At 59.5% G+C, this 115,343-nt stretch carries 93 protein-coding genes and 1 tRNA gene (1 of these 94 cut by a window edge); 34 read left to right on the top strand and 60 right to left on the bottom strand.

What is annotated here, in order from left to right:
• Window positions 1-21 precede the first annotated feature (21 nt).
• Window positions 22-2,439 (bottom strand): ribonuclease R, encoded by a 2,418-nt coding sequence (rnr, locus tag ACMG4N_RS05570; protein WP_414430296.1) that lies wholly within the window; start codon window positions 2,437-2,439, stop codon window positions 22-24.
• A 130-nt stretch (window positions 2,440-2,569) separates the two neighbouring features.
• On the opposite strand from rnr, the gene ACMG4N_RS05565 reads away from it, so the two are divergent.
• A tRNA-Leu gene (locus tag ACMG4N_RS05565) sits at window positions 2,570-2,656 on the top strand.
• 83 nt (window positions 2,657-2,739) lie between these two features.
• Window positions 2,740-2,967, top strand: a complete 228-nt coding sequence (locus tag ACMG4N_RS05560) for a hypothetical protein (protein WP_035245017.1) — start codon at window positions 2,740-2,742, stop codon at window positions 2,965-2,967.
• Window positions 2,968-3,039: 72 nt separating this feature from the next.
• Here the strand turns inward: ACMG4N_RS05560 and tatC (ACMG4N_RS05555) are convergent, their stop codons facing one another.
• From tatC (ACMG4N_RS05555) to ACMG4N_RS05450, 22 genes are all read right to left on the bottom strand, one after another.
• Window positions 3,040-3,774 carry a twin-arginine translocase subunit TatC gene (gene tatC / locus ACMG4N_RS05555; RefSeq protein ID WP_035245018.1) on the bottom strand — a complete coding sequence of 245 codons (735 nt, stop codon included), beginning with the start codon at window positions 3,772-3,774 and terminating at the stop codon, window positions 3,040-3,042.
• Window positions 3,771-4,058: a Sec-independent protein translocase protein TatB gene (gene tatB, locus ACMG4N_RS05550; RefSeq protein ID WP_272961569.1), complete on the bottom strand. Its 288-nt coding sequence runs from the start codon at window positions 4,056-4,058 to the stop codon at window positions 3,771-3,773. Before tatB (ACMG4N_RS05550) ends, tatC (ACMG4N_RS05555) begins: the two co-directional genes overlap by 4 nt.
• Window positions 4,059-4,063: 5 nt before the next feature.
• Window positions 4,064-4,291, bottom strand: coding sequence for a Sec-independent protein translocase subunit TatA (locus ACMG4N_RS05545; protein ID WP_272961570.1), 228 nt, complete (start codon window positions 4,289-4,291; stop codon window positions 4,064-4,066).
• A 171-nt stretch (window positions 4,292-4,462) separates the two neighbouring features.
• Entirely contained in the window at window positions 4,463-6,616 is a 2,154-nt protein-coding gene (locus tag ACMG4N_RS05540) for a PhoX family protein (protein WP_414430297.1), read from the bottom strand.
• 262 nt (window positions 6,617-6,878) lie between these two features.
• A complete protein-coding gene (locus ACMG4N_RS05535; RefSeq protein WP_035245022.1) occupies window positions 6,879-8,171 on the bottom strand; it encodes an adenylosuccinate synthase in 1,293 nt (430 codons plus the stop codon).
• Window positions 8,172-8,317: 146 nt separating this feature from the next.
• Window positions 8,318-9,493 (bottom strand): ATP phosphoribosyltransferase regulatory subunit, encoded by a 1,176-nt coding sequence (locus ACMG4N_RS05530; protein ID WP_300468644.1) that lies wholly within the window; start codon window positions 9,491-9,493, stop codon window positions 8,318-8,320.
• A gap of 3 nt (window positions 9,494-9,496) precedes the next feature.
• Window positions 9,497-9,688: a DUF2065 domain-containing protein gene (locus tag ACMG4N_RS05525; protein ID WP_035245026.1), complete on the bottom strand. Its 192-nt coding sequence runs from the start codon at window positions 9,686-9,688 to the stop codon at window positions 9,497-9,499.
• A gap of 140 nt (window positions 9,689-9,828) precedes the next feature.
• Window positions 9,829-13,788 carry a CshA/CshB family fibrillar adhesin-related protein gene (locus ACMG4N_RS05520; RefSeq protein WP_414433304.1) on the bottom strand — a complete coding sequence of 1,320 codons (3,960 nt, stop codon included), beginning with the start codon at window positions 13,786-13,788 and terminating at the stop codon, window positions 9,829-9,831.
• 772 nt (window positions 13,789-14,560) lie between these two features.
• A complete protein-coding gene (locus ACMG4N_RS05515) occupies window positions 14,561-17,428 on the bottom strand; it encodes a hypothetical protein (protein ID WP_414433063.1) in 2,868 nt (955 codons plus the stop codon).
• Window positions 17,429-17,432: 4 nt separating this feature from the next.
• Entirely contained in the window at window positions 17,433-18,017 is a 585-nt protein-coding gene (locus ACMG4N_RS05510) for an OmpA family protein (RefSeq protein ID WP_349380453.1), read from the bottom strand.
• Window positions 18,014-24,289 carry a hypothetical protein gene (locus ACMG4N_RS05505; RefSeq protein WP_414433062.1) on the bottom strand — a complete coding sequence of 2,092 codons (6,276 nt, stop codon included), beginning with the start codon at window positions 24,287-24,289 and terminating at the stop codon, window positions 18,014-18,016. The genes ACMG4N_RS05510 and ACMG4N_RS05505 overlap by 4 nt, the downstream gene beginning before the upstream one ends.
• Before the next feature lie 107 nt (window positions 24,290-24,396).
• A complete protein-coding gene (locus tag ACMG4N_RS05500; RefSeq protein ID WP_414433061.1) occupies window positions 24,397-27,342 on the bottom strand; it encodes a beta strand repeat-containing protein in 2,946 nt (981 codons plus the stop codon).
• A 164-nt stretch (window positions 27,343-27,506) separates the two neighbouring features.
• Window positions 27,507-27,977, bottom strand: a complete 471-nt coding sequence (locus ACMG4N_RS05495; RefSeq protein WP_414433060.1) for a hypothetical protein — start codon at window positions 27,975-27,977, stop codon at window positions 27,507-27,509.
• A gap of 324 nt (window positions 27,978-28,301) precedes the next feature.
• A complete protein-coding gene (hflC, locus tag ACMG4N_RS05490; RefSeq protein WP_277673099.1) occupies window positions 28,302-29,360 on the bottom strand; it encodes a protease modulator HflC in 1,059 nt (352 codons plus the stop codon).
• Entirely contained in the window at window positions 29,360-30,529 is a 1,170-nt protein-coding gene (gene hflK / locus ACMG4N_RS05485) for an FtsH protease activity modulator HflK (RefSeq protein WP_297769773.1), read from the bottom strand. The genes hflC and hflK overlap by 1 nt, the downstream gene beginning before the upstream one ends.
• Window positions 30,530-30,567: 38 nt before the next feature.
• Complete coding sequence (hflX, locus tag ACMG4N_RS05480; RefSeq protein WP_277673097.1) at window positions 30,568-31,941, bottom strand: ribosome rescue GTPase HflX; 1,374 nt, start codon at window positions 31,939-31,941, stop codon at window positions 30,568-30,570.
• Between the two features lie 153 nt (window positions 31,942-32,094).
• A complete protein-coding gene (gene hfq / locus ACMG4N_RS05475; protein ID WP_035245043.1) occupies window positions 32,095-32,385 on the bottom strand; it encodes an RNA chaperone Hfq in 291 nt (96 codons plus the stop codon).
• A gap of 252 nt (window positions 32,386-32,637) precedes the next feature.
• Complete coding sequence (gene miaA, locus ACMG4N_RS05470; RefSeq protein WP_414433303.1) at window positions 32,638-33,612, bottom strand: tRNA (adenosine(37)-N6)-dimethylallyltransferase MiaA; 975 nt, start codon at window positions 33,610-33,612, stop codon at window positions 32,638-32,640.
• Between the two features lie 42 nt (window positions 33,613-33,654).
• Window positions 33,655-35,481, bottom strand: a complete 1,827-nt coding sequence (mutL, locus tag ACMG4N_RS05465; RefSeq protein ID WP_297769766.1) for a DNA mismatch repair endonuclease MutL — start codon at window positions 35,479-35,481, stop codon at window positions 33,655-33,657.
• 187 nt (window positions 35,482-35,668) lie between these two features.
• Window positions 35,669-37,021, bottom strand: coding sequence for an N-acetylmuramoyl-L-alanine amidase (locus ACMG4N_RS05460; protein ID WP_297769764.1), 1,353 nt, complete (start codon window positions 37,019-37,021; stop codon window positions 35,669-35,671).
• Window positions 37,008-37,442 (bottom strand): tRNA (adenosine(37)-N6)-threonylcarbamoyltransferase complex ATPase subunit type 1 TsaE, encoded by a 435-nt coding sequence (tsaE, locus tag ACMG4N_RS05455; protein WP_297769761.1) that lies wholly within the window; start codon window positions 37,440-37,442, stop codon window positions 37,008-37,010. Before tsaE ends, ACMG4N_RS05460 begins: the two co-directional genes overlap by 14 nt.
• A gap of 11 nt (window positions 37,443-37,453) precedes the next feature.
• On the bottom strand, window positions 37,454-38,965 hold the full coding sequence (locus ACMG4N_RS05450; protein ID WP_414433059.1) for an NAD(P)H-hydrate dehydratase: 1,512 nt from the start codon (window positions 38,963-38,965) through the stop codon (window positions 37,454-37,456).
• A 45-nt stretch (window positions 38,966-39,010) separates the two neighbouring features.
• On the opposite strand from ACMG4N_RS05450, the gene queG reads away from it, so the two are divergent.
• A complete protein-coding gene (gene queG, locus ACMG4N_RS05445) occupies window positions 39,011-40,060 on the top strand; it encodes a tRNA epoxyqueuosine(34) reductase QueG (protein ID WP_414433058.1) in 1,050 nt (349 codons plus the stop codon).
• 194 nt (window positions 40,061-40,254) lie between these two features.
• Here the strand turns inward: queG and orn are convergent, their stop codons facing one another.
• Entirely contained in the window at window positions 40,255-40,800 is a 546-nt protein-coding gene (orn, locus tag ACMG4N_RS05440; RefSeq protein ID WP_414433057.1) for an oligoribonuclease, read from the bottom strand.
• A 67-nt stretch (window positions 40,801-40,867) separates the two neighbouring features.
• Here orn and rsgA point away from each other — a divergent pair, with 67 nt between their 5' ends.
• The 5 genes from rsgA to ACMG4N_RS05415 all read left to right on the top strand — a co-directional run bounded on the left by rsgA (window position 40,868) and on the right by ACMG4N_RS05415 (window position 46,505).
• Window positions 40,868-41,899 carry a small ribosomal subunit biogenesis GTPase RsgA gene (gene rsgA / locus ACMG4N_RS05435; protein WP_414433056.1) on the top strand — a complete coding sequence of 344 codons (1,032 nt, stop codon included), beginning with the start codon at window positions 40,868-40,870 and terminating at the stop codon, window positions 41,897-41,899.
• A 103-nt stretch (window positions 41,900-42,002) separates the two neighbouring features.
• Window positions 42,003-42,818: a sulfurtransferase gene (locus ACMG4N_RS05430; RefSeq protein WP_297769746.1), complete on the top strand. Its 816-nt coding sequence runs from the start codon at window positions 42,003-42,005 to the stop codon at window positions 42,816-42,818.
• Window positions 42,819-42,837: 19 nt separating this feature from the next.
• Entirely contained in the window at window positions 42,838-43,716 is an 879-nt protein-coding gene (gene asd / locus ACMG4N_RS05425; protein ID WP_414433055.1) for an archaetidylserine decarboxylase, read from the top strand.
• 210 nt (window positions 43,717-43,926) lie between these two features.
• Window positions 43,927-45,072 carry an alpha/beta fold hydrolase gene (locus ACMG4N_RS05420; protein WP_414433054.1) on the top strand — a complete coding sequence of 382 codons (1,146 nt, stop codon included), beginning with the start codon at window positions 43,927-43,929 and terminating at the stop codon, window positions 45,070-45,072.
• A 371-nt stretch (window positions 45,073-45,443) separates the two neighbouring features.
• Window positions 45,444-46,505 (top strand): glycosyltransferase family 9 protein, encoded by a 1,062-nt coding sequence (locus ACMG4N_RS05415; RefSeq protein ID WP_414433053.1) that lies wholly within the window; start codon window positions 45,444-45,446, stop codon window positions 46,503-46,505.
• Between the two features lie 187 nt (window positions 46,506-46,692).
• On the opposite strand, the gene ACMG4N_RS05410 is transcribed toward ACMG4N_RS05415, so the two are convergent.
• The 7 genes from ACMG4N_RS05410 to bioB all read right to left on the bottom strand — a co-directional run bounded on the left by ACMG4N_RS05410 (window position 46,693) and on the right by bioB (window position 55,534).
• Entirely contained in the window at window positions 46,693-48,804 is a 2,112-nt protein-coding gene (locus ACMG4N_RS05410) for a metallophosphoesterase (RefSeq protein ID WP_414433052.1), read from the bottom strand.
• Window positions 48,801-50,525, bottom strand: a complete 1,725-nt coding sequence (locus ACMG4N_RS05405) for an alkaline phosphatase D family protein (protein ID WP_414433051.1) — start codon at window positions 50,523-50,525, stop codon at window positions 48,801-48,803. Before ACMG4N_RS05405 ends, ACMG4N_RS05410 begins: the two co-directional genes overlap by 4 nt.
• Before the next feature lie 193 nt (window positions 50,526-50,718).
• Complete coding sequence (bioD, locus tag ACMG4N_RS05400; RefSeq protein WP_297769731.1) at window positions 50,719-51,363, bottom strand: dethiobiotin synthase; 645 nt, start codon at window positions 51,361-51,363, stop codon at window positions 50,719-50,721.
• A gap of 156 nt (window positions 51,364-51,519) precedes the next feature.
• Window positions 51,520-52,341: a malonyl-ACP O-methyltransferase BioC gene (bioC, locus tag ACMG4N_RS05395; RefSeq protein ID WP_414433050.1), complete on the bottom strand. Its 822-nt coding sequence runs from the start codon at window positions 52,339-52,341 to the stop codon at window positions 51,520-51,522.
• The gene (gene bioH / locus ACMG4N_RS05390; protein ID WP_414433049.1) at window positions 52,307-53,119 is read right to left on the bottom strand and encodes a pimeloyl-ACP methyl ester esterase BioH; all 813 of its coding nucleotides are present in this window, start codon (window positions 53,117-53,119) and stop codon (window positions 52,307-52,309) included. The genes bioC and bioH overlap by 35 nt, the downstream gene beginning before the upstream one ends.
• A 96-nt stretch (window positions 53,120-53,215) precedes the next feature.
• Window positions 53,216-54,367: an 8-amino-7-oxononanoate synthase gene (bioF, locus tag ACMG4N_RS05385; protein ID WP_414433048.1), complete on the bottom strand. Its 1,152-nt coding sequence runs from the start codon at window positions 54,365-54,367 to the stop codon at window positions 53,216-53,218.
• A gap of 3 nt (window positions 54,368-54,370) precedes the next feature.
• Window positions 54,371-55,534, bottom strand: a complete 1,164-nt coding sequence (bioB, locus tag ACMG4N_RS05380) for a biotin synthase BioB (RefSeq protein WP_286827110.1) — start codon at window positions 55,532-55,534, stop codon at window positions 54,371-54,373.
• A 42-nt stretch (window positions 55,535-55,576) separates the two neighbouring features.
• Here bioB and ACMG4N_RS05375 point away from each other — a divergent pair, with 42 nt between their 5' ends.
• From ACMG4N_RS05375 to ACMG4N_RS05335, 9 genes are all read left to right on the top strand, one after another.
• Complete coding sequence (locus tag ACMG4N_RS05375; protein ID WP_414433047.1) at window positions 55,577-56,305, top strand: ComF family protein; 729 nt, start codon at window positions 55,577-55,579, stop codon at window positions 56,303-56,305.
• Window positions 56,306-56,459: 154 nt separating this feature from the next.
• Window positions 56,460-57,002, top strand: coding sequence for a hypothetical protein (locus ACMG4N_RS05370; RefSeq protein ID WP_297769719.1), 543 nt, complete (start codon window positions 56,460-56,462; stop codon window positions 57,000-57,002).
• A gap of 25 nt (window positions 57,003-57,027) precedes the next feature.
• Complete coding sequence (locus tag ACMG4N_RS05365; RefSeq protein WP_414433046.1) at window positions 57,028-57,711, top strand: 2-phosphosulfolactate phosphatase; 684 nt, start codon at window positions 57,028-57,030, stop codon at window positions 57,709-57,711.
• Between the two features lie 105 nt (window positions 57,712-57,816).
• Entirely contained in the window at window positions 57,817-59,058 is a 1,242-nt protein-coding gene (locus ACMG4N_RS05360; protein WP_414433045.1) for an acyl-CoA dehydrogenase family protein, read from the top strand.
• A gap of 165 nt (window positions 59,059-59,223) precedes the next feature.
• The gene (locus ACMG4N_RS05355) at window positions 59,224-60,039 is read left to right on the top strand and encodes a fatty acid desaturase family protein (protein ID WP_297769713.1); all 816 of its coding nucleotides are present in this window, start codon (window positions 59,224-59,226) and stop codon (window positions 60,037-60,039) included.
• On the top strand, window positions 60,036-60,437 hold the full coding sequence (locus tag ACMG4N_RS05350) for a hypothetical protein (protein WP_297769711.1): 402 nt from the start codon (window positions 60,036-60,038) through the stop codon (window positions 60,435-60,437). Before ACMG4N_RS05355 ends, ACMG4N_RS05350 begins: the two co-directional genes overlap by 4 nt.
• Before the next feature lie 74 nt (window positions 60,438-60,511).
• Entirely contained in the window at window positions 60,512-61,222 is a 711-nt protein-coding gene (locus ACMG4N_RS05345) for a hypothetical protein (RefSeq protein WP_297769709.1), read from the top strand.
• Window positions 61,223-61,383: 161 nt separating this feature from the next.
• A complete protein-coding gene (locus ACMG4N_RS05340; protein ID WP_297769707.1) occupies window positions 61,384-61,731 on the top strand; it encodes a 4a-hydroxytetrahydrobiopterin dehydratase in 348 nt (115 codons plus the stop codon).
• Window positions 61,732-61,899: 168 nt separating this feature from the next.
• A complete protein-coding gene (locus tag ACMG4N_RS05335; RefSeq protein ID WP_414433044.1) occupies window positions 61,900-62,358 on the top strand; it encodes a PaaI family thioesterase in 459 nt (152 codons plus the stop codon).
• Between the two features lie 144 nt (window positions 62,359-62,502).
• On the opposite strand, the gene ACMG4N_RS05330 is transcribed toward ACMG4N_RS05335, so the two are convergent.
• The 12 genes from ACMG4N_RS05330 to ACMG4N_RS05275 form a co-directional block, all read right to left on the bottom strand.
• On the bottom strand, window positions 62,503-63,285 hold the full coding sequence (locus ACMG4N_RS05330; RefSeq protein WP_297769703.1) for a hypothetical protein: 783 nt from the start codon (window positions 63,283-63,285) through the stop codon (window positions 62,503-62,505).
• Window positions 63,286-63,436: 151 nt separating this feature from the next.
• Window positions 63,437-64,498 (bottom strand): uroporphyrinogen decarboxylase, encoded by a 1,062-nt coding sequence (gene hemE, locus ACMG4N_RS05325; protein ID WP_297769701.1) that lies wholly within the window; start codon window positions 64,496-64,498, stop codon window positions 63,437-63,439.
• Window positions 64,499-64,646: 148 nt separating this feature from the next.
• Window positions 64,647-66,068 (bottom strand): FAD-dependent oxidoreductase, encoded by a 1,422-nt coding sequence (locus ACMG4N_RS05320; RefSeq protein WP_297769699.1) that lies wholly within the window; start codon window positions 66,066-66,068, stop codon window positions 64,647-64,649.
• A gap of 11 nt (window positions 66,069-66,079) precedes the next feature.
• Window positions 66,080-70,543 carry a glutamate synthase large subunit gene (gene gltB, locus ACMG4N_RS05315; protein WP_297769697.1) on the bottom strand — a complete coding sequence of 1,488 codons (4,464 nt, stop codon included), beginning with the start codon at window positions 70,541-70,543 and terminating at the stop codon, window positions 66,080-66,082.
• Window positions 70,544-70,686: 143 nt separating this feature from the next.
• Window positions 70,687-72,258 carry an SPOR domain-containing protein gene (locus ACMG4N_RS05310; protein ID WP_297769695.1) on the bottom strand — a complete coding sequence of 524 codons (1,572 nt, stop codon included), beginning with the start codon at window positions 72,256-72,258 and terminating at the stop codon, window positions 70,687-70,689.
• Window positions 72,248-73,327, bottom strand: a complete 1,080-nt coding sequence (gene aroB / locus ACMG4N_RS05305) for a 3-dehydroquinate synthase (protein ID WP_297769693.1) — start codon at window positions 73,325-73,327, stop codon at window positions 72,248-72,250. The genes ACMG4N_RS05310 and aroB overlap by 11 nt, the downstream gene beginning before the upstream one ends.
• Window positions 73,328-73,464: 137 nt before the next feature.
• Entirely contained in the window at window positions 73,465-73,998 is a 534-nt protein-coding gene (gene aroK, locus ACMG4N_RS05300) for a shikimate kinase AroK (protein ID WP_297769691.1), read from the bottom strand.
• Window positions 73,995-76,157 carry a type IV pilus secretin PilQ family protein gene (gene pilQ, locus ACMG4N_RS05295; RefSeq protein WP_297769689.1) on the bottom strand — a complete coding sequence of 721 codons (2,163 nt, stop codon included), beginning with the start codon at window positions 76,155-76,157 and terminating at the stop codon, window positions 73,995-73,997. The genes aroK and pilQ overlap by 4 nt, the downstream gene beginning before the upstream one ends.
• A gap of 20 nt (window positions 76,158-76,177) precedes the next feature.
• Window positions 76,178-76,714, bottom strand: a complete 537-nt coding sequence (locus ACMG4N_RS05290) for a pilus assembly protein PilP (RefSeq protein ID WP_297769687.1) — start codon at window positions 76,712-76,714, stop codon at window positions 76,178-76,180.
• A gap of 9 nt (window positions 76,715-76,723) precedes the next feature.
• The gene (locus ACMG4N_RS05285) at window positions 76,724-77,401 is read right to left on the bottom strand and encodes a type 4a pilus biogenesis protein PilO (protein WP_297769685.1); all 678 of its coding nucleotides are present in this window, start codon (window positions 77,399-77,401) and stop codon (window positions 76,724-76,726) included.
• Window positions 77,398-77,967, bottom strand: a complete 570-nt coding sequence (locus ACMG4N_RS05280; RefSeq protein ID WP_297769682.1) for a PilN domain-containing protein — start codon at window positions 77,965-77,967, stop codon at window positions 77,398-77,400. Before ACMG4N_RS05280 ends, ACMG4N_RS05285 begins: the two co-directional genes overlap by 4 nt.
• Window positions 77,964-79,031: a pilus assembly protein PilM gene (locus tag ACMG4N_RS05275; RefSeq protein ID WP_297769679.1), complete on the bottom strand. Its 1,068-nt coding sequence runs from the start codon at window positions 79,029-79,031 to the stop codon at window positions 77,964-77,966. Before ACMG4N_RS05275 ends, ACMG4N_RS05280 begins: the two co-directional genes overlap by 4 nt.
• Before the next feature lie 198 nt (window positions 79,032-79,229).
• Between ACMG4N_RS05275 and ACMG4N_RS05270 the strand changes: the two genes are divergently transcribed.
• A complete protein-coding gene (locus tag ACMG4N_RS05270; protein WP_414433043.1) occupies window positions 79,230-81,806 on the top strand; it encodes a penicillin-binding protein 1A in 2,577 nt (858 codons plus the stop codon).
• 185 nt (window positions 81,807-81,991) lie between these two features.
• On the opposite strand, the gene ACMG4N_RS05265 is transcribed toward ACMG4N_RS05270, so the two are convergent.
• Together ACMG4N_RS05265 and rpmE are read right to left on the bottom strand one after the other, a co-directional pair.
• Window positions 81,992-83,266, bottom strand: a complete 1,275-nt coding sequence (locus tag ACMG4N_RS05265) for a malic enzyme-like NAD(P)-binding protein (protein ID WP_290536358.1) — start codon at window positions 83,264-83,266, stop codon at window positions 81,992-81,994.
• A 128-nt stretch (window positions 83,267-83,394) separates the two neighbouring features.
• Window positions 83,395-83,613 (bottom strand): 50S ribosomal protein L31, encoded by a 219-nt coding sequence (gene rpmE / locus ACMG4N_RS05260; protein WP_035245139.1) that lies wholly within the window; start codon window positions 83,611-83,613, stop codon window positions 83,395-83,397.
• A gap of 158 nt (window positions 83,614-83,771) precedes the next feature.
• On the opposite strand from rpmE, the gene ACMG4N_RS05255 reads away from it, so the two are divergent.
• The 13 genes from ACMG4N_RS05255 to tatC (ACMG4N_RS05195) all read left to right on the top strand — a co-directional run bounded on the left by ACMG4N_RS05255 (window position 83,772) and on the right by tatC (ACMG4N_RS05195) (window position 96,306).
• The gene (locus ACMG4N_RS05255; protein WP_297769670.1) at window positions 83,772-85,943 is read left to right on the top strand and encodes a primosomal protein N'; all 2,172 of its coding nucleotides are present in this window, start codon (window positions 83,772-83,774) and stop codon (window positions 85,941-85,943) included.
• Window positions 85,944-86,050: 107 nt separating this feature from the next.
• Window positions 86,051-87,805, top strand: coding sequence for an arginine--tRNA ligase (gene argS, locus ACMG4N_RS05250; RefSeq protein WP_297769667.1), 1,755 nt, complete (start codon window positions 86,051-86,053; stop codon window positions 87,803-87,805).
• A 21-nt stretch (window positions 87,806-87,826) separates the two neighbouring features.
• The gene (locus ACMG4N_RS05245) at window positions 87,827-88,456 is read left to right on the top strand and encodes an SPOR domain-containing protein (RefSeq protein ID WP_297769664.1); all 630 of its coding nucleotides are present in this window, start codon (window positions 87,827-87,829) and stop codon (window positions 88,454-88,456) included.
• Between the two features lie 290 nt (window positions 88,457-88,746).
• A complete protein-coding gene (gene hslV / locus ACMG4N_RS05240) occupies window positions 88,747-89,289 on the top strand; it encodes an ATP-dependent protease subunit HslV (protein WP_297769662.1) in 543 nt (180 codons plus the stop codon).
• Window position 89,290: 1 nt separating this feature from the next.
• Window positions 89,291-90,625 carry an ATP-dependent protease ATPase subunit HslU gene (gene hslU / locus ACMG4N_RS05235; protein WP_414433042.1) on the top strand — a complete coding sequence of 445 codons (1,335 nt, stop codon included), beginning with the start codon at window positions 89,291-89,293 and terminating at the stop codon, window positions 90,623-90,625.
• A 110-nt stretch (window positions 90,626-90,735) separates the two neighbouring features.
• A complete protein-coding gene (locus tag ACMG4N_RS05230) occupies window positions 90,736-91,431 on the top strand; it encodes an FFLEELY motif protein (protein ID WP_414433041.1) in 696 nt (231 codons plus the stop codon).
• A gap of 1 nt (window position 91,432) precedes the next feature.
• A complete protein-coding gene (gene ubiE / locus ACMG4N_RS05225) occupies window positions 91,433-92,185 on the top strand; it encodes a bifunctional demethylmenaquinone methyltransferase/2-methoxy-6-polyprenyl-1,4-benzoquinol methylase UbiE (protein ID WP_297769653.1) in 753 nt (250 codons plus the stop codon).
• Window positions 92,182-92,853, top strand: coding sequence for an SCP2 domain-containing protein (locus tag ACMG4N_RS05220; protein ID WP_297769651.1), 672 nt, complete (start codon window positions 92,182-92,184; stop codon window positions 92,851-92,853). The genes ubiE and ACMG4N_RS05220 overlap by 4 nt, the downstream gene beginning before the upstream one ends.
• Window positions 92,853-94,460 carry an AarF/UbiB family protein gene (locus ACMG4N_RS05215; RefSeq protein ID WP_414433040.1) on the top strand — a complete coding sequence of 536 codons (1,608 nt, stop codon included), beginning with the start codon at window positions 92,853-92,855 and terminating at the stop codon, window positions 94,458-94,460. Before ACMG4N_RS05220 ends, ACMG4N_RS05215 begins: the two co-directional genes overlap by 1 nt.
• A gap of 84 nt (window positions 94,461-94,544) precedes the next feature.
• Window positions 94,545-94,880 carry a phosphoribosyl-ATP diphosphatase gene (locus ACMG4N_RS05210; protein ID WP_414433039.1) on the top strand — a complete coding sequence of 112 codons (336 nt, stop codon included), beginning with the start codon at window positions 94,545-94,547 and terminating at the stop codon, window positions 94,878-94,880.
• Between the two features lie 43 nt (window positions 94,881-94,923).
• Window positions 94,924-95,157 carry a Sec-independent protein translocase subunit TatA gene (tatA, locus tag ACMG4N_RS05205; protein WP_297769642.1) on the top strand — a complete coding sequence of 78 codons (234 nt, stop codon included), beginning with the start codon at window positions 94,924-94,926 and terminating at the stop codon, window positions 95,155-95,157.
• 44 nt (window positions 95,158-95,201) lie between these two features.
• Window positions 95,202-95,555 (top strand): Sec-independent protein translocase protein TatB, encoded by a 354-nt coding sequence (tatB, locus tag ACMG4N_RS05200; protein WP_297769638.1) that lies wholly within the window; start codon window positions 95,202-95,204, stop codon window positions 95,553-95,555.
• On the top strand, window positions 95,548-96,306 hold the full coding sequence (tatC, locus tag ACMG4N_RS05195) for a twin-arginine translocase subunit TatC (protein ID WP_335627672.1): 759 nt from the start codon (window positions 95,548-95,550) through the stop codon (window positions 96,304-96,306). Before tatB (ACMG4N_RS05200) ends, tatC (ACMG4N_RS05195) begins: the two co-directional genes overlap by 8 nt.
• A gap of 131 nt (window positions 96,307-96,437) precedes the next feature.
• Here the strand turns inward: tatC (ACMG4N_RS05195) and ACMG4N_RS05190 are convergent, their stop codons facing one another.
• The 5 genes from ACMG4N_RS05190 to pip all read right to left on the bottom strand — a co-directional run bounded on the left by ACMG4N_RS05190 (window position 96,438) and on the right by pip (window position 101,320).
• Entirely contained in the window at window positions 96,438-97,379 is a 942-nt protein-coding gene (locus ACMG4N_RS05190; protein WP_414433038.1) for an alpha/beta hydrolase, read from the bottom strand.
• Window positions 97,358-99,187 (bottom strand): DUF4105 domain-containing protein, encoded by a 1,830-nt coding sequence (locus ACMG4N_RS05185; RefSeq protein ID WP_414433037.1) that lies wholly within the window; start codon window positions 99,185-99,187, stop codon window positions 97,358-97,360. The genes ACMG4N_RS05190 and ACMG4N_RS05185 overlap by 22 nt, the downstream gene beginning before the upstream one ends.
• A 114-nt stretch (window positions 99,188-99,301) precedes the next feature.
• A complete protein-coding gene (locus ACMG4N_RS05180; protein ID WP_414433036.1) occupies window positions 99,302-99,784 on the bottom strand; it encodes a DUF3015 domain-containing protein in 483 nt (160 codons plus the stop codon).
• Window positions 99,785-99,962: 178 nt separating this feature from the next.
• Window positions 99,963-100,400 carry a D-aminoacyl-tRNA deacylase gene (gene dtd / locus ACMG4N_RS05175; protein WP_297769623.1) on the bottom strand — a complete coding sequence of 146 codons (438 nt, stop codon included), beginning with the start codon at window positions 100,398-100,400 and terminating at the stop codon, window positions 99,963-99,965.
• Window positions 100,397-101,320, bottom strand: a complete 924-nt coding sequence (gene pip / locus ACMG4N_RS05170; protein WP_297769620.1) for a prolyl aminopeptidase — start codon at window positions 101,318-101,320, stop codon at window positions 100,397-100,399. Before pip ends, dtd begins: the two co-directional genes overlap by 4 nt.
• Here pip and ACMG4N_RS05165 point away from each other — a divergent pair.
• A complete protein-coding gene (locus tag ACMG4N_RS05165; RefSeq protein WP_414433035.1) occupies window positions 101,319-101,786 on the top strand; it encodes a nuclear transport factor 2 family protein in 468 nt (155 codons plus the stop codon). The genes pip and ACMG4N_RS05165 overlap by 2 nt on opposite strands.
• Before the next feature lie 174 nt (window positions 101,787-101,960).
• On the opposite strand, the gene glnG is transcribed toward ACMG4N_RS05165, so the two are convergent.
• The 6 genes from glnG to ACMG4N_RS05135 all read right to left on the bottom strand — a co-directional run bounded on the left by glnG (window position 101,961) and on the right by ACMG4N_RS05135 (window position 108,731).
• Entirely contained in the window at window positions 101,961-103,394 is a 1,434-nt protein-coding gene (gene glnG, locus ACMG4N_RS05160; protein ID WP_297769614.1) for a nitrogen regulation protein NR(I), read from the bottom strand.
• Between the two features lie 55 nt (window positions 103,395-103,449).
• Window positions 103,450-104,559 carry a nitrogen regulation protein NR(II) gene (glnL, locus tag ACMG4N_RS05155; RefSeq protein WP_297769611.1) on the bottom strand — a complete coding sequence of 370 codons (1,110 nt, stop codon included), beginning with the start codon at window positions 104,557-104,559 and terminating at the stop codon, window positions 103,450-103,452.
• Between the two features lie 136 nt (window positions 104,560-104,695).
• Window positions 104,696-105,436, bottom strand: coding sequence for a DUF4124 domain-containing protein (locus ACMG4N_RS05150; protein ID WP_297769608.1), 741 nt, complete (start codon window positions 105,434-105,436; stop codon window positions 104,696-104,698).
• 154 nt (window positions 105,437-105,590) lie between these two features.
• Window positions 105,591-106,997, bottom strand: coding sequence for a glutamate--ammonia ligase (glnA, locus tag ACMG4N_RS05145; RefSeq protein WP_297769605.1), 1,407 nt, complete (start codon window positions 106,995-106,997; stop codon window positions 105,591-105,593).
• A 229-nt stretch (window positions 106,998-107,226) separates the two neighbouring features.
• The gene (locus ACMG4N_RS05140; protein ID WP_414433034.1) at window positions 107,227-107,478 is read right to left on the bottom strand and encodes a sulfurtransferase TusA family protein; all 252 of its coding nucleotides are present in this window, start codon (window positions 107,476-107,478) and stop codon (window positions 107,227-107,229) included.
• Window positions 107,479-107,633: 155 nt separating this feature from the next.
• Window positions 107,634-108,731, bottom strand: coding sequence for a tRNA (5-methylaminomethyl-2-thiouridylate)-methyltransferase (locus tag ACMG4N_RS05135; RefSeq protein WP_297769598.1), 1,098 nt, complete (start codon window positions 108,729-108,731; stop codon window positions 107,634-107,636).
• Between the two features lie 156 nt (window positions 108,732-108,887).
• Here ACMG4N_RS05135 and ACMG4N_RS05130 point away from each other — a divergent pair, with 156 nt between their 5' ends.
• Complete coding sequence (locus ACMG4N_RS05130) at window positions 108,888-109,832, top strand: metallophosphoesterase (RefSeq protein ID WP_414433033.1); 945 nt, start codon at window positions 108,888-108,890, stop codon at window positions 109,830-109,832.
• Here ACMG4N_RS05130 and ACMG4N_RS05125 read toward each other — a convergent pair.
• Genes ACMG4N_RS05125 through ACMG4N_RS05115 form a run of 3 tightly spaced genes read right to left on the bottom strand, consistent with a single transcriptional unit; the run spans window position 109,822 to window position 112,949 of the window.
• Window positions 109,822-110,826, bottom strand: a complete 1,005-nt coding sequence (locus ACMG4N_RS05125) for an alpha-L-glutamate ligase-like protein (RefSeq protein ID WP_414433032.1) — start codon at window positions 110,824-110,826, stop codon at window positions 109,822-109,824. The two genes, ACMG4N_RS05130 and ACMG4N_RS05125, sit on opposite strands and share 11 nt — an antisense overlap.
• Before the next feature lies 1 nt (window position 110,827).
• Entirely contained in the window at window positions 110,828-112,354 is a 1,527-nt protein-coding gene (locus tag ACMG4N_RS05120; RefSeq protein ID WP_297769589.1) for an inactive transglutaminase family protein, read from the bottom strand.
• A gap of 1 nt (window position 112,355) precedes the next feature.
• Window positions 112,356-112,949, bottom strand: coding sequence for an ATP-dependent zinc protease (locus ACMG4N_RS05115; protein ID WP_297769586.1), 594 nt, complete (start codon window positions 112,947-112,949; stop codon window positions 112,356-112,358).
• A gap of 329 nt (window positions 112,950-113,278) precedes the next feature.
• Here ACMG4N_RS05115 and typA point away from each other — a divergent pair, with 329 nt between their 5' ends.
• Entirely contained in the window at window positions 113,279-115,087 is a 1,809-nt protein-coding gene (gene typA, locus ACMG4N_RS05110) for a translational GTPase TypA (RefSeq protein ID WP_414433031.1), read from the top strand.
• A gap of 110 nt (window positions 115,088-115,197) precedes the next feature.
• Here the strand turns inward: typA and ACMG4N_RS05105 are convergent, their stop codons facing one another.
• A protein-coding gene (locus ACMG4N_RS05105) for a DUF2007 domain-containing protein (protein WP_297769581.1) crosses the window boundary here: on the bottom strand, window positions 115,198-115,343 show its 3' end. 175 nt of this gene lie beyond the right edge of the window; only the last 146 of its 321 coding nucleotides appear in the window; its start codon lies beyond the right edge, outside the window — the gene reads right to left on this strand; it ends in the stop codon at window positions 115,198-115,200.

Raw genomic sequence — 115,343 nt, 5'->3', positions numbered from 1 at the left:
CTCGCTCCTGCAGAGAAGGGCCTAGCTTTTGCTGCTACGCCGGGCCGCTTTTTTACCGCGCGGCGGCCCCTTGCGTTTGGGCTTGGCTTTGGGGATATCGCCCTTGGCCAGCTTTTCCCGCTCGCTGTTGCCGCCTCTGCGATTACCGCCACCGCCTTTCTTGCTGCCGCCCTTGGGACGCCCCTTGCCGGACGGGGTGGAGGATTCCAGCTGCAGATCGATCTTGCGGTCTTCGGTATGGACTGCCGCCACTCGCACGGTGACGCCATCGCCGAGCCCGAATTTGCGGCCACTGCTTTCCCCGGTGAGGGTCAGATTGACCTCGTCGAAGTGGTAGTAGTCACTATCCAGGTTGGCCACGTGCACCAGGCCATCAATATGCAGCTCATTGAGCTGGATAAAGAGACCGAAGTTGGCAACACCGCTGATGACACCCTCGAAGACGTCACCGATATGCGATTCCATGAACTGGCATTTGAGCCAGGACACCACATCGCGGGTGGCGTCGTCAGCCCGGCGCTCGGTCATGGAGCACTGCTCACCGATGGCCACCATGTCTGCCTGACTGTAGGGAATCAGCTTCTCAGCGGGAATCTTCGGCAGTTTGCCGGGATTGTCCACGTGATTGGGCTCACCTTCGCTACGAATGAGGAAGCGGATGGCCCGGTGTACCAGCAAATCCGGATAACGGCGAATCGGCGAGGTGAAGTGGGTATAGGCCTTGTAGGCCAGCCCGAAGTGCCCTTTGTTCTCCGCCTCGTATTTGGCCTGGGTCATGGAGCGCAGCATCATGGTCTGAATCACGTTGCGATCCGGTCGATCCAGAATCTGCTCACGCAAATCCTGATAGACGTGCGGCTTGGGCGCGCCTTCCGACCAGCCCAGGCTCAGCCCCAGGCCACCCAGGAATTGCTGCAGCTTGCTGAGACGCTCTTCCTTGGGGGGCTCGTGGTTACGGAACAGGGCCGGCAGACCTGATTTTTCCAGCAGTTTGGCGGAACAGATGTTGGCGGCCAGCATGGCCTCCTCGATCATGATATGCGCCACATTGCGGGTCACCGGCACAATGGCCTGAATCTTCTGGTTTTCATCGTAGATGATGCGGGTGTCATCGCTGTCGAAATCGATGGCGCCCCGTTCCGCACGGCGCTTGCGCAGTGCCAGGAACATTTCATGGAACGACCAGATCATGTCCAGGGACTCGTCGTCCAGACTGGCCACGGTGTCCTGGGCCAACTGGGAATCCGGTTCTTCGATGATCGCGCCGACCTTGTTGTAGGTCAGGCGGTGCCGCGAGCGCATCACCCCTTCACGGAAGACAAACCCGGTCAGACGACCGTTGGCGGAAATTCTCATGTCGCAATACAGGCACAGCCGATCCACATGGGGATTGAGCGAGCACAGCCCGTTGGACAGGGCCTCCGGCAGCATCGGCACCACCCGGTTGGGGAAGTACACCGAATTGCCACGGGTAGCGGCCTCCCGATCCAGGGCAGAACCCGGCGCCACATAGTGGCTGACATCAGCAATGGCGACGATCAGGCGCCAGCCACCACGGGGGCGGCGCTCCACATAGACCGCGTCATCAAAATCCCGGGCGGTTTCGTCATCAATGGTGACCAGCGGCAGATCACGCAGGTCCACCCGATGGGCTTTCGCCTTGTGGGGCACACCAGTGCCAAAACGCTCGGCGTCGGCTTCCACACCGTCCGGCCAGACATGAGGAATCTCGAAACGGCGCAGGGCCACCTCGATTTCCATGCCAGCCTGATCCGGAGTGGCAATAATCTCTTCCAGACGCACCAGCACATGGTGGTCACGGCTGGGGTACTGGGTAATCGTGGCGCGTACGTGGTCACCCGGGTTGGGTTTGAGGCCATTCTTGTCCTCAACCAGCACTTCACGGGTAATACGCCGGTTTTCCGGCTGCAAGAAGCTGATGCCGGCCTCGCGGGAGTAGCGGCCGACCACTTCGGTGGCAACCCGTTCGGTGATCTCTACGATGCGGGCTTCTTTTTTGCCAAAGCGGTTATAGCCGGCATCGCTGACCAGCACCCGATCCCCATCCAGGACTTTTTCCATCTGGCGAGGCCCCAGAAACAGGTCACTCTGGGTTTTGTCATCGGGAATCAGGAAGCCAAAGCCGTCCTTGTGAGCCTGAACTCGGCCGGCGATCAGGTCCATACGGGACACCACGCCCAGCTTGCCATTGCGGTTCTGTACCAGTTGGGCATCACGCAGCATGGCTTTGAGACGACGTTCGAGGCCGACTTCACCATCCTCGTCCACCTCCAGCAGGGAGGCGATTTGCTCGAACTCCATGGGCTTGCCATGGTCGTTGAGCACCTCAAGGATCAGTTCCCGGCTGGGAACAGGGTTTTCGTAGTTTTCGGCCTCACGATCGGCATGGGGGTCACGGTAACGTTTTTTAGGGGGCATTAAATTTTTTTCGGAAAGAGGGTTTGACATCCGGCCATCATATACTAGAATGCACGCGCTTTCGCGATGAACCGGCCGGAAACGGTAAGCAACTTTACCTTATATTGAAGGGTTCGGTACAGCACGAAACGCCGAGGTGGTGAAATTGGTAGACACGCTAGCTTCAGGTGCTAGTGGGGGCAACCCCGTGGAGGTTCAAGTCCTCTCCTCGGCACCAATTCAAAGGGCTCCCAAACGGGGGCCCTTTTTTGTTTCAGGTCAAACACCGCCAGCCGTCCCAGAGCCAAGGTGCAGAAAGCCATGAATATCCTACGTTCCATGATCGCAGCCTTCGTATTGGCCACCAGTCTGTTCCTGGCGCCGGTTGCCACCTATGCCGACGATGGCAGCGCCAAACACCCCGCTATTCAGCAAGCTGATGCCCAGCGCGAGAAAGAAGCCAATCGCAAACGCTACCTGCTAGTGTTTCCGGCGGCAGTCATCGGCATCACCGTGGCACTGATCATCATTACCCGCCGCAGGAAGTAACCAGCTGGCCCTGGCAGCGCCCCTGCCGACAGGCTCCGCGTGATCTAGACCCCACACCCTGCGTGAGCCCCGTCAGGACAGCGCCTCACTGTCATCCGCCATCGGCTCCACCCAGCGCGAACACAGCAGCCCCACCTCAAAGAGCACCCACATGGGGATCGCCAGCAGGCTCTGGGAGATAATGTCCGGCGGCGTCAGCAACATGCCCGCCACGAAACACCCCACCACCACATAAGCCCGCCCACCGGCCAAAACTGTCGGCGTGACAATTCCCGACGCTACCAGCAGCACCACAGCCACGGGCAACTCAAAGGCCATGCCAAAAGCCATCACGAATGTCATGGTGAACCCCAGCCAGGCACCGATATCCGTCATCACCGCCACCCCTTGCGGGGCCACCGAGATAAAGAACGCAAACAACAGCGGCATGACCACAAACCAGGCGAACACGGCACCGAAATAGAACAACAGCACGCTGGCAAACAACAGCGGGCGCGCAAAACGCTTCTCACGCCGATAAAGCCCTGGTGATACAAAGCTCCAGCATTGGTGCAGTAAAAACGGCATGGCCAATAACATGCTCAGGTACAACGCCAACTTGAAGGGCACCAGAAAAGGCCCGGTTACATCAGTGGCGATCATGCTGCCGCCTTCGGGCAGCGCCTGCATCAACGGCTGCGCCAGCAGGGTATAAATGTCCCCGGCAAACATGAACAAGGGGATGAAAATCAACACAACAGCAACGACTGAGCGCAACAGTCGCTGGCGCAGTTCCAGCAAATGCCGGGTCAGCGGCATGGAATTCATGATGACTCCATTTTCTTCGCCGACCCATTTTCCTCCATGGGGGGCTTATCGACAGGCTCTTGTTGCAATAACGCCAACTCTCGCTGGATCTTGTCACGGCGTTCTTTCATATCCAGATTGCGCGCTTCGCTTTCCAGCTGTTGCTGCACCTGCTTCATCATCGCGCGGCCTTTACCCAGCCACTGCCCCAGAGTGCGCACCAGCCTGGGTAGCTTTTCCGGCCCCAGCACCACCAGCGCGATCACACAGACCAGCAGCACTTCCATGAACCCGAAATCGAGCATGACTCTCAGCTCCGCATGGTGTCTTTCTGAGAGTCCAGATCACTGGACACCAATGACGCCGAATCCTCCTGTTCCGCTTGCAGGCTTTTCTCGCCATCCTTGACCGCATCCCGGAAGCCCTTGAAAGCGCCTCCCAGATCAGAACCAAGACTACGGATTCGTTTGGTACCAAACAGCATGATGACGATGACCAGAACAATAAGAAGTTGCCAGAGGCTGATACCGGAAAGCATGTTTTTCACCTGCGTTTGTCTGATGGGATATGACGAACATTGTCCCGACTCCGCATGACTCCGCGATGACAGCAACGCGCTATCTCAGTGACGCTTTGACTTTAAAAAACACAACCCGGAACGAAAAAAGCCGCCCACAATGTGGGCGGCTTTTTTCGTTAGATTGCCGACTTACAGTGCGATTTCACCACCATCTTCACGGGTGATCACGATAGTGGCAGAACGGGGACGGCTGACACCATTGCCCAATGACAAGGCATCACCATTCGGGTTTGGCCATGTGCTTACATCCGTGTTGAAGTTGGCGGCAGAGCCACCCTCGCCGGGGTGCTGCACGTTGATGAACAGACTGCGGGCATCCGGCGTCATGGTGATACCGGTAATTTCACAGCCTTTCGGGCCGACCAGGAAACGGCGAAGGTCCACCGCCGATGCATCCTTGCCAACGAAGGTGGTATTTTCCTCAGCACCAAAATCATTAGTAAAGGTAAGCATGCCACCGTCACCGACCTCGCCCGGTATAGCCACCAGCATCTGGTTATTCACCGTATCGCGGTAGGCGCCATCATCGGTCTGAATCCACAACAGACCACGTTGGTCGAAGTACAAACCATCCGGGCTGGAGAAATCATTGTCGGCGGTCAGGCCGGACAGATTGATGCTCTGAGCATCCTTGTCGGCAGGGGCGCCGAACAGGAACACATCCCAATCGAAGCTGGTGGCGGCATGATCGCCACCCTCTTCGCGCCAGCGGATAATGTGACCATTGGGGTTACCGCCCGAGCCGCCATAGGTGCGCGGATTGACGCCATCAACGGTATCCGGGGTACGGTTTCTGCCGTTGTTGTTGGTCAGGGTCAGGTAGCACTCACCATTCATCGGGTTGACCGCCGCCCACTCCGGGCGATCCATCTTGGTCGCACCAACATGGTCTGCGGCAAGACGGGTCGCCAGAATTACATCACCCTGACTGGAGAAGGGGTAAAGGGGATTCGCTGCATCCAGCCCGTTCACTCCGAAGCTCAGCTCTTTCCACTCGCCGGTGCCGTCATTGTTGAAGATCGCCACATACAGCTTGCCGTCATCCAGATATTTGTTGCCCGCAGTGGTTCCCATACCCACGTCAGCGGGATCCCAGCTGGCAGCACTGACAAACTTGTAGAGATATTCGTTGCGGGAATCATCGCCCATGTAATACACCAGCGGCTTGCCGGCTTCGGCGGGAGCAAAGATGGCGCCTTCATGGGCAAAGCGGCCCATGGCGGTACGCTTGACCGGTTTGCTGGCGGTATCGAAAGGATCCACCTCCACAATATAGCCAAAGGTGTTCGGCTCATTGCGGAAATCATCCGTGGCCGTGGCACCGATGACACTGATATTGAACCGCTGGTACATGTCGCCGGCAACGGTGTCCCATTCCCGATATGAAAACCCTTTGCTCACCAGCCCCATGCCGTAGCGCGCGAACAGGTCATTCTCGACCGCACTGCGCGCATCAGACGCGTCGTTGCGATTGAAATACGAAAACCAGTTTTCTTCACAGGTCAGGTAGGTGCCCCAGGGAGTGCGGCCGCTGGCGCAGTTATTGAGGGTGCCAAAGCCCTTGTCGCCGGCAGGGCTCAGTTTGGTTTTCAAGGCGTCATGGCCTGCGCAGGGGCCTGAAATCACCGCTTCAGTGGCACCGGTAACACGACGGTTAAATGCGGAATCCTTGACGTAACGCCACTGGCCATCCTCTTTGATCACTTCCAGACACGCCACACCATGGGCGAGGATTTCCCGGTCAATCTCCACCTGCGGACGGGCACCGCCGTTATCGGCGGCATCGGTCACCCCATTCTCATGCAGGGTGTCATCTTCCAGATTCTCGTGATTCATGCACAACACGCCACGCTCAGAGGCATTCGGCTCCCAGACACCCGCAGCCCCCAGGCCGAAGAACTCCATGCCGTCGTGCTCATCGCCGGAACGCTTGTCGAAGTCCTCACCGCTACCATCGTTCTGGTAATCCGCGATATCGGAAAACAGCGCATCACCTTTGGCGATCAGCACACTGGCCTGGTAGCCATCAGGCAGCACCACCCGATCCTCCAGTGACCGCGGCACCGCCGCAAAACCCAACTCGGCAGGCGTCTCACTACCCGCATCACCGCCATTACGATTGTTGCTGTCGCCACCACAGGCCACCAGGCTGGCACCTGCCACCATGGTGGCAGCGGTAGCGCCGCCGCGCAGGATCTGGCGACGGGAAAGGTGCTGCTCCAGCACAGTGTTGATGGTGGTGTTATCGGAACGGTTGCTGTCTTCTACGGGATGGTGGCCCATCTCTGTTCTCCCTGTGTCTGTTTTCGTTGCCTGCCTGCAGCCGGACGTACCGGCCACTGAGTCGGTGAAAGTACGCAAACGAGGTTAGGCAGAACGAATGACAAAAAGGGGTACAGACCATGTCATTTTCAATGCATGGATGTGTCTATCAAAAGACAGTCAGCGCGGGGGATAATCAGGGCAGAACAGGAAGGCGCAAATAGCGCGAACCGTCACGTCACCAGATGCCCGGCGGGCATCGGTGACGTGACGGAAGGAGCCGTCAGGAGAACGGGTGCCGCTTGATGATGGTTTCCACACGGTCCGGGCCGGTGGAAATAATATCGATGGGCGCACCGGTCACTTCTTCGATTCGCTTGAGGTAGGCCACCGCATTGGCAGGCAGGTCATCCACGGATTTGGCACCCAGGGTGGACTCGGTCCAGCCGGGCAGGCTTTCGTAAACCGGTTTCACTTCTTCGTAGCTATCCGCATCCCAGGCGCAGGTGAGGGAGTTGCCTTCCGCATCCTGATAGCCGATACAGATATTCACTTCTTCCAGACCGTCGAGCACGTCCAGCTTGGTCAGACACAGGCCGGTAATGGAGTTGATCTGGATGGAGCGCTTCAGAGCCACCGCATCGAACCAGCCGCAACGGCGGGCACGCCCGGTGGTGGAACCGAACTCGTGGCCTTTCTCTGCCAGGTAACGGCCATTCTCATCGAACAACTCGGTGGGGAAAGGACCGCTGCCTACCCGGGTGGTGTAGGCCTTGGTGATGCCCAGCACATAGTCCAGATAAAGCGGGCCGAAACCGGTGCCGGTGGCGGCGCCACCAGCGGTGGTGTTGGAGCTGGTCACATAGGGATAGGTGCCGTGATCGATATCCAGCAGGGTGCCCTGGGCGCCTTCGAACATGATGTTCTCGTTGCGCTCACGGGCGCCGTGGAGCACGGTGGTCACGTCGGTGACCATGCTGCGTACGTCCTCACCCATGGCCAGGGTTTCATCCAGGGTTTTCTGGAAGTCCACCGGCTCGGCATTGTAGTAACTGCGCAGCACAAAATTATGGTAGTCCATCACTTCGCCGAGCTTGGCGGCAAAGCGCTCGCGGGAATAGACATCCCCCAGGCGCAGGCCACGACGGGCCACCTTGTCTTCATAGGCCGGGCCGATACCACGACCGGTGGTACCGATCTTCTTGTTGCCACGGGCCGCTTCCCGGGCCTGATCCAGTGCCACGTGCACCGGCAGGATCAGCGGGCAGGAGGCAGAAAGGCGCAGACGCTCACGCACCGGCACGCCATTGTCTTCCAGGCCGCCGATTTCCTTGAGCAGGGCATCCAGGGCCAGCACCACACCATTGCCGATCAGGCACTGAACGTCATCGCGCAAAATGCCGGAAGGAATCAGATGCAGGACGGTTTTCTTGCCATCGATCACCAGGGTATGGCCGGCATTGTGACCACCCTGAAAACGGGCCACCAGAGAGGCCTGATCGGTAAGCAGATCGACGATCTTGCCCTTGCCTTCATCACCCCACTGGGTGCCGAGAATGACTACGTTCTTACCCATGATTGCTAGCTGCCGTGTTGAGTTATAACAAACGCTTGCGCGCGACCCGCTTCACGGGGCACGCACGATCTTTATCGCAGGAGCCGTGCTCGCATGACAAACGCCATCGCAAGCAGGTTCGCCATGCAAGCATAGCTCCTACGGGTTCAGTCGATATCCTTGATGACCCAGTCGCTGCCTTCTGACACCAGCTTGCGCTGACAGCCCAGTTCCTGCGGGTCATTGTCTGCTCCGGTCAGAGCCAGGACCACCCGCTCACCGGTGCCTCGCAGCTCATTCACCCGGGCAACAAAAGCGGCATCCTGCAAGGAGCCCTCCGCCAGAATGCCACTCAGTGCAGCAGCGTCAGTGCGCGCCGCGAGCATTTTCAGGTCGGCGCTGAACCCGGTCGCCGGCCGGGCGCGCCCGAACACTTCACCGATATGGTCATAACGGCCGCCCTTGGCCACCGGCTCGCTCTCACCGGGTAGGTAGGCGGCGAACACACAGCCGGTGTGGTAGTGATAGCCACGCAATTCGCCCAGATCCAGGTGCAGTTTTACACCCCGGGCATCCAGCACTCCGGCCAGCACCGCCAGTTCATCCAGCGCCGCCACAGCACCGGGGAAATCACCCAGCAGGGCGCGAGCCTGATCAATCACTTCCACGCCTCCTGCCAACCAGGGCAGAGCCGCCAGGGCGTGGGCAGCAGGCGCCGGCAGATCGCGTTCTGCCAGGAAGGCATCCAGCTCCACTCGCGCCTTGCGCACGTAAATGTCTTCCAGTTGGTTCTGTTCTGCGTCGCTCAACTCGCAGGCGTCCAGCAATCCGCGGAACAAGCCCACATGGCCAAGATCCAGCACCACCTGGTCGGCCACACCGGCCAGCGCCAGGGTATCCAGCAGCAGGCTCATCACTTCCAGATCGCTGTCGCTGCCGGCATGACCAAACAGCTCGACACCAAGCTGGTAAGGCAGACGGGTGGCACCAGCCACCGCCGGGCGAGTGCGCAATGCGCTGGAGCAGTAGCAAAGGCGGGAGGGGGCCGAACGGCGCAGGCTGTGGGCGTCCATCCGCGCCACCTGGGGGGTGATATCCGCGCGCACGCCCATCAGACGGCCAGTCAGTTGATCGGTAATCTTGAAGGTTTCCCGTTCCAGATCACGACCGGCGCCGTTGAGCAGGGATTCAAGGAATTCGATCAGTGGCGGGAATACCAGCTCATAGCCCCAGCGCTGGTAAAGATCCAGCGTCTGCCGGCGTAATTGCTCAATGGCCCGGGCTCGCCCCGGGAGAACCTCTTCTACCCCGTCGGGCAGTAGCCACTGTTCTTCCTGGTTCATCATTTACGACCGCATCAGTAGTAGCAGGCCGGCACCCAGTATCATCAGCACCAGCCCCAGAATTCTCAGTGTTCGCCCAGGCATCCGGGCAACCTGCAGCGCTGCCTCACGCGCACGATTAGGCGCCAGAAACAGCGGAATGCCCTCTATGACCAGTACCAGGCACAGGGCCTTGATCAATAAGCCTAAATCCATTGTTCCTGCCAGACAGCCACAAAAAAACCGGGAGCCTCGGCCCCCGGTTGCAGCATTCTACCACGGTCGCCCGGCGGCAGATAGGTTCCGGACGACCCATCATCGACAGGCCGACAGGGCGCCAGAAACGGGCCTTCGGGCTAGTCCTGGCTAACCCTTACGTCATAGCTGACAGCCCCCTGCCCGCCGGGTTGCAGCTCGCCGGTAAACTGCCATTGCAGGCCACCCTGATAGCCACTGCCATTGCTGCCATCCGGGGCAGACAGGGCACAGGCGCTGAGCGCTGCCGGCAATGCAGCAGGGCAAGTCGCCGCCGCATTGAGGGCGCTGTAGGCCGGGGTGCTGTCTGTGACGATAACCTCGGTCAGAGGATTGCTTCCCTGATTACGGAATATCAGCCGGTAGCGCAACACATCCCCCGGCGCCGCCTGGTTGGCTGTGGTGTCGGTCGCGTCCACATCATCGCCGGTATTGGCGATGCCATCCGGACCAATATTGCGCACCTGCTTTTCCAGCTGTAGCTGGCCGGCAGCCAGCCGGGTCGTATCTGTCACCTGCGCAGTGGCCTGGAACGCGGTACCGGTATAGGTCTGGGTAGCGGAAAGCGGGCGGCTGTGGAGCGCCTCCACCGGTGCATCCGCAGGTGCAAACACTTTGGCCAGCAGGCACAGCCGGTCACCCGCCGTCACATTGACACCGACGAGAGGCAAGGAGGCATCCGCGCCGTCCAACTCGCCGTTACAATTGTCATCACGATACAGCGCATCGTTCCAGGCGGGTGCCGCCGGGCTGGTGGTAGGCACCTCCAGGGCAAAGTCCACGCTGCCTGCACTACGGGCGGTAAAGCGGTGACTATAGAAACGGCTGCCGCCCGGCGCTACCACGCCCTGCTGATCCGGCTCCAGTATGGGCAAGCCGGCATCACCAAATAAAATGCCATCCCAGACAGTGCCAGTGGGAGGCACCGTCAGGGTCATCACATCGTCATTGGCGGCACCGGTATTGATACCGGCACCGGCGCTGCCGCTGTTCTCTGAGACAGACAGAAAACCATTCGGAGTGGTCACCACCAGACAGGCGTTCTTGCCCACATCCGCCAGAGCCGCCACCAGCTGCCAAGCGCCATCTCCGTCCGTGGTGGCTACCGCCAGCACTGGGTCGCCGGCAGAACATTCACCATTATTGTCCACGTCGTGATAGAGGGTTACCGGCACATTCGCCAGCCCAGGCTCATCCAGCCCTTTCTGGCCATCATGGGCTGTTGCCCCAACGCCGTTGTCCTCAAATACCCAGCCGGACAACGGGCCGGCAGTGGCCGCCGGGGCCACTGTTACCTTGTAGTCTTCCACTTCGCCGCCCATGACCAGCAAGCCACCCGCCGGCACATCCGGGCTATTAGCGAAACGGAAGCGAGCGTAGGTATCGCCCACAAAGGCTCCCGGAGGGACAAACACATTCAGCCGGATCTCACCCGCCGCCGGGTTGGTATCTTCCGGGCCATTATCCCGCACATTGAGTGCCACCTGCTCACCAGCATCATTCAGATCGCTGTCCCGGTTCCAGTCGATCCAGCCTTGCAGATAACCCTGCCCCACTGAGGCCTCGGTAACGATAATGTCCAGAGTCGCATTGCTGCCCGGCACCAACGAGGAGAAGGCAACACCCTCTTCTTCCGGACCGTCCGCATCGGCGTTGGCTGAATTCTGGTCCGCCTCTTCCGGACTTGGCGGAATCACGCCCAGATACGGCTCAGGAGCGACCAGGTTGGCCAGAGGAATAGTATTGATATCGGTATCTGTGGTCGGCTTGCCACCACCCTGGGCCACCCTGGAGGCAAAATGGCCGCCGCTTTCCGGATAGCCGCCGGCAATATCGCCGTGATCTTTCTGGATAAAGACGCCGAACGCCAATGCCTGGCCGCCACCGGTATTGATGGTATGCCTGGTAGTCATCACGCCCTGGGTCATTGCCAGGAAGCTGCCCACGCCATTGCCAGGCAAACTGGACAACAGCATCCTCTCACCACCATTTTCAAAACGCATTTGCAGATCGTTGGTCCCCGGGGCAACGGCAAATAGCTCCCATGGACCGCCATTGGTTTCGGAGACAATGGATTCACCATTATCCGTATCTTCCGCATCGGCGATGATAATCTCCGCGGATATCGGGTCACCTTGAAGGAAAACCTCCCAATCGATCCGGAATGAAGGGTTGGTATTGTCAACATTCCCCAGCCCGATGGGATTCACCCCGACATAAAGATCATCAAGAAGATCACCCGTCCAGCTACCCGTCACATAAGGCTCAATCGGCGAAGTGATATCCGAAACGGTGGCGCGAATTTCAACGGGGCCGTACACCCAGCTTTTCAGGATCACATCCGAGGTCTGGAAAACGCTTTTCCCCAGACAGTTCCAGTCCAGCCAGTAGATTGCGTCCCGGAAAGGGCCATTGCCACCAGAAGCGATCCCTCCACCGGAAGCGGACGAGCCCGCCTCACAGAGGGACACAGAGCGAGAGGTAATCAGATAGTCCTCAACCTCGCCATCCGGCGCACCTTCCGTTGCATCCAGCCCCTCCACCGACGACCAACGAAAGCGGGCATAGGTGTCACCTTCCACGACAACGCCACTGGGCGCCGCTGTCACCAGGATAACGCCGTCATCATCGTCATCCTGCAGATCCGTGGCGATACGCTCTTGTGGGTCGTCGAAAACACCGTCGCCATTCCAGTCAACCCAGGCCTGCAGGTAACCATCATCACCGGAAACCGAGACTTCGATGGGAGTCAGATTGGGCAGCGCTCCAGGAAAGATCACACCATCATCGAAACTGTCAGCGGCAGCATCCTCATCGTCATAGCTCAGGGCATCCGGTGACACCTCATCACCCAGTTGCAGATTTGAGCCGAGGATATGTGATGGCTCACCAAAACTGATTGGGGCATCACCATAATCTACCAGCACCTGTGGCGGCGCGCTGGTGACACAGATTTTCTGCAAGTTTGAAGAACCACCGGTAGAGGCAGAAAAGCCGAAAAACACATTTGGATCACCGCCAAAAACCGTATTCACAAAATCCTGATTTACCGTACTGACAAGATTTCCATCGAAGAAATACTGAAGCTCATTACTAACCGGGTTCCAGTTCAGTTGCACTGTATGCCAATCACCATCCTCAATATTGCCAAGATCCTCTACAGGGCTATAAAGGCTCGCCGCGCCGCCACCAGACGTATTTCCATAATTTTCTGGGTTATAAATAGCGGTATGGTCGTTAGCGATATCTCCGTAACCACTGCCGTTATCAAAGGTGTCAAACTCGACTGCAACCGCCGGATTCAGCCCCCCCATCCCCAGAGCACCGCCAAAAATCCCTGTCGCAGCATTGCCAGCAGGGTCATTTTGGAAGGCAAACGCAATACCATCAGCCCCTGCCGCATTCTTGGTGCCCAGGTAAACGGAAAATTCAACAGAAAATGCAGAAAGTAGACTTATACGATTCTGGGACCACGCGGTGCCTGCCTGATTGCCAACATCAGTGGTCAGCGTGATTTCACGAGTCGACACATCCCGAGATGCGGAACCACTTAACTGGAGAGAATCAGAGACACCAACATCGCAACTCAGCGGTTGCATTGTCACATTAACCTGATGATCTTCTACCTCACCGCCTGTAGTGGCCCCCGTAGCACCCAACCCTGATTGCGTCGACCAACGAAACCTGGAAAACGTTTCGCCTGAAACAGCATTAGCCGGCACAGAAACATCTATCGTTAATGTAGCCGGATTCCCATCCTGATCTCCCGCTCCGTTATTTATCGCGTCACTGGCTATCCGCTCACTATTCTCAAAGACGCCATTCCTATTCCAGTCAACCCATGCATTCAAAAAACTGGAACCTGTTGTCGGCTCAACAACAGGCAGGGGCAAAGAAACTGTTTGCCCCTTTACAAAAGTCGCCGCGTTAATTACATCCTCGTCGTCAGCACCATTGATGTCATCATTATCGGCCAACACGGAGAATTCATTACCGTTGGGGTCATCATCCGGAGCAACGCTACCAAGATATCTATTAACGTTCTGTCCAATAGCATGCATGGCTCTTCCGTAACCTGATGGAGCATCGCCAAGGTCCTGATTGAGAGTAAAAAGCAGCTCCACAGCATCGCCGGCTCCGGCATTACCCTGCATGCGAACATCAAAAACCAGCGTCGTAAACGTCCCCAGAACTCTTACGCTTCCGCAAGCGGACCCACTTTGGAATGAGGTTCTACACTCGCCACCCCAGCCACTATTTGCAGTTTGATTGAACGATCCAACCAGACGCGTATTACCCGCATCAACCCGAAAGTGATCAACACCGGAAACAGACTGAAGAGCGGTGGCGCCATTGGAAGCTGTCGTATTTAGCGTCCAGGCAGAACTGTTTGTGATCCCGGAAGATTGACCACCAAGTCGATCCATATGAAGCACAGGATCTGTAACTGGATTCGAAAAAGTAAAAGTAATCTGGCGGCTATTGGTACCATTTGGCACAAAAAGCAGCTCCAAGCCGGCATCACCAATCACATTGGGGGAGTAAGACGAGGCATTAGGTGCATTCACATTGTTGTTACCACGAATTTCCCAGCCACTACTACTACCTTGCACGCCAGGAGCCGATACTGAAACAGTGGTAACACCTCCTCCGGTAGACGTCTGCGCAGCTGAACCTGAAACAGACCAGGTCCGGGTCTGGGAGGCCTGCAAGGACTCGCCCCAAAATATCGACATGACCACTACAAAAAACAGGTACTGCAACGGTGTTTGTACCACCCTTTTCCCTGTTAATTTTTCCTCACGACTGTAGCGACGCAATTGCTTATTCATATCACTCCACCCGTAAACCGAAAATCAGCATGGCGGCTTCGCCGGGACCCAGCAACCCAATCTCGGCAGACACATCGCCAGTGGCTGCATCCGCTGGTTCCACCACGCTGCAAACACCCGCCGGGGCTTCACAGCTGGTTGCTGCTGCCAACATGCTGGTGAATGGCTGGGTACGATCGTTGATGATGACCTGATACATAGGCTCCGCGCCGGTGTTGGTGGCGGTCAGACGATAAATGACGCACTGCTCGCCGGGAGTCACTTCGAAGCGAGTGAAGACAAAACAGTTGTCGCCGCTGCATGCGCCAGGGCCATCGGGAATACCATCGCAATCCGCATCCAGGGCTTGCTCCTTGGTGATGGCCACGTCGGTATTGTTGGTTGTGGTGGTATCCGTTGCGGAATCGCTAACACTCTGGCTGGCGCCCTCAGCGTTAGCGGTGAGCGTTTTCACATTGGTGATGCCGTAGGCCACGGAGGCCGGAGCAAACACCTTGGAAAAAATAGCCAGGCTTTCACCCACATCCAGAACGCCATCGGCGCCAGCCGTCTGCAGTGCCACGCCATCTCCGATTACCGTATCTGTCGGGCCCCAGACACCATCGCCGTTACTGTCTTCATAGAGCACCACGGACCAGCCATTGTCGGACGCCGCATCCGGGGTGCCCGAAAGCAGCACATTGCTGAGCGGTACATTGCCGGTGTTGGCCAGTTGATGGGTATAAACCACCGAGCTTCCCGGCTCTACCTGTCCCACCTGGTCCGGGGTCAGGGCCAAGGCGGGTCCGGCCACCACGGCGACAGCATCCAGCTTGATATCGCTGGCGCCGCTGGTCGGCGACAATGCGCGAAAATACAGATTGAGGGCATCGCCTCCCTGTGCGTTTGCCGGTGCGATTACCCGGGCACAGATCTGACGGTTGTCGCCGGCAGGGATCAGCCCGGTATTGTTAAGCACCGCGCCCAGTGAGCTGCAATCGTCGTTGCCACCGTCGCGATAAAAACTCACCTGCCAACCTGCTGGTAACTGCCCGGGGGCAAAATCCATGTCGCTGACCGCCAGGACATAAGAGTCCTGCCGCGCGCCGGTGTTATTAACCACCAGCTGCAGTATGGCCTGTTCCCCCGGGGCCACATTAACTGTCTGAACCGGCGCCGCCTCCGGGCCCGCTCCTTCACCGGGGGCACTGCCATTCACCGGCACATCATTGGTCAGATCCACGCTGTTGGCGAGAATGCTGAGGAGGATATCGCTGACCGCGTTAGTGACCTGAGGGTCGGTGACAGAACGCGCTATTTTGGTGACTTCAAAGGGACCGCCCAGGGCATCCGGAGGCAGGGTGGCCTGCATTACCACGCGCACCCCACAGGCCAAGTTAATGCTGTCGGTCACGAAGCGGGGCGGGCACTGGCCGCCGGCATCCGGCAGCGGGATCGGCCCGGTATCAGCGACACCATTGCCATCGGTATCCACCAATGGCGTACCACCGTCGCTTTTGTACAACTGGAACACGGTTCCCGTCGGGAAAGGGGCAGCCAGAGGCGCGCCAAGTCGATCCTCCGCCGGGTCCACCAGAACATCGAAAGTGTCTTCGCCATCGCCCCGGTTCCAGATCACGTTGCTGAACGATGCCACTCCACCCTGCCCCAGGCTGGCCAACTCCACCCGGTTACCGGTGTTGCTACTATCATCCTCGCCGGTCAGGCTATCGGATTCGCTGTTGTTGGCCACCACGGCGGGCAGCAGAGCTCGCTCGATAATCCGGTAATCCACGGTGTTGCTATCAAAGGGCCCAAAGGCATTGCTGCCGTCGCCATTCTGATAATTCAGCGTTGCCAGGTTGCGCACCCGGTCGCCGGCGGCCAGCCCTGCATCAATATTGACGTCAAAGGCCAGGGAACCCACCGCTCCCGGTGGCAGCTGGGCAATGACAGCACGAACCCGATCATGGCAGTCGCTGTTTGCCGCACCGGTATCGTAGGCACAGTAATCGATCAGGTCCGGGGCACTACCCTGGCTGCCATCGTCACCGTCATCGGTCAGCACGGTGGCGCCGCTAACAGTCCAGCGTGCCGAACCCGGCACATAGGTCATTCCCGCATTTACACCGTCCACGGAAATCTGCGGCAGCAGATCCTCGATTTCCACCTGGGTGGCAACCTGATCGGACGGATTGCGATAGGCCAGGGTCACCGTAACCGGCCCTGAGGGCGAGCGACCCTGGCGAACACTGAGGGATTTGACCACTTCCAGCACCGGCCCCTCGATCAGGTTGATGGTGTCGGTATTGGCTGCCGTCAGGGCGGCATTGCTGTTGCTGGTAGCGGTGACGTCCAGCGACAGGGACTGCCCGCTAATGGCCACGCCGCTCACCTCGGCTTCGATGACCAGCGCAAAGCTGTCACCGGCCAACAAGTCCGGGGTCGGGGAATCCCAGCAGCCATCGGGATCAGTATGGGTAAACAGGGGGGCGCCGCTGTCCGCTTGACCATCGCCATTGGCATCCGGGAATACAGACCAGGCAGCGACATCCGCATCAATGCTGCCCAGGCAGAGCTGGTAGCGATCCCGGCCATTACCGGTATTGGTCAGGGTGTGGGGGAAATACACCACACCCCCCGGCAGCGACGGCTTGCTTTGCGCGCTGACCAGTTCGATGCCGGGCACAGCCTGTATCAGAGTTTCCACCAGGTTGGAGGTGACACGCTGGGTCTCGGCCAGCACAGAACAGTCATCATCCAGACAGGCCCGGTAACTGGCCGATGCCTGATTCTTGATAACAGTTCCCGCCGTCGGTGCCGCCGCCTTAACTGCCACGGCAGTCAACAGCAGCAATACTATACCCAGAGACTTGCGCGTCACTTTCATCCCGTTACCTCACCGGCTCGGGTGCCACGAAGCTGTCGCCGCCGCTGCCCTGGAAATCAACCCGCAATACCAGCGGACGGCCTTGCGCATCCAGTGGCATCAACTCAACCCGCCGATTGACGATGCGATCCTGCTCGCTGTCGCTGGGCAGGATCGGCAGTTCCTTACCTAGCGGTGCCTTTTTGATTCGCGAGGAATCCAAGCCATTTTCCTGCAGGTAATCGCTGACCTGATCCATACGCTTTTCGGCCAGCTCACGGTTATAAACCCTGCCTCCCAACTGATCGGTAAAGGCCTGGATACTGATTTGCAACGCCGGATATTGCTTCAGAATGACAAGATTGCGGTCGAGACGCGTCACTTCATCCTCAATCAGACCGTACTCATCAAAACCGAAATACACCGCCGGTTCCCAGAGCTGACCTTTCGATTGGGACGCCAGCGCCGTGACCATCACCATGCCGGTATCAGTCACGGTGGCTTTTACCGGACACACTTCTTCGTACTCGGCATACAGTGCCTCGGTACTGACACAGCCAGACAAACCTGCCGCCAGCATCATGTATGCCGCCATGACCAAACGGTTCATCGCGCGTCTCCCATATAACTGCGCTGCCCGGCAGCCTTGCTGCCCAGCCAACCCAGATCATCTTCATCAAACTTGTATTCCAGGCCGATATACAGCCCTTCCACGTTGTAGCCTTCCGGATCAAGATCATCGTCGCGGAAACCGGAAAAGTTGTAACCCACGCCCATGCGCAGATTGCGACGAACCAGGGCATTCACCCCCACCCCGTAGCTGTAACGTCGCTCGCTGACACCTTCAGTGGTCAACGCGCCGCCATGCAGATCCAGATCAAAACGGCGGGAAATGTCCCAGATAATACGACCATCGGCCACATAGGCATCGGTATCCACATCCAGATTGCCCAGCTCGGTCTGCTGCCACTTTGCACCAATCCGGCCGGAGAAAATCCAGTCGTCATGGGGCTGGAAATTATGGTGGTTGGAGACAATGTGTACGCGCCGATCACTGGCGGCTTCGCCGCCCCACTGGGTTTTCCATTTGTACATGAACAGCATGTGGTGGCGATTATCCAGACGCGGGCGGCGAGCCATGCCCAGGGTGACAATATTGTCGCCCTGCTTGGGCTGGCCATCGAAGTATTGTAGCCGCAGGTCGTCACGCACTACGGCAGACCAGTCCAGATTGACGCGCCAGATGTTGGCAGCACTGAAGCCGTAGTAGGTACGCTCATCACCGAAGCGGGTTTCCACCCGCGCCAGAGTACGGCGATTAGGATTGCGTTTGTCTTCTGCCGCCAAGGAAAGAGCGGTGGAATCCTGACTGGTATTACCTTCCAGGGTTTCAATCCATTCCGCCGACGGGCTGAAAGTCAGACCCGGCTCGATTTCAAAATGCGAACGCACCCCATTGGCTGCCGCCACATCACGACCGTCCTGGGCACCGCGCAGGCGGTACTCGGAAAATACATCGGTGCTACGACTGAGCGCGGAGCGTACGCCGAAGGTAAACTGGCGGGTCTCCACGTCGTTGTTCAGCAGGTTGACTCCACTGAGACTGTTGATCAGCTCATAGCGGCTGTAGAGGCTGGTCTTGTCGGTAATCCCCAGATCCGCATCGGCGGCAATACGGCGACGATCACGGTCATTGAAGGCCTGCTCGTATTCCGAGCCCACGGTCAACGGCTTGCCGAACAGGCGCGTCCCCTGGCTGGCACCCAGAACCCAGGTTGCGAAGCGGTCTTCCCCTTGGTCATCTTTCTGCTCGATGCCCCGGGCCCCGGCACGTAACTGGGTGGCACCGATCTGTTTCTTGCCGATCAGACCCAGGCTACTTTGCGCGTCGTCGTTTTCCAGGGACTGGGAATGCACCGCTTCCACCTGGGCGGACAGACTGCGCGACAGCACCTGCTCGTGATCCAGACGCATTTCTTCGCGGGATTCAGCAATGCCAGCCGCCGGATTACGGAAACCCTCTTCCGCCCGGGCCCAGCGAAGATCGGTGCTGGAGCCATCCTGCCAGCGCCATTGGCTGCCCAGGCTGATCGCCCCACCTTCGCTATCGTCATCATTGTTTTCCATGGTGGCTGACGACGCATAAATACTGTTCTGGTCGGTGAGAGCGTACTCCGCGGCCACGCTACTCAGGTCGAAGCCTTCGCTTTCATGCTCGTCGCGGGTGCGGCTGGCGCTGACAGTCAGCTTATCATTGAGTTGGTAGCGGAAGCGGGCGCCCAGCACGTTGTATTCCTCGGCATCAGAGGCTTCCACGTTATAGCTGGCACGGATGAATACCGGATTCAGGTTTTCATCCACGGTGGGAATGACGTCATGAAAACGGATATCGCCAGTGAAGTAATTCACCGAGTAATCCACGTAACGGGTCAGTGGCTGAGTGGAAATCACCAGCCCCGGATTGCCGCGATCGCGGACAATCAGCTCCAGGGTTTCGCTGTCGCGAGCCGGACGATTGGCCAGGGTGAACAGCAAGGCGGTACCGTTACCGGGAATTTCCTCGCTGACTTGTTCGTATTCCGGCCGCGCGCCGAATACCTGGAAACGGGCCCGGTCATCTTCGTAAATGGCGTTAAGGCCGGTGAGGGTGCGCTGCACCCGACCAAGATCCTGAAAATCGTAATTGGGGTCGGTCAGGTAGTCGCCCCATAGCAGACTGCTGCGATCCTTTTCCAGCTTGGCGTAGAGTTTGCTGCGGCTGCGGGCATCATAACCACGCACCGAAGCATCACCGGCAATGGGATAGGAATCTGACGGGTTCAGATCACGACGGATTTCTTCATCGTCATCCAGGTCATTATCCGTATCGTAGGCCAGGGTCAGGTGAGCACCGCCCCGGACTGCCCCTTTCAGGAACACCGCACCATTGGCATCCAGCCCTTCCTCGGGCAGGGAGTCACCGATTTCGGTAGGCGCATTGCCGTTATCACGCACATTGCCGCCAAAACCCTGACGCAATTGCACATAACCGGTGGCCACCAGCGGACGCAATGGGGCGACCTGCTCCACCCGGGCGGTGGCGACAAAGTCTTCCACCAGGGCACGCAGGCGAATCGGACCGGTGTACTCGGTGCTACGCAGATGTGCAAGGCCTTCGCCATCATCCACGCGAATCTGGTGACCCGGGTTGTCCGGCTGCAAATCCTCTTCCAGCCAGGCACCCTTGTCGTTTTCCAGCGTCACGAAGTAGGTGCCCCGTGCCGGATTGCCACGGGCATCCTGCATCAGTACCCGAATCGCCAGGGTGGACCGGCCACCGTCTGCCGCCAGGGTGGTCTCTTGCGGTTCCAGCGTCAGGCTACGCGGCGCCTCCGGGCGCAGAATCTCGGCACTGGCCAGCACCCGCTCGTTGCCAAAAGGATCCAGCGCACGGACTTCCACTTGGTTATCGCCTTCCTCCAGAGGGACCCCGTACCAGCTCAGCACCTGGGCTTTTTCACGACGGTTAAGCACCTGCTCACCCAGCTGGCTGCTCGGCACCTTTTTATCGTTCACATAGAGGTCAGGCTCCACCCCCGCACGCACCACGGCCTGCAGACGACCGTCGCGACTGATGCCATCGCGTGGCCAAAGCCAGGTGCCGGCCACTGCCTGCTCCCGGGTGACGGTGGCCGCCACTTCCTTGGTGGCTCCCATCTGGGCTTGCTCGGCAACCGGCCGGGGCTTCTCTGCCCGTGGTGCCGGTTGGCTGCGGCTTACCTGCTCCCAGACCTCTGCCAGATTGGCATCACCGGTCTGGGTGTAGACGCCGCTACCCAGGTCACCGCTGCCATCCGCCTGGCGCAAGCGATTGTTCACATTGTTCTCTCGCAGCGGATCGAAACGGGCCGCTTCATCGAGCATCCAGTCACCGGACAGGGAGGCATTACGGGCCTTCAAATTCTCAACGATGGCATCACGCTGATCCGCCGAAGGGCACATGGCGGCAAAGTCCGCACGGTGATATTCGCCGGGCCGCAGATCCAGAAAACGGCTTTGCGGATCGGCAGCATGACGGTTATCGATGGGCTTGAGCTTGAGGCCCTCCGGCAACGTCAGCGGGTCCACCTTGATGGTGTGCAGCCCCGGGCGCAGGCCATAAAGGCTGTACTGGCCGTTTTCATCGGTGATCACCCAGGAGCCGTCGGACAGGTACAGCTTCACCCCGCCCACCGGGTATTCGCCGTCGTTCTGCAGGTTATTACAGTCGTTGTCCACGTAGACCTTGCCAAACACCATGGCCCGGTCCGAGAGTACGCCTTCGTTGCGCACCTGGACTTTCGCTTCACCCTGATTGGAAAAGTAAGTGAATCCGGACGCGGTGTTGGCCTGAGCCGTGGCACGGTTGATGCCGTCACTATCCACGGCGCCAGCTGACAGACGCAGGCCGTAATGCAGGGTCACCGTGCTGCCTGGCTGCAATGGCAAGGGTTGAGGTCCGCTGGCGGTCTGCTGCTGGATCAGGAAGGTTAGCTGGTTGCCACCATTGTTGGCGGGCTCGGGAATCTCGATGCGCTGATCGTTGATTTCCAGCCAGGCACTGTCCTCGATATAACGGAACCCATAGGGAAGCCGGTCCTCGATACGGGCGGCGAACAGCTCGGCGTCATGGTTGCTGGTAAGGTCAATCCGGTAGGCCAGCACATCGCCCACTCCCGCCTGGTCCGTTTCGACCTGCTTGTCCAACACCAACACCCCGGCCGTCGTCGCCGCGGAAGGATCAACCGGAATGTCCACAAAGACATCCGCCAGCCCCAGCAGAAAGGCGCCCTGGTTGTCCGCGCTGGCCATGCGTGCCGCTGCCCGCCCTACCGGGGCCACGTCCGGGTCATACCCGCCGAGACCGTAGGAGCTATCGGAGATGTTGGCGAAAAAGGTTTTCACCGCCGCCGGCGGCACTGTCGACGGGAAGCGATAGCCTGCCGGCGGCTTCACATCCAGGTAGTAACAATGGCCGGGGGTCGCCAGGGGGAACTGATACCGCCCCGGCTGCTGAGTATTATCCGCGGCCAGGGTATTGGTATTTTCCGTGGGCAACACGTCACCGGTGAAGGGGTGCAAGGCTCGCTCGTAGGCGCTTTCCTGCAAGGCCGCACAATTAGCGGCACCGGTATCGGCCAAACGCTGACGGGACTGGTACATGGTCACCGTGGCATCCGGTACCGGGCGGCCATTACTGGAGTCGAACACTGTTCCTGCCGGGTCCACCGCCGCCAGAGCCGTGACAGTCTGCACATTCACCACGCTGCCATCCGGACCGAAGGTCGGCACGGTGAAGGTGGCGGTGATGCGATCTTCCGGCCCCGTCTGCAGCACACAGCCAAGGCCCAACACTTCGTTCAGGGTTGTGCTGTCAGAGTATTGATCCAGATTATTTGCATTGGCCGTTGCCGGGCACAGACCACCACTCCCGGAGCGCGTCTCATTGAGCGAGAACGGGTACACGCTGCGGAATACCCCGGTGTTCACCCCGGTCTCCTTGACCGCCATGAGCAAGGTGTCACCGGTCAACCGGGACGTCAGCGAGACTTGCAGCAGCCGCGCCCCACCAGGGGTAGTTTGCACAAAATCCTGATCGGCCAATACCTGGTTAAGTTGGGAAGCCGTGAGCCGCAGGTAGACCCCGTCCAGCAGAATGCGTTGGCTTTGTTCCGGCAACAGGGGATAAATGGCGGCATCGACAAAATCGCTGTCTTCACTGTGGACAGGCGCACGGCTCTGCTGGAATACCGCATTCGAAGGGCGCTGGAAAGTAATGCCCGGCGACAGGGTGGCGGCAATGCGATGGCAGACCCGATTACTTTCCACATCAGCCAGACCGTCACCTTGCAGATCCACAAAGGCGCGGTTGAACAGCATGGTGCCCTGGGTCAGGCCGCTGTTGATTTGCACCTGAAACGCAAAACCGCCGGTCTGGTTGTTGCGAATCTGGTCCGCCGGGATCAGCAGCCCCAAACGGTCCACGGTGCCATTTCCGCTCCAGTCCGCATAACGCTGCCAGACATTCGCACCATCACCGGCGAAATGCACCACCGGCACAGCCTGCGCTGGGGCAATATCGGAAACGGCGGCGGCCAGCAGGGTCACGTTACCCGGCAGGGCATCTTCCACCAGCACCCCTTGCTCCGGCTGCCCGGAGACCTGCAGCATACGCTCAACAGGGGCGCTATTGCCGGCATTGGTCACTGACACCCGGTAGTCCAGAATCGCGCCTTCCGCCTGGGGCACATCACAGCTCTGGCTGGAGGACTTGCTCAATACCAGGGATGCACCATCCGCAATCACCACCCGGTCGAGCACGGAATCTGTGAGGGAGGCATCGCGCTGGGACTCGGCGTCCAGGGACAGGCGAATTTCATCACCGCTAACCAGTGACGCGGGGACCGTGCCACTGATCACCAGGTTAACGGTCTGTCCCGCCGGCAAGGAAGCAATCCCGGTGATCGCCGGTTCGCCCGGATCGGCAACCCCGTTGCCATTGATGTCGCGGTAAACCGACAGCTCCTGCAGATCACCCGCGTCGCCACCCAGATTAGCCAGGTTCAGGGTGTAGCTGTCGGTCACATTACCGGTATTGGTGAGCGTATGTTCGATACTGACGGACTGGCCCGCAGAGGCCTGGCGAGTCTTGTCCTCATCCAGCTCAAAGGCGGGACTTTCCCCGACCATGACCCGGGAAATATTGGAGCGCACCACCACTACCCGCCCTGTCAGCGGATCGAAATAGCGCATTTCTGCCTGATTCAACAAGGCTGTGCCTGGCGCCGTGGCAGCATGCAGCAGCACGCTGGTCAAGACCAGCATGCTGACAACAGCAATGCGAAGGACGGCAAGCAGTTTCATTAAGCGTTCAGTACCCGTTGTTATATGCCTCAGGGGCTTTTCCAGACCCGGCGCACCGGCCCTGGAAAAGCCCTCCCCCTAAGGGGAGGGCAATGCCTGGGGGAGCGTTAGTTCACTTCGACACAGAACTGGGTACGGGCACTATCACCCGACACCAGCTGGCCAATTTCCCACTCCACCACCGGCAGGGTGCCGGTATTGGCAGTGGTGGCACTGTCAGAGGCACGCACCGCATCGTCCGCCGCCTGGAAGGTGGTGAACTCGGTGGTCTCATCAGTGATCACCACATTTTCTGCAGTGGTTGCACCTTCGTTGGTGGCGGTCAGCTGCCACACGACACACTGGCCAGGTTCAACCTGGGTGGATTGCACGGGCTCAAAGCCACCAGCAGGCCAGGTTCCACCGGCACAATCACAGGCGGTATCGACGGCTGCCTGCTTGTCCAGACGCACCTGACCCACCACCACTTCCGTGGTGTCGGTGGCGGTATCGGACACATTGGCGTTACTGGCGGTCAGGGTGTAGCTGTCCACGGTACCGGCAGGCGCATTGGACGGCGCGAATACGGTGACGCGAACATCCAGACGCTGGCCCGGCTCCAGGGTGATCAACGGATTGGCACCGGCATTGTCGATATCCACAAGAATGGTGTTGCCGTTGGGGGTACGCACTGCCAAATCGTTGGCGGTGGGCAGGTTATCCAACTGCACCCAGGAATCCGGGGTACCGTTACCGGTGGTATCAATGAACAGCTGAGTGTTGTTGTTCCAGCCATCTGCGGCCAGGGAGTTCGCCCCGGAGATTTCCACCGCTTCGGTGGTGTTACCGCCGTTGGCAATCACATGGGTGTAATCCACGTTACCGCCTGGCTGCACCTGGTTGGCGCCATCCGGGGACACGGTGATGTTGCGGTTGGCAATCACATCCACCGCATCCAGTTTCTGGTCGCTGATAGTGCCGTCAGAGGCTGACACCACAGTGAAGCGAATCGGGTAATCGCCGTCACCATCGTTGGTATCCACAGCACCTGCGCCAGTGAAATCTGCCGCAGCCTGAGCCACGATGGATGACACCTGCACTTCGGCTTGGTACTGGTACACCGCCCCTGCAGGCAGGTTCGGAGTAGCGGTTACCACGTTACCGGCATTGCTGGTGTTGTCAGCGGTACCGTCAGCGTTGGTATCCACGCCCACCTCACGGAAGGTCACCGCCCAGCCAGCAGGCAGGTTCGCGCCCAAGGTGAAAGATTGGGCATTACCGGAGTTGTTGGCCACGAACAACGGGAAGGTAGCAATGCCACCAACAGCGACTTCCGTCGTAGTGGTCGGGGCTGCCGCATTAAAGGGATCCGCGTCGGTACCCGCATCAGTCAGATCTGCAGAATGGCTGTTAGCCAAATCCACTGCCGGGGCAACGATTTCATCCAGCACTTCCAGCTTGTCATCGTTGACGCTGTTGTCGCCGAAGGAGGTGGCAACCATGGTCGCGACAAAGGGCCCCGTGCCGCTGACACCAGCAGGCAGCTGCGCACGGACGGTGATGCGACGATCCGCACCCGCCGCAATGGTGCCAGTATCCGGCACACCATTACCGTTGGTGTCCGTCAGCTGGGTATTGTTGGTCGCGTTCCAGAAGGTGAACAGCGTGCCCGCCGGGAAAGCCTGGGCACCAGCCGGGACTGTGCCCGCGCCGCCGTAAGTCGCACCGGCATTGTTATTGATGGTCAGGTCAAACACGTCACTGCCGTTACCATTGTTGGCAACGATATTGGCAAACGCCACCACAGCGCCGGAGTTGGCTTCATCCTGCAGCGCAACGTCGTTCAGCGTCGCATCGGCATCGGCCGCATCGCCGGTATCGGTTGCGTCCACGGCATAGGTCTGCTGGATAGTGGTGGTGGTGGTGTTGGATGTGGACGGGTCATCCGCATTGCCGTCGCCATCCAGATCCCCTTCTGCCGCAAAGGTGTTGCGGATCTGGGTGCCAGAGGCCAGGGTGCCATCAAAATCGACCTTATAGACCACGGTCACGGTGGTGTTAACGCCCATGATGGCATCACGGAAGTTGATACCTTTCAGGGTTTCACCGGTGGTACCGTTACCGTCCAGGTCCACACCCGCCGGTTCGGTCACGTCAGCCAGATCGGCAATGCCCGCATAAGAATGGGGCAGGGACTGCAGTGCACCGGTGCTGTCCAGCCACTGGTCACTGCTGGAGGCGAGCAGACCGTTTACGGAAACGATTTCCGCGAAGGTGGCATTGGCAGGAATCGGGTCGAAGATGTCCACATCTTCCGCCGCCCGGCCACCGTTGTTCTTCACTTCCAACGTATAGGTAATGGTGTTGTCGGTGAAGTTCGGCACCGCGGTCTTACTGAGCTGCAGTACCGCATCGGTGGTTACCGTCACCACATTGTTGTTGGTGTCGTTACCGTCCGGGGTGCTATCACCGTCAGCGTCATAGGTACCGGCGTCGCCGTTGGCACCGATATCCTCAACGGTACCTGCACCACCACCGACAGATTCCACCAACAGGGTGGACTCGATGGTATCGCCGGCACCGGCACCTGCTGGCACTGGTACGGCAACGATCAGCTCAGCCTGCTGGCCAGCGTTCAGGTTGATGTTGGTAACCGCAGACTCACCGGCATCGGGCACGCCGTTGCCGTTGGCATCCAGGTAAACGGTGTAGGTAGAGGCGCCGGTGGCAGCATCCAGACCGGCCAGACCGTCAACGCTGAAGCTGTCATCCGCGTTACCGGTGTTGGTCAGGGTATGGGTGAAGTAGACAGTTTCACCGGGCGCACCGGATTTGCTGCCATCGTTCTCCAGGGTGGCCGCGTAAACCTCGGCCACGGTAACGGTGGATTCATTGGACTGGGCCGAATAGCTGTTGCCATTGGCGTCCTCGTAGGTCACCGTCGCCCGGTTGTTAATGTCGGTCCCGGCAGGTGTCAGAGCCAGTGTTTGCCCGGCGGCAAGCACCAACCCCAACCCCATGACCGAGGCGGACACACGCGCAGACAACAGGCCCTTTTGAAAGGCGAGTTTCATGGCTGTTTCCTTTAATTGGAGTTTGAGTTTCGGACTACTTCTGATCTGAAAGCCTTGCCAGAGCGACCCTCCACACGCGGTGTGAGCCACTCCCCCAGTGCGACATACAAGTCGCTCGCACAAGACTTCCCGGGCCTGGGTGGGCCCTGATCATGTTCCCCCGGTTATTGCACCTTTACCCGGTACCGGTATTCCAGTACCTGGCCCGGCTGGATTCCGTTTTCCGGAACCCAGCGCAGCTGGGTGTAATCGCTCGGAGGGACAATGACGTTCTGTGTCTGGCCGTCAGGGCCAGTGATTGTTCGGGTTACCGGTTCTGCCTCAAAGCTGCTGCCATCGTCGATGCTGACAGTAAATTCCGTACTCACGTCGGTAGACGCGGAGCCCTTGAGGTAGGCGGTATTGGCGGGGATCGGGCCGGTGATTTCCAGGCCGGAAAGCGGTTGCTCCACTTCGTTGGTATACACCAAACGATACTCGATAACATCGCCCGGTGACGCGTCTTGCGAGGCAACCATCTCTTCCTGGCCATTTTTTTCACTAACCAGGTAGGTTTCCATCTTGCTGGACAGTGGGCCATCCGCCCATAGAGTGGTTGCCCAGAACAATACAGCCCCAAGAATAATGCGGTTCATCTAACGATCCCCTATGGTCTTGGCAGGCTTTCCTCTTCTGGTCCAACGCTAGTCAGCGAGGCATCCTGCCGAATTCAGTGCGCAAACAATTGTTATTGGTTTGCTTCATCACAGCCAAAGTGTGATTCAGGTCGAATTTTGCACTTTTTCTGTGTTGTTTTCATGTGAACTTTGTAAAAAAGCAATGCAAATCGCCTTACATTTTGACCCAAATCAAGAAAAAAAAGTAAAAACAATGACATCCTGAGTAATACAAAAGCCGTACCCCCATAAAAAAACCCGCCGAAGCGGGTTTTTTATGGGGGTACGGAGGAATAAGGACGACTACTGCCCTTTTGACCCCTTCAGATAGCGGAAGAACTCGCCATCCGGCTCCAGAATCAGCACATCTTCCTTGTCCTTGAAGCTCTCCTTGTAAGCCTGGAGGCTGCGGTAGAAGCGGAAGAACTCCTTGTCCTGATTGTAGGCCTCGGCATAGGTGGCCGCCGCCAGGGCGTCACCCTCACCACGGGTGGCCTGGGCCTTGCGGTAGGCCTCAGCCAGGATTTCACTGCGCTTGCGGTCCGCACCGGCACGGATTTTCTCCGCTTCCTCGCGACCCTGGGAACGGTGAGCCGCTGCATCACGCTGACGCTCGGCACGCATACGGTCGAACACCCGGCCACGTACCTGGTCTGGCCAATCCACCTGTTTCACCCGGATATCGACCACTTCAATACCCAGATCCTCCATGGTGGATTTATTCACTTCTGCACGAACCTGATCCATCAGTGCTTCGCGCTGGTCGCTGGCCATTTTTCCGTCAGCAGCATCGCTGGTCAGCGGTTCGCCCTCTGCTTCCCGGATGATGGATTCGTCCAGCTGATCCTTCGGTACCTCGGTCACCTCACCGGTGACCGGGTCGCGCAGCAATGCCTTGTCGCCTTCCAGTTTTTCCACGTTGCTTTCACCAGCAACCACCTGGAACACCGTGCGTGAGGCAAACTCGTTACGCAGGGCTTCATTGACCCGTGGGTCCAGCAACTGCCGAGCGCGGCCTTCCATTACCTGAGCATTGGAAGAGCCACCGCCCACACTGACGATGTAACGCTGCACATTATTGATCCGCCAGACCACAAAGGCATCCACATTGAGCAGCTTCTTCTCTGCGGTCAGGAAAGACTGGGTAGCCACGTCGTACACCAGGGCACGACCGTCCACGCGGACCACTTCTTCGACCATAGGCCACTTGAAGTAGATACCCGGTTCGATATCGGACTTGTCAATTCGGCTGAACTGCTTGAGTACTGCCTTTTCGGTCTGGTTCACAATAAAGAAGGAATCCAGCGCCAGCAGCGCCAGAACCCCCAACGCCAGCAGCGCCAACCATCCACGATTATTCATTAGCGCAACTCCCGGTTTGGTGTGCTGTAGAGGCTGCGAGACGCCTCGCGACCACTGCCGCCGTCATCCGCACCGGCCGATGACGTGCTGCTCGGGCTGGCACCGTTTTGCTGCGGTGCCCTGGCCTTGCTGGCGCCACCCTTGACCAGCTGTTCCAGTGGCAGATAAATCAGGCTGTTGCCCTTATCCACATCCACCAGCACCTTGCTGGTAGCGCTGTACACATCGGTCATGGTTTCCAGGTAGAGACGCTCACGGGTCACTTCCGGCGCCTTGCGGTATTCTTTCAGCAGATCGGTAAATCGCTCTGCATCACCCTTGGCGCTATCGATCAGACGGTTCCGGTAGGCTTCCGCCTCTTCTTCCAGGCGCTTGCCCTCACCCCGGGCCTGGGGGATGACCGAGTTACGATAGGCTTCCGCTTCTTTCTTGAAGCGATCTTCATCTTCCTTGGCCCTGGACACATCGTCAAAGGCATCACGCACCGCATCCGGTGCCTGGGTCTGATCCAGTACCACCTGCTTCAATACCAGGCCGGTATCGTAACGGTTCAGGTACTCATCCAGACGCTCACGAACCTTCACCCGGATCGCTTCCCGGTTGTCCTTGAGCACATCATCCATGGTCGCGGAACCCACCACATGGCGCAGGGCCGAGCTGGTGGCATGCTCCAGAATGGTTTCCGGACGGGCCACCTTCAACAGGAAGGGAATCGGATCCAGCACCTGGTACTGCACCTGCAAGGTCACGCTGACAATATTGGTGTCGCGGGTGAGCATCGCCTCAGTAATGTCGTAGCGGCGATTTTGCTCCACGTCGACCTTCTGGAATTGCTCGATGATCGGCGCACGCCAGCGAAGACCGGGATCCACGGTGCGGTTGTATTCACCAAAACGCAGCACCACGGCGCGTTCGCGCTGATCCACCTGGAAAAAGCCGACCAGGGCGTAGACCACCACGCCGATTACGGCAGCGATAATCAATACCGGCCAGGGGGAACCGCCCCCACTGCCGGAGCTACCGCCGGACTTGCCGCCCTTGCCACCGAATACGCTGTTAATTTTTTCTTTCAGATTCTTCAGGGCTTCATCCAGATCCGGCGGCCCCTGGTCACCGCCTCCACCCCAAGGGTCCTTCGGCTTGTTGCCGCCGGGTTCATTCCACGCCATGTAGGTCTCCAATCGGTCAGGGCGCTGAGCCCACCGGATTATTGATGGCTCGCATCGTGCGAGCGTTGTGAATTGTAGGAAGGGCCGTCATCCCCTGCAACCGCAGGAGCCGGCACCACCAGTTCTTCCTCTGTCAGCCCCTGCTCACGCAAGAGCCGCTCAAAATGTACCCGGTTCACATTGATGCGCAGGAGCATACTGCCATCCAGCGCTGCCTGCTCTTCCAGCACCTCACCGGCCTCGTGCAGGCGGGCGCGCAGGCGGCCGGCGGACGCGGGCAAACGCACCCAGCAATCCACCCAACCTGCGGCCAGTCGTTCGGCAATGGCCTGGAACAGCAGATCAAAGCCATCACCGGTCTGCGCGGAAATCCACACCCGCCAGGGATGGCCATGCTCATCCCGGTCAATTTTCGGCGACTGGCCCAGGTTGTCGACCTTGTTGTAAACGTGCAGAACCGGCAGCTTGTCGCCACCGATTTCTTCCAGCACCTCATTCACTGCCGCCACATTACTGTCACGCTCTTCTGCGCTGCAGTCTGTCACGTGCAGCAGCAAGGTGGCGTTAACGGTCTCTTCCAGGGTGGCGCGAAACGCCTGCACCAGCCGGTGGGGCAAATGGCGAATAAAGCCCACCGTATCCGCCAGAATCGCCGGCCCCACGCCCGGCACCTTTACCTTGCGCAGGGTCGGATCCAGAGTGGCAAACAGCTGATCCGCCACATAGACATCACCGGTGGTGATGGCATTGAAGAGAGTCGATTTCCCCGCGTTGGTGTAGCCCACCAGGGAAATTAGCGGCGTTTCGGAACGCTGGCGAGCCCGACGCCCCTGAGCGCGCTGCTTGCGCACCTTCCCCAGACGCGACTCAATGCCACGAATACGATCACGCAGCAGGCGACGATCGGTTTCCAGCTGGGTTTCCCCGGGACCGCGCAGACCGATACCGCCCTTCTGCCGTTCCAGGTGAGTCCAGCCTCTGACCAGCCGGGAAGACAGATGCCGTAACTGAGCCAGCTCTACTTGCAGGCGACCTTCATGGGTGCGGGCACGCTGGGCGAAGATATCCAGAATCAGACCGGTACGATCCAGTACCCGGCATTTCACCACTCGCTCCAGGTTGCGTTCCTGGCCCGGGCTCAGAGCATGATTGAACAGCACCACATCCGCGTTGATTTCCGCCACCAGCGCTGCCAGCTCTTCTGTCTTGCCGGAGCCGATAAACAGGGCAGGATCGGGCCGATCACGCTTGCCGGTCAACTCCGCCGCCGGCTCCACGCCACTGGAGGTGACCAGATGATAAAACTCATCCAGATCTTCGCGTCCCATGGCGTCGGGCAAATCCAGGTGCACCAGAATAGCGCGCTCACCGGCGCCGGTTCTGGTCTGCTCTGTACGGTCAAATAGGTCCATAGAGGCCTGATATGGGGGATGAGACCGCCAGTTTAAACCAGTCAGAGGAAGAAGACAGGGAAACCGGCATGAAAAGTACCGATCGGGGACGTTAACGCGGCCACAACGCAAAGAGCCACCCGAAGGTGGCTCTTTGCAGGATCTGCGGCAGCGTTACTGGTTGCCGAAGCCCTCATCGGCAGCAGGAACGGCGGTGCCGCCTGTACCGGTGGTAGTCATGGCCGGGTTACCGCCGCCACGGGGGTTGCGGGCAGGCACGACGGTGGAAATCGCGTGTTTGTAAACCATCTGACTGACTGCATTTTTCAGCAGCACGACATATTGGTCAAAAGACTCAATCTGCCCCTGGAGCTTTATTCCGTTTACCAGAAAGATAGAAACCGGAATACGCTCTTTACGAAGCGCGTTGAGAAAAGGGTCTTGTAGCGAGTGCCCCTTTGACATGGCAAGTCTCCTTGAAATAACAGTAAAAAGTAGTGCCCAACACTTCGGGCAATCAGCGCTGTAACACAGTGAAACCGTCCCATACGGTCACTGCCTTCGCCCGATGCGCTATCGGGCAAATTTTTGTCAACAACCCGGCAAATTGGTTCCAGGTGCCGACACAGCACATTTGCGCCGTGCTTCTCAAATCGCCGCAAAATGGCTAAAAATCGATGATTGGCGAATTATAAACCAAAAAGTCCAACAACAGGGCTAACTAAACACAGATTTACAGATCTTCGCAAGCTGCTCGACTAGCGCCTGCCGCTGTGACGCATCGTTACTGTCGAAGCCGTCCAGATACGGCCATTTGCGCAGCCAGGTGAACTGTCGTTTGGCCAGTTGCCGGGTGGCGATAATGCCTCGCTCCACCATGCTGTCGTAGTCGTACTGACCGTCCTGATAGTCCCACACCTGCCGATAACCCACCGCTTTCATGGCCGGCAGATCCCGGTGGATTCCGGGCAGCTGTCGCAGCGCCTGCACCTCTTCTACCAACCCCTGCTCGAGCATCTGCCGGAAACGCTGCTCGATCATGCGATGTAACCAGGCACGATCCGGGGGCAACAGGGCCGCACTGTAAACCGGCCAGGGCAAGTCACTGAACTCACTCAGACCATCGCGGTTCTGTGTGACAGTTGTATGATGATCCGCATGAAAAGCGGACAGGGGCCGACCGGTTATCCGATATACCTCCAGCGCCCGCTGCAGGCGCTGGCGATCCGTGGGGTTGAGTCGCTCGGCGCTGACCGGGTCCACCTGGGCCAGTGCCGCATGCACCGCCGGCCAGCCTTCATGTTCGGCCAGGGCGGCAATATCGGCACGCACCGCCGGGTCCGCTTCCGGCAGAGGCGCCAGCCCCTCCACCAGTGCCTTGAAATAGAGGATGGTGCCACCGACCAGCAGGGGCAGTTTGCCATTGGCATGGATCTGTTCGATTTCGCGCAGGGCATCGGCGCGGAAATCCGCCGCCGAGTAAGGGGCATCCAGGTCGCGAAAACCCAACAGCCGGTGCGGTGCCGCTGCCAGCTCTTCGTCACTGGGCCGGGCCGCACCGATATCCAGCCCGCGATAGACCAGCGCTGAATCCACATTGATGATGTCGATGGGCAACGCCTGTGCCGCCTCAATGGCCAGCGCCGTCTTGCCGGAGCAGGTAGGCCCCATGAGGAGCAGCACCGGCAGCATACGCTCTGCCCCAGCGTCAGGTTTCAGGCGTCCGGCGTCCACCTACTGCCCCCGCATGAACAACCGGTCCAGATCCTTCAGGCTCATCTGGGTCCAGGTGGGGCGGCCATGGTTGCACTGACCGGAACGCTCGGTAGCCTCCATGTCGCGCAGCAGGGCATTCATTTCCGGGAGGGTCAGCCGGCGATTGGCCCGCACGCTGCCGTGGCAGGCCATGCTGGAGAGCAACTCATCCAGCTTCTGTTCGATCCGTTCGCTGCTGCCCTGGGCCAGCAGGTCAGACAATACATCGCGAACCATCGCCTCGCTGTCACTATCGCGCAGCATCGCCGGCACTTCGCGGACCACCAGGGTCTCCGGCCCGGCACGCTCCACCATAAAGCCCAGCCGGGAAAACACCTCCGGTTGCTGCTCGGCAAAATCCGCTTCCCGGGAGGATACCGCCAGCGACACCGGCACCAGCAACGGCTGGCTGCGTACCTTGTCCTCGGACCAGCTCTGTTTCAGCCGCTCGTAGGTAATCCGCTCGTGGGCGGCATGCATGTCCACTACCACCAGCCCCTGCTGGTTTTCAGCAAGAATAAAGATGCCGTGCAACTGCGCTACCGCATAACCCAGCGGCGGCACGGTTTCCTGATCGGACGCCGGCGGCATACCCGGGTTTTCAGCCACCTGGGAACGGACCAGCGCACCGTAGGCATCCGCCTGCCGCAGGCCTTGGCCATAACTGAATCCACTGCCGGCCGGCGGCGAATAGGACGGACGCCCCGCCGGGGCAGACAGGGACATGCTGGCCTGGCTGGGCTCCATGGCCGGCATCACCGACTCTCCCTCGTCCACCACGCTGGCGGCCAGTGACTGGCCCGGGCGCACTTCGGCGATAGCCCGGTGCAAGGAGCTATAAAGGAAGCCGTGCACCATGCGTTGTTCGCGGAAGCGCACCTCATGCTTGGTGGGATGCACATTCACGTCCACCTGGGCCGGGTCCAGCTCAAGGAACAGCACATAGGCAGGGTGGCGACCGTGATAGAGCACATCCGCATAGGCCTGACGGACTGCGTGGCTGACCACCTTGTCGCGAATCACCCGGCCATTCACATAAAAGTATTGAAGGTCCGCCTGGGAGCGGGAAAACGTGGGCAGCCCCATCCAGCCGTGCAGACGGATACCATCGCGCTCCACATCCACCGGGATCGCCTGCTCCATGAAGCCCTTGCCACACAGCTTGGCCACCCGCGCCGCGCGCAGGGTGTCATCCAGCCCGGCGGGCAACTGGTGGATCACCTTCTGGTTGTGGGTCAGACGGAAAGCAGTGTTGAACTCACTGAGCGCGATACGCCGGAACACTTCTTCCAGGTGGTTGAATTCGGTCTTTTCGGTACGCAGGAAACGGCGCCGGGCCGGGGTATTGAAGAACAGGTCGCGCATGGTCACGGTGGTGCCGCGCGGGTGTCCCGCCGGGGTGACCGAGGGAGCCATGTCGCGCCCTTCCACCTGCACCTGCCAGCCTTCCGCTTCGCCCTCCACGTTACTGGCCAGGGTCAGCCGCGATACCGAGCTGATCGCGGCCAGGGCCTCGCCCCGAAACCCCAGGGTGCCGATGGCTTCCAGATCATCGAGGCCCCGGATCTTGCTGGTGGCATGACGGGACAGGGCCAGGGGCAGGTCATCGCGACCAATCCCACTACCGTTATCGCGCACTCGCACCAGCTTCACCCCACCCTGCTCCACATCCACGCTGATGGATTCCGAGCCGGCATCCAGGGCGTTTTCCAGCAGCTCTTTCAATACCGAGGCGGGGCGCTCCACCACCTCACCGGCGGCGATCTGGTTGGCAAGGCGGGAATCAAGCAGCTGGATCTTTGTCACGGGCGTCTCTGTTGATGGAATTCAGGTAAAGATTACGGGTAATATCGAAGCGGTCAGACAGCCCGGTGGCGAGACGCGAGTAACGAGGAACGAACGCCAAAGCGGCGTTGCTTTTCGACACGCGCTACTCGTCACTCGCAACGCGTGTCCAATGATCGCTCTCACACATCGTTCGCACCGAAGGCCTTCACGAACCGGGGATTTTCAGCACCTGGCCGACCACGATTCGATCTCCATTCAACGCATTGGCGCTGCGGATCGCCTGTTCGGAGACGCTGTACTGACGGGCAATTTCCGAGAGTGTATCACCGGGCTGGATACGATACTGCTCGCCGTGCTCACGGCGCTGGGCTGCATACCAGCTATGCGGTGCCGGGTGATTGCGGAAATAGGCATCCACCCCGTTGACGATAGAGCGGGCCAGTTTGCTCTGGTGCGCAGAGGAGCGCAGATTGCGCTCTTCCGTCGGATTGGAAATAAAACCGGTCTCCACCAGGATCGAGACCATTTCCGGCTCCTTGAGAACCGCAAACCCGGCCTGTTCCACCCGGTCCCGGTTACCGTGCAGCTTGGTCACCTTACCCATTTCTCCCAGCACCTGCCGGCCCAGGTAAAGGCTGCCCGCCATGGAACCATTCATGCGCAGGTCCGCCAGCACGCTGAGCAAGGAGCTGTCGTCCTTTTCCTCTTCGTAGACCCCGGCCACCCGGTCGGATTCGTTGGCAATCTTGGCAAGATAGCGCGCCCGGGCGCTAGTGGCGCCACTACTGGACAGGGCAAACACGGAAGCACCGTTGGCGCGGGCATCGGTGAAGGCGTCCGCGTGGATGGAAATAAACACATCGGCCCCGTGATCCTCACGGGCGATGCGGCGACGCTCGGCGAGGGGCACATAGTAATCCCCGTCACGCACCATCACCGCCCGCATGCCGGCCTGATCATTAACCTGCTTTTCCACCTTCTTGGCGATCTGCAGCACCAGGGTCTTCTCGTAAACACCGCTAGGCCCGCGAGCCCCCGGATCTTCACCACCATGGCCGGCATCGATGGCCACCACCATCAATCGAGGCTCGCTGGGTGCCTCCTTTTCCTTCACCGGTTCCGGACTGGTTTTGGCAGCACTTTGCAATTCGCTGTCGAACAGATCCACCACCAGACGCCAGCCATGGGGCTCGATCGGTTTGAGCAGATTGGTACGGGTGCGCACACCGTTTTTCATGTCGAAGACCACACGGGTCTTGTCGCTATGCTTGCCGACACGAATATTGGCAATGGGGCTGCTGGCGTAATCCAGGGTGTTGACGTCGAAACCCAGGCTGGCATCCAGCAGATCCAGCACGATGCGATCCGGGTTGGCCAGTTTGTCGAGTTTGTGATCCACCGGTGAGGGCAGATCAAACACTATGCGAGTGTGATCCGGGGCCCGGTGCAGACGCACCGAATCAATGCTCGTCTGGGCAAACCCCAGGCTGGCCCAGACGCCACTGAGCAGAAGCACAAACACTGCGGTAAGGTTTTTCTTATTGTCACGATGCGTCATAGGCCCAATCCAGGGTCGCCTTTCGTCCACGGCCGTTGACGGCCAGTGTAATGGTCAAATCCGGTGAAGGCACCACCCCGGCGCCCCGCTCCGGCCACTCCAGCAAACACAAGCTGTCGGAGGAGAAATAATCCCGTACGCCTATCAACTCCAGTTCTTCCGGGTCGCCAAGACGATACAGGTCGAAGTGATAGATATGGACGCCGCCAAGCTCGTAGGGTTCCACAATTGTATAAGTCGGGCTCTTTACCGCCCCCTCGTGGCCCAGGCCTCGCAGCATACCGCGCACCAGTGTGGTCTTGCCGGCGCCCAGGTCCCCTTCCAGATAAACGCAGCCACCACCGTTCAGACGGCGGGCCAGACGGCCTCCCAACGCCAAGGTGGCGGCTTCATCGGGCAGGTCCACATGCTCAACAGTCATCTATGCTCTCGTTATTCAGCCAGACAGTTTTCATTCAGCTCGGCACGCAAATACGGCAACAGGTCAGTGGCCAGCATGCCCCGTGAACCACACCGGGCCGCACAGGCGTCGGCGGCGCGGGCGTGAATCATGGCCCCCAACCGGGCCGCATCATAGCCCGTCAGGCCCTGGGCGCGTAAGGCGGCAATCACGCCGGTGAGCACATCACCCATGCCCCCGGAGGCCATTCCCGGGTTGCCGTCACAGATCAGGGCGCGGCCTCTCTCACCCTGCACATCTTCGCCCTGAATCAAGGTTCCCAGGCCTTTCAGCAACACCGTGCCGCCGTAGCGGGTGGCCAGGCTTTCCAGGGCCGAAAAGCGATCCTGTTGAATATCCGCTGCAGATACGCCGAGCAGCCGACCCGCCTCTCCCGGATGGGGGGTCAGCACCCAGTCGCCCTGGCCAATGCCGTCATCGTCGGCCATCAGGGTCAGGGCATCTGCATCCACCACCAACGGCTTGCCGCTTTCCAGCGCCAGGGCCAACAAGGCACGCCCCCAGTCATCGCGCCCCAGGCCAGGGCCAATGGCGATAACACTGGCCGCCGCCAGCAAGGACGCCGCGTCGCTGGCATTGTCCACTCCGCGAACCATGATTTCCGGCTGCCGTGTGAGCGCCACTGCCACATGATCCGGGCGGGTAATCAGGCTGACCTTGCCCGCCCCGCAGCGGGCGGCGGCCTGGGCGCTCATCACTGGCGCACCGGCAAAACCATGGTCTCCGCCGATGACCACCACATGGCCGTAGTTGCCCTTGTGACCATCAATCCGTCTCGGCGGCAGCAAGGCATGCAGGTTGGCGGGCACCGGCACCCGGCAATCCGCTGGCACTTGGGAATACACGTCCCGGTCAACCTGCAGATCAAAAAAGCACAGTTCACCGCTATACACCGGCCCCTGCCCGGTCAGCAGGCCACGCTTGAGACCAATAAAGGTACAGGTCAGATCCGCCGCCAGCACCGCCCCCAGCGGCATGCCGGTATCGGCCCCCAGGCCGGAGGGAATATCCAGCGCCAGGCGCGGCACCGGCAAGGCATTCAGGGCGGTCAGCAAGGCCGCCATTTCATCGCGTAGCGCACCACTGAGGCCGGTACCCAGCAGGCCATCGACCAGCAGGTCCATCCCCTCGGGAAGACGATCCAGTGTCAGTGGCGTCATGGGGATGCCGGCATCCCGGCAGCGTTCGGCCATGGTCAGGGCGTCACCCTTGAGCGTTTCCGGTGGCGTGGTGAAATGGATCTGTGGTGCCAGCCCGGCAGCATGGGCCAGCCGCGCGACCACATAACCATCGCCACCGTTATTGCCACCGCCACACAGCACGGCGATCTGCCGGGCTTCCGGCCAACGCTCACACAACGTATCGAAAGCCGCCTGCCCGGCACGGGCCATCAGCTCGGCACCCGGGGTGCCGGCGGCAATCGCCAGTCGGTCCAGTTCGCGGGTCTGGGCGGCGGTATAGAGAGCCTTCGACAGTGTCGTCATGTTACCCTTCATCGTTCATTTCCCGGCATTATATCCCTTCAAACCATGGACCTGCAGGCACTGAAAGAAAAGATCCAGCTCTGGGGGCGCGAGCTCGGCTTCCAGCAGATCGGCATTGCCGATACGGACCTGCGCGCCGCCGAAGCGGACCTGAAGGCCTGGCTGGAAAAAGGCTACCAGGGCCAAATGAAATGGATGGCCGCCCACGGCAACAAACGCTACCGGCCAGAAGAACTGGAACCGGGCACCCTGCGGGTGATCTCCGCGCGGATGGATTATCTGCCGCCGGATACGCAACCGGTGAAGATACTGCAACAGAAAGACAAGGCCTATGTGTCCCGCTACGCCCTGGGCCGCGACTATCACAAACTGATCCGCAAGCGCCTGGCCATCCTGGCCGCGCGTATTCGCGAGGAAGTGGCCGACAGTGAGTTGGCCCGGGCCTTTGTGGACAGTGCACCGGTGATGGAAAAGCCCCTGGCCGCCAAGGCCGGGCTGGGCTGGCAGGGCAAACACACTCTGGTGCTGAACCGGGAAGCGGGAAGCTGGTTCTTTCTAGGCGAAATCTATACAGATATTGCGCTGCCGGTGGACCAGCCCGGTGAGGACCATTGCGGCAAGTGCCGGGCCTGCATCACCGTCTGCCCCACCGACGCCATCGTCGCCCCCTATGAGCTGGATGCCCGGCGCTGTATTTCCTACCTGACCATCGAGCATGAAGGCAGCATCCCCGAAGACCTGCGCGAAGGCATCGGCAACCGCATTTTCGGCTGCGACGACTGCCAGCTCATGTGCCCCTGGAACCGCTTTGCCCAGCACACCGGCGAAGGGGATTTTCATCCCCGCCACGGGCTGGGCGACAGCGATCTGGTGACGCTATTTTCCTGGAGCGAGGAAGAGTTTCTGGAACGCACCGCCGGCAGCCCCATTCGCCGGGCCGGGTATCGAAAGTGGCTGAGAAATATTGCCGTGGCGCTGGGTAATGCGCCGGGGTCAGAAGACATTGTGCAGGCGCTAAGGGACAGACAGAATTTCCCGGACGAGACCGTGCGCGAGCATGTGCAGTGGGCATTGGAACGGCACATCCAAACCTGACACCTCGGCTGTAGGCGCGTCACCGGCGGTGCGATAGACAGGCTGGGTAAAAAGCATTTTCACCACAGAGGGCGCAGAGCACACAGAGAAAAACCAACCTTTCCCTCAGTGATCTCTGTGCCCTCTGTGGTAAATCAGTCTTTTCAGAGGTTGGGCTATCGCGTCGCCAATGACGTGCCCACGGCGGTGCATTTTCAAACGTCAATAAAATGCTCGCGGTAATACTGCAGCTCGGCGATGGATTCGCGGATGTCGTCCAGGGCCAGATGCTTGTTGTCCTTCTTGAAGCCCGGCAAGATCTCCGGCTTCCAGCGACGCGCCAGTTCTTTCAAGGTCGACACATCCAGGTTGCGGTAATGAAAGAAGGCTTCCAGCTCGGGCATATAGTTGGCCAGAAAACGGCGATCCTGGCAGATGCTGTTGCCGCACATGGGTGACATGCCCGCCTCCACATGCTCCTTGAGGAAATCCAGGGTCTGAGCCTGGGCCTGCATCTCGCTGATGCGGCTTTCCTTCACCCGCGCCACCAGGCCGGAGTTGTTGTGGTGTTCGGTGTTCCACTCGTCCATGCCGTCCAGCAGGGCATCACTCTGATGCACCGCCAGCACCGGTCCTTCGGCAATCGGGTTCAACTGGGCATCGGTGACAATGGTGGCGATTTCGATGATGCGGTCGTTCTCCGGGCTCAGGCCGGTCATTTCCAGATCGATCCAGATCAGATTGTTGCGCTTGTCAGTCATGGGCATTCCGTATCATGGCTTTATGCCTACATGGTAGCATGCAGCCACCAATCAACCGGAATACCTCGTGGCCAAACGCAAGCTCAACCGACGCCAACAGTGGCGTATTGAAAAAATCCAGGCGGAAAAACGCGACCGGGCACAGCGCCGCAACGCGGAGTTGGAGACCCTGGTGGCCAACGACCTCGGCGACGAGCAGACCGGCACCATCACCGCCCACTTCGGCCAGCAGGTGGGCGTGGAAAGCGCCGATGGCGAATCCATGCGCTGTCACTTCCGCGCCACCCTGGAGCAACTGGTGGTAGGCGACCGGGTCATCTGGCAGCCACCCAAAAGCGAGGGCCTGGGCGTGGTGGTGGCCATCGAACCACGGCAGACGGTACTGAAACGTCCGGACATGTACGGCAACCTGAAGCCAGTGGCCGCCAATGTGGAGCAGATGCTGGTGGTGTTTGCGCCCTTGCCGACGCCTTCCAGCGCCCTGCTGGACCGTTATCTGGTGGCGGCAGAACTGTCTGACATTCCCGCCACCCTGGTGCTCAACAAGGCTGACCTGATCGATGAGGAATTGCGCCCCTTTATTGACGACATGAAGGCGCTTTACCAACGGCTCGGTTACCCGGTGCTGGAAGTCAGCGCCCATGACAGCCAGGGCCTGGCCCCACTGCAGGAGGCCCTGGTGGGCAAGACCAGCGTGTTCGTGGGGCAATCCGGGGTGGGCAAATCCTCCCTGGTCAATGCGGTACTGCCAGAAGCCGACCTGCAAGTGGGCGACCTGTCCGCCAGCTCCGGCCTGGGCCAGCACACCACGGTCACCGCCCGGCTCTTCCACCTGCCCACCGGTGGCGAGCTGATCGATTCCCCCGGTATCCGTGAATTCGGCCTCTGGCATATCAGCGAGGACGAACTGCTGCATGGCTATCGTGAGTTGTCCGACCTGGCCGGCCACTGCAAATTCCGCAACTGCTCCCACCGCAACGAACCCGGCTGCGCCCTGATCATGGCGGCAGACAGTGGCGAAATCAGCGAAGAACGGCTGGCCAACTTCTACCAGATTGCCGACACTCTGGATGAGGACGGGCGAGAGAGATACCAGTGAACAGTTAACAGTGAACAGCTAATAAGGGACAATGCCCCCAACGCTGACAGCGATATGTCTTTTTTCGCTGTTCACTATTCACTATTAACTGTTCACTGATCCCATGCTTCCTCTGCTGCTCGAACCTGCCGACCTCGCCAAGCACCTGGGCGATGACAAGCTGCTCATCATTGATCTGAGCAAGCCCACCATCTATGTCCAGGCCCATGTGCCCGGGGCCATTCATCTGGATTTCAAGCGGCTGCAGACTGGCGCCCAGCCGGCACCGGGCATGCTGCCGGATGACGACACCCTCGGCGACCTGTTTTCCGGGTTGGGGCTGACCCCGGACACCCATGTGATCGCCTATGACGACGAAGGCGGTGGCTGGGCCGGGCGGCTGTTGTGGACGCTGGATGCCATTGGCCACAAGCACTACAGCTATCTGAACGGCGGCATTCATGCCTGGCTGGCAGAGGGGCATCCCACCAGCAGCGAATCCACGGAACCCACACCCAGCGACTACGAAGTGGGCGAACATGATCCGCTCACCGAGGTGAACCTGGATTACCTGCTGGCCCATTATCAGGATCCGGCGGTGGCCATCTGGGATTCCCGCTCGGAAGAAGAGTATTCCGGCGTGCGCGCCTTTGCCCAGAAGCCCGGCCACATCCCCGGCGCCGTCCACTACGAGTGGACCGACCCCATGGACAAGCAGAACAACCTGCGCTTGCGTCCCCTGGACGACATTCGTGCGGAGCTGGAGGCTCGCGGTATCACGCCTGACAAGGAAGTGATCTGCCATTGCCAGACCCACCATCGTTCCAGTTTTTCCTGGCTGGTGGGCAAGATCCTGGGCTACCCCAGACTCCGTGGCTACGCCGGCTCCTGGGCAGAATGGGGCAACCACCCCGACACCCCGGCGGAAAAATCCGAATAACCCACGTTAAGGACATCCCTTGAACAACTGGCGCGACAAGCTCTTCGTTACCCTGCAATACCTGATTCCCCAGCACGCCTTATCCCGGCTGGTGGGCATGCTGGCGCGTAGCGAAGTACCATGGATCAAAACCACCTTCATCAACCTCTTCATGAAGCGCTTCGGCATTGACCTGTCCGAAGCCCAGATTGAAGACCCGGACCAGTTCGAAACCTTCAACGCCTTCTTTACCCGGGCGCTGAAGCCGGACGCTCGCCCGCTGGAAGCGTCTGACGCCGCCGACATCGCCTGCCCGGCGGACGGCGCGGTGAGCCAGCTCGGCGCCATTCGCGCCAATCAGGTGTTCCAGGCCAAGGGCCACGACTACTCCCTGTACGACCTGCTCGGCGGCGACAGCGCCCTGGCCAGCGAATTCACCAATGGCCAGTTCGCCACTATCTATCTGTCACCCCGGGACTATCACCGCGTGCATATGCCGTTGACCGGCACCCTGCGCGAAACCCGCTACGTGCCCGGCGACCTGTTTTCGGTGAACGAGGCCACCGCCAACGGCGTGCCCAACCTGTTTGCCCGCAACGAGCGACTGGTGTGCATCTTTGACACCGAGCGCGGCCCGGCAGCGGTGATTCTGGTAGGCGCCATGATTGTGGCGGGCATCGAAACCGTGTTCAGCGGTCAGGTGACCCCCCTGCCGAAACAGGTGGTGACCACCGACTACCTGCGCACCGCCCCCATTACTCTGGAAAAAGGCGACGAACTGGGCCGTTTCCTGCTCGGCTCCACCGTGGTGCTGTTGTTCCCGGAAGGCAAAGCGAATTTCGAAGCCGATCTGAAAGCCGGCAGCCTGGTGCGGGTGAAAGGCAAGCTGGGACAGTACAGCGAAGGCAGCCAAGCCTGATTACGGACAACGGGCCGGTTCCATCGGCCCGTTCCCCTCTCTGAAACCGAAACATTCTTTCCTTTCTCGTCTACCCCATATACTCCACTCATTCAATGACCCGGATTGAGCGGGTGTCCCGCCTGACATCAGGAGCGGTCCGCAAAGCAACTGCAGATTGGCGCATCTTCCCTACAATGGCCGCCCAATGAATTCATCGCCGGTGGAACCATGATCACTGACACCCTGCAACAGGCTCTCCACAACACCACCCGCCCCTGGCGACAACGCCTGGATAACGGCCGCGCCCGGCTGTTCCAGGCGGACGCCCTGAGCCAGGCAGAACAGACCCCCTACGAGACCCTGTTCGACGATGGCCTGGTGAAGCTGCGCTACTACCCACCGCTGCAGGAAAACGCCATCCCGCTTACCGATGGCACGGTGATGTCCGTGAGCAGGGACACCCAGCGCACACCACTGGTATTGGTGGCCCCGCTGGCAGTGAACATGCTGATCTATGACCTGTTCCCCCAGCGCAGCCTGGTGCGCTACCTGCGCGCCCGCGGCTTCGAACTGTACATGGTGGATTGGGGCCGGCCCGGCAAGTATCACAACCACCTGAACCTGAGCAGCTACTTTTCCGACTACCTGCCCAAGCTGCTGGTGCAGGTACGACGGCACAGCGGCAAACAGCAGCTCAGCCTGCACGGCTGGAGCTTCGGCGGCCTGTTCAGCCTTTGCTACAGCGCACTGGGCCAGGACCCGGATATCAAGAACCTGGTGTTGGTAGGCGCGCCCACGGACTATCACCGCAACGGCGCCCTGGGCGCCCAGTACCGCCGCTTCAGCCGCCGCGCCAAATGGATACGCAGCAGCACCGGCCTGCGCATCCATGATGTACCGGCAGGGCTACTGCGCTCCCCGGGCTGGATGAACAGCCTGGCGTTCAAGCTCACCAATCCGGTGGGCAGCCTGCAGGGCTACTGGAATCTGGTGAAGAACCTGCACGACCGGGATTTCGTCTCCGCCCACGCCACCAACGGTGCTTTCCTGGACGACATGGTGGCGTACCCGGGCGGTGTGATTCAGGACATCATCCGCTACCTGTGGACCGACAATGTGGTGGCCCACGGCCAGCTCCCCATGGAAGGCACCGAAGGCCACCTGAACCAGGTTACCGCCAATGTGCTCAACGTTACCGGCGCCAGCGACCCCATCGTCACACCGGAATGCAGCCAGGCCATGGAGCCGCTGATCCGCAGCAAGGACAAAACCTTCATCACCATTGAAGGGGGCCACATGGGCATCCTTGGCAGCGCCGCAGCACAGAAGCAGAGCTGGGGCAGGATCGCCGACTGGTTAATTGAGCGGGATTGAAAGCAGCTGCGAGCTCCTAGGCGGGCGTGGTCGTGCAACCGAATTGTGCCGTGCCCCCATTTTTTGTAGGAGCTATGCTTGCATGGCGAACCGAGCGTAGCGAGGCGGCAGAGTTCAATCTAGCCGCCATTCTTTTCTGAAACCTGTCGAGCTCCGAGATTCCTGATCGCCCTCCGGTCGATTTCCGCGCAAGCGCGGTTCGCCATGCAAACATAGCTCCTACAGCGGCTTCGTAGAAATGAAGAGACACCGGGAACTTTCCAACCTTTCCCTATCCCATCGAACGTAGCTCGTAGCTGCCTGTTGTCATGTAACCGACACCCTATCTCTCTAGGCTGTTATGCCATGTTATGGATAACGACCAGCCTGTTATGTCTCGCCTGTTGATTCTGTTTCCCTGCAGCCACATGGGCAATCTGCTGATAGCCCTGCCCCATCTGCGCGCCATGCTGGCCGCACAGCCAGACGCGTTGCTGGTGGTGAGTCAGCGCTATCAATCGCTGGTGGAGCAGAGCCTGCCCGGTGAGACTCGTCTGTTGTATTACCCGGAGCAGGCCCTGTCTCGGCAGGCACCGCTGTTTCAGCGAGTGCATCGTTACCTGCAGCTGGTCATGGCCATGCGTCGCTTCAACGCGGACGTGGCGGTGGATATCGAGGGGGAGCAGAAGTCTGCCACGCTGGCGCGATTAAGTGGTGCCGCCGAGCGCATCGGGCCGCGTCGCCGCCATGGCCAGTGGTTCTACACCCGACAACCGCAAGCGGACTGGTCTGGCCATCGCTGGCAAGGCTATGCCAGCCTGAGCCAACCTGCCGCCAACTCACCGGCACGTTATCTGCCCCTGAATGCCAGCGCCGATGGCATGAAAGAAGTGGACGCTATCCTGACAGACATCGACTCAACGGATGGTCTGGTGGCCATTCATGCCGGCGCCACCAAGACATACAAAATCTGGCACGCAGAGCAATTTGCTGCGCTTTGCCAACAGCTGCGCCGAGCCGGGCTTACCCCACTGCTGATTGGCGCTGGCCAGAAAGATCGCCAGCAGATTGCCCGTATCCAGAGCTTTCTCTGCGACCCGGTTATCGACCTGTGCGATCAGCTCAGCCTCGCCGGGCTGATCGCCTTGCTGAAACGCAGCCGCGGCTTTGTCGGCAACGACAGCGGCCCCATGCATCTGGCCGCAGCTTGCGGACTGCCTGCCGTGGCCCTGTTCGGGCCCACCGATGACACCCTCTGGCACCCACTCTCCCCCCATGCACAGGTATTGCGCTGGCAGCATTGCCATCGGGATTGCGAACGCAGCAGTTGCGCCCTGGACAGCTACCCCTGCCTGCAACGCATTACGGTGGACCGGGTGGTCAATACCCTGGAAGAACTGGGAGTGATACCTGTCGCCCACCCGGGCCCGATGAAGACGTTGCGCATTTCCTGATACGGCCCGTCCCGAATCACCGTTGGAGCCTTGCTCGCAAGGCGGATATTCCAGGGGACTTCCTGAGTATTTTCGACCCTTCGCTTTGCAAGCAAAGCTCCAACGGCCTTTTTCACCCTGAAAAAAACCGCGAGGTGTTTCCACCTCACGGTCTAGAGACATGGGAGATTGTCTTTTCTATTGGCAATCAGAAGCCATCAAACAATCCGGCCAGCAACCCGGTGATCGGCGACAACAGATCCAGCAGCGGTGCCAGGGGGCTGAGCAGTCGCTCATCCAGTTGTTCGGTCACTTCCCGCACCACGATCAGCAGCCCTGAAGACAGCGCATCACCCGGCAAGGTCGCATAATCCTCCGCGCCGGGAATCTGGTTGAGCCAGAGCACGTCGTTGACCAGATTCTCCAGGGTCTGCTGTACCGTGCCCACCAGTTGCTCACCGGTGGCACTGGTATCCAGCAGGACCAGTTGCTCCAGGGTATTCGCCAGACCCAGAGAAACGGTAGAGAGCACCGAGGTCAGCCCGGCAAACACTGGCACGTCGCTCGGCACCTGCTCTTCAATGCCATCAAGAATATTGTTCAGGTTGCGGGACAATGCCACCAGCGGGCCGGCGATAAAGGCAATGTCTTCCACCGTGCCGCCTTCACCCGCATCACCACCACCGCCACCAAAACCGGCGGCCAGGGCATCGAACGCACCGCCCAGTTGATCAAAGGGTGCCGGCAGACCGCTGGTATCGATGGCCTGCAATTGCTCCGACGCCGCCAGCACCGCCTGAACGGACTGGGTGATTCCACTACTGTCGCCTTGCAGGATCGCAGCGGTGGCCGCATCCATGGCATTGAACAGGATATCGGTCCCGGCAATCATCTGGTCGAACACCTGACGCTGATCGTCGGGCAAATTGGCACCGGCCTGGGTAAAACCGGACACCAGGGTTTCACGCAGCTCTTTCAGCGGACCAGTAAAATCCGCATCAAAGCTGTCCGGCAATGGCAGCGGCAAGGCGCCGTCACCCAGGGGCAGACCGGAAAAATCATTGCCCGGCACCAACCCCGTCATAGGCTGTTTGTCATAACAGTGGGTATAGGCCGGGGTCAGCTCGCCGTTGCTGATCACGCCCAGTCCTTCTGCCTCCGGCTCTACCACATAGGCATCCAGGCAGAGGGTGGCCGGCGCCAGGGTAACCGGGTCGGCTTCAGTGGCCTTCATCCAGAAGAAACCATAGACATCGCCTTGCTGGAAACGCGCCGCATTGCGTTGCGGATCATCAATGGACCGGGTCTTGCCGGCGGCGCCACTGACCACGAACTCGGTACGGCCGCACTCCGGCACCGCTTCGAGAACCTGCAGATCATGGTCGTGACCAGCAAAGAAAAAGTCGGTCTGATCACAGACTGCTTCTTCCATAAACGCCTTCCAGCGCTCCCCGGCCAACACCGGCAGAATCTCACTGGGCACACCATCATAGTTGCCGGCGTTGCCATGGGTACCATTGGACAAATAGGGATGGTGGGCCATGGCGATCTTGAACACGGCATTGGAGCCGGCCAGAGTGTTCACCGTCCAGTTGCGCTGGTCGATGCCATAGGTGTGGTAGGCATAGGCGATATCCGGATCACCGAAACCACCGGCAATGGGGTTGGAATCCAGTGCCACGAAATCCACCAGCGATCGGGGATTGGTGTGGGTGGTGCCAGCACTATGCAGGAAATAACGGTCCGGCATATTCCAACGGTTGGACAGTTTGCCGTCGAAGTAGGTGTAATCTACCTGAAACTCACCACGTGAATTTCCCGCGCCGTCGCCGCCCACATAGGCCGTATTGTCGTGGTTACCCAGGACCATATAGAAAGGCAGCTGCACCGGCTCGAAAGGCTTCTCAAATTTTTCTGCGAATTGGGGGTCGTCCACACTGGTGACACCGGACTCGTAGATGTTGTCACCCAAGCCGACAACCAGGTCACAGCCCGGAAACGCCATGTCGTCCACAAACTCATCTTTGCGCTGGCAGACTTCGGCGATGGCTTCACCCACCGCATACTGACCGGCAGAGCCACTACCGGAATCACCGATCACAATAAAACGCAGTGCCGCTGGCGGGTTGCTGGCCACCGGCCCTTCACCGCCCTCATCACCACCTTCTCCATCCCCCGGCTCGGATGGGTTGTTGGGAGTTTCGCTGTTACCGCCAGCGTCATCGCTGTTCGCCGGGCCGGAGCCGGAAGAGCCCCCGCCGCCACAGGCTGTCAGCGTCAATGCCGCCACCAGGGGCAACAGTTTCCAGGGAAAAGTCATGACATCACCTCATCGGAATTCGGTACAGGAGGATAGAAAGCCGCGGTGCGCAGGGAACGCGGCCGAGACGGGGGCAGGTCTTCGACAATGCGACTGTCACCGCTTTTCACCGCCACAACCTTGGTCTTGCTGGTATCGATCTGGCCACGCTGATCGAAGGATTCGATGCTCTGCGCGTAGTAGAACTCGCCCTGGGTACGCTGGCGATCCACGTCCACCAGAATGAAACCGCGGGATTTGGCTTCCACATAACGGATATGCGGGTTAACCACTGGAATCAGCGCGCCGGCCACTTCTGCCGCCCCGTCCGGGAATCCCGGGCTGGTCACCGCCGGGGTGACCAGCTCTGCTGCCAGCGGCTTGTCGAACAGATCACCGAGTAATGAGCCCGGGTTGCGATAGATTTCACTGGCCCAGGAGGTATGAATATCCCCGGTGAGAATCACCACATTATCGATGTTGTTGTCGTCGATATGGTTGAGAATTTTCAGTCGGTCTGCCGCATAGCCATCCCATTGATCCATGTTGATGGCGGACAGATTGCCGCGCAGTTGTGCGCTGCGCTCATCCAGGGTCGGCAGCTCGGCAATGTTGAGCTGGGCAAACATGACCTGCTGGCCGATGAAACGCCACTGACTGGTGGAGGCGCTGAGACTGTCGAGCAGAAAGTCCATCTGCTCGGCACTGATCAGGTGGCGGTCTTCATCGTTGCGGGCCGGGTCAGCGGGAATCGTCAGTTGCTCGTCACGGCCTTCCAGACGCGTGTCCAGCATGGTCAGATCCAGCAGATCACCGAACTGGAAACGGCGATAGATCACACTGTTATTACCCGGTTCGCGAGGGCGAATGGGCAGCCATTCGAAGTAGGCCTGCTGGGCAATCTGTTTGCGGGTTTCCCAGTCGCCTTCAGTGAGCGGCTGGTGATTCTCGGCACCGTCGCGGTAGCTGTCGTTGGTAGATTCGTGATCATCCCAGACAGCGATCATGGGGAATTGCTGATGAATCGCCTGCAGATCCTGATCGGTCTTGTACTGGGCATGGCGTTGGCGGTAATCGCTCAGCGACACCATTTCATGGGCCGGCAGCGGGTCACGGTCGGGAAAATCACCATATTCTCCCGCGCCATATTCGTAGATGTAATCCCCAAGGTGGAGGACAAAATCCAGGTCCGAGTGATTGGCCACCGCCCGGTACACCGAGAAAAATCCATTGGGATAATTGGAACAGGACACCACCGCGAAACGGGCGCGGTCGATAAAACGATCAGAGGCCGGAAAGGTCCGGGTACGACCCACCGCAGAGGTCTTGTTCGCCACCGCAAACTGATAGTAGTACCAGCGGTCTGCCTGCAGGCCCGAGGCATCCACCTTCACGCAGTAGTCTGCTGCTGCCGTGGCCGTAGCCGCATAAGTAGCCACGATCTGCTGCATGGCCGGATCACTGGCCACGGTAACCGCCACCGCCACATCCTCACCGTTGCCAAGGTCTGGCGTTACCCGCGTCCACAGAATAACCCGGTCGGACAGTGGGTCCCCGGATGCCACCCCATGCAGAAAAGACGCAGAGGGCAATGCATCAGGCTGATCCGGAATCTCGGGCTGATTCGGTGTCGGTGTATTAACCGATGTCGTTGGCGAACTGCTGCCACCCCCGCAACCCGCTAATGCGAGCGTACTGCCCGCACCCAGCGCCTGCACCAGGCGACGTCGTTTGTGATCCATGGAATTTCCCCCTGATTGAACGCCATCGCTTCACGCGCTGACGACTCAAGATTAGGCAGGAAATTGCATCGGGACAGTGGGCCTTGGGTAGTTGCACTGTAGTACTATGTAGCCCCCTGTAACCGCCCAGTTAAAGGTGACAGAGGCATGAATAACGGCTGAAAAATCTATGACGATGGCCGGGAAAAACGCGCTACACCAGCGCAAATGCGCCGGGCAGATGCTGTCGAAGGGTAAGCAGATTCTCCTCCTGCACGTCCATCTCACCGAAGCAGTTGGCCATGGTGCCCGCATACTGGAGCCCATCCTTTTCAATCGCTTCCGCGGTCAACAGTGCATGATTGATACAGCCCAGTTTCATCCCCACTACCTGAATAACCGGTAGCTCCAGGGCACTAGCCAGGCCGGATAGCATTTCCCGGTCATTGAGAGGCACCCGCCAGCCGCCCGCGCCTTCAATCAGAATCAGGTCTGCTTTATGAGCACTCAGGGCGCCGCGCACATAACCCACCAACCGTGACAGAGTGATGGCCTTTCCCTCCTGCCGGGCAGCAATATGCGGCGCAACCGGCGCTTTCAACGCCACCGGATTAACCAACTCATAGGGCAATGTCACCGAGCTGGCCGCCATCAACTGCAGGGCATCATCATTGCGCCAGCCCTCTGCGGTTTCCTCACACCCGGCGGCTACCGGCTTGAGACCGTAGCAACTCAAGCCGGCTTCGCGGGCACGCTCTAGCAGACGACAGCTCACCCAGGTCTTGCCGACTTCGGTGTCGGTGCCGGTGACGAAGAAGATGCCTTTGAGTGCGGGGAGCGGTGGTTTTTGGTTTTCCATAGCTATCCTTGGGTTGAGCTTATCGCTTTGATCGCCCTTCGGTCGATTCCGTGCTTCGCACGGTTCGTCCCTCAAGAGGAACTCCTACAAGCGGCTTCGTAGAAACTTCAGAACCCCCGCGAACGTCCAAGTTTTTCTTAATCCAATCAGCGTAGCTCAAAGCTTTTCCGCTTCCAGGAACAACACATTCCAGGTCAGCGGCAACCCCTGCCCGGTACGCCTGGTTTCGTATTCTGCCACCATCGCCTGCCAGGCATTCTTGCCGGTGAGGCCGCTGGCGCCATTCACGTGATCCGCGCCGGTAGCCTTGAGGCGGCGAGCAATCTGTTTGACCGAATCGTAGTATTCCACCATCACCTGTTGCTGGCATTGCGCATAGGCAAACCCAGCCTGCAAAGCCGCGCCCTGCCAGTCCTTCAACGACGGCAAGGGATTCACATGGGGACGATGATTGACTCCCTGCCAGCTCTGATTCAATTCCTGCAGAGAACCAGCCAGGGGGACCGCCAGCAACAACCGCCCTCCCGGGGCCAACACCCGGCACACCTCCGCCATGACCCTGACCGGGTGGCACCACTGCAAGGCAAAACAGGAAAACACCAGCCCCTGGGACGACGCCTGCAGCGGCAGGGATTCCGCATCCGCGCACAGGGGCTGGTAATGATCGTTGAGTCGGCCCCGTTCAGCGGCTTCGTTAAGCATATCGGATGACAAATCCACCGCCTGCCATAACACCTCCGGCAGAGCCTGTTGCTGGGCACGGGCAAAGGGTGCGGTGGCACAGCCAAGATCGAGAGCCGCCGGCTTCACCAGTTGGTCAGGCAGTCGCTGGACCAGCGAGCGCCCCACAGCCAGCTGCAGCTCCGCGTGCGCATCGTAACTCCGCGCGGCACGGCTGAAATGCTGACTGACAGCAGTCTTTAGTGGCGAGTCCACAGTCGGCTCAGCCAACCAGTCGATGGTCGCGATAGAAGTCATAGACGGCCCGGGTAAACGTATCGGGGGCGGACAGGAAAGGCACATGGGCCACCTGTTCGATCAGGGCGGTGCGGCCGGTTTGAATCAGGGGCTCCACCGCCGCCATGGCGGCCGCCGGCACGATATGATCGTTCTCGCCGAACACCATCAGCACCGGCATGGGCAGGGATTTCAGCGTACCGCGCAGGTCCGTATCACGGAGAATATCGAGACCGCCGCGCAGGGCCCTGCGCGCCGGCAGGCCGCAGAAATAAAGAATGTCTTTCAGGCGCGCGGTGTCTTCACGCATGGCCGCACTGCCCTTGCAGTTGAGGGCCAGGAAGCGCACCAGGGTACCCTCGTAATCCTCGTCGAACATCTCGGCAAACTTGGCCAGGATGTCCGCCTTCATGGCTGGCGGCCAATCTGCGGCCGCAGTGAAGCGGGGGGACGTGGCCACGGTGACGACAGACTGCACTCTCTGCGGCGCCTTCTCTGCCATGGCCAATGCCACCAGCCCACCCAGGGACCAGCCAAGCAAATGGGCCTGTTCCGGCATGATCGCCAACACCTGGTCGGCGAGAAAGCCCAGGGTGTAGTCATCATTGGGGAGCGGACTCTGCCCCATGCCCGGCAGATCCACCACAGTGACACGGAACCGTTCCAGCAACGCCGGCACAATGTCGTCAAAGACAATGGCATGCAGACCCCAGCCATGGATCAGCACCACATCCTGGGCATCCGCATCCGGGACGCCGGTGGCTTTGTAGGTGTTGTGGAAAGGGATCAGCTTGGGCATTCGATTTTCCTTGGTCTGTCGTCGGAGGTCTGAGCCCTGGCGACAAAAACAAACAACAGTATCGGGTTTTCGAGGTTAGCGACCGACATCCAACATTCAGCGTCCAACCTCTTCCAGCGCCACCAACAACGCCTCCACATCCGTTTCTTGATGGCTGGCCGACAACGTCACCCTCAAGCGAGCCTGACCCTCCGGCACCGTTGGCGGGCGAATGGCGGTGACCAGAAATCCTTTCTCGCGCAGCTGCTGGCTAAGTGTCAGGGCCTGCTGATCCGCACCGATCAGCAAAGGCTGGATCGGCGTGGCCGATTCCATCAGAGAGAAACCCAGTTGCTGGGCACCAACACGAAAATGCTGGATCAGTGCCGCCAGTTTTTCTCTTCGCCAATGTTCTTCGCGGGCCTTGGACAGGCTAACCAGGGTGGCCGTCGCCACCGCTGCCGGCATGGCGGTGGTGTAGATATAGGTACGCGCGAATTGTATCAGGGTCTCGATCAATGCATGGCTGCCAGCCACGAAGGCACCGGCGCTACCCAGCCCCTTGCCGAGCGTGCCCATCAGTACCGGCACCCTCTCATTCACGCCCTGCGCAAAGACACTGCCACGCCCCTGCGCATCCAGTACGCCCAGGCCATGGGCATCGTCCACCATCAGCCAGGCATCATTGTCTTCGCAGGCAGCGGCATAATCAGCCAAGGGCGCCACATCGCCATCCATGCTGAACACCCCGTCAGTGACCACCAGCTTGCGGCGCGCATCACTGCGCTGCAGCTGGCCACGCAGAGCAGATGAATCGTTGTGAGCAAAACGGCGAAACCGGGCACCACTGAGCAAGCCACCATCCAGCAGGGAGGCATGATTGAGGCGGTCGTGAAACACCGCATCGCCCTTGCCCAGCAAGGCGGTCATCACGCCCAGATTGGCCATGTAACCGTTGGAAAACAGCAGCGCTCTTTCGCGCCCGACATGATCAGCCAGCGCCTCTTCCAGTTGCTGGTGGGGACGCTGATGACCGCAGACCAGATGGGAGGCACCACTGCCGACGCCCCAGTCTGCCACTGCCCCCTGAAAGGCGGCGATCACCGCCGGATCATTGGCCAATCCAAGATAATCATTGCTGCAGAAATTCAGATACCAGCGCCCGTCCACCACCGCATAGCGGCCACAGGGACCATCCTGAATCAGGGGTTGCCGGTAACGATGTTGCTCACGGCGAGCCGCCAGGTCGGCGGCCAGATCGAAAGCCATGGCTCAATGTTCGGTGGCAGCGGGACGGCCGGTGTCCTTGTCCAGCACATGTTTGGCGGGGCGTTTGCCGCCGTCATTCTGCGCCATGGCGTTATAGAACAGCCCGGCCTCTTCTGCCTGCTGCTCCGCCACCTGGGCCTTGATCACATCCTCATGGGCTTCGTCGGACGCTTCATGACGCAAATCCAGAGGATGAATGCCCAGGCGCTTGAACAATTGCTGATCGTGGTTGGCTTCCGGGTTGTCCGTGGTCAACAGCCGCTCGCCGTAGAAGATGGAGTTGGCACCGGCCAGGAAGCACAGGGCCTGGGCCTCATCGTTCATTTCCTGGCGGCCGGCGGACAGGCGCACATAGGATTGCGGCATCAGAATACGCGCCACCGCCACAGTGCGGACAAACTCGAACGGGTCCAGGTCATCCACCTCCGCCAGCGGTGTCCCTTCGATCTTCACCAGCATGTTGATGGGCACGGATTCCGGATGGTGCGGCAGATTGGCAAGCTGCTGCAGCAGACCGACCCGGTCATCGCGCTGCTCGCCCATGCCGACGATACCGCCACAGCACACCTTCATGCCGGCATCGCGTACATTGGCGAGCGTGGAGAGTCGGTCATTATAGGTGCGGGTGGTAATGACCTGGCCGTAGTATTCCGGCGAGGTATCCAGGTTGTGGTTGTAGTAATCGAGACCCGCGTCCGCCAACGCGTCCGCCTGGCCTTGATCCAGCATGCCCAGGGTCATGCAGGTTTCCAGACCCAGGGATTTCACCTGCCGCACCATGTCCAGCACATAGGGCATGTCTTTGTCGCGAGGGCTCCGCCAGGCAGCCCCCATGCAAAAGCGGGAGGCCCCCTTGTCGCGGGCCGCTTGCGCTTCTTCCACCACCCGCGCCACTTCCAGCAGCTTTTCTTTTTCCAGCTCGGTGTTGTAGTGACCGGACTGGGAGCAGTATTTGCAATCCTCCGGGCAGGCGCCGGTCTTGATGGACAACAAGGTGCTCACCTGGACGGCATTGGGATCGAAATGGGCCCGGTGCACATTGGCTGCCTGAAACAGCAAATCGTTGAACGGCAAGGCAAACAGGGCGTCGATCTCACTGCGTTTCCAGTCATGGCGTACAGCAACGTCAGAGGCTGGCGATTGGGCGGGGCTGGCGGTTGCGGGCATGCTTCTTCTCCATTCGGGAATTCAAGCAGGCTAGGGAGCAATATGACACCTGTCAACCTGATAGAGGCAACAAAAGTTTACTGCAGGTTGTTTTTTGACCAATCCTGCCGCTGCCTGTTCTGCGGACAAACCCAGAGCCACCAGGTATGCCCTTCCTGCCTGGTATTGCTGGCGCGCCTGGATGGCCCTCTGTGTCGATGCGGCCTGCATCACCCCGCTGGTAGTCCCCATGGGGTCATTCCCGCTCCGCTCTGTGGACGCTGCCTGCGTCAGCCTCCCCCCTTTACTGCCAGCCAGGCCCCTCTGCACTACAGCTTCCCACTGGATAGGCTAATTGGTCGTTACAAGTACCGCGGTGATCTGGTGGCGGAAAGAGGGATCGAACAGTTACTGGCAGACACCCCCTGCCCCTGGCCAGACATGGATGCCCTCTGCGCGCTGCCCGCTCACTGGCGGCGCCGTTGGCAGCGGGGTTTCGACCAGAGTCAGCGGCTGACCGATCGTCTTGCCAGTCTGTGGGGCATGCCGTCATTAACGGCCCTGACGCGCCAACAAGCGACGCCCATGCAGCAGGGGCTCAGTCGTCGCCAGCGGCGCCGCAATCTACATGGCGCCTTTGCCTGCACCCGGCCGGTCACCGGGCTGAGGCTACTACTGGTGGATGATGTCATGACCACTGGCAGCAGCGCCCGCGCCGCCGCCGAATGCCTGCTACGCCATGGCGCAACCGAAGTACGGGTATGGACCCTGGCACGGACCCGGGAGCGTTAACGGCGACGCTGTTGTCATTACACGCAACCCTCTGCGTTTCGGCCTGCCACTCTGCCCTTGTTGCAGCTCATCCCCGGCATTGAAAGTCACTCGCCCGGACTGTATTTCAACCGCCTGTTAGGCATAATGAATCCCTGTTCACGGAGGGATACCCATGAAAACAACAATAACCCTGATAACTCTGCTTTTACTCACCGGCACCCTTGCCAGCCATGCCCATGCCGAAGACCGTTACAGCGGCGTCACCCTGATTCGCGGCACCGTTGTTTCAGTCGGCCGAGTCGACCCCACTGAAAACGTGGACACCGGTTTCTTTGTCGATGCCAACTACAGCAGCGTGGCCATCAACGCCGGCATTGGCAGCAAGAAATTCGGCGATTCGCCGCTGCGCTCAGACCAGCGCGAGGACGACCTTTCCGAAGCTGATGGCGAGCGGGTCAACAACGCCTATGCCGGCATCGGTTTCGGTCGTATCGTGCAGATCCAGTACGGCTACGGCAATCATGGTGACCTGCTGCGCTTCCGCTCCGATTTCAATTATCGCTCGGTGGTGGATTTCTTTACTGGCAAACGTACCCCCAAGGACCGCATGACCCTGGGTGACCGCATCACTTTTACCATAGCAGTGGAACAGTACCAGGACAGTGACGAAGAGATTTTCGACAATGCCACCTGGGGGGTGGGTCTGTTGTTCTGAGCCAGCGATCAAGAAAGGATCATTGATGGAAGTTCATATCGCCCAGGGACATAACCCGCCGCACAATATTCACGGCATTACCGTGATCATCGATGTGATTCGTGCGTTTACCACCAGCCACCATGCCTTCCGCAAAGGTCTGCGCTGCATCTGGCCGGTGGAGAACGCGGAACAAGCCTTTGCCCTGCGTGACGAGCACCTGCCCGACGCCTTGCTGGCCGGAGAAGTGGATGCCCTGCCGATCAAGGGGTTTGATTTCGGCAACTCTCCCTGGGAAATCGATCAGGCGGACTTGCAGGATCGGGAATTGATCCTGCGCACCACCAACGGCGTGGCGGCCACCCTGAAAGCCCGGGACAGCAAGGAAGTACTGGTTGCCGGGCTGGTGAATGCGCAAGCGACCGCCAACTATCTGCGCGAACAAAACCCACCCACAGTGGTACTGGTGGCCTCTCATCCCACGGGCGATGAAGACGTGGCCTGTGCGGAATATATTCGCCATTTGCTTGGCGGCGAAGGCGTCAGCTATGCCATCGCCCGCGAACGCACCCTGAACGCCAGGGCCGCCAAAAAATTCTACGACGGCACTCACCCCCGCCTACGCCCTCAGGACATTGACGCTGCGGCGGCAAGCGAAGGCGACAACGCCCTGATCATGCGGGTCAGCTTTGATCCTTTCCCCTGCATCACCGCACACCGGGCGACCTAGCAGGCTGTTGACCCGGAACGTCAAGGTTTCCGTTCTTTTTGATCAATGCGGTTCGCCTGCCGGGCTTGTTACTGTTGAAACCACTTCAACGAACAGGACAGCCCCATGATCCAGTGGTCCGAACAACAACAGATGATCCAGAAGATGGTGCGCGATTTCGTGGAAAAGGAAATCGTGCCGCAGCTGGATGACATCGAATACAACGGCGTGCCGCCCTACGACATCCTGCGCAAGCTGATCAAGACCTTCGGCATGGATGTGATGGCTCAGCAATCCTTCGAGAAACAGCTGGCCCGGGAGAAGGCCATTGCCGCCGGGGAAACCGTGGAAGAGAAGAAAAAGGCCGGCCCCTCTGCCATGGCCGGCGAAGAAGCCGCCATGCGCATGATCCCCATCATCGAGATCTGCAAGCATGCCCAGGGGCTTGTCACGGCCATGGGCGTGTCCATGGGCCTGGGCGGTGGCGCCATCATGAGCAAGGGCACCATCGAACAGAAAGAACGCTGGGCCCTGCCACTGCTGACCCTGGAAAAGGTGGGCGCCTGGGCAATCTCAGAGCCCAACGCTGGCTCCGATGCCTTCGGACAGATGAAGACACTGGCCAAACGTGACGGCAATGGTGGCTACATCATCAACGGCAGCAAGACCTGGATCACCAACGGCCCCTATGCCGATACCATCATCCTGATCTGCAAGCTGGATGAGGAAGGGGTCGCCGCCGACCAGCGCAAGATTGTCTCCTTCATTCTCGACAGCGGCATGGAAGGCCTGGAGCAGTCCAAACCCTTCAAGAAGATGGGGATCGGCTCCTCCCCCACCGGCGAGCTGTTCCTGTCTGGCGTCAAAGTCGGCGCCGACCGACTGCTGGGCGGCAGTGAAGACGGCTACGGCCGCAGCGGCGCCAAGGGTACCTTCATGCAGGAACGCGCCGGTGTCGCCGCCATGGCCCTGGGTATGGTGGAACGGGCGCTGCAACTGAGCACCCAGTACGCCCATGACCGGGTCCAGTTCGGCCGGGCAATCGGCCAGAACCAGCTGATTCAGCTCAAACTGGCGAAAATGGAAGTGGCCCGCACCAACCTGCAGAACATGGTGTTTCGCTATATCGAGATGACCGCCGCAGGCCAGCAGATGACACTGGCGGAAGCCTCTGCCATGAAACTGTATGCCGCCCAGGCGGCCATGGAAGTGGCCACCGAGGCGGTGCAGATCCATGGCGGTTACGGCTACATGCGCGAATCACGAGTGGAACAGCTGATGCGCGACGCCAAGATCCTGCAGATCTACGCCGGCACCGACGAAATGCAGATTATTGCCATTGCCCGGGACTTGCTGGGGCGCGTGTAAGCCGTTGACTATAAAGTCCGTAAGCTTTTTGCCAGGCGCAATGTCAGCATATTGACCATTGCGCCCGGCAGAATGGTTTTTGTGGTCTTCATCACACTCTGGGTTCCGTCATACACTCAACCATTATTCGTAGTAAAGGCTGATGACTCAGCCTAGGTGGTTGAGATGTTAGTACGCTATAGGGCTGATCGCGCCGCAGTTGCCCTGGTGTTAGCGGTGTTTGCCATTCAACTGGGCCTGTTTTTCCTCAGCGACGGCCTGACAACCTGGCTGGCCATGCTGGCCCTGCTGCCGGTGCAGGTCTCCTGTGGTGCCATCTGCCACAACCATCACCATGTGAATGTGTTCGTGAAAAAGCCGCTGAACCGGCTGTTCGAATGCATCCTCTACCTGCAGACCGGCACCAGCCCCCTGAGCTGGACCCTGCATCATAATATCGGCCACCATAAGCATTACCTGGACCCGGACAGTGACCCCTCACCCTGGCAGCAGGCGGATGGTTCGCTGATGCCACGCTGGCGCTATGTGCTGATCAATACGCTGAGGGTCTACCCGGAAATCCACCGTGTCGGCCAACGCCACCCGCAGCTATACCAGCGCTTCCTGCGCTTGTTAGTACTCGCAAACATGCCGCTATTGCTGGCACTGCTATACGATCCGCGCAACGCCGTCATTCTGTTCGTCCTGCCCATGGCGGCCATGCTGTTCATGCTGCTGGATAACACCTATGGCCAGCACGCAGGCACCGGTTTCCAGGACCACTATCACGCCTCGCGCAATGTGGAACTGAAACGCTACAACCTGCCCTCCTGGAATCTGGGTTACCACACGGCACACCATATGTTGCCCGGGCTGCACTGGAGCCAGTTGCCGGCACTGCATGACAAGATCCGCCACCGTATTCCCGAGCACCTGATCACCGACAACATCCTCTTGCAGTGGGAACCCGCCCGCCAGCAACGGGAGGGGCTGCCCTCATGATACGCGGCCTGATTATCTGCCTGATCATGTGCTGTGCCGCTGGCGCCCGGGCGCAGGACTGCTATTACTACTGGGTGCATCAGTGCATCGAAGTGGTCGACGCCAGTCAGAGACAGCTCAAGCAATTCGTGCTGATCTCTCCGGCGGTGAACTACCTGCAGGCTGAAGGCCAGCAATGCAGCGACGCCGTGGCCGAGCGCCAGCAGCCCATCACCGCCGAGCTGCTGGCCCGATTCAACCAGGCTGCCGAGAAGATCAGCGCCTGCCAGACCCCGGTCACGGAACTACCTGCCCGGGTCTACGACAAACCTCACCAGGCCACATGGCATTACAACCGCAGCCGCAAGGCCAGCGCGCAGAAAACCGTGATTCCACTGGAAGGTTTACCCGTCCTCTAAGAGATCAATGCCAATCGCTGCACATCCGGCTGGGTGTGCTATGATCGACGGGCTTTTTCTATCCGGGGCGAATAATGAAAACAATTAAAACTGCCGCGTTACTGATCTGCACCCTACTGCTCGCCAGCTGCCAGAATCTGCAGGGCGAACGGCAAGGTGACTACTACTTCTCTCCCGCTGGCGCCTATATTCTGGATATGAGTATCAACACCTTCCGGGGTGAAGTGGTGCTCGACGAACGCTGCGACCGCCATGGTGGCTCCACCACCTTCTGGGACGGCAGCGGGCGCCTGTTCCGCGTGGACTATCTGAGTGCGGAAAATCACCCGATGATCCAGGCACCACGGTTTGCCTCCGATCTGACCCTGCTTAACCTGACCCTGAACAGCTATCTGCGTGAAGTAGTGGCCAAGGCCCCCATGATCACCAGTGCGGAAGCCTCCTACCGGGAATTCCTGGAAGACGCCGATCCACGTGCCCTGTTCGCCATCATCGGCATTAATGTGGATGCCGCCCAGGTGAAAGACAGCGAGGCGGAAAGCGGCACCTACTACTATGGTTTCATGCTGTTCAAGCGTGGCGACCGCATCTATGTGTTGCAGCACCGTCAGCCGGTACTGATGCCCGAAAAGATGAAGGCCGTACTGCTGAATCTGGCCGACGGCATGGAAATTCCCGGCCGCGTTCGCGACGACACGGACATGGAAAAGCTGCGACGGCTATTGAAGAAAATGGCCCCCGGCGGCACCAATGGTGACCCGGTCCGACTGTGCGAACCCGCCTAGCAAGTTGCAAAGAGCAATAGGCTTGGTGTGTACTGGATAGGCAGAAACCCGCGCTTCAAGACAACAATGGCGCGGGTCCTATGCTCTTCGGGAAACAGCACCAAAAGCTGACTTTTGGGTTTTCGCTGTTAACTATTCACTATTAACGATTCACTGCTGTTATGACTTCCCTGACAACACAGAGCTGCGAAGCATGCCGGGCTGACGCACCCCGGGTAACCGACCAGGAGCGCCAGGAGCTGCATCCTCAAATCCCTGAGTGGATTCTGGTAGAGGAAGACGGCATCGAGAAGCTGCAACGGCATTTCTCTTTCAAGAATTTCGTCGACGCCCTGGCTTTTACCAATCAGGTTGGCGAGCTGGCGGAAAAAGAGGGCCATCACCCGGCCATACTCACCGAGTACGGCAAGGTGACGGTCACCTGGTGGACCCACAAAATTGGCGGCCTGCACCGCAACGACTTCATCAGCGCAGCCAAGACCGACGCGCTGATGGGCCCCGCTAGCTGAAAGCAAGCTTCAAGGCACGAGTGTTGCCTTTCGCTCCTCGTGCCTATCTTCCCGCTCCTCGTATTCACAGCCTTTCTTTGACCATTTCCTCCACCGCCATGATCAAAACGGCTTGCGGCAACTGTGCCGGCCTTTGCTAGCATTCTTCTCAACCGAAGGAGAAACAGCATGGCCCTTTCCGAAGAACAGAAAACCCTGATCAAAGCCGCCAGCGAAAAGACTTTTCCGTTTGTGGAACGCTGCGGGGTAAAGACCCTGGATGTGGAGCGAGGCTACTGCAAGATGGTGATGCCCTTTGAGCCCAACATTAACCATGTTGGCATCATGTATGCGGGCGCGCTCTACACCATCGCCGAACTGCCCGGCGGGGTGATCTACCTGACGTCCTTCGACACCAAGCGCTGCTACCCCATCGTCAAGGACATGTCGATCCGCTTCCGCCGCCCGGCTACCACCGATATCACAGTGGAGGTCACCCTCAGCGAGGAAGAGATCGCACGCATCGAAAAGACCACCGAAGAGATGGGTAAATGCGACTTCGAATGGGACGTGGAATTGAAAGACGCCAATGGCGAGGTGGTTGCCATCACCCATAACGTCTATCAGATGCGCAAGATCGGCGGGTGAGGTACGACAAGCCGCAAGCTACAACGCGATTCGAAGCCCTTCTCTTTTCAAAGGCCAGAGCCGCGCCCAGAATTCCGGCGCGGCTCCTGCGTTACAAAGCGAGCAACCCCCGGATTCGCGTTGTAGCTTGTAGCTTGCGGCTTGTTATTCCGCCTGCTCACAGAACCCGTTCGGACCCATATTAACGGTGGTTGAGCATTGCCATTCCAGGCCACGCACCCCTCCCTCCACCGGCCAGGTAGTCAGCTCATGGCCCTCCAGCCGGCCAGCCAGCTCCAGTTTCAGCATGCCCTCGCGGAGCATGTAGGCTCGCTTGATACGCTGATCCACCACCTGCTCAGGCGCAATCCCCATATCGTTCAGGCTGCCCGGCCACTTGCCGCTGGACAGATAGTACTCACTGATCTGCATGCGCAGCACCGACACGGTACTGAATGCCTGTGCCAGTGCAGAACGATCGCGGCTGTCACTGAACAGCTCCCAGGTTTTCGGGTCGATACCTGGCGGTGGCTCATCCTTGTGCTGCGGGCCAATTGCCTGGGAGGTCTCGGGAATCGGCACCCGCCGGGCCAGGGCATCGATATCCGCGACATAACGGGCCCGAAGCGTGCAGCGTGAACCGCTCCAGCGACGCCCCTGCAGAGTGGGTTTTTCTTCCTGCAACTGGCTTAAATAGGCATCCCGAAGCAGGGATTCAGAGCGATCCTGCTGCTTGTAGGCCAGCTTACGTTTCTGGTAATCATCGGTGGCTGCAATAACGCTGAGCAAGCTGACATGCAGCTCTTCAGTCATCATCTGCAAGGCCCGGTCGCAGACCTGCTGCTCACTCTCCCCCTCCCCGGCCCGCTCCACCTTGGCCAGAGCCAGTGACATGGCCATTGCCGGTGCTCCCCACACCAGCAACAGGACCGCTATAACAGTGCGCATTCCCCTTCCCCCCAATCTTCAAGCTACAACGCGATTGAATGTTTTATCTGTGTTGAACGCAAGGCGCCGCGCCCAATCTCCCTGCGCGGCGCCTGCGACGCAAGACCAGACAAGCCCCGGATTCGCGTTGCAGCTTGTAGCTCGCCGCTTCTTACTTTCTGCTGAATTCCTGCACCGCGTCGATAAAGACACCCGCATGGGCCGGGTCCACCTGCGGCGTGATGCCGTGCCCGAGGTTGAAAATATGGCCGGGGTGATCGCCGAAGTCCGTCAGGATGCGTTTCACTTCCGCACGGATGGCATCCGCAGACGCATACAACACCGCCGGGTCCATGTTGCCCTGCAGGGCAACCTTGTTGCCCACACGCCGGCGAGCCTCGCCAATATTGATGGTCCAGTCGAGCCCCAGGGCGTCACAACCGGAAGCGGCCATGGACTCCAGCCACAGGCCACCATTCTTGGTGAACAGGATCACCGGCACCTTGCGGCCTTCGTGGTCGCGAATCAGGCCATCGACGATTTTCTGCATGTATTTCAGGGAAAACTGCTGGTAGGCCTCGGCGGACAGAGCGCCACCCCAGGTATCAAAGATCTGCACCACCTGGGCACCATGGCGAATCTGGGCGTTCAGATACGAGGTGACCGATTGCGCCAATTTATCCAGCAGGGCATGAGCCAACTCTGGCTGGCTGTAGACCATGGCCTTGAGATGACGGAAGTCCTTGCTGGAGCCGCCCTCAACCATGTAGGTGGCCAGGGTCCACGGGCTGCCGGAAAAGCCGATCAGGGGAACCCGGCCATTGAGAGCCCCACGAATGGTGCTGACCGCCTTCATCACATAACCCAGATCGCTTTCCGCATCGGGAATCGGCAGCGCTGCCACGTCTGCTTCGGTGCGCACCACCTTGCTAAATTTCGGCCCTTCCCCGGTCTCGAAATACAGCCCCAGGCCCATGGCATCAGGAATGGTGAGGATATCGGAGAACAGGATGGCTGCATCCAGCGGGTAACGTTCCAGCGGCTGCAGGGTGACCTCGCAAGCCAGATCCGCATTCCGGCAAAGGTCCATGAACGAGCCAGCATGCTCACGGCTGGCACGGTATTCCGGCAAATAACGACCGGCCTGGCGCATCATCCACACCGGTGTCTGATCCACAGGCTCACGGTTGAGGGCACGAAGAAAACGGTCGTTTTGTAGAGGAGCGAAGGTCATGAGTGATCCTTTGGGTCTGACGCCGCAGATCTGTGAACGGCGCCCTGAAACAATCGGCAATAGCCGGCAACTTTACCCTATTCAGCCCGTTGTGCGCATAACAAAAGGGCCCGCATTGCGGGCCCTCCGTGTCACACTTTCGGCTTTCTTACACATCCAGATAATCAAGAATGCCCTTGGCCGCTTCACGCCCTTCCCAGATGGCGGTCACCACCAGGTCGGAGCCGCGCACCATATCGCCGCCAGCAAAGATCTTCTCGTTGCTGGTCTGGAATGGGAATTCCTGTTCTTCAACAGCCTGAACACGGCCGGAATCGTCAGTCGTCACATTCTTGGGCTCGAACCAGTCCGCCGGGCTGGGACGGAAACCGAAGGCCACGATGACCGCATCCGCCGGCAGAATTTCCTCGCTGCCCGGAATCGGCTCGGGACGACGACGACCGTTGTTGTCCGCCTCACCCAACTTGGTTTCCACCACTTTCACGCCGGTGACCTTGCCGTCTTCCCCCACCACTTCGATGGGCTGACGGTTGAACAGGAACTGCACGCCTTCTTCCTTGGCGTTGGCCACTTCCTTGCGGGAACCGGGCATGTTCTCTTCGTCACGACGGTAGGCGCAGACCACGCTGCCCGCCTGCTGGCGAATGGAGGTGCGGTTACAATCCATGGCGGTGTCACCACCACCCAGCACCACAACACGCTTGCCCTTCATGTCGATGAAGTCAGCCGGGTCTTTTTCGAAACCCAGGTTGCGATTGGCATTGGCCACCAGGAACGGCAACGCTTCGTGCACACCATCCAGGTCTTCACCGGGGAACCCACCCTTCATGTAGGTGTAAGTGCCCATGCCCATGAAGACGGCATCGTAGTCGGCCAGCAGTTCATCAATGGTGATGTCCTTGCCCACTTCCACGCCCAGACGGAATTCCACGCCCATGCCTTCAAACACTTCACGGCGCTTGGCCATGACCGGCTTTTCCAGCTTGAACTCGGGAATGCCGAAGGTGAGCAGACCGCCGATTTCCTCGTAACGGTCGAATACCACCGGCTTCACACCGCTGCGTACCAGCACGTCGGCACAGCCGATACCCGCAGGGCCGGCACCAATCACGGCAACCTTCTTGTCGGTCCACACCACCTTGGACATGTCCGGACGCCAGCCCATGGCCAGGGCGGTGTCGGTGATGTATTTCTCGGTGGCACCGATGGTGACCGCACCAAAGCCGTCATTCAGGGTACAGGCCCCTTCACAGAGGCGATCCTGCGGGCACACGCGGCCACAGACTTCCGGCAGGGAGTTGGTCTGGTGACTCAGCTCCACCGCTTCCATCAGGTTGCCTTCACTGATCAGCTTCAACCAGTTGGGGATGTAGTTGTGGACCGGGCACTTCCATTCACAGTACGGGTTGCCGCAGTGCAGGCAACGGTGCGCCTGATGCTCCACTTCCCGAGTGTCGTACGGGTGGTAGATTTCCTCGTACTTGTGCTTGCGGTCGTCAATGTCCTTTTTCTTCGGATCGTGCCGGGGCACGTCGAGAAACTGGAAGTTATTGCTCAAACGTTCAGCCATGGTCTCCCCCGTTATGCCGGATTGGCACGCGTGCTCTTGAGCAGGTTTTCCAGGCTTGCAGCCTTGGGCTTAACCAGCCAGAACTTGCGGCTCATGGCATCAAAGTTATCCAGAATGTACTGGCCCCATTCGCTGCCGGTCTCTTGCACGTAATCGGAGATCACGCCACGCAGGTGGCTGCGGTGAGACTCGGTAGCTTCGGAACTGATGCGATGCAATTCGATCAGTTCCGGGTTGATGCGGTCGAAGAAGTCGTTGTCTTCGTCCAGTACAAAGGCGAAACCACCAGTCATGCCGGCACCGAAGTTGTGCCCGGTGCGACCCAGCACGGTGATGGAACCGCCAGTCATGTATTCACAGCAGTGATCGCCAGCGCCTTCCACCACGGCGTGGGCGCCGGAGTTACGTACCCCGAAGCGCTCGCCAGCGGTACCCGCAGCCATCAACTTGCCGCCGGTAGCACCGTACAGGCAGGTGTTACCGATAATGGCCGTTTCCTGGCTCTTGAACGGGCTGCCATTGGGCGGACGAATCACCAGCTTGCCACCGGCCATGCCCTTGCCCACGTAATCGTTGGCATCACCTTCGATGTACATGTGCAGGCCACCGGCGTTGAACACACCGAAACTTTGCCCGGCGGTACCGGTGAAGCGCACCTTGATCGGCGCGGTTTCCATATCCAGGTTGCCGTGACGCTTGGCGATTTCGCCGGACACCCGGGCCCCCACGGAGCGATCACAGTTGGTGATCTCGTAGTGGAAGGAGCCGCCGGACTTGCTGTCGATGGCCGTCAGCATGTCCTCAACCATTTTCTGGTTCAGCACCGCCTTGTCGAACGGCTCATTGCGGCTGACCTGGCAGTGGGTAGGCTTGTCAGCCGGCACCAGATCATTGCGCAGGATCGGCGTCAGATCCAGCTTGCCCTGACGCACGGTTTCGCCTTCCAGCACTTTCAGCAAGTCGGTGCGGCCGATCAGCTCGGGAATGCTCTTCACGCCCAACAGCGCCAGCAACTCACGAACTTCCTTGGCCACAAAGGTGAAGTAGTTGATCAGCAGTTCCGGCGCACCGATAAAGTGTTCCTTGCGCAGGTCTTCACGCTGGGTCGCCACGCCGGTAGCGCAGTTGTTCAGGTGACAGATACGCAGGTACTTACAACCCAGCACGATCATCGGCACGGTACCGAAACCGAAGGACTCGGCACCCAGGATAGCGGCCTTGATCACGTCCAGGCCGGTCTTCAGACCGCCATCGGTCTGCAGACGGATCTTGTCGCGCAGATCGTTACCGCGCAGCGCCTGATGGGCTTCCGCCAGGCCCAGCTCCCAGGGGGAGCCGGCATAACGGATGGAGGTCAGCGGGCTGGCCGCAGTACCGCCGTCGTAACCGGAAATGGTGATCAGGTCCGCGTAGGCCTTGGCCACACCGGAAGCCACGGTACCCACACCGGGCTCGGACACCAGCTTCACGGACACCTGGGCGTCCGGGTTGACCTGCTTGAGGTCGAAGATCAGCTGGGCCAGATCCTCAATGGAATAGATATCGTGGTGCGGTGGCGGCGAAATCAGGGTCACGCCGGGCACGGAGTGACGCAGACGCGCGATCAGCGCATTCACCTTGCCACCGGGCAGCTGACCGCCCTCGCCGGGCTTGGCGCCCTGGGCCACCTTGATCTGCAGCACCTCGGCATTGACCAGATAATGCGGGGTCACGCCGAAACGACCGGAAGCGATCTGCTTGATCTTGGAGACACGCTCGGTGCCGTAACGGGCCGGATCTTCACCACCCTCACCGGAGTTGGAGCGACCGCCCAGACGGTTCATGGCCGTAGCGATGGCCTCGTGGGCCTCCGGGCTCAGGGCGCCGAGGGACATACCCGCAGAGTCAAAGCGCAGCAGGATATTTTCCAGCGGCTCCACCTGCTCAACATCAATGGCTTGCACATCATCGCGCAGGGCAAAGAGATCGCGCAGGGTAGCCACCGGGCGCTTGTTGACCAGCTCGGCATACTCTTTGTAGGCGTCGTAGTCACTGTCCTGGGTAGCCCGGTGCAGGGCGTAGATCACGTCCGGGTTGAAGGCGTGATATTCCTTGCCATGGATGTACTTGAGAATACCGCCGGCATCGATGGGCTTGCGCTGCTTCCAGGCATCCTTGGCCAGGCTCTTCTGGTCCGCTTCGAAATCTTCGAAGCTGGCACCCTGGATCCGGCTGGGCACACCGCGGAAACACAGATCCACCACGTCACTGGCAACGCCCACTGCTTCAAACAGCTGGGCACCGCGGTAAGACGTAATGGTGGAGATCCCCATCTTGGAAAGGATCTTCATCAGGCCCTTGTTGATACCCTTGCGGAAGTTCTTCTGCAGCTCTACCGCATCGCCCAGCAGTTCGCCGGAGCGCACCATATCGGAGATCACATCGTAGGCCAGGTAGGGATAAACGGCGGTGGCGCCGAAACCGAACAGCACTGCGAAGTGATGGGAATCCCGCGCGGTGGCGGTTTCCACAATGATGTTGGCATCGGAACGCAGACCTTTCTCGGTCAGGTAATGATGCACCGCGCCGGTGGCCATCAGGGCGTGGATGGTCAACTGATCCTGGGCAATACCGTGGTCGGTAAGCACCAGAATCACCTTGCCATCGCGCACAGCCTGAACGGCCTGCTCGCAAAGGTTTTCCACCGCCTGACGCAGGCCGATCTGCGGGTCGTAATGCAGGCTCAACTTGGCCACATCGTACCCGGGACGATCAATCTTCATCAGGTTGGTGAATTTGGAATGGGACAACACCGGGGTAGACAGAATCGCCCGGTCGGCATGATCCGCCGTTTCCTCGAACACATTCCGCTCGGCACCCACACAGGTTTCCAGGCTCATCACGATCGCTTCGCGCAGCGGATCGATGGGCGGGTTAGTCACCTGAGCAAACTGTTGGCGGAAATAGTCGTACAGGGAGCGCTCGCGACGGGACAGCACCGCCATGGGCGTGTCATCGCCCATGGATCCGGTGGCTTCCTGGCCGGATTCTGCCAGCGGACGCAGCACCTGATCGCGCTCTTCAAAGCTGATCTGGAAAAACTTCTGGTAGCTGAGCAGATCCTGCTGATCCACCTCGTCGGTACGCTCCACTTCGTGGTCGTAATCCGCCTCGATGCGCAGGGCGTTGCCTTTCAGCCAGTCCCGGTAGGGATGACGCACCTTGAGACGATTATCGATGTCCTTGGTGTGCAGCACTTCACCGGTTTCGGTATCAATGGCCAGGATCTGGCCCGGCCCGACACGACCCTTGGCGACCACGTCTTCCGGCTTGTAACCATACACGCCGATTTCCGAGGCCAGGGTAATAAAGCCGTTCTTGGTCACGACCCAGCGGGCCGGACGCAGACCGTTACGGTCAAGCATACAAACCGCGTAACGGCCGTCGGTCATTACCAGACCGGCAGGACCATCCCAGGGCTCCATGTGCATGGAGTTATATTCGTAGAAGGCCCGCAGATCGGAATCCATGGTTTCCACGTTCTGCCAGGCCGGCGGGATCATCATGCGCACGGCGCGGAACAGATCCATGCCGCCAGCCAGCAGCACTTCCAGCATGTTATCCATGCTGGAAGAGTCGGAGCCGGTGCGGTTAACCAGCGGGCTCAACTCTTCCAGACCGGGCAACAGTTCATTTTCGAACTTGTTTTCTCGAGCCAGCGCCCAGTTACGGTTGCCCTGTACAGTATTGATTTCCCCGTTGTGAGCCAGATACCGGAACGGCTGGGCCAGCGGCCACTGCGGCGAGGTATTGGTAGAGAAGCGCTGATGGAACACCACAATGGCGGTTTCCATGGCACTGTCACCCAGGTCCGGGAAGAACGCCGGCAGGTCCACCGGCATCATCAGACCCTTGTAGGAAATCACCGAAGCAGACAGGGAGCAGACGTAGAAATAGCCATCGCTCTCCAGCGCCTTCTCCGCATGACGACGGGCAAAGAACAGGCGGCGGTTAAGCTCCTGCTCGGTATTGCCGTCAGCTGCCACCAGCACCTGCCAGAAGCCGGGCAGAGAGGCACGGGCCAGATCACCGAGACAGGCGTCGTCGGTGGGCACTTCACGCCAGCCCAGCACCTGCACGTCCTGCGCTTCCAGGGCCGTATTGATGGCGGCTTTCTGCTGTTCGGCCTGGTCGGCATCCGGGTGGGTAAAGATCATCCCCACGCCGTAGTTGTCCGGCAGACTAATGGATTGAGCTTCCGCAACCTTGCGGAAGAAAGAATCGGGTTTCTTGAGCAACAGACCGCAGCCATCACCGGTTTTTCCATCGGCATTAATGCCGCCCCGGTGAGTCATACATGTCAGTGCTTCGATGGCCGTTTGCAAAAGCTCGTGGCTGGCGTTGCCCTCCATATGGGCAATCAGACCAAAACCACAGTTGTCCCGGAATTCTCCGGGCTCAGTGAGCCCTCGCACCAGCGTTGAGTTCTGCTGCATCAAAACCTTTCCTCTTGAAATTCAGAGACTTACAGAAGGCGAATGGCGTCAGGATAGTGGTGACGGCAAAAAAGGGATATGCATTCTACACATTGCGCCCTTGGGCGACAAATTGAACAGTCACCCAAGGGGTCTTTTCGTTTTTAAAGTTCGTCGCGAATGTCGGCCATATTGCGGGGAAAAGGGCCGGCAGAGCGCAACTTTGCAGGCAACGTCGACTTTGCGTCCAGTGCCGCCTGACGGCTGGAATAGTCCCCGGAGAGCACCAGATAGACCGCTTTTCCGTTACGCTCGGCGCGATAATAGGCTCCCCTGCGCTCCAGCTGATCCAGGACCCCGCGAGCACTGGCCTCCTGGCTGGTAACGGTAATTTGCAGGAACCAGCGATTATCATCCAGGGTTGCCAGCCAGTCTTCCTGCTGGTAGCCCAACTCAGCATCCAGGCCGCTCAGAGCGGGGTCGCTGGCAGGCACTGCATCAGACTCGGCCGGCGCTTCCTGTTTCGGTTCCGGTGCCGCCGCCTGCGCAGGCTCCTGCGCCACACGGACCTCCTGCTCCTGACGGGCAGGCGCGGACTGCATGACCGGATCCGTTACCGGCGTCAGAGTCACACTGTCAGCATCGCTATCGGTCTTCTGATCAGGCTCGGCGGCCCGGCGATCGGAAAGGTCTTCCAGTCTGGCCACCGGCTCCATGGATGACGCCAGCGGGCGAGTCTCAGGCTCCTGAGCTTCGCCAGCACCCTCTTCAGCACCGGATTGCTCCGGAACCGGAAGGGCAAGCTGCCGTGACTCTCCCTGCCCGGAGCCGCCATCGCTGCCGCCAGAGAAAACCGACCAGATAATGGCCACCACGACCAGCAGGCCAACCACCGCTGCCACGTGGCGCCATGGCGGGGTCACTGCGGCACGCCGCTCCTGGTCATCATCCTCATGGTACTCAGCCGCCTCACCAGGACTCTCAGCCTCCTCCTCATCAACCGCCGACGCGGAGAGATGAAATGCTTCCTGCGAATCCTCATCCACCGGGCGAGATGCGAATACGGCGGCAGGCTCGGCGTCATCTTCCTCTTCAGGAGCCGCGGACATCATCATCGGGGCGCCAATATCACCGCTGCGCAGCAGCTCGATAAGCCGGGCAATATTGCCGTCACTGTCATGACGCAGACGCTCCGCCTGAGCCTCATCCAACTCAAAACCCAACACAAACCAGGCAAAATCCTGAATATCATCGGCAACCAGCGATGGAAGATCGAGCACATCGTCCAGGGCCAGATCTGCCCCCTTCAGTTTCTCCACCGTGCCGGGCAAGCCACCGAACAGATACCCCAGGCGGGCACCCAGTTTCTGCTTCAGGGCGGCCATGGTCGCAATCGCCTCATCCAGCAGATCTTCGCTGTTATCCACTACCACCAGGATCCGACCGTCGGTCAGGGTTTCCCGAAGCTTGTCAGGCAATGCAGCGCGGTCAATATCGAAGTGTCGCAACAGGGACTCAACGACTACGTTGGCATTGTGCTCTGCTGCACCATCAATCCGGACGATCTCCATATCGCCAAGCAGCGCCATCACCGTGTGGCCAAGCAAGGTAGACACGCCGCTACCACTGTCCCCCTCCAGCGCCACCACGGAACCCAGACCAGCATGGGCAGTCAGCGCATCGAGATAATCGCCCCGGGATGCACCACTGAAAAAACGATCATCATCATGTTCCACAAAAAGCCTCCAGCGTCTGCCGTAATGCCACTGCATCATAGTCTGCTGTGACCACAGCCTCACCCAGCTGCCGCAGCAAGACAAGGCGAAGCTGACCATTCTGCACTTTCTTGTCCAGTGCCATCAGGTCCATAAACTGATCCGGGGTCATCCCCGGAGGAATAGTGACCGGCAGCTGCCACTGGGCCAACACACCTGCAAGGCCGGGCTCCAGCGCCGCATCGACCCAGCCGAGCCTGACCGACATATGCACCGCCATTAGCATGCCGGCCGCTACCGCTTCACCATGCAGCCACTGACTATAGCCCGTGGCCGTTTCTATCGCATGGCCGAAGGTGTGGCCCAGATTAAGCAGGGCACGGTTACCCTGTTCGGTTTCGTCATCGGCCACCACCTGCGCCTTGTTCTCACAACTGCGATAGATGGCCTCGGATAATGCCTCAGTGTCTCTGGACAACAGCTTGTCGTTGTTGGTTTCCAGCCAATGGTAAAAATCCGGATCGCGAATCAGGCCATACTTGATGACTTCCGCATAGCCTGCCGCCAGCTCACGTTGCGGCAGGGTAGTCAGCACATCTGTGTCTATCAGCACCAGCCGCGGCTGGTGGAACGCGCCGATCATGTTCTTTCCACGGGGGTGATTGACGGCGGTCTTGCCGCCCACGGAAGAATCCACCTGGGCCAGCAAAGTGGTAGGCACCTGGATGAAGTCCACCCCTCGCTGATAACAGGCCGCCGCGAAACCGACCATATCGCCGATCACACCACCACCCAGGGCAATCAAGGTGGTAGTTCGCGAATGGCGCTTGGCCATCAGGGCATCAAAAATACTTTCCAGTGTTTCCAGTGTCTTGAATTTTTCCCCGTCTGGCAGGACCAGAGTATCGCACTGCGATGCGGTGAAATGACGGGTCAGACGCTCCAGATACAGAGGGGCAATGGTCTCGTTGGTAATGATCATTACCTGATTGCCGCGCACCTGCTCGGCAAGGGGAAAGGTGTCGAGCAAGCCGGCACCGATATGAATCGGGTAACTACGCTCGGCCAAGGCCACCTGAAGTGTTCGCATTGGGTCTCCGACAGACATTTGGATCTATGCAAGGGCAAGAGGGGGATCGGGTAATTCTTGCAGACAAGGACGAGGCACCACCAAAACCATGCCACCACCATCCAGTTGCGATGCGAACACCGCCTCTCACAGCCACATTATCCTTGCCGGTGAGACACCAAACAAGCCAGCACGTCATCCGCCACCTTTTTCAGGTTTCCTGACGCCGTGGACACCACGTGATGAGACACTTGCCTGTAGAGGGGGTCCCGCTCGGCAAACAGCGCCTCCAGCTTGGCGCGCGGGTCAGGCGTTTGCAGCAGAGGGCGATTCTTGTCATTGCGGGTACGAGCAAGCTGAACATCGACAGGGGTCCACAGGTAGACCACGCAGCCGCGCTCATGAAGCATATCCCGATTCTCGGGCGTCACCACGACACCACCACCGGTGGCCAACACGATACCGTCCTGGCGGGTGAGCTCGTCAATCGCCTCCTGCTCACGACGGCGAAAACCGGCCTCGCCTTCCATATCGAAGATCCACGGGATATCTGCCCCCGTCTTTTCCTCAATAACCCGGTCAGAATCGAAGAAGGGATAATCCAGTATCTGGGAAAGGTGGCGGCCCAGGGTGCTTTTTCCAGCACCCATGGGTCCGACCAGTATCAGGGAGGGGTTAGTCGTCTTGGTCACCGATTCGCCAAAGCATCCTTCATCAACCGTGGCGTAATGAAGATCAGCAGCTCCTGCTTGTTATCACGCTTGACGGTCTTCTTGAACAGATTGCCAATCCACGGCAAATCCCCCAGGAAAGGGGTCTTTGTCACTGAATTGATCTTCTCCTGCTGGAAGATACCACCAAGCACTACCGTTTCGCCATCGTTCACCAACACAGAAGTCTCAACACGATTGGTATTGATTGCTGTGGTCCCGGCGGGGTCAAAGGAATCATTATTGACCTTCAGTTCCATAATAATATTGCCATCCGGGGTGATATGAGGCGTCACCTCCAGGCTCAATTCTGCATCAATAAACTGGATCGCCGTAGCACCGGAAGCAGTGGCAATTTCAAAAGGCACTTGCTGCCCGGAAGCAATGATTGCCGGCTGCTGATCGGCAGTTAACACCTTGGGAGTGGCAACCAGCTCGCCATGCCCCTCTGCCTCCAGGGCAGACAGCTCCAATTCAATCAGGCCTGAAGCCAGAGACGTAAAGCCGACGGCAAAACGTGAGGCATCTGCAGAATCCACGCCCAGATCAACGATCAGGTCATCGCCATTCTCAAGATCTTCAAACTCGAAATCGTCCGGCCCGAAATCCACATCATCAGGATCGATTGCAGGCGTCGCCTGAAAAACGGTTGAATCAATATTCGACTGGTGAAGATTCCGCAAAGACTGAAGGCGACCAGACACACCAAAGGTCCGCTTATCTCTCAGCATTCCCTCGCCGTCAAAGCCCAACCCGCCCCAGCGAACACCAAATTCATCTGCAACATTATTGCTGGCAACAACGACCCGCGCTTCAATCAAGACCTGTCTGACAGGCACATCAAGCGTATCAATCAGCCCGCGAATTTCTGCGAGTTTGGCCTGGGTATCCTGGATGATGAGGGTGTTTGTTCTCTGGTCAACGACTACAGACCCGCGATTGGAAACCAGTGCCTCACCCTTGCCGCCAGCATTACTGATCAGGCTCTTCATATCGGATGCGTTGGCATAATTAATGCTGATGTATTCGGTTCGAAGCGGCGCCAACGCTTCAATTTTTTTCTGACTTTCCAGCTCGAGCTGCTCTCGAGCGGCAATCTCATCAGCAGGAGCAACCAGTAACACGTTACCCACTTGGCGCTTATCCAGACCTTTGGTCTTGAGAATCAGCTCCAGTGCCTGATCCCAGGGCACATTCTGCAGACGCAGAGTAATGCGGCCATCTACTGTATCCGAGGCAACCAAGTTCAGACCGGTGAAATCTGCAATCAGCTGAAGCACCGAACGCACCTCAATATCCTGGAAATTCAGAGATAATTTTTCACCGGTGTATTCAAATGCATCTTTCTTCTGCCGCTCCGCTTCTGCTCGGGTCACCGGCTTCACATTAATGCTGAACTCGTTGTCCGCCTGATAGGCCAGATACTCCCAGGTTCCTGTCGACTCTATCACCACCACGGTACTGTCATCGCTGGAGCGGGTATCCACGATTTTTACCGGCGTCGCAAAATCAGTCACGTCCAGCTTTCTGATCAAGTCATTGGAAATACCGGCACCGACAAACTTGGCCACGATTTTGCCGCCCTCTTCCTGTACATCAACAGGGATAGAGGCTTTTGATAAACCAATAACAATTCGGCCCTCACCAGCATCTCCACGGCGAAAATCAATGCTTTTTACGGTTGCATCACCGCCAGCCTTGCTCTCATCTTGAGCGGTTTGGCTACGCTGATCATTACCTAGCATCACGACCAGACTATTGCCATCCACCTTGGTGGAGTAACCCGTCAGAGAGTCAAGATTGAAGATCAGACGAGTACGATCTTTCGCCTCAACGATGGTGACACTTCTCGTATTTCCCGTTCCGAGGTTTTGCTGCTTACCAGCGACATCACTATCAGCACCAATAAGATCCAGAGCAATTCTGGCAGGCTTTTCTATACTGTAACCCTTGGCTTCCGGAACGCCGCCCTCAAAGTTAAGACGCACTTCCATACTATCGCCGGACAACGAATTGGCCTCGATAGACGTCAAGGTATCTGCACCAGCAAAGGAAGCAGACAGAGACAGGAGCCCACTTAGCAATAACCCCGAAAAGCGCCGGGAAGCATTCTTTTTTGTTGTCTGTGTTGCAATATTCATAACTGGATCCCCAGCGACTGTTATTCGGAAATAGTGACGTTACTGGACCGCTCAACCCAACCGTCACGTCCGTCTGGCACAATTTCCACAAGACTCACTTTCACTTCCGTCACATCTTTGACGCGACCAAAATTTTTCCCCATATAGCTACCGGGCTGAACCCGTGTCACCGCTCCGGAAGGGTCAGATATCAAGGCCTCAAGCGACCCGCCCGGCCGACTAATTGTCCCCACCATTTTCAGTGAATCCAGCGGGAAACGCTCAAGATATTCCTTGGGGCGACCGATATCCGGCTCGACTTTTCTTCCATCGGTTACCGCAATCAATTCCTGCTCCATGGGAGCAACAAACGGCGAGCGGAGCTGGTGCCCCGCATAGGCATAGGTGGCAATCGGTTTGAATTCCGGCGGCGGCTCAATACGCCCCCTGGGCCGCGCCTTGATTTCTTGCAGCCGCGCATCCAGTTCACCCAGATTGGCACCAGAGCCACAGCCGGCAAGCCCGAACACAAAGACCGCAACAAGAGGAATCGCAGCATACCTGTTACAAGACATCATCTGCCCTCCCTATTTGCGACCAGCGGCCGGTTTATTATTCGGAGAAACATCGCCCTGACTTGAGTAACGATAGGTCTTTGCAGTGATGTCCATTTTCAGCAGGCCCAACGCTTTCAACTCTTTTTCATTATCTTGGGGCCAGGCAATAACAAAGTCATGAAGCGTAACGATCCTCGGCAAGGCCGCCACACCGGACACAAACGACCCAAAGCCGTGATAATCACCAACCACCTTGATATCAATTGGCAACTCGGCGTAAAACTCCTTTTCCAACTCGCTCTTGAGCGCAATTTCCTCGAACTCCAAACCACTGCCAAGCCCAGTATGAGTAATATCCTCAAGCAAGCCTGGAACCTCAGTATCTTTAGGAAGTTGTTTCAGGAGGGCACCGAAGGTCTGCTCCATTTCGGCAAGCTGAGCCCGGAATTGATCAAGATTGTGAGCTTCAAAAGCTTTCTTTTCATAACTCTTGAGAAGCGAGACCTCCTCTCTTTTTTGCTGTTCCAGGGTAACGTTCAAATCCTGAATCACCAAAAAATAACCAAGCAGCAGCACCAATACCAAGACCAGAATACCTGCCCCGACTTTTACGGGAGGAGGCCAGCCACCAACATTTTCGAAATCAAGGCTGTTGACCTGATCAATCAGCTCGCGCAAATCCATATTTTTCAGCTCAGAGGCTTTCATTTTTCTTCTTCCTCATTTTTGCTGGTAGGCGATGACTGCTTCACGTTGAGAGTGAAGCTGTTAGCTTGTGAACCATCTTCCAAAGCCGTCACATTCTGCAGCGTTGCTTCTTTAAACCACTGAGACTGATCAAAATTACGCATCAGGCGGGAAATGCGATTGTTGGATTCAGCAATGCCATTAATTGTGTAGACATCGCCTTTTCTGGTTACTTTTGAGTAATACACACCGTCTGGCAATGTTCTGACCAGCTGGTCAAACACATACACGATCGTTGGTCTGTTGCCCTGCAAGCTCTGGATCACCTCCATTCTTGCCACCAACTCGTCGCGACGAGTTTTCAGCTCGTTTATTTCCTTGATTTTTTCATCAAGCTCCGAAGCCTTGCTCTCAATATGGCTGTTCCTTGCACGCTGATCAGCGATCTGCTGATCGACCACACTTTTCCAGCCCAAAAAAAGCACCGCACCAAGGATCGCGGCCATCACAAGAAGAACGATAAACTCCTGTTGCTGGCGCTTGCGGCGCTCTTCCCGCCAAGGCAACAGGTTAATTGTTGTTGTCATTGGTCAAAGCTCCTCAATGCCAAGCCGCAGGCGATCATCAGTGCCGGCGCATCATTGGCAATGGCAGATGCTCCCACCTTGTTTGCCAGTGCCATATCACTGAATGGGTTTGCCACGGAACAGCTGGCACCCACCTTCTCCTGAATCAGCTCTGCCAGATCCTGGATAGAAGCCGACCCCCCGGCCAGCAGGATATAGTCCACCTCATTGAACTGGGTGGAGCCGTAGAAAAATTGCAGAGAGCGATTGACTTGCTGAACGACAGCATCCTTGAACGGCTGAAGGACTTCCGCCTCATAATCATCGGGCAGCTCACCGGTTTTCTTGGCCAGACCGGCTTCTTCCATGGAAATGCCGTAACGCCGCTGAATTTCTTCGGTCAGCTGCTTGCCACCAAACAACTGCTCACGGGTATAGACGCTGCGCCCCTGGTGGAAAACGTTCAGAGTGGTCATGGTGGCACCGATATCGAAGACCGCCACGGTCTCCAGCTCCTCGGCGTTAGGCAGACCCGGCAGCACCAGCTGGAAGGCCCGTTCCATGGCGTAGGCCTCCACATCCACCGCCTTGGCCTGCAAGCCACCAATCTCCAGAGCGTCGGTGCGCATTTCCACGTTTTCTGTGCGCGAGGCCGCCACAAGCACTTCCACGCGCTCGTCGTTACCTTCAACTGGCCCCATGACCTGGAAGTCCATACGGACTTCATCCAGCGGGAAAGGGATATACTGATCCGCCTCCACTTTCAGCTGACTTTCCATCTCGTCTTCACTGAGAGAGGCATCCATTTCAATCAGCTTGGTGATCACGGCGGAGCCGGACACTGCCACCGCGGCGGTTTTCACCCCGGGACGGGCGCGGCTGACCAGACGGGCAATAGCATCCCCGACGCCCTCCACGTCACTGATGTTTTTTTCGACAACCGCGTTGGCCGGCAGGGGCTCAACCCCATAGCTTTCGACCTTGTAGCGGTTCCCCGATTTCGACAGCTCGAGCAGCTTCACCGCCGTGGAGCTGATGTCGATCCCCAGTAGTGTCTGGGCCTTTTTTCTGAGGAAAGGCAGCACTGTTGTCGTCCCGTCTGGTTATTATTAAAGTGTTTTTTCTTGATAAAGATACACTTACACGTTTTTTATGTCGAATCACTTTAGGTGTAGTAATAGCAGAACAGATATTAGATCACAACAACCTTTCCACCATATAATGACCCACTTCACGGGCCCGCTAGGCCTTTCTACCGATACCAGCCAGTAGTTGTCGAAAACATGCGCTTACCCTCCTGGACCCGATACCTGCTCCTTCTCCTGATTGCCGGCGCCGGTGGCGGGCTATCCATTCTGGCCGCCAGCTATTTGTATCTGGCCCCGCAACTGCCCCCCGCCAGTCAGATCCGCGAGGTGGAATACCAGATTCCCCTGCGCATTTACAGCAATGATATAAAACTTATTGCTGAATATGGGGAAAAACGCCGACAACCGGTCTCCTACGAGGAATTGCCGGAAACCCTGGTCCAGGCAGTACTGGCTGCTGAAGATGAGCGCTTCTTCAGGCACAACGGCGTTGATCTGAAAGGCCTGGTACGGGCCGCCGTGGAACTGGCCCGCTACCGGGAAATCCGCTCCGGCGGCTCCACCATCACCATGCAGGTCGCGCGCAACTTCTTCCTCAGCCGGGACCAGCGCTTTCTGCGCAAATTCAACGAGATTGTCCTGGCCATCCAGATCGAGCGGGTACTCAGCAAGCAAGAGATTCTCGAGCTTTACCTGAACAAGATCTATCTGGGCCACCGGGCCTACGGGGCCGAAGCCGCCGCCCAGGTCTACTACGGCAAATCTGTGGGGGAGCTCGATATCGCCCAGCAGGCCATGATCGCCGGCCTGCCCAAGGCCCCTTCCGCCTATAACCCGATCACCAATCCGGAACGGGCGAGAGTGCGACGCAACTGGATCCTGTTTCGAATGGAAGAAACCGGCGCCCTCACCCCTGAGGCGCGCAAGGCAGCCCAGGCGGAACCGGTCAGTGCCCGTTTCCATGCTGCCCGCCCCGAGGTAGATGCCGCCTACGTGGGCGAAATGGTCCGCCTGCAGGCGGCCAAACTGGTGGAACAGGATATTTTTACCGACGGCATTCGCATCATCACCACCATCGACAGCAAGCGCCAGGCCGCGGCGGTACAGGCACTGCGAACCGGCCTGCACAGCTACGACGAACGCCATGGTTATCGCGGCCCGGTAGCGCAGCGAGACATCAGCGAAGCCCCGGCATTGCCGGCCATCAACGTGTCTGACAGTGAACAGCCACCGACAGAAGAGAGCGAACTGCCTGCGCAGGCAGAAAAAGCGGAAATCGAGAAAACCATTACCGGGCTGGACCCGAAAGTCGCCCGCTGGGTAAAGATGATCCGCGACCAGCAACGAATCGGCCCCCTGCAACCGGTCATCGTCACCCGCGTTGGCGACCAGGATGCAGACATCCTGTTCCGCGATGGCAAGCGCGCCCAACTGGCCTGGGATGATATCCGCTGGGCCCGCCCCCAGCTCAACAACAAATATGTCGGCGAAGAGCCTCAGAAAGCCGCCGACGTACTGACCCGGGGCGACATCATCCGAGTCCGCCCGGTGGGCCCGGACGATAACCGCCGCTGGCGCCTGGCCCAGTTGCCCGTCGCGCAATCCGCCCTGGTCTCACTGGACCCGGCCACCGGTGCCGTGGTCGCCATGCAGGGTGGCTACAGCTTTTCGGCTTCCAACTTCAATCGGGCCGTGCAAAGTGAGCGCCAGGCCGGCTCCGTATTCAAACCCTTCATCTATACCTCCGCCATGGAGAACGGCTTCACCCCTGCCTCCATCATCAATGACGCGCCCGTGGTGTTCGATGACGACAAGCTGGAAACCGCCTGGCGCCCCACTGGTGCCAGCGGCAAGTTCTACGGCCCCACCCGCATGCGCGAGGCCCTGTATCGCTCCCTGAACCTGGTCTCCATTCGCATTCTGCGTCAGATCGGCATCAGCCAGGCCATGGGCACCCTGAAACGCTTCGGCCTGCCCGCTGACGGCTTTCAGCGAGACCTGTCCCTGGCACTGGGTAGTGCCAGCGTCACCCCGATGGATATTGCCAACGCCTACAGCGTCTTCGCGAACGGTGGCTACCGGGTTACCCCCTGGGCCATTCAGCGCATTGAAAATGCGGATGGCGACATCCTCTGGCAGGCAGCGGACGTCATTCTCTGCGAGCCCCCCTGCCTGCCACCTCTGAAACTGGAAGATGAGATCACCGAGCTGGCATCAACAGAAGAATCCGGCTCTGATGACGGGGACAACGCCGACAAGCCAATCACACCGATACAGCCAGAACCAGTCATGGCCCCACGGGTACTGGATCCACGCATTGCCTGGCTGATGAATTCCATGCTCCAGGATGTGATTCGGGTTGGCACCGGCAACAAGGCCCGCGCCCTGGGCCGTGATGACCTGGCTGGCAAGACCGGCACCACCAACGACCAGGTGGATGCCTGGTTCTCTGGCTATGCGCCAGACCTGGTGGCCACCGTCTGGGTGGGCTTTGACAACCCGGCCAACCTGGGCTGGGGCGAATACGGTGGCAAGGCAGCCCTGCCGATCTGGATCGACTACATGGGCCCGGCCCTGCAAGGGGTTCCGGAACGTCAACTGGAGCAACCCTCCGGCATCGCCACCGTGCGGATCGATCCCGACAGCGGCCTGCTGGCGCGCCCGGATAACCCCAATGCCATCCGCGAGTACTTTATTGAGGACCAGGTGCCGGAAATGGAACCCCAGCGCGGCCCCGGCGGCAGCAACAGCGCACCGGAACAGATATTTTAACGCCTGACGCCTGACGCCTGACGCCTGACGCCTGACGCCTGACGCCTGACGCCTGACGCCTGACGCTGATCACTGTAAGGACCGCTTTTTCGCGTCAAGCATCAGGCCTGGCAGGCCCATAAAAAAACCGCCTTTCGGCGGTTTTTTTCGTCTTGCGTCAGGCGCTTCGCATCAAGCACGCCCCATCACAACTCCGGAAAAATCTCATCCAGTGAGTTCAACGGATAATGAGAGGGGTAGCCCTTGCGAGCCACACCACAATCCACCGCCGCACGAGCCACCGCCGAGGACACACGGCCCAGCAGACGAGGATCATTGGGCTTGGGAATGATGTAGTCCGCACCAAAGGTCAGCGGCTCACCGCCATAGGCGTCCAGCACTTCCTGAGGCGGCGCTTCACGCACCAGCTCGGCAATGGCGTGCACCGCAGCGATCTTCATTTCCTCGGTGATCGAGGTGGAGCGCACGTCCAGAGCACCACGGAACATGTACGGGAAACACAGCACATTGTTCACCTGGTTGGGAAAATCGGAACGCCCGGTAGCCACGATCGCATCCGGGCGCGCCGCCTTGGCCACCTCCGGGCGAATTTCCGGATCCGGGTTTGCCAGGGCAAAGATGATCGGCCGGGGCGCCATCTTCTTGACCATTTCCGGCGTCAGCATGTCCGGGCCGGACACACCGATAAACACGTCCGCATCTTCCACCGCATCGTTCAGGGTGCGCTTGTCGGTATCGTTGGCCAGCGCCGCCTTGTACTGGTTGAGATCATCGCGACGGCTGTGAATCACGCCCTTGCGATCCAGCACCAGGATATTTTCCTTGCGCGCGCCCATCTCGATCAGCAACCGCACCGATGCCACGCCCGCGGCGCCGGCACCCACACAGACCACCTTGATGTCTTCGATACGCTTTTTCTGGATTTCCAGCGCATTGATCAGACCCGCACCCACCACGATGGCGGTGCCGTGCTGATCATCGTGGAAGACCGGCACATCGCACTGCTCTTTAAGGATGCGCTCGATCTCGAAACACTCCGGCGCCCGGATATCTTCCAGGTTGATACCGCCAAAGGTGCGATGGATACGCACCACAGTGTCGATAAAGGCCTGGGAGTCTTCCGCGTCCACTTCGATATCAAACACATCGATACCGGCAAACAGCTTGAACAGAATCCCCTTACCTTCCATCACCGGCTTGGACGCCAGCGCACCCAGATTGCCCAGACCCAGGATGGCGGTGCCATCACTGATCACGGCGACCAGATTGCCCTTGGCGGTAAAGCGGTAGGCCAGCTCCGGCTCCCGGGCGATCTCGCGCACCGGTTCCGCCACACCCGGACTATAGGCCAGGCTCAGATCACGGCTGGTTGCCGCCGGCTTGGTTACCTCAACGCTGATTTTCCCTGGCCGCGGTTTGGCGTGGTATTCCAGGGCCGCCGTTCTCAAATCCTCAGACATGCTGGTCTCCGCTGGTCCCTAGTCGGGCTAAACTGTCAGGCTAAACACTGTGTACGCAAGATCTCAAAGCAAAAAGCACCCCGCAGGGTGCTTTTTAAAGGCTACATAAACTGCGGTGAAAACGCTGTTTAGTCCTTCTTGCTGCGCATCATGCCGAAACGCTGCTTGAACTTGTCGATCTGGCCACCGCTGTCGGCTTGCTTCTGCTTGCCGGTATAGAAAGGATGGCAAGCGGAACAAACGTCCAGGTCCATCGCACCGCCGCGGGTGGAATGGCTTTCAATAACATTACCGCAGCTGCAGGTATAAGTCGCTGCCTGGTATTCGGGATGAATCTCTGGTTTCATTGCTGAGCTCCAATATGTGTCGCTACCTGGCTCTACGACAGGCACCACACGGCTTGCGTCTGGGAAAAAGAAGGCGAATCATAACAGCTTGATCCCAATCCGCAAGCGCTGAGGGCCTATTTGAAGGCTCTTTGCCACCGCAGTCTTCAGGAACGCCCTTGTCAGCCAAGAAAACCCTGCAAATTGCCCTGCCGGTGCCGCTAACAGGCTGCTTTGACTACCTGTACCCGGGCGACACCCCGCCTGCGCGCGGCTGCCGGGTGCAAGTCTCTTTCGGTCGTCGCACCCTGGTGGGCCTGGTCCACGGTCACGGCAACAGCGATTACCCCAAACTCAAAGCCGTCCAACGGGTGCTGGACGACAGCCCTGTCCTGCCGGCAGAGCTCTACCAGCTGTGCGAACGGGCCGCCCGCTATTACCACCACCCCCTCGGCGAGGTCCTCAATTATGCCCTGCCCGCCCTGCTGCGTCAGGGCAACGATGCCCAAGCAAGCCAGGAAAAACGCTGGCAGCTTACCGAACGGGGTCACCATGTCAGCGACGACCAGGTCAGTCGGGCGCCGCGCCAACGCCAGGCCCTGCTCACCTTGCGTGATCACCCCAAGGGGTTGAGCAGCGCCATGCTCGCCGCCCTGGAGGTTCCTTCAACCGCCCTAAACAGCCTGCGAGACAAGGGCTGGGCGGAGCAGGTGGCTATGGACGATGACGCACCGCCCAAGGACATTCTGGCCCAGCCCCCCCTGGCCGCCAATGCAGAACAGCGCAAGGCCATCCACGCCCTGCAAGAAGCCCGGGGCTTTTCCCCCTTCCTGCTCGACGGCGTCACCGGCAGCGGCAAGACCGAGGTCTACTTACAGGCCATGACCGCGCATCTGACCGCCGGCAAACAGGTTCTGGTGCTGATCCCGGAAATCGGCCTGACACCGCAGACAGTGCAGCGCTTCCGCCAGCGATTCGCGGTGCCGGTAGTCACCCTGCACTCCGGGCTCACTGACCGGGAGCGGCTGGACAACTGGCTGGCGGCCCGGGATGGCAAGGCGCGCATCATCATCGGCACCCGCTCTGCCATCTTTACCCCAATGGCCGACCCGGGCCTGATCATTGTCGACGAAGCCCACGACGCCTCCCTGAAACAACAGGACGGCTTTCGCTTCCATGCCCGCGACCTGGCCACCTGGCGAGCCCAGCAACTGGATATCCCGGTGGTGCTGGGCAGCGCCACCCCGGCCTTGGAAACCCTGCAACTGGCCCGGGAGGAACGCTTCCAGTGGCTGAAACTGTCGCAACGAGCCACCGATCAGGGACGCCCGCCCATCGAAATCCTCGACGGCACCCTGGCCGCTCCCGGTCAACCTCTGCTACCCCAGTCCCTGCAGGCGATAAAACACTGCGTCGAGCAGGGCAACCAGGCCCTGGTCTTTATCAACCGGCGCGGCTACGCCCCCATGATCCTCTGCCAGGATTGCGGCTGGCAGGCGGAATGCCGCCGTTGCGACAGCTTCCTGACCTGGCACCGCAGCGAAGGCAGCCTGCGCTGCCACCACTGCGACTATCAGCAGCGGGTGCCATCGCGCTGCCCGGAATGCGGCTCCAGCGCCATCCATGAAGCCGGCAGTGGCACCGAAAAACTCACCGAACTACTGGAACAGTCGATACAAGTCCCGGTGATCCGCATCGACCGGGATGCCACTCGCCGCAAGGGCAGCCTGGATGCCCACCTGGCCACCATCCAGCAGGGCAACCCGGTAGTGATGGTGGGTACCCAGATGCTGGCCAAGGGCCATCACTTCCCGAAGCTGTCTCTGGTGGTGATTCTGGACATGGACGCCGGCTTTCTCAGCGCCGACTTTCGCGGCCCGGAACAGGCCGCCCAACTGCTGCTGCAAGTGGCAGGGCGCAGCGGCCGGGAAGACCAGGGCCGGGTACTGCTGCAAACCCGCCACCCGGACCACCCGCTCCTGCAACTGGCCGCCAGCGGCGACTACCCGGCCCTGGCCAGCGCCTTGCTGGAGGAACGGAAGATGGCCGGCCTGCCCCCTTTCGGTCACCTTGCCCTGTTCCGCTGCGAAGCCATGAGCATGGCCAACGCCATGGAGTTTCTGCAGCAGCTGGCAGGCATCCCGCTGCCCCCCGGTGTTCACCTGCTCGGCCCCGTCCCCGCCCCCATGGAAAGACGCGCCGGGCGCTACCGCACCCAGATGCTGCTGCAATGCAGCAGCCGCCCCCCACTGCATCAGGCCATCAGCCTGTTGCTGGAACAGGCCCGCACCCTGCCCGCCGCCCGCCAGTGCCGCTGGCATCTGGATGTGGACCCGATTGATATGTTGTGACAACGCAACATGCAGCCCGCAGCAGGGCGCGTGCTGCGTAATCTCGCCTTTTCCCGTACAATCGCCGCCCAATCGAACGGCCCAGATGCCCTCCACAAAAGAATGCCATGAAAGAACGCCTAATTACCCTGATCGACAGCGCCCTGGACTCCCTGATTGCCGAGGGCAGCCTGCCCGCCGACGCCAAGCGCCCGGCGCAGATCGACCGCACCAAGGACAAGAGCCACGGCGACTTCGCCACCAATATCGCGTTGATGCTAGCCAAACCCGCCGGCATGAAGCCCCGCGACCTGGCGGAAAAACTGATTGCCGCCCTGCCAACGGATAACGCCGTGGCCAAAGTGGAGATCGCCGGTCCCGGGTTTATCAATTTCTTCCAGGCCGATGACTGGCTCACCGGCCTGCTGGATCAGGCCCTCGCCGACGAGCATCTGGGCGTGGCCCGCCCGGAGCAGGCACAGACCGTAGTGGTGGACTATTCCTCCCCCAACCTGGCCAAGGAAATGCACGTGGGGCACCTGCGCTCGTCCATCATTGGCGATGCCGTGGTGCGCACCCTGGAATTTCTCGGCCACCAGGTCGTCCGCCAGAACCACGTGGGCGACTGGGGCACCCAGTTCGGCATGCTGCTGGCCTACCTGGAAGAACAGAAAAGCGAGGAAAGCGACACCGAGCTGTCCCGCGAACTGGGAGACCTGGAAGGCTTCTACCGCGCCGCCAAACAACGCTTCGACGACTCCGACGACTTCGCCACCCGCGCCCGCAGCCTGGTGGTCAAACTGCAGGCCGGCGACGAAGACTGCCTGGCCCTGTGGCGGGAATTCAACAGCGTCTCCCTGAGCCACTGCCAAGCCGTCTATGACCGCCTGGGCGTGAGCCTGACCCCGGCGGACGTGCGCGGCGAAAGCGCCTACAACGATGACCTGGCCCGGGTGGTCAGCGACCTGGACGCCAGAGGCCTGCTCAGCGAAGACCAGGGCGCCCAGTGCGTGTTCATGGACGAATTCAAGAACAAGGAAGGCGCCCCGCTGCCAGTGATCGTGCAGAAAGCCGACGGTGGCTATCTCTACGCCACCACCGACCTGGCCGCCCTGCGTTACCGGGCCGGCACCCTGCATGCCGATCGCATGCTCTACTTCGTTGACCAGCGCCAGGCCCTGCACTTCCAGCAGATGTTCAGCCTGGCCAAGCGGGCTGGCTTTGTGCCGGAAGACACCGAGCTGGAACACATGGGCTTCGGCACCATGAACGGCCCGGATGGCCGCCCCTTCAAGACCCGTGACGGCGGCACCGTGAAACTGATCGACTTGCTCGATGAAGCCGAAGAGCGGGCCTATACGTTGGTCCGCGACAAGAACCCGGACCTGGACGACCAGGCCCTGCGCACCATCGCCCATGCCGTGGGCATTGGCGCGGTGAAATACGCGGACCTGTCCAAGAACCGCAGCAGTGACTACATCTTCAATTTCGAGCAGATGCTCAGCTTCGAGGGCAACACCGCCCCCTACCTGCTCTACGCCTACACCCGGGTGGCCAGCGTATTCCGCAAGGCCGGCCTGGACATGGCCGAGGTGAGCGGCGACTTCCTGCTGCAGGAAGAGGCGGAACAGGCCCTGGCCGCCCGCCTGGTGCAATTCGGGGAAGTGCTGGAGGGCGTGGCCGAAAAAGGCCTGCCGCACCTGCTGTGCACCTACCTGTATGATGTGGCCGGCTTGTTTTCCACATTTTACGAGCATTGCCCGATCCTCTCCGGCGACAATGAGGCCCTCAAACAAAGCCGCCTGAAGCTGGCTGCCCTCACTGCCCGCACCCTGAAACAGGGTATGGAACTGCTGGGCCTGAGCCCGCTCGAACGGATGTAGCCGAGAACCACAGGACACCCCATGGCAAAGAACACCAGCAAACGAGGGGCCAGCCGCGGCCCGGTACGCAAGAAGACGCAACGCCAGGTTCCTGGGTGGGTGTGGCTGTTCACCGGGCTGATGGTCGGCTTGTTTGTGGCCTTTCTGTTTCACCTGGGCAAGACCCAGCTGGAGCAAGGAGGCAACGGCACGGTGGCACAGAAACCGGAACAACCTGCCAAGCCGACCAAACCCGCCCCGAAAAAGGACAGCAGCGACGACTCCCCGCAATTCGACTTCTATGCGGTACTGCCGAAAATGGAAGTGATCGTGCCGCAGAATGAAAGCGATTCCGGCACCCGCAAGAGCCGTGACACCACGCAGGACAAGTCCACCAGCGAACGCAAGCCGGACGCCGGCACTCGCTCCAGCAACGAACGCTACTTGCTGCAGGCCGGCAGCTTCCGCCGCAATGAAGATGCCGACCGCCGCCGGGCGGAGCTGATCCTCAAGGGCTTCGACGCCGCCATCCAGTCCGTGGACCTGGAAAGCGGTGACAGCTGGCACCGGGTCATGATTGGCCCCTACGACAACCTTAACGCCATGCATCGGGCCCAGGACACGTTGGCCGGCAACGGCATCGAGACCTTGCCGATCAAGATGAAGAAGTGAGTGTTTCCCAACTGTAGGAGCTTGCCTGCAAGCGATGCGGGATGAATCAAGCTCCTGCGGTTGATTGATAGTTGATAATGGATAATTGATAACGGCTCAATACAGGGCTTCGGCTCTCAAAGGACAAAAGCCGCAATCAGGCCATGGCCGCGGCCCTCTGTGCTTGCGCGGCACCAAGCCTCCTCGCGAGTTATCAATTATCCATTATCAACTATCAATTGCCCCTCTTCCCTTGAATACCCTCCCCCCCGCCCTTACCTCCCCTTCTACGAGACAAAAGGAGAACGCCCGTGGAGCAGTATCGCGGTACGACAATCGTTTCCGTTCGCCGGGGCAACAACGTGGTCATCGGTGGTGATGGCCAGGTCAGCCTGGGCAACACAGTCATGAAGGGCAACGCCCGCAAGGTACGCCGCCTCTATCACAACAAGGTGATTGCCGGGTTTGCCGGTGGCACCGCCGACGCCTTTACCCTGTTCGAGCGCTTCGAAGCACAACTGGAAAAGCACCAGGGCCATCTGGTCCGCGCCGCCGTGGAACTGGCCAAGGACTGGCGCACCGACCGCGCCCTGCGCCGTCTGGAAGCCCTGTTGGCGGTGGCCGACAAGGACAGCTCCCTGATCATCACCGGTAACGGCGATGTGATCGAGCCGGAAAAACACGGTCTGATCGCCATCGGCTCCGGCGGCCCCTTCGCCCAGTCCGCCGCCACCGCCTTGCTGGAAAATACCGAGCTGTCCGCCCGCGACATCGTGGCCAAGAGCCTGGCCATCGCCGGCGACATCTGTATTTACACCAACCACAACCACACCTTCGAAGAGCTGGACGGCTAACATGGCAGCACTGACTCCCAAAGACATCGTTTCTGAACTGAACCGTCACATCATCGGTCAGGATGCCGCCAAGAAAGCCGTGGCCCTGGCCCTGCGCACCCGCTGGCGGCGCATGCAGTTGCCGGCGGAAATGCGCGCCGAAGTGTCCCCCAAGAACATCCTGATGATCGGCCCCACCGGGGTGGGCAAGACCGAGATCGCCCGCCGCCTGGCCAAACTGGCCGACGCCCCCTTTATCAAGATCGAGGCCACCAAGTTCACCGAAGTGGGCTATGTGGGCCGGGACGTGGAATCCATCATTCGCGACCTGGTGGAAATGGCCATCAAGATGCTGCGCGAAAAGGCCATTGCCCGCGTTGGCAGCCAGGCCGATGACGCCGCCGAAGAGCGCATCCTCGACGCCCTGCTGCCCGCCGCCCGCGGCGAGGAAGAGAGCAAGACTGACAACAGCACCCGCCAGATCTTCCGCAAGAAGCTGCGCGAGGGCGAGCTGGACGACAAGGAAATCGAGATCGAGGTGTCCAGCAACCCGGCCGGGGTGGAAATCATGGCACCGCCGGGCATGGAAGAGATGACCAGCCAGCTGCAGCAGATGTTCTCGAAAATGGGCGGCAGTGGTAACAAGCGCACCCAGAAACTGCGTGTGCGCGAAGCCTACCGACTGATCCGCGACGAGGAAGCCGCCCGCTTCGTCAACGAAGATGAGCTGAAAGTGCAGGCCATTGATGCGGTGGAAAACAATGGCATCGTGTTCCTGGATGAAATCGACAAGGTGGCCAAGCGCGGCGAGAGCGGCGGCACCGATGTGTCCCGCGAAGGCGTTCAGCGCGACCTGTTGCCGCTGATTGAAGGCTCTACCGTATCCACCAAGTACGGCATGGTGAAAACCGATCACATCCTGTTTATCGCCTCCGGCGCCTTCCACCTGTCCAAGCCCAGCGACCTGATCCCGGAGCTGCAGGGCCGGCTGCCGATCCGCGTGGAACTGAGCCCGCTCAGCCCGGATGATTTCCAGCGCATTCTCACCGAACCCAAGTGCTCACTCACGGAGCAGTACAAAGCGTTGCTGCAGACCGAAGGGTTGAGCCTGGAAATCACCGACGACTGCATCCGGCGCATCGCCGAAGTGGCCTGGCAGGTCAACGAACGCACCGAAAACATCGGCGCTCGGCGCCTGCATACGGTGCTGGAGAAACTGCTGGAGGAAATCAGCTTCGACGCAGACTCCCTGGCCACCCAGTATCATGACAAGCCGCTGGTACTGGATGCCGAAGCGGTGGATCGCTATCTGGGTGAACTGGCCGATGACGACGATCTGAGCCGGTATATTCTGTAAAACGTCTGAAGTCTGACGACGGACGTCTGACGCTGAATTCAATGGCGCCAGATGTCTGACTTCCGACCTCAGACCGCTTTCCTGCTATTATCCCCGCCGGAGGAAAAACCATGACCGCCGGCGAACAGCTTCAACACTATCTCGATCGTTTCTTTGCCCTGCGCCAGCATGGCGACGACACCCTGTTTCTCGCCCGCCTGCAACGTCTGCAGAACTGGCAGGGGGAACGTCTCAAGCACACCCATCGTCACCTTCTGAACGCGCCCGCCACGGCTGAGGGCATTCGTTTTCTCCTCGAGGAAGTCTACGGCGGTCGCGAACTGCTGCCGGTAGCCCGGGAAATCCGCCGCGCCCTGCCCAAGGCCATGAAGCTGCTGCCAGACAAGGTCATGGCCACCTCCGCCAGCGCCCTGGAGGCCGCGATTCTCACTCAGGAGCTGGACGAGCAGGTCACCGACTGGCTGGGTAGCGAGCTGGATCAACCGCTCACCGAGCTGACCTACCTCAAGGGGTTTCGCCAGCAAAGCCATCATGCTGCCCGCCAGCGCCAGCTACAATTGGTCGCCGAGCTTGGCCATCGGCTGGACCGCTATATCCGCTCACGAATGATACAGACCACCTTTCGCATGGTACGCAGACCGGCCCATGCGGCAGGCTTTGCGAACCTGTATGATTTCATGGATCGCAGCTTCCGGGTGATGAAGCCAGTGCCCAGTGTGGGCCTGCTGCTGGAGCAGCTGGCCGCACGGGAAGAGACCATCATGCAGAAGGTCTATGACCATCACCCGGCCCCCTTCGAGGACTGACATGAACGACGAAACCAAGGTCACCCACTTCGGTTACCAGCAGGTGCCGTGGCAGGAAAAGCAGCAGAAAGTGGCCGGCGTATTCCGCTCCGTGGCGGGCAAATACGATGTCATGAACGACCTGATCTCCATGGGCAGCCACCGCCTGCTCAAGCGCATGACCATCGAGTTGGCCGGGGTACGACCGGGGCACAAGGTACTGGACCTGGCCGGCGGTACCGGCGATCTGGCCATCAAGTTTTCCCGCCTTGTCGGCGAAACCGGCCAGGTGGTGTTGGCGGACATCAATGACGCCATGCTGGAAGTGGGCCGCGACCGGCTGTTCGATGCCGGCTGCAGCCATAACACCCAGGTCACCCAGGTGAACGGCGAATGCCTGCCTTTCGAAGACAACAGTTTCCACTGCATCACCATTGCCTTCGGCCTGCGCAACATCACCGACAAGGATGCCGCCCTGCGCTCCATGCTGCGGGTGCTGAAACCCGGCGGCCGGCTGCTGGTACTGGAATTTTCCACCCCGGTACACAAGCCCCTGGCCAAGGCCTATGAGCTGTACTCCTTCGGGGTATGGCCCAAACTGGGCAAGCTGATCGTCAATGACGCGGACAGCTACCAGTACTTGGCCGAGTCCATCCGCATGCACCCGGACCAGGACACCCTGCAGGGCATGATGGACCAGGCCGGCTTCGCCCGTACCGAATACTTCAACATGCTGGGCGGCATCGTGGCGCTGCATAGAGGGTTCAAATTTTGAGTCTGAAAGACCAGTCCCGCTCCCCCGGCCTGCTCTCCACCACGGCCCTGGCCACGGTGGAGAGAGCCATCAACACCGCCCTGCGCTCCGATCCGGCCAGTGCCGACCGGCTGGCGCTGCATGCCGGGCGCCTGCTGGCCATCGAGGTGACCTTACCGCCGCTGGCCATCTATGCGCTGATCGTGGAAGACGGGGTGGAGTTATACCACCGCAGTGATGCCAACGCGGATGTCACGGTAAAGGGCAACCCCATGGACCTGGCCTCCCTGCTGCTGAACTGGAATACCCGCCCCGGCGTCATCGGCGGCCCGGTGGACATTAGCGGCAACCGGGAACTGTTGCAGGAAATGCAGCAACTGGCCCGCGAACTGCAGATTGACTGGGGCGCCATCCTTGAGCCTGTGACCGGTTCGGAGCTGGCACAGCAACTGGACTACAGCGCCCGCCGCCTGTTCGGCTGGGCTCGCCAGGCCGCCGGTCGGCTGACCGAGCAACTGGCCGACTACGTGGGCAACGAATCCGGCCTGACCCCCGGCCGTCGTGATGTCTATGAATTCGGTCAGGACGTGGACGAGCTGCGCATGGATGTGGACCGTCTGGATGCACGCATCCAGCGCCTGCGCACAGCGCGACCCGGCAGCACCAGCAACGGGAGCGCCACCGACTGATGCTCCCCGTTACCCGCATTCTGGTGGTCGCCCATGTGGTGTGCCGCTACCGATTGATTGGCCTGCTGCCCTCGCACCCGCTGCGCAATGTGCTGCTTATCCTGTCGTTCCTGGTGCCCTCAAGCTGGCTTGGCACCGGCAAACTCAGCGAAGGCGAGCGCCTGCAGAAAGCCCTGGAACGTCTCGGCCCCATCTTCATCAAGTTCGGCCAACTGCTGGCCACCCGCCAGGACATGCTGCCCCCGGAATGGACCCGCGCCCTGGCGCGACTGCAGGACCAGGTGGCCCCCTTCGACGGGCAACAGGCCCGGGACCTGGTCGCGGCCAGCCTGAGCCAGCCCTTCGATGAGGTATTCCGCGACTTTGACAGCACCCCCATGGCCGCCGCCTCCGTGGCCCAGGTCCATGCCGCCACCCTGCACAGCGGCCAGCAGGTGGTCGCCAAGGTACTGCGCCCCACCATCCGCCCGGTGGTGCAACGGGACCTGAGGGTGATGGCCTTCGGTGCCCGCTGGCTGGAAAGGTTATGGCGCGATGCCCGCTACTTCCGCCCGGCCCGGGTGGTGCAGGATTATCGGGACATCATCCTGGGGGAACTGGATCTGGCTGCCGAGGCCCGCAACAGCGAAACCATGCGCCGGCACTTCCTGTTCAGCCCGCTGCTGCACATTCCGGCCATTCATCTGGAGCTCTCCAGCCCCACCGTGATCATCATGGATCGCATCCATGGCATCCCGGTGAATGATATCGAGCGCATCAAGGCCGCCGGCATTGATCCCAAGGTGCTGGCAGAACGGGGCGTGGAAATCTTCTTTTCCCAGGTATTCCGTTTCAATTTTTTCCACGCGGACATGCACCCGGGCAACATCTTCGTCAACCCGGAACACCCGGAATCCCCCCAGTACATGGCTGTAGATGCGGCCATCGCCGGGCGCTTGTCGAAGGAAGACCTGAACGTGCTGGGCCGCATGGTGCTGGCCGTCATGCGCGAAGATTACAGCGCCCTGGTGGATGCGGTAATCCGCGCCGGCTGGAATACCGCCCCCATCGACCGCCCCCGCTTTGAGCGGGCCGTGATCGACATTGTCGAGCCGGTACGCTCCGCCCAACTGGACCAGCTGGAATTCGCGCCGCTGGTGATGAAGCTGTTCGATATGGCGCGCCACTACCAGATCGAAATGCCGGTGCAGTACATCCTGCTGATGAAGACCCTGGTGCATATCGAAGGGCTGGGGCGCAGCATCTACCCGCAGCTGGATATCTGGAGCACCGGCCGGCCACTGCTGGAAGCCTGGATGCTGGCCGAATACGGCCCCAGCGCGACACTGAAAAAACTACAGAATCGCATGCCGGAATGGACCGCCCAGCTACCCGAGATGCCTGATTTGCTGCGCGACGGCCTGGAAAGCCTGCGCGAGCTGCCCTACCAGCAGGACCGCCTGGAAGCCCGCTTCGAACAGGCCCTGTTACGCCACCGCCACAAGCTGTTTGTCGGCCTGGCGGGGCTGGGCTGTGCCGGCACCGCCGTGTGGCTGGCAACGCCCCATTTCAGCTGGCCCCTGGCCGCTGGCGCCGTGCTGCTGGTGAGCTGGAGCTGGCGGCGCTAGACTGTGGCACCGCCACGGCGGCACATTTGATAATCCGTCGGCGCCCTGCCAGCAGGGCGCCAACATCAAGAAAGTGCAAACGCTATGTCAGATATACTCAGCCAGCTCCATCAGGTGCTTGAATCCCGCAAGGGCTCCGACCCGGACAGCTCCTACGTGGCCAGCCTGTACGCCAGAGGATTGAACAAGATCCTGGAAAAAGTGGGCGAGGAGGCAGTGGAAACCATTCTCGCCGCCCGCGACGCGGAAGTCAGCGGCAAAACCGATGCGCTGATCAGCGAAACCGCAGATTTGTGGTTCCATAGTCTGGTCATGTTGGCCAAACTGGGAGAGCATCCGGACAAGGTACTGGCAGAACTGGAGCGCCGCTTCGGCCTGTCCGGCCATGACGAAAAAGCGGCGCGCGGCAGCAAGCACTGAACCGCCCTGACTATTGGCGCCTGACCTACTGGAGAGAGACAGCATGTTTTCCGGCATCAGCATTTGGCAGTTACTGATCCTTCTGGCCATCGTGGTTCTTCTGTTCGGCACCAAGAAACTGCGCAATATGGGCGGCGACTTGGGTGGGGCTGTAAAAGGCTTCAAGAACGCCATGAAAGACGGCGAGGAAGAGCAGGACCAGAAGCGTCTGGCCGAAGACGAGAAGGACACCACCGAGCAGAAAACCGAGAAGGACAAGGAAAAAGACCAAGCCTGATTCGCCTGGCTTCGAGCTTTCCCATGCCCCGTTAAGAGGTTTCCATGTTCGATATCGGCTTCGCCGAACTTTCCCTGATTTTCATCATCGGTCTGGTGGTGCTCGGCCCGGAGCGCCTGCCCACCGTGGCGCGCACTCTCGGTCAGTGGGTCGGCCGTGCCCGCTCCACTTTCAACCACCTGAAAAACGAACTGGAACGCGAAGCGGTGACCCAGGACATGCGCGAGCGCATGGAAAAGCAGATGCGCGAGATGGGCCTGGACGAAGACAGCATTCGCGACGCCAAGGAAAGCCTGCTAAGCCCGGAACAGATTGCCAAGGCGAGAACGCCCCGCGACTCGCAAGCGGACGCCGCCGACGACAGCGAAAAACCCCAGGAACCACCGCGCCATGAATGACGCCAGCAACGATTCCGGCCAACCACTGATTGCCCATTTGCTGGAACTGCGCAATCGCCTGCTCAAAGCCATGGCAGCCATCTTCGTGGTGTTTCTGGGGCTGTTCTATTTCTCTCGGGAACTGTACACCCTGGTGGCCAAACCGCTGATGCAGGCCATGCCCGAAGGCACCAGCATGATCGCCACCGGCGTCGCCTCACCGTTCCTGGCGCCCTTCAAACTGACCCTGTACCTGAGCATCTTCGTGGCCATGCCCTTTATCCTGCATCAGGCTTGGGCCTTTGTGGCTCCGGGCCTGTACCGGCATGAAAAGCGCCTGGCCATTCCCCTGCTGGGCAGCAGCGTGCTGCTGTTCTACGCTGGCGCCGCCTTTGCGTATTTCGTGGTATTCCCGCTGATGTTCCAGTTCTTTACCGCCATTGCCCCGGAAGGGGTGGCGGTGACCACGGATATCAGCAGCTATCTGGATTTCGTGCTGGCCCTGTTCCTGGCGTTCGGGCTGGCCTTTGAATTACCCATCGCCATCGTGCTGCTGGTGAGCACCGGCGCCACCACCGTGGAAAAACTGGCCGGCGCTCGCGCCTATGTGGTGGTCGGTTGTTTCGTGGTGGGCATGTTGCTTACCCCGCCGGATATCATCAGCCAGACCCTGCTGGCGCTGCCCATGTGGTTCCTGTTCGAGGTCGGCCTGATGGCCGCGCGGCTGATTCGACGGGAAAAGCAGAAGCAGCAGGAAACGCCTGACCCGTAGGGGGTAGATTAGGCCGAAGGGCGTAATCCACCAGACCAGGCACATCGAACACTCTCCCAGCTCATGGTGGATTACGCCCTTCGGCCTAATCTACCCCCTACGCTCAGTCTCACGCTCGGCAGCTACCTTCATCAAAAGCGATAGCCATTATTGCCGGTTGGCGCAGGAGGCAACGGCAACGGGGCCAAGCCCTCCATGCCGTCCTTACGGGCCGGCGGCGTTGGCGCCGCTGCGGCGCAACCATTGTGCTGCAGGAAATCCACTATGCGCTGCTGCACCGACGGATCCCGGGTGCTTTCGATATGTCCGCCGCGCAAGCGCTGGAACGTTTTCGGCTCGCCGGCAGCGGCAAACAAGCGCTTGCCGTGGTCATAGGGGATAATCGGGTCGTCTTCACTGTGCATCACCAGCAAGGGCGTCGGTGCCACCCCGGCAATACGGGATTCCGGGTCCAGGTCCGGGCCGGGCATGCCCGGTACCACCAGCCAGCGCAGCGGCCACAACAACCAACTCCCTTGCATCACATCACTGGTGATACCTCGATAGCTGGCAAAGGCCGCCTCCAGCACCACGCAGTCCGCCGCGCCCTGATTCTCGGTATCGCCCAGCACCGTGGTTGCCATGGCGCCACCCAGACTCTGACCAAACACCGTCAGCGGGCCCTCAGCACCCTTGGCATTGCGCAACCAGTCCAGCCCCAGATGCACATCGTCGAATACCGCCGGCAGTTTTGGCTTGCCCTCTGACAGGCCATAACCCCGGTAATCAAGCAGAAAAACGTTATAGCCCCGCGCTGGCAGCCACTGCACGCTGGCCAGGTGGGTGCTGATGTTCTGGGCATTGCCGTGGAGAAAATACACGGTGCCACGCACATGACCCTCACCGGCGGCCGGCAGCCACCAGCCATGCAGGCGCAGCCCGCGCGGATGGATCAGCACCACATCCTCGTAGTTGAGCCCCTGGTTTTCCGGGTTTTGCACCCAGGGCTCCATGGGATAGAAGAACAGTTTGCTGCAGCCGGTCAGCGCCATGGCCAGCCCGGTCAGCAGGATCAGTCGAAGTACCATCGCCATTGCAGTTTGAACTCGTTATCGCCATCCCCGCGCCAGCCTTCCCGGCTCAGCGATGCCCGCAGCCCGTGCTGTCGGGCAAAGGCCCAGTGCACGGCAAGCTCGGAGGTATGTCGATAGGTATCGTTGGTGAAGTAATGTCCCACACTGCCCACTTGCCATTGCCAGCGCCCGCGCTGGTAGAGCAGACCGGCATCCAGCCCGGCCCCGGGGGTGAGGAAGGTATCGAAGTCGCTATTATTTTCCATTCGCAGGCTGGTTAACAGGTAAGGCTGCCAGTTGCCCATGGCCCAGCTGCCACCCGCACCGCCCTGGACATAACGCACCAGCCGGCGCCGGCCTGCCCAGGCCCTCTCCAGGCCACCCTCCACATACCAGCTCAGCGGTTTGCTGAAACGGTTGCGGGGTGCCAGCGAGCGAATGCTCACCACATCCAGTTCTTCCAGTCGTGGATCACCGGATTCCGTGCTGCGCAACGTCAGCCCAAGTCCCTGTATCTGTGCGCCACGCAAAAACCCGTAATTATTATCCAGCAAGTCATGGTAGGTAAGCCGGTAACTCAGCTCGCCAAAATCCTGGTTCCCTTCGCGTTGGCCTCCCGCCAGTGCCAGCATCTGGGTGCCGTGGCCGGATTCCGGCGGCTCGGGATCCACGGTTTCCGGCACATCCACCTTCGGCAGCCGGTTCATCTCGGTCAGTAAGGTAAAGGAATCCTTGGCGGCTTCCGGGTCCCTGGCCCCTTTTCGATTGACCAGCCGCAGATAGCGGTAGGCGGTGGTCACCATCAGCGCCTGCTGCTGCGCCCCGGCCTGCTGAAACTCTTTCGATTCCAGCAGGCCGGGATCATCCGCCAGACGACGGGCCAGCTGCTGCTGATGAGGCGCCATCTGGCGACGCAGATTATCCAGCTCAACCGCCTTGGAGGGGCGGTAATGACGCTCACTGATCAGGCCGCGATCGTCCAGGGCACGGACCGTATTCACCGGCACTTCGGCAAACCGCAGTTCCGTGAGAAGCTGCGAATCCGGGCGGGCCACCTCCACCAGCTCCAGCAGACGGAAGGAGCAATTTTCGTCAAAAAAGTAGTAATCGAAATTGATGTCTTTCAGTTCCCAGAGATGCTCGATCAGCCAATCAATTTCCTGCTGATCCAGATCCAGGGTGTACTCCCACATGTCGCGATTTTCCATGTGGGAATATTCCTGAATTTTTTGCACATAGGGTACCAGGGCAAAGCGACCGGGGTAGCCGCCGGCCAGCCCACGATAGATATAGAAAAAGGAATTATCGGCCTCACTGGACACCGCCCCGAAATTCACCGCCCAGGACAACCACACCGCACTGTCTTCCCCCTGATCCAGGCGCAACAGGGTATGGCCGAACATGGACGACGGGCTGTTCAGATACGCGGCCGGAAAAACCAGTACGGCCCGACTGGCCTGCACCGCAGCACGCCATTCGGAATAGTCCTCGCAATGGGCAAACGGAGTCTCATCCTGCCAGCTTAAATGCCCGGCCAGAAAGCGATAGCGGGCGGGAAAACGACAACGTTCAGGCGCTTTCTCCGGCTCAAGCGCCGTCACCGTTGCTCGCAATTCGGCAAGCACATCATCCTTGCCGTTATCCGCCAGGAAATAATTATCGTCGTCGATATAACTGCGGCCCCGATCACGCAGGGTAGCACCAGGATTCACATGCATGAGCGCCTGCCATCGTGACGAAGCGGCAAGGTCGACCAGAGAGGGAGGGAGGTTCGCGGCCAACGCCGGGGCAATCCAGCACAGCAGCACACAAAGCAGTCCAGTGCGCATCCGGTATTATCCGTGATTCGAGCGGGAAGAATTCAGGCCTGGATCTGCAATGGCAGATCAGACAAACAAAGCCCCGCCGTTGGGCGGGGCTTGTTAGTAAACGTGGTTAACCGTTTACGCCAGGTACTTGGACAGGTTCTCGTCCTGCTTCATTACCTCGGTGATGCTGGCCATGACTTCCTCGGCGGTTACATCCTGGTGCGGAAAGATAACAGCAAAGTTTTCATGCATGGCGGCATTGAAACGGGCACGATCACCAGCTTCGACACCCATGGATACAGACAGTGCGGTCAGGGCTTCGCCTTCACCGGTAGCCATATCCTGAGCCACTTCTTCCATCACACCGGTCATGCCCAGCAGGCTCTGGCCGCTGTAGGTCAGGGAACCATTGGTATCGCAACCGTTGGTGCCGGTAGTCATACCAAAGGTGGCGTTGCCGGAGGTGCCGTTCACAATGGTCGCCAGCAGGTGCATGGGCAGACCGGAGTTGCCTTCGAACAACAAGTTGCCCCAACCACAGCCCGGACCACCCGGTGCTACGGCCATGGCAGAAGTAGAAGCGCCAAGCAGAGTGGCAGCGATAAGCGTCTTTTTCATTCTGAGATACCTCCAAGTTTTTATAGGTCGTCCCTGGGGATACTTCACAGCACCAGGCTGTATTTCGCAACCCTGTTGCAGCGATGCTGCTCCGTGCTCTCCCCGTCACCCGTAATCAGGTAACAAACTTCATCATAAACAAGGCGAGAGCCTTTGCAATACAATTGCAAAGCCGCTGTCACGAGCTCAAAAGAAATGTGACGGGCCCATCATTGACGAGCTGAACCTGCATGTCGGCACCAAATACACCACTGCCCACTGGAATATTCTGCTTCTCCAGTTCCCGCAGATAGCAGTCGTACAGTTTTTTCCCCTGCTCCGGCGGGGCAGCCTTGCTGAAGCTGGGCCGACGCCCTTTGCGGGTATCCGCCGCCAGAGTAAACTGGGATATGGCAAGAATTGCCCCATGGATATCCCGCACATCCAGGTTCATCTTTTCATCGCTATCGGCAAACACCCGGTAACCCACCGTTCTTTCTGCCATCCGCGCGACCGTAGCCTCATCGTCACCGACCTCAATACCAACCAGCAACAGCAGACCTTTACCGATACGCCCTACACAATCGCCGGATACCGTTACCGATGCTTCGCTGACACGCTGCAACAACACCTTCAATCGTCAATCCTCTTTTCCAGTCGCTTCACTGCCGCCACCAGCGCATTGGCAATCGCCGGGTCAGAAGACGAATGACTGCCCCCCTCCACCCAGTGGAGGCGGCTGCCCGGCAAGACCTGATGCAGCGCAAGGGCCTGATCTGCCGGGCAGACGAAATCCCGGCTGCCGTGAACAATTTCCACCGGCAGGGTCATGCCGGCACAAGCCGCCAGCAATGGCGTGGCCAGAAAACCGTCGTTGAGAAAATAATGGGTTTCCTGCATGGCCATGCATAACTCATCATCGCTGGCGTCACCGGGCGGCAACACTGACGTTAACGCCAGAGTAGACTCCCAGTTACACCAGCTGCGGGCATGATAGCGGGCTCGATCTCCCTGTAGCCCCTGATGATAGCGCTGCAGCAGGTTCCCCTCGCCAGGCGGCGCTTGTTGCTGCAATACCTGCCACGCCTCAGGAAACAGCCTCGCCGCACCCCCTGACGTATAAAGCCAGTCACGGTCTTGCTGCCGGCAAAGAAAAACGCCCCGCAACACCATACCGGCGACTCGCTGCGGATGCGCCGCCAGATAGGCTAACGCCAGAGTGACACCCCAGGAGCCACCGAACACTCGCCATTGCTGCACACCCAGGGCTTCGCGAAGAGACTCAAGATCAGCAATCAGATGCGCGGTGGTATTGTCACGGATCGACGCCAAGGGACGACTTTGACCGCTACCTCGTTGATCGAAGAGAATAATGCGGAACCGTCGGGGATCGAAAAACCGGCGCATAAACGGCGAACAACCGCCACCGGGCCCGCCGTGCAGCACCACCACGGGCACACCGTCCGGGTTGCCGCTTTCTTCCACGTAAAGCTGGTGCCCCTGGCCTACCGACACCAGAGACTGCCGATAACTGTCCGGCAAGGGGAATAACGCCATGAGAGCTGCACTTGTCTGCAGAAAGACCTCAGCATACCTGCTGCTGTTTACCCTGCAACTGTTGGTCGCCGGCTGCAGCAAGACACCCCCCGAGCAGGCGATTCTGGACGCGCTGCAAAATCTCGAAACAGCAATAGAAGCCGGTGATACCGGCGCTGTGATGGACACGCTCACCGACCCGGCAGAGATTCAGCGGGGCAGCCACTCCCTGCAACGGGACGAGGTGCGGCGTCTACTGATGGGAACCTTCCTGCGCTACCCGAAGCGCCAGCTGGCCATCACCCAGGTCAACATCGAGCTGGATCCGGTCACCCAGCGCCACGCCCGCGTCACCTTCACCGCCTTCGCCTGGGGAGGCCAAAGTGTTATGCCCGACAATGCCGATAGCTACCGGGTGGTGAGTGACTGGCGCGAAGACGGGGAGTGGAAGATTGAGGGACTGACAGCGAACGGGCTTAGAGAGTGAACAGTAAACAGTAAACAGTAAACAGTAAACAGTAAACAGTTCGCGATTTTGCGCTCGTTATTCCCCAACGCAAGAGGCCGCGCCCAGAGTATGGACGCGGCCTCTTGCGTTGCAGAACCTGAAATCCAGTCCCGCGAACTGTTAACTATTCACTATTAACTGTTAACTGCTTTATCAATCCTCCTCCCCGCCACTCAACTGCCCCTCCATATCCAGCTCCTTGATCTTGCGGGTGAGGGTGTTGCGACCCCAGCCGAGCAAAGCGGCGGCATCTCGCTTACGGCCGCCGGTGTGCTGCAAGGCTACTTCGATCATGGTGCGCTCAAAGCCGGGAACCGCCTGCTCAAGAATGCTTCGCTCACCCTGAGACAGAGCCCGATCGGCCCAGTTGCGCAGAGACTTGAGCCAGTCGCCGGACACATCAGCCCCCTTGGCCGCACCCGCTTCTTTCAACTCCGGGGGCAAATCATCCACCAGGACTTCGCGGCCAGACGCCATTACGGTCAGCCAGCGACAGGTATTTTCCAGCTGCCGCACATTGCCTGGCCACGCCTGAGCAGACAGATATTTCTCGGTATCCTTGTGCAGAATTTTCGGCTCCACACCCAATTCATGGCCTGCACGCTGGAGAAAATAATTTGCCAGCCGGGGAATATCTTCGCGGCGCTCGGCCATACGCGGAATATGGATGCGAATCACGTTTAACCGGTGGAACAAATCTTCCCGGAAGTCCCCTTCCTTCACCAGTTTTTCCAAATCCTGGTGGGTGGCAGCAATAATCCGCACGTCCACATGGATTGGTGTTGTACCACCGACCCGGTAAAACTCACTTTCCTGCAATACCCGCAACAGACGGGTCTGCGCTTCCAGCGGCATATCACCGATTTCATCGAGAAACAGGGTGCCGCCATTGGCCTGCTCGAAACGGCCAACGCGCTGGTTGTTGGCACCCGTAAACGCCCCTTTTTCATGGCCAAACAGTTCGGACTCGATCAGATCCTTGGGAATGGCTGCCATGTTAAGGGCCACGAAATTCTTTTCCCGACGCATGGAATGGCTGTGCAGGGCCCGTGCCACCAGCTCCTTACCGGTACCGGACTGGCCATTGATCAATACGGTGACGTTGGAATGGCTGAGCCGGCCAATGGCGCGAAACACCTCCTGCATGGCCGGTGCTTCACCGATAATTTCGGTGGATTCTTCCTCCACCGCTGCGGGCTGTTCACCGCGGGATTCTTCCCGGTGCTTGATGGCGCGGCGCACCAGCGCTACCGCCTCATCCACATCAAAAGGCTTGGGCAGGTATTCAAAGGCCCCGCCCTGATAGGAGGCCACCGCCGAATCCAGATCGGAATGGGCGGTCATGATAATCACCGGCAGGTCCGGATTCTTGCGCTGCAGGATCTTGAGCATGCGCAGACCATCGGTGCCCGGCATACGCACATCGCTGATCAGCACCTCCGGCTCCTGACCACCCGCTTCCAGGGTATTCAGGGCCTCATCACCATCCTCGAAACAGGTTACCGCGTAACCCTCCTGGCTCAGTGCCTTTTCCAGCACCCAGCGAATGGAACGGTCATCGTCGACTACCCATACGGTTACGCTCATGACCGGCCTCTCCCTGGGGTTTCACTGTTGTCGTTGCTCACGGCTACATAGGCGCTCATGACTGTTCGCTCTCCGTTACTTCCGGCTGCTCCATTGGCAGCAAAATACTGAATACGGTATTGCCCGGTACGCTTTCGCACTCGATCAGCCCCTGATGCTGGCTGATGATGGACTGGGCAATGGACAATCCCAGCCCGGTACCACTGGCCCGGCCACTGACCATGGGATAGAACAGGGTCTCCTGCACATCCGGGGCAATGCCCGGGCCGTTGTCGACAATATCCACCCGCAGCACCAGACGGTGACGCAGGGAGCCGATGGTGAACTGCCGCAACACCCGGGTGCGCATGATGATGCGGGCATCCTCGGTGTGCGACTCCAGCAAGGCCTGGGTGGCGTTGCGGATAATATTGAGCAGCACCTGGATCATCTGATCCCGATCGGCGATCACATCCGGCAAACTGATATCGTAATCCCGCCAGATGGACACACCCTTGGGATGTTCCGCCAGCAACAACTGGCGTACATGCTCCAGGCACTCATGGATGTTCACCGCCTTGAATTCCGGCGGTTTACGCGGGCCCAGCATACGATCCGCCACCGTGCGCAACCGGTCCGCTTCATCAATGATGACCTTGGTGTACTCGGTCAGATCCGGGGTCGGCAGGGCTCGCTCCAGCAACTGTGCAGCACCGCGGATGCCGCCCAGTGGATTCTTGATCTCGTGCGCCACACCGCGCACCAGCGCCCGGGTGGCCTGATGGGCATGAATCAGCGCCTCCTCCCGGGTAATGCGCAATAGCCGATCCAGCGGCTGCATTTCCATCAACAGGCATAGCGTCTGGCCCGGCTCATTGATCGGGCTGACCGAGTAATCCACCGTTATTTCATAGCCGGGAGACACCGCCAGGCGGGCCTCTCGACGGGTAAAGGGGTGCTCATCCCGAATGCACTGGCGCAGGGCAGCACGGGCCTCCTCGTCATCAAAGAAATAGTCCGGTAACGGCTGCCCCATGGCACGACTGACACTGGTCGCCAGCAGCATTTCCGCCGCCGGATTCAGGTAGCGGACCTGCAGATTGTCATCAAGCATGATCACTGCGGTGCGCAGGTGATCGAGTAAACGTTTGTGCAAGGTGACACCACCCATCAACTGTTGGCCCATAACAGGGCATAAGCAATTATCAGGCCATCTCTGCCAACGCCGCAGATGCACGGCTTCAGGTCGTCACAGCAGAAAACGCAGCCCCATGATGATGAGTGTAGCGGGATTCAGGGAAGGGGCGCACAGATATGGTGCATTATCGAGGAGTCAGAACGGGGCGCTGCTGGGCCGGGCGGGCGGGCTTTCCCGGGCCCGCCGCCTCCCCCGCCCCCGCAGGCCTGCCGGATGATGCCGTTTCACCCGCCTTTGCCGGGCTGCCGCGACTGGCAGGATCGCCTATGGCGTTGGGATCTCTATTGTTTCCATTTCCCGGCCCGTTCTGGAAATTCTGCACCGTGCTGCGATGAACGTAGACCCGCACAGGCTCAGAGCTGATCAAGACTTCACCATCCGGGTTGATCACTTTTACCACCAGGGAGTGCGTGCCCCGGATGATGGTATTCAACTCCATCCCCGGCTGCTCTTCCCCATTATCAAACAGGACAAGACGATCCTCCCCCTGAAGGGATGGCTGCAGATCGACAACTATCGGCACTGGCTCCCGCGGATTACGGATCGTGCTTTCCGGCTCAGGGCTGGTGATTACAAGAGTGCGGTACTCCTCAGCCTGCTCTTCTTCAGCGGCCTGAGAGTCAACCTGAGGAAGCTTTACCTGCTTCATGGGTACCGTATTGGGCGTGCGCAAGTGCACCTCCTCTGAGGCCCCCTTATCCTCAGCCGGCTGGTCACTGAAGATCACATTTCCATGCTTATCCACAGACCGATATATTTTAGCCGGCGCCTTGGCCTCTTCGCCCTCTCCCTCCACCTTTGTCTCAGCATGGAGTCCGCCGAAGCAAAGAAGCAGCCCGGCCATCAGCATTCCTGTTTTCTTCATTATCGCCTCCCATGAACCTACCCTTGATTCTCACTCGCTCATAAAGCACGGGAAAGGGCCAAATGCACAAATTGGCGCTTCAAGCAGAATAACACAGACAAAAAAAGCCCCCGACAAGCGGGGGCCCTCTTTCTGCAATGTTTCCCGAAGGAAATTAGCAGGAGTAGTACATATCGAACTCGACCGGGTGCGGGGTCATGTTCAGACGCTCGATCTCACCACGCTTCAGGGAGATGTAGCCTTCGATCATGTCCTTGGTGAACACGTCACCTTCGGTCAGGAAGTCCATGTCGGCTTCCAGACAATCCAGGGCCATGGTCAGGGTGTGCGCCACGGTCGGGATGTCTTTCGCTTCTTCAGCCGGCAGATCGTACAGATCCTTGTCCATGGCGTCGCCAGGGTGCAGCTTGTTCTTGATACCGTCCAGGCCAGCCATCAGCAGTGCCGCGAAGCACAGGTAGGGGTTGGCAGACGGATCAGGGAAGCGTGCTTCGATACGACGGGCCTTGGCACTGCTCACGAACGGAATACGGATGGAAGCAGAACGGTTACGGGCAGAGTAAGCCAGCATTACCGGGGCTTCGAAACCGGGCACCAGACGCTTGTAGGAGTTGGTGGAACCGTTGGTGAAGGCGTTCAGGGCACGGGCGTGCTTGATGATGCCGCCAATGAAGTACAGCGCTTCGTCGGACAGGCCAGCGTAGCCGTCACCGGCGAACAGGTTCTTGCCGTCTTTGGCCAGGGACACGTGAACGTGCATACCGGAGCCGTTATCGCCGATCAGCGGCTTGGGCATGAAGGTAGCTGTCTTGCCGTAGGCGTGGGCCACGTTATGTGTGCAGTACTTGAGGATCTGCACTTCGTCAGCCTTGGCGGTCAGGGTGTTGGCGCCAACACCGATCTCACACTGGCCAGCAGTGCCCACTTCGTGGTGGTGAACTTCGATCTTCAGCCCCATGGACTCCATGGCAGAACACATGGCGCCACGCAGGTCGTGCAGGCTATCTACCGGCGGAACCGGGAAGTAGCCGCCTTTCACGCCCGGACGGTGACCAATGTTGCCACCTTCGAAGTCTTCGTGGGAAACCCACGCGGCTTCTTCGGAGTGAATGTTGTACATGGAACCCTGCATGTCGGATTTCCACTGCACGGAATCGAATACGAAGAATTCCGGCTCCGGACCGAACAGCGCGGAATCCGCGATGCCGGTAGCCTTCAGGTACTCTTCAGCACGCTTGGCAACAGAACGCGGGTCACGCTCGTAACCGGTCATGGTGTTCGGCTCGAGAATGTCACAACGCAGGTTAACGGTGGCCACGTCAGTGAACGGGTCCAGCACGGCAGTAGAGTCGTCAGGCATCATCACCATGTCGGACTCGTTGATGCCTTTCCAGCCAGCAATGGAAGAGCCATCGAACATTTTGCCATCCTGGAAGAAATCTTCGTCGATTTCGCCCACGGGGAGGGTTACGTGCTGCTCCTTACCACGGCTATCGGTGAAGCGCAGGTCCACCCATTTCACATCATTATCTTTAATCAGCTTGAGGGTCTTTTCAGACATTGTCGTGCGTCCTCCTAAGGAACAGCGGGTTTGTCTCTGGCTCATCGCCCCGCCCCGCATCAGGGCAGAACAGAGAGCCGGTATTCTCGGCCACCAGGCCTGCTTTGCCAATAGGGAGGCAAGTTCCATGCCAGCCCTTTTTTAGCGCATTTGACGCCAAAATACAGAATCAAGGGAAAAATAGCACCTTACGGTGCGTTACTGTGGTGCACTGCACCATTTTGTTGCACTAAAATAGTGCACCGCTGTCCTCGCCTACCCGCAGGACCACAAACACCTCATTGCCCGCCTCGCCGGTTTCCACCACCTCGTGCCCGTTGATCCGGCACCAGGCAGGGATATCGCTCAGCGCGCCGGGGTCCGTGCATACCACTCGCAGGCAATCACCGGAGGCCAGGGTGCGCACCTTGTTCTGCGTCTTGATCACCGGCATGGGACACAGCATGCGGCGCACATCCAGTTCGTGAAAAGCTTCGGTCATCAGGAATCCTTGGCTTCTAGCTTCTAGCTTCTAGCTTCTAGCTTCTAGCTTCTAGCTTCTAGCTTCTAGCTTCTAAAGATGGTGCCGCGCTCCAAACGAAGCACAACCCCAGCAACATTGTTTGTTTTCCTCGCAGCTAACAGCTCATCGCTGCTTTACCCTACATTCCAGGCCAACGGCACCGCATCCGGGTGAAACGGCTCAACAGTCACCTGGCGCGCCACACCATCCGGGCTGCGCACTTCCAGGGTAACCTCATCCGACGAACGCCCCTTGGAATAACGGGCCACAATCGCCGCCGCCTGCTGCATTTCCTCATCATTCTGGAAATTGCCATCCACCAGGGCCAAAGGCCCCGGGCAGCTCACCGTAGTGATGCTGGTAAACTGGTAGCGATATCCCTCCAGGAAACGGTTCTCACCTTCCTCCCGGCTGATGATCAGCTTTAAGTGGGGCTGCGGACGGATATGACGCCCCACCTTTAACAGCATGATGTCATCCAGTTCGTAGCGACGCTCGTTGCGGGCCTTCCACAGATCCGCCAGCTTGTTGGAATAGGATTCGTCGGTAAGGAAGCAGCAACCGCCGGCGGGCTGGGCAAAGTCATCCAGCCCGAACTTCTTGGCCAGGGCCATTTGCGGTTTGCGGCTGCGGCCGGAAAAATCGTGCAGGGACTCCCGGTCTACCCAGCCTTCACGTTCTGGCAGGGTAGCCGGCAAGTTCTTCGCGCATAGCGGTCGCAGCAGACGCTCGTCGGCGCCGGATTCCGCGCTGATAATCGGCATGGTGGCCTTGCGCTGGCTTTTCGGGCGCTGGCCGATCACCTCGCCCGTGACGATAAAATCAAACCCCCGATCTCCGGCAAACTCCCGGGCCTTGTTGATCATCAGGGTGGCCTGGTTGACCATGAAAATCTTGCAGTCCAGGCAGGGATTCAGGTTGGCCCCGTAGCCATGCCTGGGGTTGAGCACCACATCCTTGTACTCCTCGGAGATATCAATGATGTGCATCTTGATGCCAAGCTGCTCGGCCACCCACAGGGCGTTGTTGCGCTTTTCCTTATCCTTGTCTTTCTTGCGGATGGCATGGGTATGGCCTTCCACACAGAAACCGGTAAAGAAATTCACGCCTTCCACCTCTATCCCCTGCTCCTGCATCACCTTGACGGCCAGCATGGAGTCCAGTCCGCCGGACACCAGTGCGATAGCGCGGCGCTTAATCGGTTGGATTGACTCAGTTACAGAAGACGTCATGTGAAAAAACCTGCTGCCTTGATCGGCGCTCAAAAAATGGGCGGCGAAGTATAGCAATCACGCCCTCCTGACGCACCCTTCACCCAGGCCCGGCTGTCACCTGAGGGTCATATCGCTGGTCCAGACTCGACATTCCTGGCCACCCCACGGGGCTCCATGCAATTTCGCCTACTGCTACAACTGCTGACCCTGCTCATCGCCGCCGCCAGTCTGGGCTGGTGGTGGCACACTCCTCATGGCCCGTGGCTGCTACACAAGGAGCCCCTGGCCGGGCAGCGTCTGTGCGTAATCGGTGATGGCGGCTGGGGTAACGCCCCCTCTATGGCGGTGGGCCGGGCACTGGTGCTGCTGGACTGCGATCAGGTGCGCTACCTGGGTGACCTGGTCTACCCGGACGGCATCACCAGCCCGGAGGATCCGCTGCTGGAAAGTCGTTTCTTTGCCCCGCTTGGCCCGGCTCTGGATGCCGGTATTCCGGTTTATCTGGTGCTGGGCAACCACGACTGGAAGCAGAATGCCGACGCCTGGCTGGAGGTGGCGCGGCGCCACCCGCTGATCCACTTCCCCCACTACTACTATTTCGAGCAGTGGCCGGACGCCTGCGCATTCAGCCTCGAGACCACCTGGTTCGAGAAATGGTATTACCTGCGCCGCCAGGGAGCCTGGTTGTCGCAGGCCATGGAAACGGCTCAACGCCACCAATGCGGCTTCAGTCTGGCCTTTTCACACCACCCCATGGTCAGCTCCGGCTCCCACGGCAACGCCGGGGAAATGATAGCGCTGCATCTTCGCGACAAGCTGATCGGCAGATTGGATCTGCTGGTGGGCGGCCACGACCACATTTTATCCGACGAGGGGCAATACCAGGGCACCCGGCAACTGATCTCGGGCTCCGCCAGCATCAACAATGACCTGGGCCAGCCCAGCGGCAACCAGCACTTCACCCGCGCCACCCATGGTCTTGTAACGCTGGATATGCGCGACGACGGCAACAGCCTGCGCGCCAACTACCGCTTCTACAGTGTGCTGGGAAATCCCGACGACCCGCTGATCTCGCTGCTATGGGAGGGGGATCAACGCGGTCAGGGAATCAGGGAGTAACGGCGGGATCAGGTTCGCTAACCGGCACCGGCCCGGCCACGGCGAAATGCTTTTTGGAAAAAGCGATACGTTCCGCCACCGGGCGACGGGTATTGCCCAGGCTGTCCAGGTGATCCTCGATAATACTGCAGCGACGCAGCAGACCATCATCCATGGCAATCTGGATGTTAAGCCCTGGTCGGGCATTCAGCTCCAGCATCATCGGCCCGAATTCACGGTCCATCACCAGGTCCACCCCCAGATAACCCAGGCCGGTCAGGTCATAACAACGGGCGGCAAGCTCCAGACAATCTTCCCAGTCCGGCACGGTCAGGCCCGCCACTGCATTGGCGGTGTCCGGATGGCGCTCGATTCTCTGGTTGTGCCAGGTACCGCCCAGGGTCACACCGCTGGACAGATCCAGCCCCACGCCAATGGCCCCCTGGTGCAGGTTGGCCTTGCCCTGGGACTGGCGGGTAGGCAGGCGCAGCATGGCCGCCACCGGGTACCCCTGCAGCACGATGATGCGGATATCCGGCACCCCCTCGAAACTGATGCGATTGAACAGCTCTGTGGAGCGCACCCGGTATTCGATCAGGGCCTGATCGCGGTGGCCGCCCAGAGAATAAATACCGGAGATGATTCCGGAGATATGATGCTCCAGCTCTTCGGTGGTAACGATGCGCCCGGAGGCAGAGCGGAAATAATCCTCGAAGCGGTCGGCAATCACCATGATGCCGTCACCGCCCGCACCCTGAGCCGGCTTGATGACGAAATCCCGATGGGTTTCCACCACCCGGTGCAAGGTGCTGATGCCCTGTTCGGTGGCAATGGCACCGTACAGCTCCGGCACCCGAATGCCCGCATCCAGCGCCATCTGCTTGGTCTGCAACTTGTCGTCCACCAGCGGATAGAGACTGCGTTTGTTATAACGGAGAATGTAATCACCGTTGCGCTGGTTGATACCCATTACGCCACGGGCACGCAGGGCCTTGCGGGTCTTTGACCAGAACATGTCAGCGCTCCACCATGGCCCGGAAACGCAACAGCTCAGTGAGACGGTAGCCACGATAATGCCCCATCAACACCATCACTGCAGACATGCACAACAGCACACCCGGGAAGGTAAAGACGAAATAGACCAGCGGCGGCCATACCATTAGCAAATGACACAACACCGCCGCCACCAGGGTACCCAGAGCCACTTTCAGGGACTGGGTTCCACCCCGCTCTTCCCAGACAATGGAAACCCGCTCGATCACCATGGTCAGAATCACCATGGGGAACAGTGCCACCGACAGCCCCGACGACACCCCCAGCTTATAGCCCAGCAGGCTGATGACCGCCATCAGGATCACCACGAAAGTGAGCACAATGGAGAGCCGCGCCAGCAACTGCAGTTTCAAATGCTCAAGATAGGAGCGCACCGACAGACCGATGGCGGTGATGAAGGTAAACAGCAGCACCCCCCAGATCACCTGAGTTTCCCGGAAAGCCAGAGCAATCAGCACAGGCGTAAACGTGCCCAGGGTTTCCATGCCCACCAGGGAGCGGATCAGCAGCACCAGCAGTACGCCCACCGGAATCATCATCAGGATACGGAATAGCTGCTGAGAGGGCAGCGGCAACTCGTACAGGGAGAAATCGATAAAGCTGCTGGCATCCTGCAGCCGCAGGGAACGCGCCAGTTGCAGGGCACTCATTTCATTGCGGTGCACGCTCAGCGTCATATTCGCCGAGCGTCCGCCTTCGATATTCAGCAACGACTCGCTGCCGCTCCACCACACCAAGCGGTCATCCGGCAAACCCTGCTGACCATCCAGCGGATTGAAGTACAGCCAGCGCTTGCCGTTATAGGTCCGCAACCACAACTCAGGCTGCTGCTCCTGGCTTTCCACCAATCGCAAGGTATGTACCGGTTGAGCAGGAATGTGAGACATGGCAAGCAGCAGATCCACCACCTGGGCCCGGTTTTCCGGGCTCACATCACCACCGAGTAACAGCTGGACGTTGTCGTTTTCCAGCTCATTTACCCGCTTGATGGTCTCGCCGATAAAGGTTTCCACATCAGCGGAATGCTGACGGATCGGCTGCAACAGCGCCTCGGCAGCCAGTTTTTCCGCGCCGTCCAGCACCGGTGCTGGACGGAATTGAGGGCCTGGCTCATTCTCCCGGGTTTCCGCAAAACGGGGAGTGAGCATCAGCCGGTAGTAAAGATATTGATTGCCTTCGGCACGACGGGCAGACCAGGTAACCTGCCGATTGCCTTTCTCCACATTGACGTTCACGCCATAGTTATTGGAGATAAAGCTTTCGTTGAGGGTGGTATAGCCTGCTCCCTGGGGCGGCACGAACATGCGCACCTTGATCGGCTTGTTGGCCCGGGCAGTGAAACTGACCTGGGCGTCCACCACCCACACCGGGTCCTTCTCGTCCTGAGTCAGCGGCACCTTCTGTACCAGCAACTGGTAAGCGATACTGCCGCCGCCCAGCAGCAAGAGAAACACGGCCAAAATCCGTGCCTGTAGTTTGACAGACCCCATGTTAATGCGCCCCGGCAGCCTCCATCGTCAGTGTATCCTCTTGCTCTTCCTGGCAGCGCGGCGTCCCGACAGAATGGGACAGCGACGGATCCACCAGGGCTCCCAGGCCCTTCAGGGCCTCTGCCCCGATCAACAGCGGATAGCGAAACTCGCTGCGATCGGTCAGGTTGACATCAATTTGTTGCCGCCGATTGCCCATGCAGACCGTCAGCGTCACCATTGGCCGGCGGCTGAAATCCCGCTCGCCGTCCTGAACACTCTCTGCCCGGCGTTTTATCCGCACATGCCCGGCCAGCGGCAATTCCACGTCATCCCACTGATTCTGCTGGATGCCCCATTCCTCACGGTCATCCCGGTCGATGGCTATATCAAACTCAACCATTTTCACCCCGTCACGCTCAAAGGTCTTTATGTAACGGGCGCTCAGTGAGGCAGAGTCCGCCCCGGTGTCCAGCTTGGCCGGCACAGTAATACCCAGTTCACCGATATGCACACTCTCGTGCAGACCATAGATTCTCTTGTTGACTGGTGGCACCTCGGACAGGGCCACAGCAGGCACCAGCGCCCCTATCAGCACCAAGGGGATTCGCATCATAACAACCTGATTATAAAAGCGTTATTGCCGGATTATCGGCACCGACAACGGAGAAAGACGGTTGGTCTGACCCTTCTCCGGGAAAATGGTTGCGCCATTCTAGGCGATCCGCAGCCGACTCGCAGGAACAACCGTGAATTTTTGAATCTTTTCACATTCGTAAATGTTATGCGAAAGCCTGACCGACGGGCTATCACCTGCGCTCAGCGCTGGTATAATGCGCGCCCCCGCGGGATGCCAGACCCTTTTCAACGCCCACTACGTGGCTGCGTACAGGTCGAGATCAGGCACGAGCGTCATCCCGCCCATTTCTTAACGGAGCTACATCTGTGATTGAACGTCTGCGCAATATCGCCATCATCGCCCACGTTGACCACGGCAAGACCACCCTGGTGGACAAGCTGTTGCAACAGTCCGGCACCCTGGGAGATCGCGCTGGCGATATTGAGCGGGTAATGGACTCTAACGACCTGGAGAAGGAACGGGGCATCACCATCCTCTCCAAGAACACCGCCATCCAGTGGAATGAATACCGCATCAACATCGTCGACACCCCTGGCCACGCCGACTTCGGTGGCGAGGTGGAGCGGGTTATGTCCATGGTGGATTGCGTACTGCTGCTGGTGGACGCTGTCGACGGCCCCATGCCGCAAACCCGTTTCGTCACCCAGAAAGCCTTTGCCGCCGGCCTCAAGCCGATCGTGGTGATCAACAAGATCGACCGCCCGGGCGCGCGCCCTGACTGGGTCATGGATCAGGTATTCGACCTGTTCGACAATCTGGGTGCCACCGACGAGCAGCTGGATTTCCCGGTAATCTACGCCTCCGCCCTGAACGGCATTGCCGGCCTGGAAGCGGACAACATGGCCGACGACATGACCCCGCTGCTACAGACCATCGTCGACAAGGTGGACTACCCGAACGTGGACGCCGCTGGCCCCTTCCAGATGCAGATTTCGTCCCTGGACTACAACAGCTACCTGGGCATCGTCGGCATCGGCCGGGTCAAGCGCGGCAACATCAAGGCCAACAGCCCAGTGAAAGTGATCGGCGCCGACGGCAAGGTACGCAATGGCAAGATCCTCACCATCATGGGCTATCACGGTCTGGAGCGTGTTGACGCCCCCACCGCCTCCGCCGGCGAAATCGTCTGCATCACCGGCCTGGACCCACTGAACATTTCCGACACCCTGTGTGATCCGGCCAGCGTGGAAGCCTTGCCACCGCTGAGCGTGGACGAGCCCACCGTGAGCATGTTCTTCCACGTGAACACCTCGCCGTTCGCCGGCCAGGACGGCAAATTCGTTACCAGCCGCCAGATCCGCGAGCGCCTGGAAGCGGAGCTCAAGCACAACGTGGCCCTGCGCGTGGAAGAAACCGGCAGCGCCGACCAGTTCCGCGTCTCCGGCCGTGGCGAACTGCACTTGTCTGTGCTGATCGAGAACATGCGCCGCGAAGGCTTCGAGCTGGCCGTGGGTCGCCCGCAGGTGATCATCCGTGAAGAGGATGGCGTCAAGCAGGAGCCCTACGAAACCGTGATCGCCGATGTGGAAGAGCAACACCAGGGTTCCATCATGGAGCATCTGGGTCTGCGTCGTGCGGAAATGACCAACATGGAGCCGGACGGCAAGGGCCGGGTACGCCTGGAATTCCTGGTACCCAGCCGTGGCCTGATCGGCTTCCGCAGCCAGTTCCTGACCCTCACCTCCGGTACCGGCATCCTTAACAGCACATTCAGCCACTACGGCGAATACAAGGCCGGCGACATGGCCAAGCGCATCAACGGTGTGCTGGTGTCCATGGTGAAAGGCAAGGTGCTGGGCTTCGCCCTGTTCAACCTGCAGGAGCGTGGCCGCATGCTGATCGACCCGAACGTGGATGTGTACGAAGGCCAGATCATCGGCATCCACAGCCGCGGCAACGACCTGGTGGTCAACCCCACCAAAGGCAAGCAGCTCACCAACATGCGCGCCTCCGGCACCGATGAAAACATCGTCCTGACTCCGCCGATCCGTTTCAGCCTGGAGCAGGCACAGGACTTCATCGAAGATGACGAGCTGGTGGAAGTGACCCCGAACTGTCTGCGTATCCGCAAGAAGCTGCTTACCGAAACCGAGCGCAAGCGCGCCGGACGGTAACCGCAACAATGGTCGCGGGGTGGAATGCGCAAAGCGAATTCCACCCTCTACGCCAACGTTGGACACAAAAAAACCGGGCATCGCCCGGTTTTTTTTGTGTCCAACCTTTTTCAACGCAGCAGCATCAACATCACCACCGCGCCAATCACCATTCCCAGCAACAAACCCTGGGAGAAAGAGCGCTGCGCGTCCGGGCTAGCCGCTTGCACCGTGTCTGCCGGCTGACTGGTCTCAAACTCGGCGATCACCTCACGAG

This window comes from Alcanivorax sp. IL2 (genome assembly GCF_047495475.1).
Taxonomy (GTDB): domain Bacteria; phylum Pseudomonadota; class Gammaproteobacteria; order Pseudomonadales; family Alcanivoracaceae; genus Alcanivorax.
The sequence above is the reverse complement of the archived record's forward strand: the minus strand, read 5'-3'. Positions and strand labels throughout refer to the sequence as shown.

What these genes read in the sequence shown, in the direction of transcription:
- hemE (WP_297769701.1), bottom strand. Translation starts at nt 64,498, where the DNA reads ATGACCTTCGCTCCTCTACAAAACGACCGTTTTCTTCGTGCCCTCAAC.
- ACMG4N_RS05500 (WP_414433061.1), bottom strand. Translation starts at nt 27,342, where the DNA reads ATGAAACTCGCCTTTCAAAAGGGCCTGTTGTCTGCGCGTGTGTCCGCC.
- tatB (WP_272961569.1), bottom strand. Translation starts at nt 4,058, where the DNA reads ATGCTCGATTTCGGGTTCATGGAAGTGCTGCTGGTCTGTGTGATCGCG.
- orn (WP_414433057.1), bottom strand. Translation starts at nt 40,800, where the DNA reads ATGACTGACAAGCGCAACAATCTGATCTGGATCGATCTGGAAATGACC.
- bioB (WP_286827110.1), bottom strand. Translation starts at nt 55,534, where the DNA reads ATGCCCGCAACCGCCAGCCCCGCCCAATCGCCAGCCTCTGACGTTGCT.
- pip (WP_297769620.1), bottom strand. Translation starts at nt 101,320, where the DNA reads ATGGCGTTATTCCCCTTGCCGGACAGTTATCGGCAGTCTCTGGTGTCG.
- gltB (WP_297769697.1), bottom strand. Translation starts at nt 70,543, where the DNA reads ATGCAGCAGAACTCAACGCTGGTGCGAGGGCTCACTGAGCCCGGAGAA.
- ACMG4N_RS05140 (WP_414433034.1), bottom strand. Translation starts at nt 107,478, where the DNA reads ATGACCGAAGCTTTTCACGAACTGGATGTGCGCCGCATGCTGTGTCCC.
- ACMG4N_RS05370 (WP_297769719.1), top strand. Translation starts at nt 56,460, where the DNA reads ATGAAAACAACAATAACCCTGATAACTCTGCTTTTACTCACCGGCACC.
- ACMG4N_RS05335 (WP_414433044.1), top strand. Translation starts at nt 61,900, where the DNA reads ATGGCCCTTTCCGAAGAACAGAAAACCCTGATCAAAGCCGCCAGCGAA.
- rpmE (WP_035245139.1), bottom strand. Translation starts at nt 83,613, where the DNA reads ATGAAACCAGAGATTCATCCCGAATACCAGGCAGCGACTTATACCTGC.
- tatC (WP_035245018.1), bottom strand. Translation starts at nt 3,774, where the DNA reads ATGAATTCCATGCCGCTGACCCGGCATTTGCTGGAACTGCGCCAGCGA.
- hflK (WP_297769773.1), bottom strand. Translation starts at nt 30,529, where the DNA reads ATGGCGTGGAATGAACCCGGCGGCAACAAGCCGAAGGACCCTTGGGGT.
- ACMG4N_RS05330 (WP_297769703.1), bottom strand. Translation starts at nt 63,285, where the DNA reads ATGCGCACTGTTATAGCGGTCCTGTTGCTGGTGTGGGGAGCACCGGCA.
- ACMG4N_RS05115 (WP_297769586.1), bottom strand. Translation starts at nt 112,949, where the DNA reads ATGATGCGAATCCCCTTGGTGCTGATAGGGGCGCTGGTGCCTGCTGTG.
- ACMG4N_RS05450 (WP_414433059.1), bottom strand. Translation starts at nt 38,965, where the DNA reads ATGACGACACTGTCGAAGGCTCTCTATACCGCCGCCCAGACCCGCGAA.
- ACMG4N_RS05405 (WP_414433051.1), bottom strand. Translation starts at nt 50,525, where the DNA reads ATGGATCACAAACGACGTCGCCTGGTGCAGGCGCTGGGTGCGGGCAGT.
- ACMG4N_RS05430 (WP_297769746.1), top strand. Translation starts at nt 42,003, where the DNA reads ATGCTTCCTCTGCTGCTCGAACCTGCCGACCTCGCCAAGCACCTGGGC.
- ACMG4N_RS05320 (WP_297769699.1), bottom strand. Translation starts at nt 66,068, where the DNA reads ATGGCTGAACGTTTGAGCAATAACTTCCAGTTTCTCGACGTGCCCCGG.
- aroB (WP_297769693.1), bottom strand. Translation starts at nt 73,327, where the DNA reads ATGCGAACACTTCAGGTGGCCTTGGCCGAGCGTAGTTACCCGATTCAT.
- ACMG4N_RS05165 (WP_414433035.1), top strand. Translation starts at nt 101,319, where the DNA reads ATGAGAGCTGCACTTGTCTGCAGAAAGACCTCAGCATACCTGCTGCTG.
- ACMG4N_RS05290 (WP_297769687.1), bottom strand. Translation starts at nt 76,714, where the DNA reads ATGATGTCTTGTAACAGGTATGCTGCGATTCCTCTTGTTGCGGTCTTT.
- ACMG4N_RS05495 (WP_414433060.1), bottom strand. Translation starts at nt 27,977, where the DNA reads ATGAACCGCATTATTCTTGGGGCTGTATTGTTCTGGGCAACCACTCTA.
- ACMG4N_RS05515 (WP_414433063.1), bottom strand. Translation starts at nt 17,428, where the DNA reads ATGAAAGTGACGCGCAAGTCTCTGGGTATAGTATTGCTGCTGTTGACT.
- bioF (WP_414433048.1), bottom strand. Translation starts at nt 54,367, where the DNA reads ATGGCTTTCGATCTGGCCGCCGACCTGGCGGCTCGCCGTGAGCAACAT.
- ACMG4N_RS05280 (WP_297769682.1), bottom strand. Translation starts at nt 77,967, where the DNA reads ATGACAACAACAATTAACCTGTTGCCTTGGCGGGAAGAGCGCCGCAAG.
- hslU (WP_414433042.1), top strand. Translation starts at nt 89,291, where the DNA reads ATGGCAGCACTGACTCCCAAAGACATCGTTTCTGAACTGAACCGTCAC.
- ACMG4N_RS05420 (WP_414433054.1), top strand. Translation starts at nt 43,927, where the DNA reads ATGATCACTGACACCCTGCAACAGGCTCTCCACAACACCACCCGCCCC.
- ACMG4N_RS05190 (WP_414433038.1), bottom strand. Translation starts at nt 97,379, where the DNA reads ATGGCGATGGTACTTCGACTGATCCTGCTGACCGGGCTGGCCATGGCG.
- glnA (WP_297769605.1), bottom strand. Translation starts at nt 106,997, where the DNA reads ATGTCTGAAAAGACCCTCAAGCTGATTAAAGATAATGATGTGAAATGG.
- ACMG4N_RS05520 (WP_414433304.1), bottom strand. Translation starts at nt 13,788, where the DNA reads ATGCATGCTATTGGACAGAACGTTAATAGATATCTTGGTAGCGTTGCT.
- bioH (WP_414433049.1), bottom strand. Translation starts at nt 53,119, where the DNA reads ATGCCCAAGCTGATCCCTTTCCACAACACCTACAAAGCCACCGGCGTC.
- ACMG4N_RS05130 (WP_414433033.1), top strand. Translation starts at nt 108,888, where the DNA reads ATGCAATTTCGCCTACTGCTACAACTGCTGACCCTGCTCATCGCCGCC.
- ACMG4N_RS05350 (WP_297769711.1), top strand. Translation starts at nt 60,036, where the DNA reads ATGATACGCGGCCTGATTATCTGCCTGATCATGTGCTGTGCCGCTGGC.
- glnL (WP_297769611.1), bottom strand. Translation starts at nt 104,559, where the DNA reads ATGGGCCAACAGTTGATGGGTGGTGTCACCTTGCACAAACGTTTACTC.
- ACMG4N_RS05265 (WP_290536358.1), bottom strand. Translation starts at nt 83,266, where the DNA reads ATGTCTGAGGATTTGAGAACGGCGGCCCTGGAATACCACGCCAAACCG.
- glnG (WP_297769614.1), bottom strand. Translation starts at nt 103,394, where the DNA reads ATGAGCGTAACCGTATGGGTAGTCGACGATGACCGTTCCATTCGCTGG.
- ACMG4N_RS05150 (WP_297769608.1), bottom strand. Translation starts at nt 105,436, where the DNA reads ATGAAGAAAACAGGAATGCTGATGGCCGGGCTGCTTCTTTGCTTCGGC.
- ACMG4N_RS05535 (WP_035245022.1), bottom strand. Translation starts at nt 8,171, where the DNA reads ATGGGTAAGAACGTAGTCATTCTCGGCACCCAGTGGGGTGATGAAGGC.
- ACMG4N_RS05375 (WP_414433047.1), top strand. Translation starts at nt 55,577, where the DNA reads ATGACACCTGTCAACCTGATAGAGGCAACAAAAGTTTACTGCAGGTTG.
- ACMG4N_RS05540 (WP_414430297.1), bottom strand. Translation starts at nt 6,616, where the DNA reads ATGGGCCACCATCCCGTAGAAGACAGCAACCGTTCCGATAACACCACC.
- ACMG4N_RS05360 (WP_414433045.1), top strand. Translation starts at nt 57,817, where the DNA reads ATGATCCAGTGGTCCGAACAACAACAGATGATCCAGAAGATGGTGCGC.
- ACMG4N_RS05230 (WP_414433041.1), top strand. Translation starts at nt 90,736, where the DNA reads ATGACCGCCGGCGAACAGCTTCAACACTATCTCGATCGTTTCTTTGCC.
- tsaE (WP_297769761.1), bottom strand. Translation starts at nt 37,442, where the DNA reads ATGACTGTTGAGCATGTGGACCTGCCCGATGAAGCCGCCACCTTGGCG.
- ACMG4N_RS05410 (WP_414433052.1), bottom strand. Translation starts at nt 48,804, where the DNA reads ATGACTTTTCCCTGGAAACTGTTGCCCCTGGTGGCGGCATTGACGCTG.
- ACMG4N_RS05545 (WP_272961570.1), bottom strand. Translation starts at nt 4,291, where the DNA reads ATGCTTTCCGGTATCAGCCTCTGGCAACTTCTTATTGTTCTGGTCATC.
- pilQ (WP_297769689.1), bottom strand. Translation starts at nt 76,157, where the DNA reads ATGAATATTGCAACACAGACAACAAAAAAGAATGCTTCCCGGCGCTTT.
- ACMG4N_RS05505 (WP_414433062.1), bottom strand. Translation starts at nt 24,289, where the DNA reads ATGAAACTGCTTGCCGTCCTTCGCATTGCTGTTGTCAGCATGCTGGTC.
- ACMG4N_RS05125 (WP_414433032.1), bottom strand. Translation starts at nt 110,826, where the DNA reads ATGTTCTGGTCAAAGACCCGCAAGGCCCTGCGTGCCCGTGGCGTAATG.
- ACMG4N_RS05510 (WP_349380453.1), bottom strand. Translation starts at nt 18,017, where the DNA reads ATGAACCGTTTGGTCATGGCGGCATACATGATGCTGGCGGCAGGTTTG.
- miaA (WP_414433303.1), bottom strand. Translation starts at nt 33,612, where the DNA reads ATGCTGCCGGTGCTGCTCCTCATGGGGCCTACCTGCTCCGGCAAGACG.
- ACMG4N_RS05135 (WP_297769598.1), bottom strand. Translation starts at nt 108,731, where the DNA reads ATGACGTCTTCTGTAACTGAGTCAATCCAACCGATTAAGCGCCGCGCT.
- bioD (WP_297769731.1), bottom strand. Translation starts at nt 51,363, where the DNA reads ATGGAAAACCAAAAACCACCGCTCCCCGCACTCAAAGGCATCTTCTTC.
- ACMG4N_RS05245 (WP_297769664.1), top strand. Translation starts at nt 87,827, where the DNA reads ATGGCAAAGAACACCAGCAAACGAGGGGCCAGCCGCGGCCCGGTACGC.
- bioC (WP_414433050.1), bottom strand. Translation starts at nt 52,341, where the DNA reads ATGACTTCTATCGCGACCATCGACTGGTTGGCTGAGCCGACTGTGGAC.
- tatC (WP_335627672.1), top strand. Translation starts at nt 95,548, where the DNA reads ATGAATGACGCCAGCAACGATTCCGGCCAACCACTGATTGCCCATTTG.
- queG (WP_414433058.1), top strand. Translation starts at nt 39,011, where the DNA reads ATGGACCTGCAGGCACTGAAAGAAAAGATCCAGCTCTGGGGGCGCGAG.
- ACMG4N_RS05185 (WP_414433037.1), bottom strand. Translation starts at nt 99,187, where the DNA reads ATGCGCACTGGACTGCTTTGTGTGCTGCTGTGCTGGATTGCCCCGGCG.
- ACMG4N_RS05285 (WP_297769685.1), bottom strand. Translation starts at nt 77,401, where the DNA reads ATGAAAGCCTCTGAGCTGAAAAATATGGATTTGCGCGAGCTGATTGAT.
- ACMG4N_RS05525 (WP_035245026.1), bottom strand. Translation starts at nt 9,688, where the DNA reads ATGGATTTAGGCTTATTGATCAAGGCCCTGTGCCTGGTACTGGTCATA.
- argS (WP_297769667.1), top strand. Translation starts at nt 86,051, where the DNA reads ATGAAAGAACGCCTAATTACCCTGATCGACAGCGCCCTGGACTCCCTG.
- ACMG4N_RS05345 (WP_297769709.1), top strand. Translation starts at nt 60,512, where the DNA reads ATGAAAACAATTAAAACTGCCGCGTTACTGATCTGCACCCTACTGCTC.
- ACMG4N_RS05530 (WP_300468644.1), bottom strand. Translation starts at nt 9,493, where the DNA reads ATGAACCAGGAAGAACAGTGGCTACTGCCCGACGGGGTAGAAGAGGTT.
- ACMG4N_RS05270 (WP_414433043.1), top strand. Translation starts at nt 79,230, where the DNA reads ATGCGCTTACCCTCCTGGACCCGATACCTGCTCCTTCTCCTGATTGCC.
- rnr (WP_414430296.1), bottom strand. Translation starts at nt 2,439, where the DNA reads ATGCCCCCTAAAAAACGTTACCGTGACCCCCATGCCGATCGTGAGGCC.
- hfq (WP_035245043.1), bottom strand. Translation starts at nt 32,385, where the DNA reads ATGTCAAAGGGGCACTCGCTACAAGACCCTTTTCTCAACGCGCTTCGT.
- ACMG4N_RS05415 (WP_414433053.1), top strand. Translation starts at nt 45,444, where the DNA reads ATGTCTCGCCTGTTGATTCTGTTTCCCTGCAGCCACATGGGCAATCTG.
- ACMG4N_RS05560 (WP_035245017.1), top strand. Translation starts at nt 2,740, where the DNA reads ATGAATATCCTACGTTCCATGATCGCAGCCTTCGTATTGGCCACCAGT.
- ACMG4N_RS05340 (WP_297769707.1), top strand. Translation starts at nt 61,384, where the DNA reads ATGACTTCCCTGACAACACAGAGCTGCGAAGCATGCCGGGCTGACGCA.
- ubiE (WP_297769653.1), top strand. Translation starts at nt 91,433, where the DNA reads ATGAACGACGAAACCAAGGTCACCCACTTCGGTTACCAGCAGGTGCCG.
- ACMG4N_RS05215 (WP_414433040.1), top strand. Translation starts at nt 92,853, where the DNA reads ATGCTCCCCGTTACCCGCATTCTGGTGGTCGCCCATGTGGTGTGCCGC.
- tatB (WP_297769638.1), top strand. Translation starts at nt 95,202, where the DNA reads ATGTTCGATATCGGCTTCGCCGAACTTTCCCTGATTTTCATCATCGGT.
- tatA (WP_297769642.1), top strand. Translation starts at nt 94,924, where the DNA reads ATGTTTTCCGGCATCAGCATTTGGCAGTTACTGATCCTTCTGGCCATC.
- ACMG4N_RS05120 (WP_297769589.1), bottom strand. Translation starts at nt 112,354, where the DNA reads ATGGGGTCTGTCAAACTACAGGCACGGATTTTGGCCGTGTTTCTCTTG.
- ACMG4N_RS05365 (WP_414433046.1), top strand. Translation starts at nt 57,028, where the DNA reads ATGGAAGTTCATATCGCCCAGGGACATAACCCGCCGCACAATATTCAC.
- hflC (WP_277673099.1), bottom strand. Translation starts at nt 29,360, where the DNA reads ATGAATAATCGTGGATGGTTGGCGCTGCTGGCGTTGGGGGTTCTGGCG.
- ACMG4N_RS05180 (WP_414433036.1), bottom strand. Translation starts at nt 99,784, where the DNA reads ATGAAAAAGACGCTTATCGCTGCCACTCTGCTTGGCGCTTCTACTTCT.
- hflX (WP_277673097.1), bottom strand. Translation starts at nt 31,941, where the DNA reads ATGGACCTATTTGACCGTACAGAGCAGACCAGAACCGGCGCCGGTGAG.
- ACMG4N_RS05460 (WP_297769764.1), bottom strand. Translation starts at nt 37,021, where the DNA reads ATGACGCATCGTGACAATAAGAAAAACCTTACCGCAGTGTTTGTGCTT.
- ACMG4N_RS05210 (WP_414433039.1), top strand. Translation starts at nt 94,545, where the DNA reads ATGTCAGATATACTCAGCCAGCTCCATCAGGTGCTTGAATCCCGCAAG.
- ACMG4N_RS05355 (WP_297769713.1), top strand. Translation starts at nt 59,224, where the DNA reads ATGTTAGTACGCTATAGGGCTGATCGCGCCGCAGTTGCCCTGGTGTTA.